Genomic DNA, 112,974 nt, shown 5'->3' on the forward strand with positions numbered 1-112,974 from the left:
CACACCATCACACCTACTGGCTCCCGAACTCACCGAAGAACCACTGGCTCCCCAACAGACCGAATCCGTGGCTCTACTTCACCCCGGTGAAAACACCCGAACTTCAACACCTGCGTCTTCGGGCCTGGGCCCACATGCTCGGGTACCGGGGGCACTGTCTGACCAAGACGCGGGACTACTCCACTACATATGGGCAGCTCAGAGGCGCCCGTGCCGAACACGCCCGCGGCCTGTACGTCGGCTGGGACGACGAGACCGTGGTCGAAGGTGCCTGGCGGTTCGTCGGAACCGGGCACACCCCGGCCGAAGGGCTCATCGCGGCCGGCATCGCCGAGGATCTCGCCACCAATCGGGACATTGTCCGCGCGGAGCAGGTAGGGGAGAGACCGTGACGGCCGAGCAAGCGGGGGCCGGAGGAGCGACGGGTCCGTGCGAGGCGGCACTGGCTCCGTTACGACCGATGGTGCTCCGGGGCTTGGTCATCGAAAGCGAGATCGTCATCGTGGACGACGACGGGCACGAGGAGCCGTACGACTCGGCCAAGCACTGATGACCGGCAGCCCCCGCCATGATGACGGGGGCTGTCGGCATCAGAGCTTGCTCGCGAAGTCGTCCTCCTTGACGATCAGCCGATCGCGGTAGTCCTTGGGGATCATGAGCCGCAGCTTGATCGCGGGAGCCCGCTGCCCCTTGACCTTGGTTCGGGTGACTTCGCAGCGGATGCCCACCCGCAGCAGGTCGGCCGCCATGGCCTCGGTGCCGCCGTCCTCCCACTGCTGGCGGAACGTCTTCCCGTTGGCCACGTTCACCCACCGATCTTCGGTGGTCTCGGGGTCGATCTCCCCGAGTTCGGTGATCAGCTTGTCCAGCGTCTCCTCCGCCTGCTCGCGCGTGAACCGGGTCTTGGCGTACCGGCCGCCGGGCTCCAGCTCCTTCATGTAATAGGCGACGGACTCCTCAAGCTGCGCCACCTGGGCGCGTGCCTCTGCGCCCCGTGCGTACTCGCGCACCTGGACGGGCTCATCGCCGAGGACCGACAGTACGTCGAGGACCAGCTTGGTGTTGATCGCGTCGGGGTTGGGAGCGCCCAAGCCTCCGCCCTTGCAGCCCTGGCACCGCAGGTACTCGTACATCCGATCCTTGACGCGGTTCCGCTGCTCCAGCATGTTGGTCCCGCAGTCGACACAGAAGAAGACCCCGAGGAACGTCGTGGCACCACCGGGCCTACGCTGCGGCTGGTTCTTGCTGCGCTTGTCGAGATCCGCTTGGAGCTCGTTGAACTCCCCGTCGGTGAAGACGGCCTCCGCGACCCTGATGGGCTTCCCGGCCTTGTCCAGGACGAGCTTGGACCGGCGGGCGCCACCCTTCTTCTCCTCTTCTACCCGGTAGCCCATCAAGGCGGGGTTGCGGAGCTGGCGCAGGAGGGTCGTAGCCGTGAGGCCGTCGCTGGCGAGGCCCGCGCGCTTCAACAGCTTGACCATGCGGGTGGCGGAGACGCCCCGACGGGCCATGCGTCGGCACCAGTGCAGGGCCTTGTGCGCGTCGGCCTCGACGACGAGGACGACGTTCCCGCTCTCGTCCTCGGCGGTGGTGTAGCCGAAGGCCGGCTTGCCGACCAGCCAGGCGGACTGGGTCTTGGCGTAGTCCCAGAGGCTCGCGACGCGCGTGCTCGTGTTGGTGGCCTCGATCTCCGCGATGCCGCCGATCAGCGTGACCAGGATCTTGCCGACGACCGTGGTCAGGTCGATGGAGTCGTGCTTGGAGACCAGGTTCTTCCCGTACTTCAACGCCCAGTCGATCATCGTGTGGAGGTCGGACAGCCGGCGGATGAACCGGTCGAGCTTCCAGAACAGCAGCACGTCGAACTCCGGAGCCCGGTTGTTCAGCCAGTCGCCCAGCTGCTTCCGCTTCCACGGGGGCACCTTCGTGGCGGACACGTTCAGGTCGCTGGCGACCCCGACCACGCGGCACCCCCGGTTCAGGGCTTCGCGGCGGAGGTCGAGCTCCTGGCGGACGGGGGAGGTGGTGTCCTCCGTCAGTACGGACAGCCGGACCGAGAGCAGCGCCCGGGGCGCGTCCGTCGGAAGCGCTGCCTCGGCTCTCTTCAACTGTTCGAGGAGGGCCAGATCCACGGCGGTCCATTCGGCCTCGACCGTGTACGTCTTCTGCTGCGCGGCACGTGCCGTACGGGTGCGCTTCGCCATGTCGGTGACCCTCTCGACAGTTTTGGGACTGCCTCCATTTAGCCGCAGATGGACACCCAGATCCAGATCGGCCCCACCGGCAAGAAGCTGCTGCCGCTGACGGTCGTCAACAAGTAGCCGTCGGTCGTCGGCGGGCGGTCGTCGGCGGGTGACGGTTACACCCTGGACCCCAGGCCGGAACCTTCCGGCCTGGGGTCTCGGGTATGCGGCTGACCAGGGGCGGAGCGAGCGGGTCGGCGGGGCGCGTACCCTTTGAGGTGACAGAGTCCGGACAGTGGCGGGAACACGCCACGCCGGACGGGGACAACTGACTAAGGACTGAGCGACCCTGGCACGCCGTACGCCCGACGGTCCGCCGCCCGCGCCGACGGTGCAGCGGATTCGTCTCCGCTACACCAAGCGCGGCCGGCTCCGCTTCACCAGCCACCGCGACTTCCAGCGCGCCTTCGAGCGCGCCCTGCGCCGGTCCGCCGTTCCGATGGCCTACTCGGCCGGCTTCACCCCGCACCCGAAGGTCTCCTACGCGAACGCGGCCCCGACCGGGGTGGCGAGCGAGGCGGAGTACCTGGAGATCGGCTTGGCCGCCTTCCGCGACCCCGAACAGCTGCGGGCGCAGCTGGACGAGTCACTGCCGACGGGCCTGGACGTGATCGACGCGGTCGAGGTGCGGACGCCGAACTTTGTGGAACGCCTGCAGGCCTCCGAGTGGCTGGTCCGGCTGGACGGCGTCGAGCCGGACGAGGCGGCCGGCGCGGTGGCGCGCTTCCTCGCCGAGGAGCGGGTCGAGGTCGAACGCCTCACCAAGAACGGCGTGCGGGTCTTCGACGCGCGCGGTGCGGTGGCGGCGCTCGAGATCGTCCCGTCCCAGGTCGACGGCGGTGCGGACACGGAGGCCGGAACCGACCTCGATGTTCGGACCGGCCGTCCCTGTGCGATACTGCGCCTGGTAGTACGACACGCCACACCCGCCGTACGACCTGACGACGTATTGTCCGGTCTCCGTGCGACGGCCGACCTGGCGCCGCCGGTCCCCGCAGAGGTGACCAGGCTGGCGCAGGGGCCGCTCGACGAGGGGACCGGCACGGTGACCGACCCGCTGGCGCTCGACCGCGCCGCGGCCCAGGCCGGCTCGGAGCCGGGCGCCGGGCCGCGCGCTACCGCGCCCGCCTAGCGGGCGGAGGCCGGGTCCAGTGACTCACTGGACCCGATGGTCCCTCCAGGGTTCCCGCGGCTCCCCAGGGGAGCGAGCGTCGTCGCAGCACAGGCCTTGCCACCCGGGGCCTGCCGGCCAGGACGGTCGGTGGGCCCGGGGCCCCGTCCGGGAGCCACCCGGGGTTGGGGGACGGCGCAGCTTGGGAAAACCTCAGAAGACTGGTCAGAACCAGAAGACTTTCGACACCCCGCCGAGCGTGGGGCGCCGAGCGAGACTACGAGCCCCTGTGCGGCCTCGCGTCCGCGCGGCGGCACCGTGAAAGGGTCCGGCCCGAGCATCTCGCGATGCCGGCCGCCCACCGGTGTCGCGCCGTGCCCGGATGCGGAGCCCGGGGGCCTGACGGGAGATCCACCCGCATGCTCGATAACACCGATCCGCAGCAGACTGCGGCCACGGAACAGAACGAAACCGCCGCGACCGGCAGCGAGGGCGCGTCCGCCGCGCCGCCGCGCCGTCGTCGCCGCGCGGTCTCCCGCCCGGCGGGCACCCCGCAGGGTGCGGCCGCCGAGGCGGCCGAGACGGTCCTGCCGGCCGAGGCGCCGGCGGCCGAGACCGCTCCGGCTCCGGTCGCCGAGCCGGTCGCCGAGAAGCCGGTCCGGGCCCGTCGGACCCGCAAGCGCGCCGAGGCCCCGGCCGGGGCGCCGGAGGCGACCCCGATCGTGACCACCGCGCCGGAGGCCGCAGAGGCTCCCGCGGCGGAGCAGGCCGCCCCGGCTCCGGCTGCCGAGCCGGTCGCGGAGAAGCCCGCCCGGGCCCGCCGCACCCGTAAGCGCGCCGAGTCCCCGGCGGGCGCGCCCGCCGTCGAGGCACCGGCCGTCGAGACCCCCGCCCCCGTCGCCGCCGAGCCGGCGGCCGAGGAGGCCCCCGCCGCTCCCGCCCGCCGCCCCCGCCGCCGCCGCGTGGTCGAGGCCGCGCCGGTCGTCGAGGCCCCGGTCGAGGAGCCGCAGGCCGAGGAGCCCGCCGTCGCGGAGGAGACCGAGGAGGAGGCCGTCGAGGCCGCCGCCGCGCCGACGGCCGAGCCCGTCGCCCCGGCCCCCGTCGTCGCCCCGGCCGCCGAGGCCGAGCCGCACCACCGGGTGCGCCGCCGCGCCGTCCGCCCGGCCACCGCGGTCTTCCAGGCCCCGGTCTTCCAGGAGCCGGCCCCCTACGTCGCGCCGTCCGTGCCGTCCGCGGTGTCCGCGCCGCAGCAGCCCGCCGAGGCCGAGGCCCCGGCGCCGGTCGAGGCCCCGGCCGCCGCCGCGCACGAGGAAGACGAGTTCGAGTACAGCGGCGTCGGCCGCCGCCGCCGGGTCCGTGCCCGGGTCGAGCCGGGCCGCCGCAAGTCGGCCGCCGGCAAGCCGAGCACCGCCAGGGCAGCCGCCACCAAGCCGACCCCCGCCAAGTCGGCCCCCGCCAAGCCGGTCGCCGAGGCGCCGGCCGCCGTCGCGCCGATCGAGGCCCCGGCCGTCGAGGTGCCCGTCGTCGAGGCCCCCGCCGCCGGTCCGGAGACCGAGGGCGAGTGGGAGGAGGACGGCCGTCCGTCGCGCCGTCGCCGCCGGGGCGGCCGCCGCCGTCGCCGTGGCGAGGCCGAGGAGTTCGAGGCCGCCGAGGCCGTCGAGGTCGAGCAGCCCGCCGCCGAGGAGCCGGCCGCGGCCGACGAGGAGGACGAGGACGACGACGACCTGGCTGCCGGCCTGTCCTCGTCCCGTCGCCGCCGTCGCCGCCGCCGTCGCAGCGGTGAGGCCGGCGCCGTCGAGACCGCCGAGACCACCGAGGACGGCGTCCGCACGGTGGTGAAGGTGCGCGAGCCGCGCCGCCGCTCCACCGAGCCGTCCTTCGACCCGGACGAGGTGCAGTCCATCAAGGGCTCGACCCGCCTGGAGGCGAAGAAGCAGCGCCGCCGCGAGGGCCGCGAGCTGGGCCGCCGCCGGGTGCCGATCATCACCGAGGCCGAGTTCCTGGCCCGCCGTGAGTCGGTCGAGCGCGTCATGGTGGTGCGCCAGAACGGCCAGCGCACCCAGATCGGCGTCCTCGAGGACGGCGTGCTGGTCGAGCACTACGTCAACAAGGAGCAGGCCACCTCGTACGTCGGCAACGTGTACCTGGGCAAGGTCCAGAACGTGCTGCCGTCCATGGAGGCCGCCTTCGTCGACATCGGCAAGGGCCGCAACGCGGTGCTGTACGCCGGCGAGGTCAACTTCGGCGCGCTCGGCCACGGCGGCCCGCGCCGGATCGAGTCGGTGCTGAAGTCCGGCCAGTCCGTGCTGGTGCAGGTCTCCAAGGACCCGATCGGCCACAAGGGCGCCCGCCTGACCAGCCAGATCTCGCTGCCCGGCCGCTACCTGGTGTACGTGCCCGAGGGCTCGATGACCGGCATCTCGCGCAAGCTCCCCGAGAACGAGCGCGCCCGCCTGAAGCAGATCCTCAAGAAGATCGTCCCGGACGACGCGGGCGTCATCGTGCGCACCGCCGCCGAGGGCGCCTCCGAGGAGGAGCTGACCCGCGACGTCCAGCGGCTGCAGCAGCAGTGGGAGGACATCCAGAAGAAGGCCGCGACCGGCAACGCCCCGGCGCTGCTGTACGGCGAGCCGGACATGACCGTCCGGGTCGTCCGCGACATCTTCAACGAGGACTTCACCAAGGTCATCGTCTCCGGCGACGAGGCGTGGAAGACCATCCACGAGTACGTCTCCAACGTGGCCCCGGACCTCGCCGAGCGCCTCCAGCGGTGGACCTCCGAGGTGGACGTCTTCGCCACCTACCGGATCGACGAGCAGCTGATGAAGGCGCTGGACCGCAAGGTCTGGCTGCCCAGCGGCGGTTCGCTGGTGATCGACCGCACCGAGGCGATGGTCGTCATCGACGTCAACACCGGGAAGTTCGTCGGCCAGGGCGGCAACCTGGAGGAGACGGTCACCCGGAACAACATCGAGGCGGCCGAGGAGATCGTGCGCCAGCTGCGGCTGCGCGACCTCGGCGGCATCATCGTGATCGACTTCATCGACATGGTGCTGGAGTCCAACCGCGACCTGGTGCTGCGCCGCCTGCTGGAGTGCCTGGGCCGGGACCGGACCAAGCACCAGGTGGCCGAGGTCACCTCGCTGGGCCTGGTGCAGATGACCCGCAAGCGGGTCGGCCAGGGCCTGCTGGAGTCCTTCTCCGAGCCGTGCGTGCACTGCAACGGCCGCGGTGTGATCGTCCACATGGAGCAGCCGAGCGTCCACGTCCACGCCCCGTCCGCCCCGGCGGGCGAGGCCGTCTCGGGCGGCAAGCGCCGTCGCCGGGGCAAGGGCGGCGCGGGCCAGGAGGAGCCGCTGGGCGTCGAGGCCGCCGTGGCCGAGGCCGCCGAGCAGGTCGCGCAGGCCGCCGTCGCGGCCGTCGCCGAGCTGCCGGCCGAGCCGGTGCGCGAGGAGATCGAGGGCCAGCTGGCCCTGGAGGTCCCGGGCGTCGAGGCTCCGGTCGCCCCGGCGCCGGTCGTCGAGGAGGCCCCGGTGGCCGCTCCGGCGGGCCGCCCGCGTCGCCGCGCGGTGCGCAAGGCGACGGCTCCGGCCGGTTCTCCGGGCAGCGCCGAGATCGTCGTGCTGCAGGCCAAGGCCGAGGCGGCGCTGGAGGCGGCCCTGGAGGCCGCCGCCCCGGTCGTCGTGGAGGCCGCCGTCCAGGCCGCCGCCGAGGCGCCGGGTGAGCCGGTCGTCGTCGCGGAGGCCGCGGTCGTCGAGGCCCCGGCCGCGGAGGCCGCCGAGGCTCCCGCCGTCGAGGCCCCGGTCGAGGAGGCCGCCGCCGAGGAGGCGCCGGCGCCGAAGAAGCGGGCCGCCCGCAAGACCGCCGCGCAGAAGACCGCCACGCAGAAGACCGCCGCCAAGAAGACCGCCGCCAAGAAGACGGCCACGGCGGCCAAGAAGACCACCGCCCGCAAGACCGCGACCAAGCGGACCAGTGCGGCGGCCAAGAAGGCCGCGGCCGCCGAGGGTGATACGGCGGCCGAGTAGTGCCCACGCCCGGGGCGGGAGCCATCCCGCCCCGGGCCGTACGGGCCGGTTTGCCCCTCGGGCTGCCGGTCCGTATTCTTGACCATCGGCGTGTCTACGCCATTGCTCCCGAGCACATCACCTTCCCGAGGTCGCCGCGTCCGCGCGGAGGGCCGGGGAGAGGCTCCTGTGTCCGTACCCAGGTGGCTGGCGTCGGGGGTTCCGACCGAGCAAGGAAAGCAGGTACCGCATGTACGCGATCGTTCGCGCAGGCGGCCGCCAGCACAAGGTCGCCGTCGGCGACGTGCTGGAGATCGACCGTATCGAGGCCAAGCCGGGTGACTCGGTCGAGCTCTCGACCATCCTCATCGTCGACGGTGACGCGGTCACCTCCGACCCGTGGGTCCTGGCCGGCGTGAAGACTCACGCCGAGGTGGTCGACCAGACCAAGGGTGACAAGATCGTCATCCTGCGTTACAAGAACAAGACCGGCTACCGCCGCCGTCAGGGCCACCGTCAGCGCCACACCGCGGTGCGCATCACCAGCATCGACTCGGTCAGCAAGTAAGGGGATAGCGAGATATGGCACACAAGAAGGGCGCAAGCTCTACCCGTAACGGCCGTGACTCGAACGCCCAGCGCCTCGGCGTGAAGCGCTTCGGCGGCCAGGTCGTCTCGGCCGGCGAGATCATCGTCCGCCAGCGCGGCACCCACTTCCACCCGGGTGCGGGCGTCGGTCGCGGTGGCGACGACACCCTGTTCGCGCTGACCGCCGGTGCCGTGCAGTTCGGCAACCGTCGCGGCCGCAAGGTCGTCAACATCGTGGCCGTCGAGGCCTGAGTCCCCGCGGACTCCCGAGTCGTATAGAGACTCACTGTGAGGGGTGGGCCGGAATTCTCCGGTCCACCCTTCACGCTTTACGCAGGTAGCAAGCAGACTCTCGCGCACTGGAGGCACACCCATGACCACCTTCGTGGACCGCGTCGAACTTCACGTCGCCGCGGGTAACGGGGGCCACGGCTGCGCCTCCGTGCACCGCGAGAAGTTCAAGCCGCTCGGCGGCCCGGACGGCGGCAACGGCGGTGAGGGCGGCAGCGTCATCCTCACCGTGGACTCGCAGGTCACCACCTTGCTCGAGTACCACCACTCGCCCAAGCGCAAGGCCACCAACGGCAAGCCGGGCGCGGGCGGCCACCGCACCGGCGCGGCCGGCGAGGACCTCGTCCTCGTCGTGCCGGACGGCACCGTGGTGCTGGACCGCCAGGGCAACGTGCTGGCCGACCTGGTCGGACACGGCACCAGCTTCGTCGCCGCCCAGGGCGGCCACGGCGGCCTCGGCAACGCCGCGCTGGCCTCGGCCCGCCGCAAGGCGCCCGGCTTCGCGCTGCTCGGCGAGCCCGGCGAGGCCCGCGACATCGTGATGGAGCTCAAGTCCGTCGCCGACGTGGCCCTGGTGGGCTACCCGAGCGCCGGCAAGTCCTCGCTGATCTCGGTGCTCTCCGCCGCCAAGCCGAAGATCGCGGACTACCCGTTCACCACCCTGATCCCCAACCTCGGGGTGGTCACCGCGGGCGAGATCGTCTACACCGTCGCCGACGTGCCCGGCCTGATCCCCGGCGCCAGCCAGGGTCGCGGCCTGGGCCTGGAGTTCCTGCGGCACGTCGAGCGCTGCTCGGTGCTGGTGCACGTGCTGGACTGCGCCACCCTGGAGCCCGGCCGCGACCCGCTGACCGACCTGGAGACCATCGAGGCCGAGCTCGCCGAGTACGGCGGCCTGGACGACCGCCCGCGCCTGGTCGCGCTCAACAAGGTGGACGTGCCGGACGGCCAGGACATCGCCGACCTGACCCGCACCTCCCTGGAGGAGCGCGGCTACCGGGTGTTCGAGGTCTCCGCCGCCTCCCGCAAGGGCCTGCGCGAGCTGAGCTTCGCGATGGGCGGGATCGTCGCCGAGGCGCGCGCCGCCAAGCCGGTCGAGGAGTCGACCCGGATCGTGCTGCGGCCCAAGGCCGTCGACGACGCCGGCTTCACCATCACCGAGGAGGAGGGCGCGTACCGCATCCGCGGTGTCAAGCCGGAGCGCTGGGTCCGCCAGACCGACTTCTCCAACGACGAGGCCGTCGGCTACCTCGCCGACCGGCTGGCCCGCCTCGGCGTCGAGGACAAGCTCTGGAAGGTCGGGGCGCACGAGGGCGACACCGTCATCATCGGCCCGGACGAGAACGCCGTCGTCTTCGACTGGGAGCCGACCATGGCCGCCGGCGCGGAGATGCTCGGTCGCCGCGGTGAGGACCACCGCATGGAGACCCAGCGCCCGGCGGTCGACCGCCGCCGCGAGAAGCAGAAGGGCCGGGACGCGGCCGAGGCCGAGTTCCTCGCCTTCGAGGCGCTGTCCAGCGGCCGCCAGGCCGCCGTCGAGGGCGACGACGACGAGGACTGAGCCGGTCGGACCGGCTGACGCGAACGGCCCCCGCCACCTGTCGAGGTGGCGGGGGCCGTTCCCGTGCTCAGGGGTGGCGCGGCGTCACTTGGTCCAGGCCGCCTGGACCTTGGAGACGTCGGTCGAGTCGCCGTAGCCGACCATCGCCGGGGAGCCGCCGGCCGGGAAGCTGACGATGTCGCAGCCCTTGAACTCGACGCCCTTGGTGGCGCCCGAGAAGCTCGGGGTGGTGCACTTGGCGATCGGGGTCGAGCCGACCGGGTTGGCGAACATCCCGAGGTTGCCGGAGGCGTCGTAGACCCTGAACTTGGAATCGGGGGCGGCGAAGGTCAGCTTGGTGTCCCCGAGGTTCTTCATGGTCCAGCTGACGTAGTACAGCGCGCGGCCGTCCAGGCCGGTGGTGTTGGCCTTGGCGTCCTGGAAGTCCTTGAGCGAGCCCGGGGCGACGCCGGTGACGTTGATCTCCAGCTTGGCGGCGGCGTTGAAGGTCTTGTCGGCGAAGTCCACGGTGGCGGGCTGGCCGAACTTCACCGAGGTGCCGGCCTGCGGCAGCTTGCCGCCACCGGCCCCGCCGCCCGCGGCGCCGGCCGTACCGGCACCGCCCGTGGCCGCACCGCCGGTCGCTCCGGCCGCGGCCGCGCCGCCGGTGGCCCCGCCGGTCGGGGCGGCGGTCGAACCGCCGCTCGCACCGCCGGTGGCCGCCCCTCCGCCGGTGGCCGCACCGCCGGCGGTGGCATCCGGGGCACCGCTGGTCGGCGCCGGAGCGGCACCGGTGGAGCCGCCCGCCGGAGCGGCCGGGTCGGCGTTGTCCGGGCCACAGGCCGCGAGGGACAGGGCGGTGGCCACCGACAGGGCGGCGACGGTCAGCTTGGTGGTGTACGAACGCATGATGCGCTTTTCTCCTGGGCGTGCGGCCGCGAACCGTTGCCGGCCTGCCCAGTGCGGCGCCGCCGCCTTCTCGTGACACGAAGAGTCGAAGACGAAAATGGGTCCAGCGGGCAAGAAGCCGTCCCCCGATCTGGCTTTCGGTCAGGGACCATACCAGCCATCCGGATTGGCGGACGGCCTGTGGCAAGCCCGTGACCAGGCCGGGTCCAGCCGGTGAAACAGCCTGCGGGGGACCCGCACGAATCGCGTAGATTTCGGGAGTGACGACCGGGCCCGGGCCCGCCGTACCCGCACCACACCGGAAGGGCGTACAGCGAGATGAGCGAGGACTCTCTGCGGGAGGAGGTGCTGACCGCACGGCGGATCGTGGTCAAGGTCGGCTCCTCCTCACTCACCACGGCGGCCGGCGGCCTGGACGCCGACCGCGTCGACGCCCTGGTGGACGCGCTCGCCAAGGTGCGCAACCGCCCCGACGCCCCGGAGGTCGTACTCGTCTCCTCCGGCGCCATCGCCGCCGGACTCGCCCCGCTCGGCCTGGACAAGCGCCCCAAGGACCTGGCCCGCCAGCAGGCCGCCGCCAGCGTCGGCCAGGGACTGCTGGTCGCCCGGTACACCGCCTCCTTCGCCCGGTACGGCATCCGGGTCGGCCAGGTGCTGCTCACCGCCGAGGACGCCAGCCGCCGCGCCCACTACCGCAACGCCTACCGCACCCTGGACCAGCTGCTGGCGATGGGCGCGATGCCGATCGTCAACGAGAACGACACCGTCGCCACCGCCGAAATCAAATTCGGCGACAACGACCGGCTCGCCGCACTGGTCGCCCACCTCGTCCGGGCCGACCTGCTGGTGCTGCTCTCCGACGTGGACGGCCTCTACGACGGCGACCCGTCCCGCCCCGGCACCAGCCGGATCGCCCGGGTGGGCGGCCCGCACGACCTCGACGGCATCGAGATCGGCAGCGCGGGCAAGGCCGGGGTCGGCACCGGCGGCATGGTCACCAAGGTCGAGGCGGCCCGGATCGCCACCGGCGCGGGCATCCCGGTCGTGCTCACCGCGGCCAGCCAGGCCGCCGACGCCCTGGCCGGCCGCCCCACCGGCACGCTCTTCCTGCGCACCGGCGCCCGCACCTCCGACCGGATGCTCTGGCTGGCCCACGCGAGCAGCCCGCGCGGCGCCCTGCACCTGGACGCGGGCGCCGTCGAGGCGGTCGTCTCCGGCGGCGCCTCACTGCTGCCGGCCGGGGTCACCAAGGTCGACGGGGAGTTCGCCGCGGGTGATCCGGTGGACCTTCTTGCCGAAAACGGCCACATCGTGGCTCGCGGACTGGTCAACTTTGATGCGAGGGAGTTGCCCCGCCTGCTCGGCCGGTCCACCCGCGACCTGGCCCAGGAGTTCGGCGCCGCATACGAGCGCGAGGTCGTCCACCGCGACGACCTGGTCGTTCTGCGCGGCTGACCGGCCGGCCGGCGGGCCGGCACCGGCCGCCGGCCGATCGGCACAGTGCGGACGGCGGGCCGTTCCGTACCGGGAACGGCCCGGCCGCGGGCGAGGAGGGGCGCAGCCCAACCGGTCGGCCGAAGGGCCGACGGGGCCGGTGGGGACGACACGAGATCGCCGAACAGGAGGCCGCCGGTGGAACGCAGGCGCGAGGCAGCGCTGACCGGAGGGACGGCGGGCCGGCGGCTGACCAGCATCGACGGCGGACGCGGGGACGGCCCCGCCGAGCCGGCCGGTCCGCCGCTGCAGGGACCCGGCGGGTCGCGCGGACTGCGGTCCCAGCGCGCGGACGCGGCGGAGCCGCCCACCGTGCCCGAACAGGCGCGGCTGTGGCACGTGGTGCTGAGCGTGGCCGGGCAGGTCACCCCGCTGTCCTCGCTGCGCGCCTCACTGGAGCAGCTGGCGCACGACCACTCGTTCTTCCTGACCGCCCGCTACGCGGCCGACCACGCCGAGATCCGGTACTGGGAGCAGGCCCGGGACCTGCACGACGCGGCGGCGATCGCGCTGCGGCTCTGGGGCGAGCACAAGGTCACCGCCAACCTCCCGCCGTGGGAGATCGTCGGGCTGGAAGTGGTCGACCGGGCGACGTACCACAAGCGGGTCGCGGAGGGCTTCGGCACCCCGTCGCCGAAACTGGGCGGCGTCTACCCGTACTGACCGGACCACGCGTACTGACCGGACCACGCGTACTGACCGGACCACGCGTACTGACCGGACCACGCGTACCGACCGGACCACGCGTACCGACCGGACCACGCGTACCGACCGGACCACGCGTACCGACCGGACCTCCTCGCACGTTCGCGCGTGCGCACGGGCGGCACGTACCCGTACCGACCGGCCCTGTTCGGATGGCGAAACGCGGGCGGGCGGGGCGGGCGCAGTCGCTACCCTTGGCGGCATGACCAGCGACCTCGCCACCGCCGACAGCCCCGTCCTCGCCGTAGCGCGCCGAGCCCGGGAGGCCGCCGCGGCGCTCGCCCCGCTGCCGCGCAAGGCGAAGGACGCCGCGCTGCTGGCGATCGCGGACGCGCTGGTGGCCCGCAGCGCCGAGATCGTCGCGGCCAACGCCGAGGACGTGGCCCGGGCCCGGGAGGCCGGGACGCCCGAGTCGGTGATCGACCGGCTGACCCTGACCGGCGAGCGGATCGCCGCGATCGCCTCCGACGTGCGCGACGTGGCCGGACTGCCCGACCCGGTCGGCGAGGTGGTGCGCGGCTACACCCTGCCGAACGGCCTGGACGTGCGGCAGGTCCGGGTGCCGCTCGGCGTGGTCGGCATCATCTACGAGGCCCGCCCGAACGTCACCGCCGACGCCGCCGCGCTCTGCCTCAAGTCCGGCAACGCGGCGCTGCTGCGCGGCTCGGCCTCGGCCTACCGCTCCAACACCGCGCTGGTCGCCGTCCTGCGGGACGCCGTCGCCGCGGCCGGGCTGCCCGCCGACGCGATCCAGCTGGTGCCGGGGGAGAGCCGCGACTCCGTGCAGGAGCTGATGCGCGCCCGCGGCCTGGTCGACGTACTGATCCCGCGCGGCGGCGCCTCGCTGATCCGCACCGTCGTCGAGGGCTCGACCGTCCCGGTGATCGAGACCGGCACCGGCAACTGCCACGTGTACGTGGACGCCGACACCGACCTCGCGATGGCCGTCGGCATCCTGCTGAACTCCAAGGCGCAGCGGGTCAGCGTCTGCAACGCGGCCGAGACGCTGCTGGTCCACCAGGACGTCGCGGACGCCTTCCTGCCGCTCGCCCTGACCGCCCTCGCCGAGGCCGGGGTGACCGTGCACGGCGACGAGGCGGTGCTCAAGGCCGCCGAGGGCGGCCCGGCCGCCGTGGTGCCCGCGACCGACGAGGACTGGGGCGCGGAGTACCTCTCGCTGGACCTGGCCGCGGCCGTCGTGCCCTCGCTGGAGGCGGCGGTCGAGCACATCCGCCGCTGGTCCTCCGGCCACACCGAGGCGATCGTCACCACCTCGCAGGCCGCCGCCCGGCGCTTCACCCAGCTGGTCGACTCGACCACGGTGGCCGTCAACGCCTCCACCCGCTTCACCGACGGCAGCGAATTCGGCTTCGGCGCGGAGATCGGCATCTCCACCCAGAAGCTGCACGCCCGCGGCCCGATGGGCCTGCCCGAGCTGACCAGCACCAAGTACATCGTCACCGGTGACGGGCACGTGCGGGGCGAGGCGGCGCAGACCGTCGGCGGGGCCCCGGACGCCCGCTGAGCGGGACCCGGCAGTTGGTCCGTCACACGTGTGACGGACCAACTGCCGGGAGCCACAGACAAAACGCCCGACCGGTAATACGCTGAATCCGTGGCTGAGGATGTGGGGGGCTTGCCGTACCCCGACGGCGCCGACCACGGTGGTGCGGACGACGAGTTCGCCACCGTGGTCTTCGATGAGGCCTTCGTCCGGTCCGCCGCCGTGCACGAGCCGACCGCCAAGGAGCGGCAACTCGCCGCCGCCGAGGCCCGGTTCGAGCCGGAGACGGCGGGCCCGGGCTGGGGCTATGAGGTCTCGGCCGGCGACGGGCTCCCGCTGGAGCTGCGCCCGTACCCGAGCGGACTCGACGCGGACCACCTCTACCCCGACCCCTGGTCGGGCCCGGGCCGGTCGGCCGACCGCCGGGGCCGGCGCCGGTGGCGGCCCGGCTACGACCCGGTGCGCGCCCGCGGCCGGTACGTGGCCCAGCAGCGCTGGCACCGGCCGGTGGCCTGGGTGCTCGCCGTGATCATGGGCGTGAGCCTGGTGGCGGTCGCGGTCGCGGCGATCTACCAGGGCACGGGCGGCACCTCGGGCACGCCCCGGAGACCGGAGTCCGGCAACAGCAGCGCCGGGGTGGACCTGCGCCCCGCGCCGGCCGAGCCGTCGCTGGTGGTCGGCGCACCGGCGGGCTAGTCGCCGCCCGGGACGCCGCGCGGGCGCACGCCCGGGGCGGGTGGTCACGGAGCGTCCCCAGGAATCTGCGCAGGGGCCCTCGTGGCGGCGCGGGTGTCCGCCTACCCTGGTGTTATGGGTGACCCGCGAGAGCCTCCTGAGGGTACGCCCGAGGGCGGCTCCGGCAACGAGGACGAATTCCGGTCCGTCGTGTTCGACGAATCGTTCGTCCGGGCCGCCCGGATCCAGGAGCTGTCCGCCCGGGAGCGACTGGCGGGCTCCTTCGGCAAGGCCACCCGGAAGCGGGTGCGGCTGGGCCCGCTGGGCACCGTGCCGCGTCAGGCACTCGCCCTGCTGCTGCTCATCCTGCTCGCCTTCGGGGCCGCGGTGTACTTCGGGGTCACCTCGCCGAAGGGGCTCGCGGCGCGACCCGAGGGAAGCCAACTGACCGTCAGTCTGGTCGCGTTGAGCCCGGCTTCGGCCGTCCACCCGGTCGCCGACCCGGCGAACCCCTTCGCCGTGCTGCCGCCCGGGTACGGGGACGGCACGGTCGGGCTGAACACCCCGACCGGGGCGCCCACCGAGCACTTCAGCCGGGTCGAGGTGACCAAGGCGCTCGACACCGTCCAGCGCTACCTGGTCTCCTCCTCGCTGGCCCCGACCGCCCTGGTCCAGGGCGCCACCGCGGACGTGCGGGCCTTCGTCACACCCGGTGAGCAGGCGGAGTTCGACGCGAGCGTGACCCAGCCGGTGGACGACCGGCACCACGCGGTGACCGGCTGGCTGGTCCGGTTCGACCCCGCGCAGGTCGCACTGGCCTCGGACACCGTGAAGGTGGTCGGCGCGATGCGGATCGACGAGGCGGACAGCGGGACGCTGCAGATCACCACCGACCACACCTTCGTCTACGCGCTGAAGCCGGCCGGAGCCCCGGCCGGAGCGCCGGTCACCCTGGAGACCGTGCGGCGGCAGCTGACCTTCCAGTTCGACCGGGTCGACCTGGCCTCGGCGCAGCTGCGGCTGGTGGACTCGGTGCTGCAGGCCGGGCCGGCGCCCTGCGGCACCTCGATGGCGGGCTTCCTGCAGCCGGTGCTGGCCACCGGGCAGGGCACGGTGGTCACGCCGCCGACGGCGGTCGACCCCGGCAACCACGCCCGCCCGGCGTGGCAGGTGTGCGGGGTGCTGGCGGGGAGCTGACGGGACGGGGAGCCGGAGCCGCGGAGGCGGACGGCCGGTGACCCGGGCGGGTCACCGGCCGTCGTCGGTGCTCAGCGGTCGGCGGCCGCTGGGGTCAGCCGTCAGTTCTCGCTGTGGTCGGTCGAAGCGGTCGAAGCGGTCGAGCCGTTCGAGGCGCCGCGGTTGCCGCCGGTGAAGGTGTCGCGAAGCTTGCCGCCCACCGTCGCGGCGCCGCCGGCGACGTCCCGGAGCAGGCCCATCAGCGGGTCCTTGCTCTCCTTCACCGAGGTCGTGTAGTGGTCGGCGGCGGCCTTCCACTGCTCGCCGACCGAGGTGTCCGAGTCGTCCGCGCGGCGCGGGTAGGCGCCCGTCATGATCGAGCGGTACTCGTCGCTCTCCGCCCACTTCTTCAGCTGGGCGACCCGGACCACCGCGAAGGGGTGGGTCTGCGGCAGCACCTGGAGCAGCTTGAGCACGCCGTCGCGCAGGTCGCCGGCCCTCTCGTACTCCGCTGCCTGCTCCAGGAAGGCGTCGACGTTCATCTCGGCCAGGTTGTGCCCGCCGGCCAGCTTCATCAGGGCCCGCATGGACGCCTGGAGGTCCTGCCCGGCGAGCAGGCCGGCCCGGTCGCTGGACAGCTCCGCCTTGCGGAACCACTCCTTGAGCGCGGTGACGAGGGCCATGATCGCCAGGTTGCCGAGCGGCACCCAGGCGATCCGGGCCGCGATGTTGGTGAGGATCATCAGCATCGTCCGGTAGACGGCGTGGCCGGACATCGCGTGGCCGACCTCGTGGCCGATGACCGAGCGCAGCTCCTCCTCGTCGAGCAGCTCGACCAGGCCGCTGGTGACCACGATGATCGGGGTGTCGATGCCGATGGTGAACGCGTTGACCGTCGGGTCCTGGGTCACGTACAGGTCCGGGACCTGCTCCAGGTCGAGCACGTAGGCGGTGTCGCGCACCATGTCGTACAGCTCGGGGAACTGGCGCTCGGAGGTCTTCACCGCGGTGGCCAGGAACATCAGCCGGATCGCCCGCTCGGAGACCAGCCCGGCGAGCTTCTTCAGGATGTCGTCGAAGCCGGACAGCTTGCGCAGGGCGACCAGCGCCGAGCGGTCCGCCGGGTGCTCCCAGGCCCGGGTGGAGATCCCGGGGAAACGCTCGCGGCGGCGGCTCGGGGTCTTCGCGGTCGTGTCGGTCATGGTCTGAGTACCTCCTGGTCGACGGCGGCCGCGGCCCGCTGGCCGGCCCCCCGCTGGTCTTCGCCTGAAACGACTGTCTGTGCAACGTCCGTGGTTGCGTACTCGTCCCCGCGGGCCAGCGTACGTGCGGGCCCGGCCGCGCCGAAGGGGTCGGTGGGCGGCGCCGGTGTGAGGCCGGTTTACCCTGAATGCCCTGGACCACCGAGACCGGACCCGGCCGCGGTACCGAGCAGTTCGAGGAGCCCCGCAGATGTCCACCGACACGCTTGTCAGCCTGGCCGCGCCCATCTCCGACGAGGCCGGCCCGGGCCTCTTCCTGCGGATCATCGTGATCGCGTCCTTCGTGGGCATCGGCCTGCTGGTCTGGCTGATGGCCCGCGCCTTCCGCGGCAACTAGGCCCACGGCCTGGCTCCGGGCCCGGCCCCCGGCCTCGCTCTCGGCCCGGCCTCGCTCTCGGCCGGGCATCGGTTTCTTGGTCTCCCGCCTTCCGGTGGCTCGTACCGGCTCACGTCCGGTCAGCGGCGGTGGGCCGCCGAGCGGTTGCCGTGCCACCCCCCGTACGATGACGGGTGGGCCCTCACCGGCCCGGAACAACCCCCAGGTCCGTTCAACCGAGCCGAGAAGGTCCCGACGACCATGAGCACTGCTGCCGCACTCCCCGTTCTGAACCTGCTCGCCGAGGGCGAGGGGGGCAACCACGACAGCCTGAACCCGGCCCTGACGGGTGGCGCCGCCCTGGTGATCCTGCTGCTCCTGCTCTTCATCACCACCCGTTTCAACCGGGACCGCTGAGCCCGGTTCGGGGACCGCTCGGGGAGCGTCCGGCCACCGGCCGGCCGCTCCCTCACGCATCTGCGGACAACCCCCACCGGGTCTGCGAGCAACCCCCACCCGGGCGTTCCCGCACCGTAACGGGCGTCGCGTAAGGTGTGGCGGCATGGGAGAGCAGGCCGGGAATCCCGGCGGACCGGAGCCGGTGAAGAAGCGACTCGGGGTGATGGGCGGGACCTTCGACCCGATCCACCACGGCCACCTCGTCGCCGCCAGTGAGGTCGCGAGCGCGTTCCACCTGGACGAGGTGATCTTCGTTCCGACCGGGCAGCCGTGGCAGAAGAGCGACCGCCACGTCACGCCGGCCGAGGACCGCTACCTGATGACGGTCATCGCCACCGCCGAGAACCCGCAGTTCTCCGTCAGCCGGATCGACATCGACCGCAAGGGCCCCACCTACACCGTCGACACCCTGCGCGACCTGCACGCCCTGCACCCGGACGCCGACCTCTTCTTCATCACCGGCGCCGACGCGCTCGCCCAGATCCTGTCCTGGCGCGACTCCGACGAACTCTTCTCGCTGGCCCACTTCATCGGATGCACCCGCCCGGGGCACACTCTGTCGGACGCCGGGCTTCCGGTGGGCGGGGTCTCCCTGGTGGAGGTCCCGGCGCTGGCCATCTCCTCCACGGACTGCCGCAACCGGGTCGCCAAGGGCGAGCCGGTCTGGTACCTCGTTCCGGACGGCGTGGTCCGCTACATCGACAAGCGGGCGCTGTACGCGCCGCGCGGGACCTGAGCCAGGAGCGGCGCATGACCGAACGCAGCGATGGCCAGCAGCGGCCGGAGGACTGGTCCACCGGGCAGTACCAGCAGCCGTACCAGGGGCAGGGCCACGGCCAGGGCCAGGGGTACCGGCAGCACCCGCAGCAGCAGTCGTACGAGTCGTACGAGCAGCAGCAGCCGCAGTACGACCAGTACGGGCAGCCGGTGTACACCCAGGACCCGTACGGCTACCAGCAGCAGGGGTACCAGGGGCAGCAGGGGTACGAGGGGTACCAGCAGGCCGGGCAGACCGGTGAGGTCGGTCAGGCCGGGCAGTTCCCGCAGCAGCAGTCGTACGAGTCCTACGAGTCGTACGGGCAGCAGCCGCAGTACGACCAGTACGGGCAACCGGTGTACACCCAGGACCCGTACGGCTACCAGCAGCAGGGGTACCAGGGGCAGCAGGGCTACCAGCAGCCGTACCAGGCCGCCGCCCCGGGGGTCGCCGAGCCGCAGGCGCAGCCCGCGGCCGCCTCGCCCGCCGCCGCTGCGCCCGTCGCTCCTTCCGCACCCGTGACGCCGCGTCCGCGGGTGCCCAGGCCCGCCGCCGAGGCGGCGCCGGCCGAGCCCGCGGCGCCGTCCGAGCAGGTCGCCGGGGCGCGGGGTGGCAAGGCCGGGAGCAAGGCGCCCAAGGACAGCTACACCACGGGCGAGTTCACCTTCGTCGACGAGGAGCCGGAGGAGTCCGAGGACGTCATCGACTGGCTGAAGTTCGCCGAGTCCCGCAGCGAGGTGCGCGCCGAGCGCCGCCGCAAGCTGCGCAACCGGCTGATCGGCCTCGGCGTGGTGCTGGCGCTCGCGGCGGGCGGCGTCGGCGGTTACCTGTGGTTCAGCGGCGACAAGCCGACCGCGGCCGCCGCGGCCGGCGGGCGCCAGGTCAACGTCGTCCACCTGCGCGACCTGCAGGGCAAGGTGTCCAGCGCGCTGCTGGTCGACGACGCCTCCGGGAAGAAGGGCACCGTGCTGCTGCTGCCCGACACCCTGCGGCTGCCCGGCCCCGCCGACCCGCCGGTCACCACCGTCGGCCAGGCCATGGACGCCATCGGCGCCTCGGCGACCCGGGACGGCCTGTCCACCGTGCTCGGCGCCCCGGTGGCCGGCACCTGGCGCCTGGACACCCCGTACCTGGAACTGCTGGTCTCCCAGCTCGGCGGCGTCCGGGTGGACACCAACGCAGAGACCCACGAGGGCGGCAAGCCGGACGGCAAGCTGCTGTCCGCGGCCGGGAAGAACACCATGCTCAGCGGGAAGGCCGCGGTCGCGTACGCCACGCTGCAGAACCCCGGCGAGAGCCGGGACGTCCAGCTGGCCCGGTTCGGGCAGGTCATGGAGGCCGTGCTGCGCACCATGCCGACCGAGTTCAAGGACGCCAAGGACGACGTGCACCGGATGAACGCGGTGCTCGACCCCTCGCTGCCCGAGGACGCCCTCGCCGGGGTGCTCGCCCAGCTCGCCCAGCAGGCGAAGGACGGCCACGTCGGCACCACCGCGCTGACCGTCAAGCCGGACGGCAGCCTGGACGAGGCGACCGCCGGCAAGCAGGTCAAGGACGTGCTGGGCGGCACCGTGAAGTCCGCGGCCGTCGGCGACGCCCCGGCCCGGGTCGCGCTGCAGGACGCCAGCGGCAACGACGCGGCGGCCGCCGCCGCGCAGGTCCAGATCGTCAACTCGGGCCTGACGTTCATCCCCGGCGGAGCCAAGACCGCCGCGCAGGCAAGCAGTGAGATCCGCTACACCGACGACGCCCGGCAGGGCACGGCGAAGTCGCTGGCGACCAGCCTCGGCCTGCCGGACACGGCGGTGAAGAAGGTCACCGGGGACACCCAGAACGCGGACCTGCTGGTCGTCCTCGGCAAGGACTACCAGGCGCCGAAGAACCAGTAGGGCCGGCGGTGGGCCGTTCGACGGCCCGGCCCGCGGTGGCGCCATGGCCGGGCGGCCCCGGAAAACGGTTCCGGGCCCGCCCTGGCGGCGTGAGATCCTGGAAGGCGACCCCGGCCCTGTGCCGGGGCGCCGCCCCACGCCGCCGAGCCGGAAGAACACCGTGACCGTCACCGACCACAGCCAGCAGCTCATCACCGTCGCCGCCCAGGCGGCGGCCGACAAGCTCGCGCACAACATCATCGCCTTCGACGTCAGCGAGGTGCTGTCGATCACCGACGCCTTCCTGATCGCCTCCGCGAACAACGACCGCCAGGTCCGCTCGATCGCCGAGGAGATCGAGGACCAGCTGCGCGAGCAGCTGGACATCAAGCCGGTGCGCCGCGAGGGCGAGCGCGACGGCCGCTGGATCCTGCTCGACTACCTGGACATCGTCGTGCACGTCCAGCACTCCGAGGAGCGCTCCTTCTACTCGCTCGACCGGCTCTGGAAGGACTGCCCCGAGCTGCCGCTGCCCGAGGACGCCCTGGCCTCCCGCAACCGCCCCGACGCGCACACCGACGAGGCCGGCAACGCGCTCGCCCCGGCCGACGACTTCGGCAAGCCCGAGGACCTGCACTGAGCCGCGGCGCGCGCGGCCCGCGCATCGTCTTCTGGCGACACGGTCAGACCTCCTGGAACCTCGAATCGCGGTTCCAGGGCACCACTGACATCGAGCTGACCGGCCAGGGCGTGCTGCAGGCCCAGCGAGCGGCCCGGCTGCTCTCCGGGCTCCACCCCGACCTGCTGATCTCCTCGGACCTCGAGCGCGCCCGACGCACCGCCGACGAGCTCGCCAAGGTCACCGGACTCGACGTGACCCACCACGAGGGCCTGCGGGAGACCTACGCGGGCTCCTGGCAGGGCCTGACCAACGCCGAGATCCGCGAACGCTTCCCGGAGGAGTACGCGGCCTGGGCGGCCGGCGAGCCGGTGCGGCGCGGCGGTGGCGGCGAACTGGCCGCCGAGGTCGCCGACCGCTCGGTGCCGGTGGTGCTGGAGGCCGCGGCCAAGCTGCCGGACGACGGCACCCTGGTCGTGGTCAGCCACGGCGGGACGATCCGCACCATGCTCGGGCGGCTGCTGGACCTGGAGCCGGCCCAGTGGGAGTGCTTCGGCGGACTGTCCAACTGCTGCTGGTCGGTGCTGGGCCAGGGAGCGCGCGGCTGGCGCCTGCTGGAGCACAACGCGGGCACGCTCCCGCAGCCGGTCATCGGCGACGACACCTGAGGCGACGCCTGAGGCGGCCTGGGGCGACACCTGGGGCGACACCTGGGGCGACACCTGAGCGGCTCCGCCGCGGTCGTCTGACACGGGCGTGCGGGGGCCTCGAAGGGCCGGATTTCGCAGTTCCGGCCCTGACCAGCTAGAGTCTTCCTCGTTCGCACGGAAGGGAACGCGGCCCGAAAGGGAAGCGGAAGATCCGGTGAAGTGCGGGGCTGTAGCTCAGTTGGTAGAGCGCTTGCATGGCATGCAAGAGGTCCGGGGTTCAATTCCCCGTAGCTCCACTCCGCATCGGCGGTCGTGGTCATCCAGGGTCGCCCGTGTCGCGGGGCTGTAGCTCAGTTGGTAGAGCGCTTGCATGGCATGCAAGAGGTCCGGGGTTCAATTCCCCGTAGCTCCACAGGAGTTCGGAAGGTCGTCACCCATCGGGTGGCGGCCTTCCGGCGTTCCGGGCCCTAAGCCCCCGCTACACGCAGATGTGCGTCCAGCCGCCCGGCGGCAGCGAACCGAGCAGCTCGACCCGCTCCCGGTCCTCCGGGCCGGCCGGCACGTACACGACGATGTAGCACTCCGGCACGCCCGGCATCGTCAGATAGGTGGCGTTCAGCCGCAGCACCCCGAGCTCCGGATGACGGAACAACCGCAGCCAGGTCTCCGGCGGCGCGACCTCCTGGCGGTCCCACAGCTCCCGGAACAGCTCACTGCGCGCCGACAGCTCCTGCACGTGCTGCTCCCAGGCCGGCTCGCCCACGTGCTTGCCGTAGGCCGACCGCAGCACCGCCACCATCCGCGGCAGCGCCTCGTCACGGTTCTCGCACGGGTTGCAGCACGGCGGCGCGGTCAGCATGCACCAGAGGCTGTTGAAGGCGACCCCACGGGACGGGCGCATCCGCTCGGCGCCGAACAGCGAGCGGTACGGCCCGTTGTAGCTCAGCACGTCGAAGCGGGTGTTGGAGACCGCCGCCGGCAGCGGGGCGAGCGAGTCCAGGATCACCTGGATCGACGGGCTCAGCTCCGGCGGGGCCGGCTGCGCGTGCGGCGACGGGGACATCCCGGCCAGCCGGAACAGGTGCTCGCGCTCGGTGCCGTCCAACCGCAGTGCCCGGGCCACCGCCAGCAGCACCTGCTCGCTCGCGTTGATCGGCCGCCCCTGCTCCAGCCACGTGTACCAGGTGACCCCGACCCCGGCGAGCTGCGCCACCTCCTCGCGCCGCAGCCCCGGCGTACGACGGCGCAGCCCGGGCGGCAACCCGACCTCCTCGGGAGTGACCCGCGCCCGGCAGGCCTTCAGGAAACGGGCCAGCTCGGTGCGGCGGCGGTCGCGCCCGCCCGTGGCGGTCGGCAGTTCCTCCAGGACGGTCATGGCCACCATCGTGCCGCAGGTCCGCCGGGCGATACAGGTGCTGCCAGTACCAGGATCAGCAGGCTCTAACCACCAGTACCGGCACGGCCGCAGGCTGGTGGCCATGACGGACCTTCAGATCCGGCCCAGTGTGGCCGGACGCACCATCGGGGCCCCGGCCGTACGGCCCGGTCTCCTCCTCACGCTCGTCCTGTGCGGGCAGTTCATGGCCGTCCTCGACGTCTCCATCGTCAATGTCGCGGTACCCACCATCCGGACCGACCTGGGCGCCTCCGGCGCCGCCCTGCAACTGGTGATCGCCGGCTACACCATCGCCTACGCCGTGCTGCTCATCACCGGGGCCCGGCTGGGCGCCCGGTACGGCTACAGCCGACTGTTCCAGATCGGCCTGGCCGCGTTCACCGCCACCTCGCTGGCCTGCGGCCTCGCCCCGTCCACCGGCTGGCTGATCGCCTTCCGACTGCTCCAGGGCGCCGGCTCGGCACTGATGGTGCCCCAGGTGATGAGCCTGCTGCAGCGCACCTTCACCGGCGCCGCCCGCACCCGGGTGCTCGGCCTCTACTCGGCGGTGCTGGCCGGCGGCATGGCGCTCGGCCAGGTGCTCGGCGGCGTGCTGGTCAGCGCCGACCTGTTCGGCAGCGGGTGGCGGCCGGTGTTCCTCGTCAACGTGCCGATCGGGGTGCTGCTGCTGGCCGCCGGCGCCCGGCTGCTGCCCCGGACCCCCGGCGACGCCTCGCGCGGCTTCGACATCCCCGGCCTGGTGGTGCTCGGCGCGGCACTCGGCCTGCTGGTGGTGCCGCTCGTCCTCGGCCACGAGCTCGGCTGGCCCGCCTGGGGCTGGGCGATGATCGCGGGCAGCGTGCTGCTGTTCGGCCTGTTCGTGGTGGTCGAGCGCCGGATCGCCCGCGGCGGCGGGCAGCCGCTGATCCCCGGACGGGTGCTGCGCGCCCCCGGGCTGCGGCCGGCGGCGGCCGGACTGTTCGCGATCATGGCCGCCTTCGCCGGCTTCATGTTCTCCTTCGCCCTGCACCAGCAGGCCGCGCTCGGCCACACCGCCCTGAAGGCCGGGCTCTGCTCGGCGCCCGTCGCGATCGGCTTCGGCGTGTCCAGCATGCACTGGCACCGGCTGCCCGGACGGCTGCACGCGGCCCTGCCGACGCTCGCTGCGGTGCTCCTCGGCGGTGGCTACCTGCTGCTGGGCGTCCTGCTCGGCGGCGGCGCCGAGATCGGCGCGGGACCGCTGGCCGAGATGGCCGCGCTCGGCCTGATCGCCGGCTGCGCGTACGCGCCGCTGTTCGCCCGGGCGCTCGCGGGGGTGGCGCCCGAGGACGCGGCCGACGCCAGCGGGGTCATGGTGACGGTCATCCAGCTCGGGCAGGTGATCGGGGTCGCGGTGCTCGGCTCGGTGTTCCTCGGGCAGGTCGACCTGCCCGCACCGGCCGCCGACTCCGGACACGCGCTGCAGACCACGCTGCTGGTCAACGCCGTCGCGGTCCTGGCCGCCGCGGGCTTCGCCGCGCGCAGCCGGCGGGCCGTGCGTTAGGAGGAAGGTGCCGTCGTGCATGGGGGACGGTCCTGCGGCGGGGGACGGAAGGCGGAGGGTGGAGGGTGGAGGGCGGGGGGCGGACTCGGGGGCGCGGAGCGCCGCTCCTCGGGAGCCCCCGCCGGGACCTCGGGAAACGGATTTCTGGAGCACGCCCCTGACCGTGTAAAGTAGTCGATGTCGCCGAGGGAAACCGGACGGAAACGGCCAAGAACCCGGTGACATCGCAGGTCAAGGGGCTGTAGCTCAGTTGGTAGAGCGCTTGCATGGCATGCAAGAGGTCCGGGGTTCAATTCCCCGTAGCTCCACAGCAGTCGAGAGCCGCCTCCCGTTTCGGGAGGCGGCTCTTCGCCGTTTCGCCCCCGCCACCGGCGGGAGCACCCGGAATCCCGCTACCGTCGTGCCATGGCCGATCTGGAGCGAAGGCGGAACGAGGAACTGGCCCGGATACTCCACCAACTCGGCTGGAGTCCGGAACGGCTCGCCCGTGAAGTGAGCCTCGCGCTGCCGCCGGGCCTGGCCATCAGCTCCACCGCCCCGTACAAGTGGCGCGACCGCGGCATGGTGCCACGCAGCCCGCACGACCAGGCGGTCTGCGAGGTCCTCAGCCGCACCCTCGGCATCGCCGTCACCTACGAGCAGCTCTGGGGCCGGATGGGCGGCCACCGCGGCGCCAAGATCCTCTCGCCCCGGCTGCTCACCGACCCGTGGACCGCCGACACCGCCCAGACCGCGCTGCGCGAAGCCGCCACCGACGCCGGACCGGTCCGCCTCACCGACCTGTTCCGCAACGCCGACCTCGACCAGGCCGCCGCCCGGCTCGCCTCCCCGCCGCCACCCGTCGGAGGCGGCGAGGGCGCGCTGCGCGTCGAAGCCGGACTGGTCGGCGAACTCGGCCTGTCCTACCGCAGCAAGCAGCGGCTCGAACGCTCCTGCGGCGGCGGCCTCGTCCTCGGCCCCACCCGGGCCGAACTCGCCATGCTGGCCAAACTGCTGGAACTCGGCGCGTACGACGAACGGCTGGGACGCGAGCTCTACGGCACGGCCAGCCGGCTCGCCCGGCTAGCCGGCTGGGCCGCGTACGACCTCGGCCACGACGCGGCCGCCCAACGCGCCTTCGTCGCCGCCCTGCGCGCCGCCCACGTCAGCGGAGACCCCCGGCTCGGGGTCGCCGTGCTCGGCGCGCTGGTCGTGCTCGCCACCCAGGGCCCGGGCGGACGCGGCCTGGACGCCGTCTCCGCACTCGAAACCGCCCTGGAGGCCCACGGCGCCGCGCTCGGCCCCACCGGCCGGGCCCGCCAGCTCGGCCGGCTCGCCCGCGCGTACGGCCGCCGGGACGAGCCGGAGCGGGCCGAGGCCGCCGCCGCCCGCGCCTTCGCCGAACTGGACGGCGTGCCCGGCACCGAGGAGGCCCGTGCCTCCCTCGCCGGGATGGTGGGGGAAGCGTGGCTGGCGCTCGGCCGGAACCGGCTCGCGAAGGCCCTGCTCGCCGAGGCCGTGGCCGGACTCGGCCCCGGGCGGGCCCGCTCCAAGGTGCTGCTGATGGTGCGCCTCGCCGAGACCCACCGGCGGCTCGGCGACCAGCGGGAGGCGGCCCGCACGGCGGCGCTGGCGCGCTCGCTCGCGGCGGGGATGCAGTCCGAGCGGCTGGCTAAGGCGCTGCGGGACTTCGACGCGGCGGGGCGGGTGGCGGCGGCGCGGTGAGGGTGGCGGGGTGGTGGTGCGGGTGGCGGGGTGGTGGTGCGGGTGGTGGCGCGGGTGCGGGTGCGGGTGCGGTGGGGTGTTGGGGCGGTGGTGCGGCGGTTGGCCGCTGGTTCCGGGTGCGTGGGGCTGTCCTGGTGGGACGGTCGCCGTGGGGCTGCCGTGGTGGCGGTCCGGCTGGTCGGCGAGGCTGGTGCGGGGCGGCCGTCCCGGCGGGTATACCCGGGAGCGCGCTGAGTCGCTTGCGGTACCCTGAGCCCATGCGAACCGTGCGCCTGCTCCTTAGCCGGCCGCGCTGACCAGGACCGGCTGAGCCCTCGGGCGGTGCCGGAGTCGGCGTGGCGTCCCCTCCTGCGAGGGGCTTTTTTGTTTTCCGCCCCCGACCCCGTCCCGGGCGGGGCCCACGGGCCGGCCTCCTGCGCGGTTCGCCAACCGACATCGATGGAGCTTGAAGGACCATGAGCGAGACGACCCCTGCGTCCGGCGCGGCCGAGACCGCGACCGAGCAGTTCCGGTACAGCGCCGCGCTGGCGGCCGAGATCGAGTCCCGCTGGCAGGACATCTGGGAGAAGGAGGGCACCTTCCACGCCCCCAACCCCACCGGTGCGCTGGCCGACCCGTCGGCCGGTGACGTCGCCGCGAAGCCGCACAGCTTCATCATGGACATGTTCCCGTACCCCTCGGGCGCGGGCCTGCACGTCGGCCACCCGCTGGGCTACATCGCCACCGACGTCTTCGCCCGCTACCAGCGGATGACCGGCCACAACGTGCTGCACACGCTGGGCTACGACGCCTTCGGCCTGCCCGCCGAGCAGTACGCGGTGCAGACCGGCACCCACCCGCGGGTCTCCACCGAGGCCAACATCGCCAACATGCGCCACCAGCTGCGCCGGCTGGGCCTGGGCCACGACCCGCGCCGCTCGATCTCCACGATCGACCCGGAGTACTACCGCTGGACCCAGTGGATCTTCCTGCAGATCTTCAACTCCTGGTACGACGAGGCCGCCCGCAAGGCCCGTCCGATCACCGAGCTGGTCGCGCAGTTCGAGTCCGGCGAGCGGCAGACCCCGGACGGGCGCCCGTGGGCGTCCCTGTCCGCCGCCGAGCGCGACGAGGCGCTGAGCGAGTACCGCCTGGCGTACGCCAAGGAGGTGCCGGTCAACTGGTGCCCCGGCCTGGGCACCGTACTGGCCAACGAGGAGGTCACCGCGGACGGCCGCTCCGAGCGCGGCAACTTCCCGGTGTTCAAGTCCAACCTGCGCCAGTGGATGATGCGCATCACCGCGTACTCCGACCGGCTGATCGAGGACCTGGACCTGCTGGACTGGCCCGAGGCCATCAAGCTGCAGCAGCGCAACTGGATCGGACGCTCCGAAGGCGCCCGGGTCGACTTCGCGGTCGGTTCCGGAGAGAAGATCACCGTCTTCACCACCCGCCCCGACACCCTGTTCGGCGCCACCTACATGGTGCTGGCGCCCGAGCACGGCCTGGTCGACTCGATCGTCCCCGCCGCCTGGCCGCAGGACGTGCCCGCCGAGTGGACCGGCGGCGCCGCCACCCCCGCCGAGGCCGTCGCCGCCTACCGGGCCACCGCCGCCGCCAAGTCGGACGTCGAGCGCCAGGTCGACGCCAAGGTCAAGACCGGCGTCTTCACCGGCGCCTACGCCGTCAACCCGGTCAGCGGCGCGTCCGTCCCGGTGTTCATCGCCGACTACGTGCTGATGGGCTACGGCACCGGCGCCATCATGGCCGTCCCCGCCCACGACCACCGCGACTTCGCCTTCGCCCGCGCCTTCGCCCTGCCGATGCGCTGCGTCGTCGAGCCGACCGACGGACGCGGCGAGGACCCGACGCAGTGGGACGACGCGTTCGACACGTACGACTCCGTCATCGTCAACTCCGCCCGGGAGCAGGGCTCCGCGGGTTCCGGTGACGGGCTGACCCTGGACGGCCTGAGCGTCGTCGACGCCAAGGCCCACGTGACCGCCTGGCTGGCCGAGCGCGGCATCGGCGAGGGCACCGTCAACTACCGCCTGCGCGACTGGCTGTTCAGCCGCCAGCGGTACTGGGGCGAGCCCTTCCCGATCGTCTACGACGAGGACGGCGTCATGCACGCGCTGCCCGAGTCGATGCTGCCCGTCGAGGTCCCCGAGGTCGACGACTACTCGCCGCGCACCTACGACGCGTTCGACTCCAGCTCCTCGCCCGAGACCCCGCTGTCGCGCAACGAAGCCTGGGTCAACGTCGAGCTGGACCTGGGCGACGGGCCGAAGCAGTACCGCCGCGAGACCAACACCATGCCCAACTGGGCGGGTTCGTGCTGGTACGAGCTGCGCTACGTCGACCCGGCCAACTCCTCGGCGGTCGTCGACCCGGCCAACGAGCAGTACTGGCTGGGCCCGACGGAGACAAAGCCGGCCGGCGGCGTCGACCTGTACGTCGGCGGTGCCGAGCACGCCGTGCTGCACCTGCTGTACGCGCGCTTCTGGCACAAGGTGCTGCACGACCTGGGCCACGTCTCCTCCGTCGAGCCGTTCCACAAGCTGTTCAACCAGGGCATGATCACCGCCGACGTCTACCGCGACGAGCGCGGCTTCCCGGTGCCCGCCACCGAGGTCGAGGAGCGCGACGGCCAGTACTCCTGGCAGGGCGAGCCGGTCAAGCGCGAGGCCGGGAAGATGGGCAAGTCCCTGAAGAACGCCGTCGCGCCGGACGACATCGCCGACGAGTACGGCGCCGACACGCTGCGCCTGTACGAGATGTCGATGGGCCCGCTGGACGTCTCCCGCCCGTGGGACACCCGCGCCGTCGTCGGCTCCTACCGCTTCCTGCAGCGGCTGTGGCGCAACGTCGTCTCCGAGACCACCGGCGAACTGGTCGTCACCGAGGAGACGCCGGACGAGGCGACGCTGCGCGCCCTGCACAAGGCGATCGACGGCATCCGCGGCGACATGGCCGCGCTGCGCTTCAACACGGCCGTCGCCAAGGCCATCGAGCTGAACAACTTCCTGGTCAAGCGCGGCTCGACGCCGCGCGCCGTGGCCGAGCAGCTGGTGCTGATGGTCGCGCCGCTGGCCCCGCACATCGCCGAGGAGCTGTGGCGCCGGCTGGGCCACGGCGAGTCGCTGGCGCACACCGACTACCCGGTCGCCGACCCGGCGTACGTGGTCGACGAGTCGGTGACCTGCGTCGTGCAGATCAAGGGCAAGGTCAAGGCCCGGCTGGAGGTCGCGCCGAGCATCTCGGACGCCGAGCTGGAGGCCCTGGCGCTGGCGGACCCGGCGGTGGTCACGGCGATCGGCGGCGCGGAGGTGCGCAAGGTCATCGCGCGTGCTCCGAAGCTGGTGAACATCGTCACCGGCTGATTCCGGGGCCGGGGCTGACCGGGCGGGCGTCCTTCGGGGCGCCCGCCCGGTGCCATGTGAGGGGGAGGGGACGGGCTCGGGGCCGTGTCGAGGCGGAGGGGACAGGCTCGGGGTCCTGTCGAGGGGGACGGGGACGGGCTCGGGGCCCTGTCGAGGGGGACGGGGACGGGGACGGGCTCGGGCCCTCGGGGAGATCCCGGATCTGTCCCTGATCTCGGGCCGCGGGGCCCGCTCGGGCCGTCCCGGGGAGGGCTCCGGCGCTACCGTGGAACCCTCGGCGATGAGGCCCGCGTTGGGCCCGGTGGGGGCCGAAACGGTGGCGGAAGGTGGCGCACGATGGACGTGTTCGGCGTGATGATCGGCCTGGTCCTGCTCTTCGGGATCGCGGGGGTCGTCCTGGCGGTGGTCGGCACGGTCAAGGCGGCCAAGGCCGTCGGCGCGAAGATCGAGAAGCACGAGGCGAACGCCCGGCGCGCCGTGGAGACCGCCACCCTCAAGGCGAAGACGTACACCAGGATCGGCCCGCCCGCGCAGATCGCCACCGTCCGGCTCGGCCTGCGGACCTCGCTCGACGGCACCCGGCAGGTGCTCGAAGGCGGACTCGGGCAGGACGGCCAGCTCGCCGAGGCGCTCGCCCTGCTCACCCGGCTCGACGCCCACGCGGCGGAGCTCGACGGCGAGCTGCGGATGCTCGAACGCGAGCCGGACACCGCGCGGATCGCCGCCAAGCTGCCGGAGCTGCGCGAGCGGGCGGAACGGATCACGCACGCGGCGGAGACCATGCGCTGGGCGGCGCAGGACCGGATGCACCGGTTCGCCGAGGACGAGCTGAGCCGGCTCAGCCAGGAATGCGAGAGCGAGGCGGGGGCGCTGCGGCACTGGGACGGGGCCGGTCCTGCTCCCGCCGGTTCTGCTTCCGCCGACTCTGGTCGCGCCGGTGCAGGGTCCGGCTCGAGTGCCGGTGGCTCGGCGGGGGCGGCCGCGGGTACGGCCGCAGGTACAGCTCGGGCCGGGCTGACGGACGGGAAGGGGCGTGCGAGCGCGGAGGAGCTGTTGGGGCTCGCCGATCCGCTGGCCAAGCTGGCGCAGCGGCTGCGAAAGCCTTCGGCGGGGCCCTCGGCGGGCTGACTTCCCCGGCGCTCACCGGGCTCGGCTCTCTGAGCAGTTCGTGGGTTGGCTCGCGGGCGGGTCGCGGGCACCTTGCGGGCGGTTCGCGGGCACCTCGCGTCCGCGGCGCGGTGGTCCGCCGACGGCCGCTGTTCCCGCGCACGAACGGGGAGTAACCTCCGCCTCATGCCCTCCGACCTCGCGCTTGTCACCGATTCCACGGCCTATCTGCCGCAGGAGGCCCTCGACCGGCACGGGATCACGGTGGTCCCGCTGAGCGTCGCGGTCGGTGACTCGGTCCTGAGCGAGGGCGTCGAGATCTCCCCGAAAGACGTCGCCGAGGCGCTGCACGGCAAGCAGCGGGTGACCACCTCACGGCCGAACCCGGAGACCTTCGCCGCCGCGTACCGGGCGGCCGCCGAAGCCGGGGCGAAGGGGATCGTCTCGGTGCACATCTCGGGAGAGCTGTCCGGCACCGTCGAGGCCGCCCGGCTGGCGGCCGCCGAGGCGCCCGTCCCGGTGCGCGTGGTGGACAGCCGGCTGGTCGGGATGGCGCTCGGGTACGGGGTGCTGGCGGCGGCCGAGGCGATCGCGGCCGGGCAGAGCCTGGCCGGGGCGGCCGAGGCGGCGGGCCGGCGGGCGGCGGAGACCAACGGCTTCTTCTACGTCGACACCCTGGAGCACCTGCGCAGGGGCGGGCGGATCGGGGCGGCGCGGGCGCTGCTCGGGTCGGCGCTGGCGGTCAAGCCGCTGCTGCACCTGGACGGGGGGCGGATCGAGCCGCTGGAGAAGGTGCGGACGGCGTCGCGGGCGATCGCGCGGCTGGAGGAGATCGCGGTCGAGCGGTCGGGGGAGCGGGAAGTCGACATCACCGTGCACCACCTCGCCGCCGAGGACCGGGCCGAGCCGCTCGCGGAGCGGCTGCGGGCGCGGGTGCCGGGGCTGCGGGAGCTGTACGTCGGCGAGGTGGGGGCGGTGATCGGCGCGCATGTCGGGCCGGGGCTGCTCGCGGTGGTGGTCGCTCCGCGCTGACGGGGCGGGCTGGTTTCGGGCGGTTCGGGAACGGCGGGCCGAGCGCCGTGCCGGTCAACTCGTGATGGCCTTGATCGCTCGTGTGAGTGACAATTTTTGTCCACAACCCCCGGGTTATCCACAGGCTTTCGGTAATTTCGGCGCGCTCGTCGGGGGACTCCTACCGTCCTCGGCATGACGACGATGGGCCCGGGCGCGGCGAAGCGCCAAGCGATCAACGAGACGGTGCGGCTGCGGATGGCGGCGCTGCTGCCGACGGCCGACGAGCCGGTGGGCGGCCGGGGCACGGGGGAAGGCGGGGGAGGTTCCCCGGGGGCGGCTACGGCTGCGGGTGCCGCTGCGGGCGCGGTCTCGTCCGCGACGGGGGAGCTGCCGGCGACCGGGCCGCCGACGGGCGCGGCGCCGTTGCCACCGGGTGCGGGTGCGGGTGCGGGTGCGGGTGCGGGTACGGGTCTGGGCGCCGCCGCGGAGCCACCGGGCGCTGCTGTGGAGCCACCGGGCGCCGGGGCGCGTCCGCGGTTCGGTTCGTTCGCTCCGGCGGTGGTGCTTGACCGGCGCGCGGTGGCCGGGCTGGTCATCCTGCTGCTGTTCGCGGTCGGCTATGCCGTCCAGCACTTCTGGCTGGCCAGACCGGAGACGGTCGCCGTTCCCGCGCTGGCGGCTGCCTCGGCGCTGCCGGGGCCGGACGCGTCGGCCCCCGCCGATGCGACGTCAGGGGGCGGTGCGGTCGGTGCGGTCGGTGCGGTCGGTGCCGTCGAGGCCGGTCCCGCCGTCTCGGGCGGCGCCGTGCCCGGCGCTGGTGCTGGGGTCGGCGTCGGTGCGGCCGTCGTGATCGACGTCGGTGGGCGGGTCCACATCCCCGGCCTGCACACCCTGCCCGGCGGCTCGCGGGTGGCCGACGCCCTGCGGGCCGCGGGCGGAGTGCTACCGGAGACGGACACCAAGAACCTCAACCTGGCCCGCGTCCTGACGGACGGTGAGCAGCTGCTGGTCGGCGAGCAGGCCCCTGCCCCCGCCCCGGCCCCGGCCGCCGGAACCGGCAGCGGACCCCCGGGCCCCGCCGTACCCCGGCCACCCGTCAGCCTCAACCGCGCCACCCTCGAACAGCTCGACACCCTCCCCGGCGTCGGCCCGACCCTCGCCCAGCGCATCCTCGCCTACCGCACCTCGCACGGCTCCTTCCGCTCCCTCGACCAGCTCCGGCAGGTCAGCGGCATCGGCACCCGCACGTACGCGGAACTCCGTCCGCTGCTCACCCTCTGACGCTTCCCCCATCCGTCCCCCTCGCTGCGAAGGGAGGTACCGCCGTGTCCGCAGCCACCGCATCGAACCCGCCTGCCCGCTCCTCGGACACCGACTTCCGGCTTCTGCTGCCCGCCGTCTCGGCCTGGGTGGTCACGGCGGCGCTCCTGCGCCTGGAGTCGGGATACGAGGCCTCCGTCTTCGCGATGGCGGGCGTCGCCGCGCTCGCGGCCGTTCTGCTGCTCATCCGGCCGGGCGTCCTGCGTCGGCGCGGGGCCGCGGTGACGCTGGCCGCCGCCCTGCTCACCGGAGCGGCGGCCGCGATCGCCACCCCGCTGCACACGGCCGACCTGCACCGGGGCCCGCTGCCCGAACTCGCCCGCGCGGCCGAGCACGCCGCGCCACGGTCGCCGGCCGCGCCCGCCCCCGCCCCGGCGGTGGAGGTTGAGCTGACCGTCACGGGAGACCCCAAGGTCCACACCTCCCGGGGCGGCACCACCGGCGGGCAGGCGCTCCTCACCGTGGACGCGATGGCCGACCGCGTCGTCCTGCTCCCGGACAGGCGGACCACCCGGACGCGCACACCCGTGACCGTCATGGTCCGAGGGGCAGACAGCGAGACCTGGCAGCGGCTGCTCCCGTCCGAGCGGCTGGCCGTGGAGGCCGAGGTGCAGCCGGCGGGGGAGGGCCATGACACCGAGTCCGCGGCGCTGCTGCTCGTCCACGGCCCGCCCCGGCAGCTGGCACCGCCGAGCCTGCCGCAGCGAATCGCCGGCCGGCTGCGCGAGGGCCTGCGCGCGGCCACCGAGGGGCTCCCGCCGGACGCGCGCGGGCTGCTCCCGGGCCTGGTGGTGGGCGACACCTCGCGCCTGCCCGACGACCTCGAAGACGCCTTCCGGGCCACCGACCTGGTCCACCTGGTGGCGGTCAGCGGGGCCAACCTGGCGATCGTCCTCGGCGCACTGCTCGGCGCGCCCGGCCAGGCCGGCACTGCGGAACGGCGCGGGCTGGCCGCGGTGCTGGGGCTGTCGCTGCGCACCGCCGCCCTGCTCGGCACGGGGCTGACGCTGGCCTTCGTGACCGTCTGCCGCCCCGAGCCCAGTGTGCTACGGGCGGCCGGGACGGGGCTGATCGGCATGCTGGCCCTGGCCACCGGCCGCCCCCGCCGGGCCGTGCCCGCGCTCGCCGGAGCCGTTCTGGTGCTGGTCCTGCTGGACCCGTTCCTGTCGCGCTCGTTCGGCTTCCTGCTCTCGGTGCTCGCCACGGCCGGGCTGCTCGTCCTCGGGCCGCACTGGGCCGAGGCCCTGCGGGCCCGGCGCTGGCCGCACCACCTGGCCGGCGCCTTCGCGGCGACGGCGGCCGCGCAGGCACTGTGCGCGCCGGTGACGGTGGTGCTGTCCGGGCACATCAGCCTGGTCGGCATCCCGTGCAACCTGCTGGCCGAGCTGGCGGTGGCCCCGGCGACGCTGCTCGGCTTCGGAGTGCTCGTCCTGCAGCCGCTCTTTCCGGCCCTGGCAGGCCTGCTCGCGATGCCGGCCGGGGTGCCGGCCGGCTGGCTCGCCCTGGTCGCGCGACGCGGCGCCGAGCTGCCGGGCGGCCAACTGTCCTGGCCGGGAGGTTGGTTCGGGACGGCGACGGTCGCATTGGCGGTCCTGGCGGTCTGCTGGGCGGCGCCGCTCCTGCTGCCCCGCCGGGCGGAGCCCGACATCCGGGCGCCCGTCCGCCCCCGCCCCGGGCGCCGCAGAGTGCGGGTACTGGTGACGAGCGCGTTGCTGGTGGTCCTGCTGGCCGTACTGCTGCGCCCGCCGCAACTCACCCGGATCGCCACCGGCTGGCCACCGCCGGGGTGGCGCCTGGCGATGTGCGACGTCGGCCAGGGAGACATGTTGGCCCTCGCGGCCGGTGCGCCGGACAGCGCCGTGGTGATCGATGCCGGGCCGGATCCGGACGCCGCCGACAGATGCCTGCGCGACCTCGGCATCACGACGGTGCCGCTCGTGCTGCTGACACACTTCCACGCTGACCATGTCGAGGGCGTGCCAGGGGTGTTGCGGGGGCGCAAGGTCGGCGCGGTCGAGGGCACGACGCTGGACGAGCCGCCGGGCGAGGCGGCCCGGGTGAGGGGCTGGGCCGCCGGGGCCGGAGTTCCGATGCTGAGGGCCGGCCGCGGCGAACGGCGGTCGATCGGAGCGGAGTTGGCCTGGGACGTGGTGTGGCCCGTTCCGGGGGCGGACATCGAGGCGCCCGGGGCGAACAACGCGAGCGTCGCACTGATGGTGACACTGACAGGAGGACTACGGATGGCACTGCTTGGAGATCTCGAACCACCGGCCCAGTCGGCCCTGTTGGGCCGCCTGGGGAGGGTCGACGTCCTGAAGGTCGCGCACCACGGTTCGGCCCACCAGGACTGGGACCTCGCCGGCGCCCTGCGGCCCCGACTGGCCCTCATCTCCTGCGGCGAGGGCAACGCCTACGGACACCCTTCCCCGAAGACGGTCGACCGGCTGCGCGCGCTCGGCGCGACCGTGCTGCGGACCGACCGGGCGGGCGACATCGCGGTGACCGGCGACTCTCCGGCCACTCTCGGCGTGTCCGTCCACCCGCAGCCCACCCACGCGGCCCACAAGCCGCGTGCCCGCGGCGCGAGCAACTCGGTGGTCCCCACCCGCCCCGGGCAGACCCCGGGCACACCGCGGGCCCCGCCCGCGTGACCCCCGCTTTCCTCCTCCTCCCAACCACGAAGTGGGGAAGGGAAAGGGGTTGGGGGTTGGGTTGGGGGAGGAGTGGAGGGGCGGGGGCGGGGCCAGAAGAAACGTTTCGGCGCGCTCCGGGCCAAGCCCGGAGCGCGCGGAAAATAGCAGGAGCAAAATTGGCCCTAACTGGCCCGCCCCACAGCACTTCGCAGAGCCGGGAGCAGGGTTCCCCGGCAAGACTCGATCCGTCAGGCCTGACGGCACGATCCGCCCGTCAGACCCGTCAGACCCGTCAGACCCGGCCGACGAGGCCCGGCCCTCAGGCCTGCTCGCGCCAGCCCTCGTGCTCAGCGGCCAGGGCGTCGAGCGCGTGCAGCAGGGCGGGGGTCCAGCCGGTGTCCGGGGCTTCGACCACGATGAGCCACTGGGCGTCTTCGGCGTCGTCCTCGCCGGCGAGCGCGTCGCGTACGATCTCGAGCTCGCCGAGGTCGGGTTGGGTGGCGCTGAGCTCCTCGGCGGCTTCTTCGGCGGTGTCGCGGTCGGGCAGGACGAGCAGCTGCCGGGCGTGCGGGTCGTCGAGGTCCGCGAGGTCGGTGGTGTGGTTCTCGGTCACCCGGCCATTGTCCAGGCTGCCCGGCTCGGCCGATCGGGCGGGAGTGTCCGCGGCCCGTGGGATGCTGGTAGACGATGGCCAGGAAGAGTGCACCCGACGACCTGCTCGCCCCGCTGACCCTCGCGGTCGGCCAGGAGGAGCTGCTGCTGGACCGCGCGGTCGCCCAGGTGGTGGCGGCGGCGAAGGCTGCGGACCCGGACACCGACGTACGGGATCTGCCGCCCGGCGGGCTGCAGCCCGGCAGCCTGGCCGAGCTGACCACGCCGTCGCTGTTCGCCGAGCGCAAGGTCATCGTGGTCCGCGCCGCCCAGGACCTCTCCGCCGACTCGGTGAAGGAGGTCAAGGCGTACATCGAGGCCCCGGCCGAAGAAGTGATCATGGTGCTGGTGCACGCCGGCGGTGCGAAGGGCAAGGGCCTGCTGGACGCCGGGCGCAAGGCGGGCGGCCGCGAGGTGGCCTGCGCCAAGCTGACCAAGGCGAGCGAGCGGCTGGCCTTCGTCAAGGGCGAGTTCCGCACGCTGGGCCGCTCGGCGACCCCGGAGGCCTGCCAGACGCTGCTGGACGCGCTCGGCAGCGACCTGCGCGAGCTCGCGGCCGCGTGCAACCAGCTGACCTCGGACGTCGAGGGCACGATCGACGAGACGGTGGTGGCCCGCTACTACAGCGGCCGGGCCGAGGCGACCGGCTTCGAGGTGGCCGACCTGGCGGTCACCGGCCGGGCGGCCGAGGCGCTGGAGCGGCTGCGCTGGGCCCTGGCCGTCGGCCAGCCGCCGACCGGTATCACCTACGCGCTGGCCTCCGGCGTGCGCAGCATCGGGCGGCTGGCGACCACCGGGCGGAACATGCGCCCGGCCGACCTGGCCCGCGAGCTGGGCATGCCGCCGTGGAAGGTCGACCGGGTCCGCCAGCAGATGCGCGGCTGGACGGGCGACGGGGTGGCCACCGCGCTGACCGCGATCGCCCAGGCCGACGCCGCCGTCAAGGGCGGGTCGGACGACCCGGCCTTCGCCCTGGAGCGCGCGGTGGTCGCCGTCGCCCGGGCCGCGCGGGCCGGCTCCCGCCCCGCCTACTGACGCCCCGCCTACTGACGCCCACCGACGCGGCGGGGCCATTCGACGCGGCGGGCCCGGCGGTGCCCGGCGGTGCTCGGCGGGGCTCGGCGCGGGCCGACGCGAACAGCGGGGCCGGGCCGGAGGGCTACTTCTTCATGGCCCGGACGGCGTCCTGGCCGTCGGACTGCAGGGCGCTGCGCAGGTCGTCCTTGGACGGCGGCTTGGCCTTCCCCTCGGTGTAGCTGGCGCTGTAGTTGATGTAGTACGTCATCCCGCCGTCGCGGATGTCCAGCTCCGCGTAGACGCTGTGGTACTTGTCCGAGGCGTCGTCCTTGTACAGGAAGTACGCTTCCTCGCCGATCCCGGGGACGTCGGTGACCTGGTAGCCGCGGGCCCGGTACAGCTCCTTGTTGGCCGCCAGCTCGGGCGCGGGGTTGACGGCCTTGTGCAGGTCGGCGCGCAGGTAGACCGAGGCGTACTCGCTGTCGCTGTTGCCGCCGGTCCGCTTGAGGCTCATCGAGCAGTTCATGCTGTCCAGGGCCGGGTGCCGGTCGGTGTGGTGGGTCGGCGCCGAGGTGTCCGAGACGGAGTACGTCTGCAGCAGCTTGGTGGGCTTCGCGGTGGTGCAGAAGTCGTCCGAGAGGTGGTAGCTGCCGAGGCTGCGCGGCGAGGAGTCGCTGCTGACCATGCCGGGGACGGCCACCACGGCGGCGGTCCAGCCGGCCGAGGCGAGTATGGCGCCGACGAAGGCCCAGACGGCGTTGCGCCGCAGGTTCCCTCCGGAGCGGGGCGGCGTCCCCGCGCCCGGAGCGGTCGGCATCCCGGGCGACGTGGGCAAGCCCGGCGGCGGACCGAAGCCCGCAGGCCCCGGCGCACTGGGTGCGGGCTGCGCGCCCGGTACCGGGTGCATTCCCGGCGGCTGCTGCTGCTGCGGGAAGCCGTATCCCGGCCCGTTCGGCGCCGACGGTGGCGGTGGCGGTGGCGTCGTCATGAAGTTCCCCCCTGGGCCTGGCGTCGGGGCGCTCCCCCGCACCTCGATCGCACCTGACCGACCATAGCGGCCGGACCGTGGAACGCGACAGGCGCCGCAGTGGCCTCCGGGGAGGAGGCCGACTGCGGCGCCTGCCGTACTGCTTCGTGCACCGCACCCGCGTGGCGAACGCAGGCCGCGTGCGGTGCGAGTCTCGTGCGTCTCAGGGTCCGGGTAGAGGGCCGGATCGTCCTGGGACGATCGGGGGTCGGAACCCCCGGGGGCGTCAGGCCTGGACGGCCGTGTTGACGCGCTTGGTGATGGCCGACTTCTTGTTGGCGGCCTGGTTGGCGTGGATGACGCCCTTGCTCACGGCCTTGTCGAGCGCCTTGGAGGCGGCGCGGGCCAGCACGGCGGCCTTCTCGGTCTCGCCGGCGGCAGCGGCCTCACGGGCCTTGCGCAGAGCGGTCTTCAGCGAGGACTTGACGGCCTTGTTGCGCAGGCGCGCCTTCTCGTTGGTCTTGTTGCGCTTGATCTGGGACTTGATGTTCGCCACGAAGGAGCCTCAGTCTGTCTAAAGGTTCTGAACGGGATCACACCGGGCGGCCGTCGGTCCAGCTGAGAGGGCATGCCGAGGCCAGGTGCAGCTGACCACGCTACCAGGGGCCCGCCGCCCGCCCCAAACCGGCCGCCTCAGTGACCGGGTCACACGGGCTCGGGGGCGGCGGGAGCGCCACCCACGGGGGCGGTCGGCGCGGTCGGAGCAGACCTGCCGGACGCCGCTACGGGCCCGCCAGGCGTCGGCACGAACCCGCCAGGCGCCGGAGCAGCACCGGCGGGCACCGCTTCCGCGGCCGGAGCGCCGCCCTGGGCGGGGAGCGGAGCGCCGGCGCCCCGGGTGTCGGTCGGGCCGCCGGTGTGCCGCCGGAGCCAGGTGAGGAACCGCCGGCCGAGCTTCTGGAACGGCACCTCGACCAGCCGGTACATCAGGTAGCTGACCGCGAGCGTGATGGCGAGGAAGGTCAGGGTGAAGACGATCGCGAACTTGGTCGACTTCGGCGCCGGCGCCCCCTGGAACAGCCACGGCATGCCGTAGAGCCAGTCCATGCCGTCGATGACCAGCCAGTGCAGCAGGTACACCGAGTAGCTGACGGTGCCCAGCCAGGTGAGCGCCTTCGGGAAGCGCCGCTTCTTCAGCGCCATCCCCAGGATCAGCATGATCCAGGCTCCGGCGTAGGCGAAGGACCACGCCATCCAGCTGGTGGTCCAGGTCCGCCACAGGGCGTCCCCGTGGTTGTACATGCGCCCGCCGAGGACCCCGGCGAGGAAGACGAAGCCGCAGTAGGCGATGGCCTGGATGCGGTCGATCTGGCCGTGCTCCGCGCGGTAGATGACGGTTCCGGCGAACATGGTCGCGAAGATCATCATCGTTTCGAACAGCGCGGACCGGCTGCTGCCGAACGCCAGCAGGACGCCGAGCGCGCCGAGCAGCAGGGCTCCGGTGCGGGTGAGCTGGGAGTTGCCGCTGATCGCACAGAGCAGGCCCATGGCCGCGACGAGTCCGGTGGCCAGGACCAGGTTCTCGGTCGACAGTCCCTGCTTGGCGAGGTTCGCCGGGGCGATCACCCCGCCGAGCAGGACCGCGCAGGTGGCGAAGCCCACGGCGATCGGTCCGCTCTGCCGGTGCTTGCGGAGCACGAACAGGGCGGACACGAAGTAGTAGAACACCATCTCGTAGGTGAGGCTCCACATGATGCCGATGGCGTTGGGCACGCCCAGCAGGTCCTGGAGCAGCATGCTGTTGGCCCCGAGCGAGAGCAGCGGGCGATCGAAGACGGATCGGTCGATCAGCATGTTGTGCCCGGCCGGGAGGATCACCAGCGCCGCGACGAACCCGGCGATGAGTGCCGGGTAGATCCGGAACGCGCGGCCGACCCAGAACGCCTGCATGTCGCCTCGGCGTTCCAGGGAGGCGGGCACGATGTAGCCGCTGACCAGGAAGAACAGCATGACCCCGAACAGGCCGAGGTCGAAGTGGTGGGTCAGCGCCGTGCCGTGCGGGATGAAGAACCGCAGCCCGAAGTGGTGCATGGCCACGGCGAGGGCGGCGAGGCCGCGCAGCGCGTCCAGCCAGCCGAGCCTCGCTGGGGCCGCTGCGGCCTTGTCGTGCGGTCTGTTCCGCGCTCCGCGGCGCACGCGGCTGAGTTCGATCCGTCTCACGGCTGGGCAGATTAGCTTACCGATCGCCTGGCGGAACATATCCGCAGGCGAACCAGGTCGAGCCGACCGGGCCGGGAGGCCCCGTCCCCGACCTCAGGAGAACCTGACGGACCTCAGGAGACCTCACGGACCTCAGGACCTCACGAGTCGGGCCGGCCAGGCGTCGAGCAGGGGCTCGCCGTAGTGCTCGACCTCCGGGAACGGGCGGTAGAAGTGGTGCAGCAGGGCGCGCCAGCGCTGGTACTCGGGGGAGGTGCGGAAGCCCTCGGTGTGGTCGGCGAGGGTCTCCCATTCGACCTGGAGGAGGAAGCGCGAGCCGCGGCCCTCGTCGAGGCAGCGGCGTAGTTGCAGGGAGCGGAAGCCGCGCTGGACGGCGATCAGCGGGCGGGCCTCGGCGAAGGCGGCGAGGAATTCTTCCTCCCGGCCGGGCAGGACGTCGAGCAGGGCGCTTTCGAGGATCACGGGAGGCCATCCTGCCGCCCGGGGACGGGTGGCGGAAGGGTCGGGCGGTGCCCGAACGGCAGCACGGCCCGCGCTCGTGGGAGGATGGGAGGAACTATTTCGATCGGACGAGACTGTCCGGTCCCCGGGAAACCGGTCAGCGATGACCCGGACACCCCCGGCCCCGGACCAACGGAGAATCGGACCAAGGTGCCCGCGACCCCCAGCAATGTGCCAGAGCCCAGCCGTACCGACCCGGCGCTGATCCGCAACTTCTGCATCATCGCCCACATCGACCACGGCAAGTCGACGCTCGCAGACCGGATGCTGCAGATCACCGGTGTCGTCGACCCCCGGCAGATGCGTGCCCAGTACCTCGACCGCATGGACATCGAGCGTGAGCGCGGCATCACCATCAAGTCGCAGGCGGTCCGCCTCCCGTGGGCGCCGACGACCGGGCCGAACGCCGGGGCGACGCACATCCTCAACATGATCGACACCCCCGGCCACGTGGACTTCACGTACGAGGTGTCCCGTTCCCTCGCCGCGTGCGAGGGCACGATCCTGGTGGTCGACGCGGCCCAGGGCATCGAGGCGCAGACCCTCGCCAACCTGTACCTGGCGCTGGAGAACGACCTCACGATCGTCCCGGTGCTCAACAAGATCGACCTGCCGGCCGCCCAGCCGGAGAAGTACGCGGCGGAGATCGCGCACATCATCGGCTGCGACCCCTCGGACGTGCTGCAGGTCAGCGCCAAGACCGGTCTCGGCGTCGAAGGCCTGCTGGACCACATCGTCGACACCATCCCGGCCCCGGTCGGCGTCAAGGACGCCCCGGCCCGCGCGATGATCTTCGACTCGGTCTACGACTCCTACCGCGGCGTGGTCACCTACGTCCGGGTGGTCGACGGCCAGCTCACCAAGCGTGAGCGGATCGCGATGATGTCCACCGGCGCGACGCACGAGCTGCTGGAGATCGGCGTCATCTCGCCCGAGCCGAAGGTCGCCGACGGCCTCGGCGTCGGCGAGGTGGGCTACATCATCACCGGTGTGAAGGACGTCCGGCAGTCCAAGGTCGGTGACACCATCACCTCGATGCACAAGGGCGCGACCGAGGCGCTGGGCGGCTACAAGGACCCGCGCCCGATGGTGTTCTCCGGCCTCTACCCGCTGGACGGCTCGGACTACCCGCTGCTGCGCGACGCCCTGGACAAGCTGCGGCTCAACGACGCCGCGCTGGTCTACGAGCCGGAGACCTCGGTCGCGCTCGGCTTCGGCTACCGCTGCGGCTTCCTCGGCCTGCTGCACCTGGAGATCATCCGGGAGCGCCTGGAGCGCGAGTTCAACCTCGACCTGATCTCCACCGCCCCCAACGTGATCTACCGGGTGATCATGGAGGACGGCACCGAGCACACCGTCACCAACCCGAGCGAGTTCCCGACCGGCAAGCTCGCCGAGGTCTACGAGCCGATCGTGCGCGGCACCATCCTGGCGCCGAACGAGTTCGTCGGCGCGATCATGGAGCTCTGCCAGGCCCGCCGCGGCAACCTCCAGGGCATGGACTACCTCTCCGAGGACCGCGTAGAGCTGCGCTACACCCTGCCGCTCGCCGAGATCGTCTTCGACTTCTTCGACCAGCTGAAGTCCAAGACCCGCGGCTACGGCTCCTTCGACTACGAGCCGATCGGCGAGCAGAGCGCCCAGCTGGTGAAGGTCGACATCCTGCTGCACGGCGACGCGGTGGACGCCTTCTCCGCGATCGTCCACAAGGACAAGGCCTACGGCTACGGCGTGATGATGGCGGGCAAGCTGCAGAAGCTGATCCCCCGCCAGCAGTTCGAGGTGCCGATCCAGGCCGCGATCGGCTCCCGGGTGATCGCCCGTGAGACGGTCCGCGCGATCCGCAAGGACGTCCTCGCCAAGTGCTACGGCGGTGACATCTCGCGTAAGCGCAAGCTGCTGGAGAAGCAGAAGGAAGGCAAGAAGCGGATGAAGATGGTCGGCCGCGTGGAGGTCCCGCAGGAGGCCTTCATCGCCGCGCTGTCCACCGACGCCGAGGCGCCGAAGGACAAGAAGTAACCGAGGCGAGCCGAAGGGCCCGGGCATCCCGCCCGGGCCCTTTTGCGTTCCCGGAGGCCGTCCAGGCCGTCGAGGCCGTCAAGGCCGCTTCGGCGGCTACCCGGGCGGCTACTTCAGCGCGCTGAAGACGGCGGAGACGATCCCGGCCTTGGCCAGCCGCCCCGCGGCGCCGGTGAACACGGTGGGCTTCATCGAGTCGTCCGCGTGGACCAGTTGGAGCAGCCCGTCCCGCCGGCCGAGGCTGACGCACTGCACGAGGTACCGGAACGAGAACGGCTTCTCCGTGCGCCCGCCGAGCAGCTTGCCGACGTACTGGCCCTGCGGCAGGGCGGTGGCGCAGCCCATCCGCAGGGTGCCGACGTCGGGGACGGTGACGGCGGCGGCGTCGCCGACCACGTGGACGTCGGGGTGCGAGACGGACCGCAGGTGGTCGTCCACCAGGGCCCGGCCGCGCTCGTCCACGGCCAGCCCGGCCTCGGCGGCCAGCGGGTGCGGCTCCAGCGAGGCGGCCCAGAGGGTGAGGTCGGCGTCGATCGGGCCGGCGGTGGTGCGCAGCCCGTCCGGGGTGACCTCGGTGACGGTGGCGTCCTCGTGGACGGCGACGCCGAGCCGGTCGAGGACGCGCCGGACGTGGGCGCGGCCCTTGGGCGAGTAGATGCCGCCGACCCGGCCGGCCGCGATGATCCGCACCCGCCAGTCGGGGTGGGCTTCGGCGAGTTCGGTGGCCAGTTCGATGCCGGTGGCGCCGCCGCCGACCACGGCGAGGGTGCCGGGCCGGGCGGCCTCGCGGATCAGGCGCCGGACCTCGGCGGCGCGCTCGACGGGGTGGGCGTTTTCGACGGCGCCGGGGACGCCGTGCCAGGCGGTGCGGCTGCCGAGGGCGTAGACCAGGGTGTCGTAGGCGAGGGTGGTGCCGTCGTCCAGCAGGACCTTGTGTCCGGTGAGGTCGAGTTCGACGGCGCGGGCCCGGTGGTGCCGGATCGTGCGGCCGCGGGCCAGGTCGGTGATGGCCGGCCAGTCGCGGCCGCGGCCGGCCGCCGCTTCGTGCTGGCGGATGCGGTGCAGGAGTCGCTCCTCGGGGGCGACCAGGGTGACGGTGTGGTGCCGTCCGGCGCCCTTGGCCGCGGTGAGTCCGGCGTATCCGGCGCCCAGGACGACGATCCGCTTCCCGGGGGTGGTGGTGCTGCTGCTCATCTCGTCCGCCTCCATTCGGTGCGCCCTCGTGGAGCGCTGCTCGGGAAGGGGACGACGCGGCCGGTCGGGATGTGACCGTGACCCGCGTCACATCGCCGCGGGTCTGGGGCGGGCCCGGGGTGGGGCTCGGGGCGGGGGTGTCGTGGGGTCGGTCAGGGGGCGGTGACCGGGCTGATCCGGCTGAGCTTCTCGGGGTTGACGACGACGTGCGCCTCGGTGATCCGCCCGTCGGCGACGGTGAAGGCGAGCACGCCGCCGACGGTGCCGGTGGCCCGGTCGTACCAGACCAGCCCGGGTTCGCCGTTGACCATCGCGTGGGCGGTCCCGATGTCGGGGGTGAACCACTTGGCGATCAGGCCGGTCACCAGGCGGGACACCCGGTCGGCGCCGCGGACGGGGCGGGCTGCGGCGCGGACGATGCCGCCGCCGTCGGCGTGCCAGACCACGTCCGGGTCGAGGACCTCCATCAGGGCGAGGATGTCCCCGCGGGTGGTGGCGGCGACGAAGGCCTCGACGGCCTGGCGGTGCTCGGCCGGGGCGGCGCCGCCGGGGCGCCGGGCGCTGTCCTTGACCCGGCGGCGGGCCCGGGAGGCGAGTTGGCGGGCGGCGTCGGGGGAGCGGTCCAGGGAGGCGCCGATCTCCTCGAAGCCGACCGCGAAGACGTCGTGCAGGACGAAGGCGGCCCGTTCGGCCGGGGTGAGCTGTTCCAGGACGGCGAGCAGGGCGAGCGAGACGGACTCGCCGCGCTCGGCGAGTTCGTCGGGGGAGTCGGGGCCGTCGGCGTAGGAGACGGCCGGCTCGGGCAGCCACTCGCCGTAGTAGGCCTCGCGGCGGGCCCGGGCGGAGCCCAGCTGGTCGTAGCAGAGCCGGGTGACGACGGTGGTCAGGAAGGCGCGCGGATCGGCGACGGTGGCGCGGTCGGCGGCCTGCCAACGCAGCCAGGCGTCCTGCAGGACGTCCTCGGCGTCGGTGAAGGAGCCGAGCAGCCGGTAGGCGACGGAGCCGAGGTAGCGGCGGTTCGCCTCGAAGGCGTCCGGGGCGGCCGGGAGCTGGTCGTCGATCACGCGCCCAAGGTAGCGCCCGGCGGCACCCATGGCGACGACCGGGTGCGCGACGGGCGGGGACGCGAAGGCGGGACGCAAAGGTGGTCACCCGCGAAGAGCATGCACACGAGGGCACGCACACGAGGGCACGCACACGAGGGCATGCACGCGAAGGGCATGCACGCGAAGGGCCGGGGCGGAAGGTCCCGCCCCGGCCCGTCATGTGGCGCTGCGTCAGTCGACCTCGGCCACGGCCTCCGCGAACTGCGCCTGGTAGAGCCGGGCGTAGGCGCCGTCGGCGGCGATCAGTTCGTCGTGCGAGCCCTGTTCCACGATCGAGCCGTTCTCCATCACCAGGATCACGTCGGCGTCCCGGATGGTGGAGAGCCGGTGGGCGATGACGAAGCTGGTGCGGCCGGTGCGCAGCCGGGCCATGGCCCGCTGGATGAGTACCTCGGTGCGGGTGTCGACGGAGCTGGTGGCCTCGTCGAGGACCAGGATGGACGGCTGGGCGAGGAAGGCCCGGGCGATGGTGATCAGCTGCTTCTCGCCGGTGCTGACGTTGGTGCCCTCGTCGTCGATGACGGTGTCGTAGCCGTCCGGCAGGGTGCGGACGAAGCGGTCGACGTGGGCGGCCTTGGCGGCCTCGACGACCTGTTCGTGGGTGGCGCCCCGGGCGCCGTAGGCGATGTTGTCGGCGATGGTGCCGCCGAACAGCCAGGTGTCCTGGAGGACCATGCCGATGCCGGAGCGCAGGTCCTCGCGGGACATCGCGGAGATGTCGACTCCGTCGAGGGTGATCCGTCCGGAGCTGACCTCGTAGAAGCGCATCAGCAGGTTGACGAGGGTGGTCTTGCCGGCGCCGGTGGGGCCGACGATGGCGACCGTGTGGCCGGGTTCGACCTTGAGCGAGAGGTCCTCGATGAGCGGCTTGTCGGGTTCGTAGCGGAAGGAGACGTCCTGGAAGGCGACCCGGCCGTGCAGGGCGTCCGGCTTCTCGGGCATGGCGGGTTCGGCGCTCTGCTCGGGGGCGTCGAGCAGTTCGAAGACGCGCTCGGCGGAGGCGACACCGGACTGCACCAGGTTGGCCATGCTGGCGACCTGGGTGAGCGGCTGGCTGAACTGCCGGGAGTACTGGATGAACGCCTGCACGTCGCCGATGGACAGCGCGCCGCTGGCCACCCGCAGGCCGCCGACGACGGCGACCAGCACGTACTGCAGGTTGCCGATCAGCATCATCGCGGGCTGGATGATCCCGGAGATGAACTGGGCCTTGTAACTGGCCTCGTAGAGTGCCTCGTTGTGCTTGCGGAAGGTCTCCGCGGACTCGCGCTGGCGGCCGAAGACCTTGACCAGGGTGTGGCCGGTGTACATCTCCTCGATGTGGGCGTTGAGCTGGCCGGTGGACTTCCACTGCTGGACGAACTGCGGCTGCGCCCGCTTGCCGACCTTGGTGGCGACGACCACCGAGACCGGCACCGAGACCAGGGCGATCAGGGCGAGCAGCGGGGAGATCCAGAACATCATGGCCAGCACGCCGACCACGGTGAGCAGCGAGTTGACGACCTGTCCCATGGTCTGCTGCATGGACTGGCCGATGTTGTCGATGTCGTTGGTGACCCGGCTGAGCACTTCGCCGCGCGGCTGCTTGTCGAAGTAGCTGAGCGGCAGTCGGGACAGCTTGGACTCGACGTCCTGGCGCAGCCGGTAGCTGGCGAGCTGGATGGCCTTGGTGGCCAGTCGGCCCTGGAAGATGCCGAGGACGGCGGAGGCGACGTAGATGCCGAGCACCCAGAGCAGGACGGAGCCGATGGCGTCGAAGTCCATGCCCTGGCCGGGGGTGAAGTCGACGGCGGAGAGCAGGTCGGCGACGCCCTTGTCGCCGTGGGCGCGCAGGCCGTCGATGACCTGGGCCTTGGAGCTGCCGGGTGCGAAGCGGGCGCCGACGACGCCGGCGAAGATCAGGTCGGTGGCGTTGCCGAGGATCTTGGGGCCGATGACGGCGCACCCGATGCCGAGGACGCCGAGGAGCAGGACGCCGATGAGGATGTTGCGTTCGGGGCGCAGCAGGCCGAGGACGCGTTTGCCGGAGCCCTTGAAGTCCATGGACTTCTCGGAGCCCTGGCCGCCCATGAAGCGGCCGGGTCCGGCGGGGCCGCGGCGGGCGGCGGCGGCCTGGGAGTCGCTGGGCAGTTCGGCGTCGGTCTTCGTCAGGTCGGCCTGCGCGCTCTCGGCTTTCGTCAGGTCGGCCGTCGTCAAGTCGGCCGTCGTCAAGTCGGCCGTTGTCGGGCCGGCCGTCGTCGGGTCGGCCTTTCCGGTGTCCTGCTCCGCCGTGGGGTTTCCGGGGGTGGTCACGCCGCCTCCTGCTCGGTGAGCTGGGAGAGCACGATCTCCCGGTACGTCGGGTTGTCGGCCATCAGTTCGTGGTGGGTGCCGGTGCCGACGACGGCGCCCTCGTCGAGGACGATGATCCGGTCGGCGTCGCGGATGGTGGACACGCGCTGGGCGACGATCAGGACGGTGGCGTCGGAGGTCTCGTCGGCGAGGGCCTTGCGCAGTCTGGCGTCGGTGGCGTAGTCGAGCGCGGAGAAGGAGTCGTCGAAGAGGTAGACGGAGGGTTTGCGGACCAGGGCGCGGGCGATGGCGAGGCGTTGGCGTTGGCCGCCGGAGACGTTGCTGCCGCCCTGGGCGATGGGGGCGTCGAGGCCTTCGGGGAGCTTTTCGACGAACTCCTTGGCCTGGGCGATCTTCAGGGCGTGCCAGAGTTCCTCGTCGGTGGCGTCGGGCCGGCCGTAGCGGAGGTTGCTGGCGACGGTGCCGCTGAACAGGTAGGGCTTCTGGGGGACGATGCCGATGTTGTCGGCGATCGTGTCGGCGGCGAGTTCGCGGACGTCGACGCCGTCGAGCAGGACCCGGCCGGAGGTGGCGTCGAAGAGCCGGGGGACGAGGCCGAGCAGGGTGGACTTGCCGCTGCCGGTGGAGCCGATGATGGCGGTGGTCTCGCCGGGGCGGGCGGTGAGGTCGATGCCGCGCAGTACGGAGGCCTCGGCGCCGGGGTAGCGGAAGTCGACGTCGCGCAGTTCGAGGTTGCCGCGGCGGAGGACCTCGGTGACGGGCGCGGCGGGCGGGACGACGCTGGAGTCGGTGCTGAGGACGTCCTGGACGCGTTCGGCGCAGACCTCGGCGCGGGGCACCATCATGAACATGAAGGTGGCCATCATGACGCTCATCAGGATCTGCAGCAGGTAGGAGAGGAAGGCGGTGAGCGCGCCGATCTGCATGGAGTGGCTGTCGATGCGGTGGGCGCCGAACCAGAGCACGGCGACGCTGGAGATGTTCACGACGAGCATGACGGCGGGGAACATGACGGCCATCAGCCGGCCGACGCGGCGGGCGACGTCGGTGAGGTCCTCGTTGGCGTCGGCGAAGCGGGCCTGCTCCTGGGTGTCCTTGACGAAGGCGCGGATGACCCGGATGCCGGTGATCTGTTCGCGCAGGACCCGGTTCACGGTGTCGATCCGCTCCTGCATGCTGCGGAACTGCGGGCGCAGTGCGCGGACCAGCAGGATGACGACGACGGCGAGGGCGGGGATGACGGCGAGCAGCAGGCCGGACAGCGGGACGTCCTGGTTGAGCGCCATGATGATGCCGCCGACGCACATGATGGGTGCGGCGACCATGAGCGTGAAGCTCATCAGGGCGAGCATCTGGATCTGCTGGACGTCGTTGGTGGTGCGGGTGATCAGGGAGGGCGCGCCGAACTGGCCGACCTCTCGGGCGGAGAAGCTCTGCACCCGGTCGAAGACGGCGGCGCGGACGTCGCGGCCGAAGGCCATGGCGACGCGGGCGCCGATGAGGACGGCGCCGATCGAGCAGATCGCCTGGACGAGGGTGACGCCGATCATGACCCCGCCGAGGCGCAGGATGTACCCGGTGTCGCCCTTGACCACGCCGTCGTCGATGATGTCGGCGTTGAGCGTCGGCAGGTAGAGCGCCGCGAGGGTGGACACCAGCTGGAGGGCTACCAGCAGGGTGATCGGTCGGGAGTAGGGGCGCAGGTACGCCCTCAGCAGTCTGATCAGCACTAGCACACTCTTGTCGTCGCCGGTCGGGTTCGCACCCCAATTCTCGTTCTTCTGTGCGGTCGTACAGGCCATTCGGCGTGTGGGAACCGGGGGTTTGCCGGGCTTTTACCGAACGGTCCGGCAGTTCGCTCGTTGGTCACCTTGCCGGGTGCGTCCGTCGGTGTGGCGTGGTCACCGGCGGTGCGGGGGGTGTGCCGACCGGCTCCGCCCCCTTACGGAATGACCGGTTTCCCCCTAGGCTGCTGATTGCCCCCTTGTTACTGACCGGTACCGTTCAGGTGAACCGGGGGCCCGGCGACCGCCCCCACGGCCGCCGCGACAATCCCTCAGACGGCCACCCGCCCCCGGAGGTCCTCGTTGAGTTCCGCGCAGTCCCTGATCGACTCCGGCCGGCCCGACCTCGTCGCCGGGCGTCCCGCCTCCGTCGCCCATTTGTTCCTGGAGCGGGTCGCCGCGACTCCGAACGGTGAGGCCTACCGCTACCCCGCCCCGGTCGACGAGCACGCCGCGGACGGCGCGCCCGGCGCGGAGCAGTGGCGCTCGCTGACCTGGGCGCAGACCGCGACCCGGGTCAAGGCGGTGGCGGCCGGCCTGATGGCGCTCGGCATCCAGCCGGAGGACCGGGTCGCCCTGGCGTCCTCCACCCGGATCGAGTGGATCATCACCGACCTCGGCGCCATGTGCGCGGGCGCGGCGATCACGACCGTCTACCCGAGCACCAACGCGGACGAGACCGTCTTCATCCTCTCCAACTCGGGCTCCCGGGCGCTGTTCGCGGAGAACGCCGCCCAGCTGGCCAAGGCCGCCGCGCAGCTCGAGCAGCTGCCCGAGCTGCGCACCGTCATCCTGTTCGACGCCCCCGACGAGGCCCCCGAGGCGGCCGGCCTCGAGGTGCTCACCCTCGCCGAACTGGAGCAGCGCGGCGCCGAGTACCTGGAGCAGCACCCGGACGCGGTGGAGAAGGCCGTCGACGGGCTCGACAAGGAGCAGCTGGCCACCCTGATCTACACCTCGGGCACCACCGGCCGCCCCAAGGGCGTGCGCCTGGTGCACGACTGCTGGGCGTACGAGGGCCGGGCGCAGGAGGCCAGTGGGCTGCTGCGCTCCGACGACGTGCAGTTCATGTGGCTGCCGCTGTCCCACGTGTTCGGCAAGACGCTGATCTCCGGGCAGATCGCCACCGGCCACGTGATGGCGGTGGACGGCCGGGTGGACCGGATCATCCACAACCTGCCGGTGATCCGGCCGACCATCATGGCGTCCGCGCCGCGCATCTTCGAGAAGGTCTACAACGGCATCGCGGGCAAGGCCCGGGCCGAGGGCGGCGCCAAGTACAAGATCTTCCTGTGGGCGGCGAAGGTCGCCCGCGAGCACGCCCGGGCCGTCCAGGAGAGCCGCGTCGCCACCGGCACCGGCACCGCCCCGCTGGCCCTGCGGGTGCAGCACGCGCTGGCCGACAAGCTGGTGTACGCCAAGATCCGGGCCGCGTTCGGCGGGCGGCTGCGCGGCGCGGTCTCCGGCAGCGCCGCACTCGCTCCGGAGATCGGCTACTTCTTCCTCGGTGCCGGCGTGCCGATCCTGGAGGGCTACGGCCTCAGCGAGACCAGCGCCGGCTCCTGCGTCAACCGCGAGGAGGACGTGCGGATCGGCACCGTGGGCCGCCCGCTGCCCGGCACCGAGGTGCGGATCGCCGAGGACGGCGAGATCCTGCTGCGCGGCCCGGGCATCATGCGCGGCTACCACAACCTGCCGGAGAAGACCGCCGAGGTGCTGGAAGCGGACGGCTGGTTCCACACCGAGGACATCGGCGAACTCAGCCCCGACGGCTTCCTGCGGATCACCGACCGCAAGAAGGACCTGTTCAAGACCTCCGGCGGCAAGTACGTGGCGCCCAGCGAGGTCGAGGGCAAGTTCAAGGCGGTCTGCCCGTTCGTCAGCAACATCCTGGTGATCGGCAACGGCCGCAACTTCTGCACCGCGCTGATCGGCCTGGACGAGGCCGTCCTCATGCCGTGGGCCGCCGAGCACGGCCTCGCCGGCAAGTCCTACGCCGAGCTGGCCGTCGAGCCGGCCGTCCACGAGCTGATCGAGGGCTTCGTGAAGCGGCTCAACACGGGGCTGCAGCGCTGGCAGACGATCAAGAAGTTCCACCTGCTGCCGCGCGACCTCGACGTGGAGCACGGCGAGCTCACCCCGAGCCTGAAGATCAAGCGCCCCGTGGTCGAGAAGACCTACGCGGACGCGGTCGCCGCGATGTACACGGGCGCCAACGAGGTCTGACCCGGCCCGTCCGCACCCCGTCCCACCCCGTCCCGTACGGTCCGCGCAGGCTTCACGGACCGTACGGGACAATGGGGGCATGCCCTCCGCACTCCCCGACGGCGAACCGGTGCCGTCCGACGGTTCCCTGCCCGCCCACGCCCTCGACGGGCTCGGCAGCCGCCCGTTCGGTTTCTACCTGCACGTGCCGTACTGCGCCAGCCGCTGCGGCTACTGCGACTTCAACACCTACACCGCCACCGAGCTGCGCTCCTCCGGGGCCGTCGCCTCCCAGGAGACGTACGCCGACAACGTGGTCGCCGAGATCCGGCTCGCCCGGAAGGTGCTGGGCGACACCGACCTGCCGGTGCGCACCGTCTTCCTCGGCGGCGGCACCCCCACCCTGCTGCCCGCCGGCGACCTGGTGAAGATGCTCGCCGCCGTCCGCGAGGAGTTCGGGCTCGCCGACGGCGCCGAGGTCACCACCGAAGCCAACCCGGAATCCGTCGACCCGGCGTACCTGGCCGAGCTGCGCGAGGGCGGCTACAACCGGATCTCCTTCGGCATGCAGAGCGCCCGCCCGCACGTCCTCCGGCTGCTCGACCGCCACCACACCCCGGGCCGCCCCGAAGCCTGCGTCGCCGAAGCCCGCGCGGCCGGGTTCGAACACGTCAACCTCGACCTGATCTACGGCACCCCGGGCGAGTCCGACGACGACTGGCGGGCCTCCCTGGACGCCGCCATCGGCGCCGGGCCCGACCACGTCTCCGCGTACTCCCTGATCGTCGAGGAGGGCACCCGGCTCGCCGCCCGGGTCAAGCGCGGCGAACTGCCGATGATCGACGACGACGTGCACGCCGACCGCTACCTCATCGCCGAGGAGGCACTGGGCGCTGCCGGGTACCGGTGGTACGAGGTCTCCAACTGGGCCACCACCCCCGAGGGCCGCTGCCGCCACAACGAGCTCTACTGGACCGGCGCCGACTGGTGGGGAGCCGGCCCCGGCGCCCACAGCCACATCGGCGGCGTCCGCTGGTGGAACGCCAAACACCCCGCCGCCTACGCCCAGGCCCTCACCGAGGGCCGCACCCCGGGCCTGGGCCGCGAGGTCCTGGCGGAGGAGGACCGCCGCGTCGAGCGCATCCTCCTGGAACTGCGCCTGGTCGAGGGCGTCTCCCTCGATCTGCTGACCGGCACCGGCCGCGAGGCCGCCGCCCGGCACCTCGCCGACGGCCTCCTCGCCCCCGAGCCCTACGCGGCAGGCCGCGCCGTCCTCACCCTCCAGGGCAGGCTCCTGGCGGACGCGGTCGTGCGTGACCTGGTGGACTGACATTCGTTGACGTGGGTGTCAGCCGTCGGAGGGAGCGTGCGATGACCGCCATCGATGATCGGATGACCGGGGTCTTCGCGACCCGGTGGTCTTCGAGCGCGGGGTGGTCGAGGAGTACGGGCGGCTACTGCCGTCGCCTGTCGTCACCCTGGTGGTCGAGGTGGTGCCGAAGACCAGTGCCGACCGTGACTACCGGACCAAGCGGGAGCTCTACGCCAAGGGCACTGTCCCCGCGTATCTGATCGTCGACCCGATCAAGGGGGAGTGCGTGCTGCTGACCGAGCTGGGTCAGGATTCCGGGTCCGGACTCCCGAGGTACATGTCGGAGCGGACCAGCAAGTTCGGCGAGCCCGTCCCCATCGACCAGCTCGGCATCAGCTTGGACACCACGGACTTTCAGAAGTACGTCTGACCGGCCTCAGTCCGGCAGGGTCACGAAGTCGATCAGCTCCTCGACCCGGCCCAGGAGTTCGGGTTCCAGGTCCTTGTAGGTGTCGACCTTGGACAGGATGTGCTTCCAGGCGGCCGGGGTGTCCGTCGGCCAGCCGAGGCGGCGGCAGGTGCCTTCCTTCCAGTCCTCGCCGCGGGGGACGGCGGGCCAGGCGGGGATGCCGACGGCGGCGGGCTTCACGGCCTGCCAGATGTCGATGTAGGGGTGGCCGACGACGAGGACGCGGTCGCCGGTGACCCGGGCGGCGATGCGGTGCTCCTTGGTGCCGGGGAGCAGGTGGTCGACCAGGACGCCGAGGCGGCGGCCGGGGCCGGGGGCGAAGTCGGCGACGATCGCGGGCAGGTCGTCGATGCCCCGCAGGTACTCGACGACGACGCCCTCGATGCGCAGGTCGTCGCCCCAGACCCGCTCGACCAGCTCGGCGTCGTGCCGGCCCTCGACGTAGATCCGCGACTCGCGGGCGACCCGGGCGCGGGCGCCGGGGACGGCGATCGAGCCGGAGGCGGTGCGGCGAGGCGTTCGCGGCGCCGCCGGGCCGGCCGGGCGGACCAGGGTGACGGCCTTGCCCTCCAGCAGGAAGCCGCGCGGGACCAGCGGGAACACCCGGTGCTTGCCGAAGCGGTCCTCCAGGGTGACGGTGAACCCCTCGGCGGTCTTCTCACACCGCACCACCGCCCCGCAGAAGCCGGTCGCCGCCTCCTCGACCACCAGGTCCCGCTCGGCGGGCACCTCCGGGGCGGGGGCCTGCTTCTTCCACGGCGGGGTCAGGTCGGGACCGTACTGGCGGCTGCGCATACGGGTGATCATAGGGATGGCGGACGGGCCGTCAGAGGCCCGGCGCGCCCCAGACCGGGAACCAGCGGCTGAGGTCCTTCTCCAGCCGCAGGTCGTTCCCCAGCATCGCGTTGACCTGCAGCTCCAGCGGGCTGTTGCGCTTCTCCCCGCCGCCGGGCATCGGGGCGAAGGGGTAGAAGGTGCCGCGTTTGTAGAGGTAGACCAGGGCCAGGGACTGCCCCTGCGGATTGCGGAAGCCGACCAGGGAGCAGAGCAGCTGCGGCCCGAAGCCGTTCGCCTCCAGTTCGCTGTTGACCGCGTGCAGGTCGTTCACCAGCTCCGGCAGTTCCTCGGGCTGGTGCCGGGCGAGCAGCCAGGAGTAGCCGTAGTCGTCCTTGGAGGCCTCCACCGGGACGCCGCCGCGCTCGGTGTCGGCGTCCAGCAGCGCCCGTACCTGCTGTTCGACCTGGACGAAGGCCGCGCCTTCGACGGCCGCGAAGCAGACCGAGCCGAGCCCGGTGGGGGTGAACGCGGCGCCGGCCTCCAGGGTGAGTGCGGCGGACGGCACGCCGAACAGCTGGTCCAGGTCGGGCTTGACGGGCTTGGTGCGGCCGAACAGGGCGTCCAGGATTCCCACGGCGGTCCTTTCGTCAGCGGAGGTCGGCGGAGGTCGGCGGAGGGTCTGCAGGGGTCGGCGGAGGGTCGGCGGGGGTTCAGTGGCCGAGCTGCTCGGAGATCTTCGCCAGCTGCTCCAGCCGCTTCTCCAGCGTCGGGTGCGTGGAGAGCAGCTGGGAGGCGGTCTCCCGGGCGTTCAGCGCGGGGGCGAAGTAGAAGGCGTTGTAGGGCTGCGCCTGGCGCAGGTCCTTGCTGGGGATGGCCGCGATCTGCCCGGTGACCTTGGTGAGGGCCGAGGCGAGGGCGCTGGGCCGGCCGGTGAGCTGGGCGGCGGCGCGGTCGGCGGCCAGTTCGCGGTAGCGGGAGAGCAGCCGGGTGAGCAGGAAGCTGATCGCGTAGACGACCATCGAGACCAGCGGGATGATCAGCGCGACGATGGCCGCGTTCTGGTCGTTGTTGTTGCGGCCGCCGCCCATGAATCCGCCGTACACGGCGATGCGGGTCATCGCGCCGGCGAGTACGCCGAGGAAGCCGGCGATGGTCATCACCGCGACGTCCCGGTGGGCGACGTGGGACAGCTCGTGGGCGAGGACGCCTTCCAGTTCCTCGGGCTCCAGGCGTCGCAGCAGGCCGGTGGTGACGCAGACGACCGCGTTCTGCGAGTTGCGGCCGGTGGCGAAGGCGTTGGGCATGTCGTTGTCGGCGACCGCCACGCGGGGTTTGGGCATGTCGGCCAGGGCGCAGAGCCGGTCGATCGTGCCGTGCAGTTGGGGGAACTCCTCCGGGGACACCGGGCGGGCGCCCATGGCCCGTTCGGTGATCTTGTCGCTGAACCAGAACTGGGCCACGAACAGCCCGCCGGAGATCAGGACGATCAGCGGCCAGGCGCCGCGCAGCAGCGCGATCAGCAGGCCGGTGAAACCGACGTACAGCAGCCCGATCACGAACATCGTCGCGACCATGCGGCCGGTCAGGCCGCGGTCGGGTGCGAAACGGGTGTGCTGGCCCGAGCTCGACATCGCTTGCTCCTCCATTCGCCGTCGCCTTCGATGCTGCCACCCGGACGGCCTCGTGGCACCACTCGCGCGCCGGGAACCCGTGACGGGAACCCGTGAACGGTGGCCGCCCCGCGGGCCGTACCTGGAACTGCGGGAAGGATCACGCCGGTCCGGCCGTTCCTGCGGCAGGACCCGGGCCTTACACTGGCAGGTACGGTTCTGGCACTCGTGTGTTCAGAGTGCCAAGGTGCCGAGGCCGGACCTTCCGGGAACGGCCGGCAGCAGCACCCGGGGACACCCAGGGACACAGACGGACAACGAGCGAAGACGGAGGTGCGTGCCCCATGGCCGGTGAGGTCCGCCAGCTGGACGACCGCAAGCTCGCCGTGCTCCGCGCGATCGTGCAGGACTACGTGGGCACCGAGGAGCCCGTCGGGTCCAAGGCCCTGGTGGAGCGGCACAACCTCGGGGTCTCGCCGGCGACCGTCCGCAACGACATGGCGGCGCTGGAGGAGGAGGGGTACATCCACCAGCCGCACACCAGCGCCGGCCGCATCCCGACCGACAAGGGGTACCGCCTCTTCGTCGACAAGCTCGCCGAGGTCAAGCCGATGAGCGCCCCCGAGCGCCGGGCGATCCGGCACTTCCTGGACGGCGCGGTCGACCTGGACGACGTGGTCGCGCGCACCGTGCGGCTGCTCGCCCAGCTGACCCGGCAGGTCGCGGTGGTGCAGTACCCGTCGCTGACGCGGTCCACCGTGCGGCACATCGAGCTGGTGGCGCTGGCCCCGGCGAAGGTGATGCTGGTGCTGATCACCAACACCGGCCGGGTCGAGCAGCGGATGGTCGACTGCCCGGGCACGGTCGGCGAGACGGTCCTGGCGGACCTGCGGGCCGCGCTCAACACCAGAGCCGCCGGCCGCCGCCTCCCGGAGGTCCCGGGGCTGCTGGAGGAACTGCCGGCGATGTTCGAGCAGGCCGACCGGCCGACCGTCAGCACGGTCCTGGCGACCCTGTTCGAGACGCTCGCGGAACAGAACGAGGAGCGGATCATGCTGGCCGGCACGGCCAACCTGACCCGCTTCGGCCACGACTTCCCGCTCACCATCCAGCCGGTGCTGGAGGCCCTGGAGGAGCAGGTCATCCTGCTCCGCCTCCTGGGTGAGACCAACGACGCCGCGATGACGGTCCGGATCGGGCGGGAGAACGCCTACGAAGGGCTGATTTCCACCTCGGTCGTGTCGGTCGGTTACGGTTCGGGCGACGAGAGCGTGGCCAAACTGGGTGTGATCGGCCCGACCCGGATGGACTACCCGGGCACAATGGGGGCGGTGCGCGCGGTGGCGCGGTACGTGGGTCAGATCCTGGCCGAGTCGTAGCAAAGACCGCGCGTCCTGGAGATGACGCGCGGTAACCAGTCGCAGCACTACTACAGGCGGAACAAGCGGAGCATTTGGTGGCCACGGACTACTACGCGGTACTCGGCGTCCGACGGGATGCGGGGCAGGACGAGATCAAGAAGGCGTTCCGGCGCCTGGCACGCGAACTGCACCCGGACGTCAACCCGGACCCGAAGACGCAGGAGCGGTTCAAGGAGATCAACGCCGCCTACGAGGTGCTCTCCGATCCGCAGAAGCGCCAGGTCTACGACCTCGGCGGTGACCCGCTGTCGCCGGGCGGCGGTGGCGCGGGCGGTTTCGGCGCCGGCGCGGCGGGCTTCGGCTTCTCCGACATCATGGACGCCTTCTTCGGCGCCGCGGCCGGCCAGCGTGGCCCGCGCTCGCGCACCCGCCGCGGCCAGGACGCCATGATCCGGCTGGAGATCACCCTGGAGGAGGCCGCTTTCGGCACCACCAAGGAGCTCCAGGTCGACACCGCCGTCACCTGCACCACGTGCAGCGGCGAGGGCGCGGCCCCCGGCACCTCCGCCCAGACGTGCGACATGTGTCGCGGCAAGGGCGAGGTCTCCCAGGTCACCAGGTCCTTCCTGGGCCAGGTCATGACCTCCCGTCCCTGCCCGCAGTGCCAGGGCTTCGGCACCGTCGTGCCGACCCCGTGCCCGGAGTGCGCCGGCGACGGCCGGGTCCGCGCCCGTCGCACCCTGACCGTCAAGATCCCGGCCGGTGTCGACAACGGCACCCGGATCCAGCTGGCCGGCGAGGGCGAGGTCGGCCCCGGCGGCGGCCCGGCCGGCGACCTGTACGTCGAGATCGCCGAGACCACCCACACCATCTTCCAGCGGCGCGGCGACGACCTGCACTGCACCGTCACCATCCCGATGACGGCGGCCTCGCTCGGCACCCGGGTGCCGCTGCAGACCCTGGACGGCCTGGAGGAGGTCGACATCAGGCCCGGCACCCAGTCCGGCCAGTCGATCCCGCTGCACGGCCGGGGCATCACCCACCTGCGCGGGGGCGGCCGGGGCGACCTGATAGTGCATGTCGAGGTGAAGACGCCCAGCAAGCTCGACGCCGAGCAGGAGGACCTGCTGCGCCGCCTCGCGGTGCTGCGCGGTGAGGAGCAGCCGTCCGGCCAGTTCGCGCCGGGCCAGCAGGGCCTGTTCTCCCGGCTGAAGGACGCCTTCAACGGCCGGTAGCCGTCCGCGCAGGGGTGCCGGGGGCCCACCCCGGCACCTCTTTCGCGTGTCCCCCCTCAGGCCGTAGGCCGCACCCGGGCCTCAGGCCTCAGCCCGCAGGCCGCACCCCGGAAAGGTTCCCCCGCATGACCGCACCCGTCTTCGTCGTCGAGACCGAGCGGATCGTCGCCGCCGCGCCCGGCACCGTCGTGCGCCTGGACGGCCCGGAGGGGCGGCACGCGGCCGCGGTGAAGCGGCTGGAGCCGGGCGAGTCGGTGACCCTGGCCGACGGGCAGGGGCTCGGCGTGGACGGGACGGTCGCCGAGGTGCTCGGCAAGGACGCGATCGACGTGGCGGTCGCCGCCGTGCGCCGCGAGCCGGAGCCCGCGCCGCGGATCGTCGTCGTCCAGGCGCTGCCCAAGGGCGACCGCGGCGAGCTGGCCGTGGAGACCATGACCGAGGTCGGCGTGGACGTGGTCATCCCGTGGGCGGCCTCGCGCTGCATCACCCAGTGGAAGGGCGAGCGCGGCGCCAAGGCGCTCGCCAAGTGGCGGGCCACCGCCCGCGAGGCGGGCAAGCAGTCCCGCCGGCTGCGCTTCCCCGAGGTCCGCGACCCGATGACCACCAGGCAGCTGGCGCCCGTCCTCGCGCGGGCCGCGTTCGCCGCCGTGCTGCACGAGGAGGGCGCCGAGCCGCTGGCGCACGCCGCGCTGCCCGAGGCCGGCGACCTCGTGCTGGTGGTCGGCCCGGAGGGCGGGGTGTCCCCGGAGGAGCTGGCCGCGTTCGCCGAGGCGGGCGCGAAGCCGTACCGGCTGGGCCCCTCGGTGCTGCGCACCTCCACCGCCGGGGTGGCCGCCGGCGCGCTGCTGCTGGGACGCACCGGCCGCTGGGCGTAGCCCGGACCGGGCCGTGGCCCGTGCACCGGGGCCGCGGCCCGTACTACGGCCGCGCGGCGCGGTCCAGCGGGCTCACCCGAGGGGCCCGACTCTTGCCGGAAAGCCCGGCGGCTCGTACGCGTACGTGCCTACGCTGGACCGCGTGACGGACTCCCTGAGCACCTCCGCGGGCGCCTATCTGCGCCACCCCCACCTGCACGGCGACCTGATCACCTTCGTCGCCGAGAACGACCTCTGGCTCGCCCCGCTGGACGGCGGCCGGGCCTGGCGGCTGACGGCCGACCACCGGCCGGTCCACGACCCCCGGTTCTCCCCGGACGGGCGGCACATCGCCTTCACCTCCACCCGGGACGGCGCGCCCGAGGTGCACGTGGTGCCGGTGGACGGCGGCCCGTCCCGCCGGCTCACCCACTGGGGCAGCGGCCAGACCCGGGTGCAGGGCTGGACGGCCGACGGCCGCCCGATCGCCACCACCACCGCCGGCCAGGCCACCCTGCGCCGCACCTGGGCGCACGCCGTGCCGCTGGACGGCGGCGAGCCCGCGCGGCTGCCGTACGGGCCGATCGGCGGGATCGCCTTCGAGCCCGGCGGGGACCGGGTGCTGCTGGCCAGTGCCGCGATCCGCGAACCGGCCTGGTGGAAGCGCTACCGGGGCGGCCGGGCCGGCAAGCTGTGGCTGGGCCGGGACGAATTCGTCCGCGTCCACGAGGGGTTGGACGGCCAGCTGTCCTCGCCGCTGTGGGTGGCCGGCCCTGCGGGCGGGCCGGGCGGGCAGGGCGGGCAGGGCGGCCGGATCGCCTTCCTGTCCGACCACGAGGGCGTCGGCGAGCTGTGGTCCAGCCTCCCGGACGGGTCCGACCTGCGCCGCCACAGCGTCGGCGCGGACGGCTTCTACGCCCGCAACGCCGCCACCGACGGCACCCGGGTGGTGTTCCACCGGGCCGGTGACGTCTGGCTGCTGGACGACCTGGCCGGCGCCGAGCCGCGCCGCCTGGACATCCGGCTGGCCGGCCCGCGCAGCGGCCGCCGCCCCCGCCCGGTGCACGCCGCGCACTGGCTGGAGGCGGTCGCCCCCGACCGCACCGGCCGGGCCAGCGCCGTCGTGGTGCGCGGCAGCGTGCACTGGCTGACCCACCGCGAGGGCCCGGCCCGGGTGCTGGACGAGACGCCGGGCGTGCGCGGGCGCCTGGTCCGGGTGGTGCCGGGCGAGGACGGCGCCCAGGGCGTGCTGTGGGTGTCCGACGCCGAGGGCGAGGACGCCCTGGAGTTCGCGCCGGCCGTGCACGGCACCGAGCGCCGCCGGCTGGCCGCCGGGCAGCTCGGCCGGGTCAACGCGCTGGCCGTCTCCCCGGACGGCAAGCAGGCCGCGCTCGGCGTGCACGACGGCCGGGTGCTGCTGGTGACGCTCGCCGACGGCACCGTGCACGAGCTGGACCGCAGCACCGACGGCGAGGTCGGCGGGCTGGTCTTCAGCCCGGACTCGGCCTGGCTGGCCTGGTCGCGGCCGGTGCCGGGGCTGGGCCCGTGGTCGCTGCGCCAGATCGTGCTGGCCAACCTGGCCACCCGCACCGTGAGCGAGGCCACCCAGCAGCGCTTCATCGACACCTCGCCGGCCTTCACCGCGGACGGCCGCTACCTGGCGTTCCTGTCGGTGCGCAACTTCGACCCGGTCTACGACTCGCACGTCTTCGACCTGTCCTTCCCCAACGGCTGCCGCCCGTACCTGATCACGCTGGCCGCCGACACGCCGTCCCCGTTCGGGCCGCAGCGGGCCGGGCGCCCGCTCGGCGGGGAGGAGGACGAGCCGCGGGCCAAGAAGGCGGACGGCGAGGACGGCGGAGCCGACACCGCGCCGGTGACCAGGGTGGACCTGGACGGCATCGCCGACCGGATCGTCCCGTTCCCGGTCGAGGGCGGCCTGTTCGGCACCCTGCGGGCCGCCAAGGACGGCGTGCTGTGGACCAGGGCCCCGCTGCTCGGCGAACTCGGCGACGAGGCGGCCTCGTTGGAGGATGACCGGCCCCGGCCGGTGCTGGAGCGCTTCGACCTGAAGAAGCGCCGGGTCGAGCAACTGGTGCACGACGTCGACGGCTTCGCGGTCAGCGGGGACGGCAGCCGGGTCGCCGTGCTGGACGAGGGCGAGCTGCGCATCGTCCCCGCCGACCACAAGGCGGCCGGCGAGGACGACGAGACCGCCGTGGACCTCGCCCGGCTGCGGGTCACCGTCGACCCGGCCGCCGAGTGGCGGCAGATGTTCGCCGAGAACGGCCGGCTGATGCGGGACAACTTCTGGCGCCCCGACCTCGCCGGCGTGGACTGGGCCGGCGTCCTGGAGCGCTACCGGCCGCTGGTGGAGCGGGTCGGCTCGCACGACGACCTGGTCGACCTGCTCTGGGAGGTGCACGGCGAACTCGGTACCTCGCACGCCTACGTCCTCCCCTACGGCGCGCACACCGACGCCGCCCGGCGCCAGGGCCTGCTCGGCGCGGACCTCGTCAAGGAGGGCGGGCAGTGGCGGATCGCCCGGATCCTGCCCGGCGAGTCCTCCGACCCGAGGGCCCGCTCGCCGCTGGCCGCGCCCGGCGCCGCGATCCGCCCGGGCGACGCGATCCTCGCGGTCAACGGCCGCCCGGTGGACCCGGTCACCGGCCCGGCCCCGCTGCTGGCCGGCACCGCCGGGCAGCCGGTCGAGCTGACCGTGGCCGGCAAGGACGGCACCGACCAGCGCCACCCGGTGGTCGTCCCGCTCGCCGACGACGAGGCGCTGCGCTACCACGACTGGGTGGCCGGGCGGCGGGCCGCCGTGCGCGAACTGTCCGGCGGCCGGCTCGGCTACCTGCACGTCCCCGACATGCAGACCACCGGCTGGGCCCAGATCCACCGCGACCTGCGCTCGGAGATGGCCAAGGAGGGCGTGATCGTCGACATCCGGGAGAACCGGGGCGGCCACACCTCGCAGCTGGTGATCGAGAAGCTCGCCCGCCGCATCGTCGGCTGGAACGTCAGCCGGGACACCGACAGCCCGGTGCCGTATCCCGGCGACGCCCCGCGCGGACCGATCGTCGCGCTCGCCGACCAGGACTCCGGCTCGGACGGCGACATCGTCAACGCCGCCATCCAGGCGCTGGGGATCGGCCCGGTCGTCGGCACCCGCACCTGGGGCGGGGTGATCGGCATCGACAGCCGCTACCGGCTGGTCGACGGCACCCTGGTCACCCAGCCCAAGTACGCGTTCTGGCTGGAGAACTACGGCTGGGGCGTGGAGAACCACGGCGTCGACCCGGACGTCGAGGTGCCGATCGCCCCGCACCACTGGGCGGCCGGCGAGGACCCGCAGCTCGCCGAGGGCGTCCGGCTCGCCCTGGCCGCACTCGCCGACACCCCGGCCCGCACGGCGCCGCCGATGCCCTGGCAGTAGCGGCGCCGCCTGGGTGCGCCCCGAAAAAAGAAGCCGAAGGGGCGCGCCGGAGGCAAGCGGGCGGGTCGCCGCGTGGGAAGTCGGGTGGGCCGACTTCCCACGCGGGGGCGTGGGTAGGATGCGGGGCTGTTTCTTGATCCACAGCTCACGGGGGAATCACCATGGCACAGGGCTACCCGCCGTCGCCGTACGGCCAGAACCCTTACGGACAACAGCAACCGCAGCCGTACCCGCCCTACCAGCAGCAACCGCAGCCGTACCCGCCGCAGGGGTACGCACCGCAGGGCTACGCGCCGCAGCCGCCGCAGCCCCAGCAGCCCCAGTACGGCCAGCCGCAGCAGTACGGACAGCCCCAGCAGTACGCCCAGCCCGACCCGTACCCCGACCCCAACCCCTACCCGCAGCAGCCGCAGCACCCGCAGCGCGCCGCGACGCTGCCGCCCCCCAAGGAGGCGGGCGGCGGCCGGCGCTTCCTGGCGATCGTGCTCGACTTCTTCCTCGCGGTCGGCCTCGGCTTCGCCGCCGCCGACGCCGCGAGCCGGCCGAAGGTCAGGAACGTGGCGGGCCACTCCGTGCAGAGCGGCGGCCCGGCCGTGCCGTACGTCGTGGCGCTGGTCGTCGTCGGCCTCCTCGTGTCCTTCCTGAACCAGGTCGTGCTCGCCCGCCTCGCCGGCTTCAGCGTCGGCAAGGCGATCCTGGCGATGCGGGTGGTGCGCACCAAGCGGGTGATGCGCCCGAACACGTGGCGGCTCACCAGGCGCTGGCTGCTCGGCTTCGTCTTCCTCGCGGTGACGATCCTCTCCGAGGACTTCGACCTCGACGACGGCGACATCGTCGGCATGCGCGCGGTGCGTTGGAAGCACCTGCGGGAGTACCAGCAGGCCGCGGCCGGGCTCGGCTAGGCTGCGCCCGTACGGCCCCATCACCCGACGTACCGATCCCGAGGAGTAGCCGATGGCCGGCGAGGCGCAGCCCGACTGCCTGTTCTGCAAGATCGTGGCGGGCGAGATCCCGGCGACGGTGGTGCGCAAGACCGAGCGCGTCCTCGCCTTCCGCGACATCGCCCCCAAGGCCCCCGTGCACGTCCTGGTCATCCCGCACGTCCACTACCCGAACGCGGCCGCGCTGGCCGCCGCCGAGCCGGAGATCGCCGGTGAACTGCTCGCCGAGGCGGGCCGGGTGGCCGAGGACGAGGGCATCGAGGACTACCGGCTGATCTTCAACACCGGTGCGGGCGCCGGGCAGACGGTCTTCCACGCCCACGTCCACGTGCTCGGCGGCAAGCGCATGACCGAGAGCATGGTCTGATCCCAGGTGTCCCAGCGCGAACTCGTCGTCCTCGGCACCGCCAGCCAGGTGCCCACCCGGCACCGCAACCACAACGGCTACCTGCTGCGCTGGGACGGCGAGGGCCTGCTGTTCGACCCCGGCGAGGGCACCCAGCGGCAGATGCTGCACGCCGGGGTCACGGCCACCCAGATCACCCGGATCGCGGTCACCCACTTCCACGGCGACCACTGCCTGGGCCTCGCGGGGGTGATCCAGCGGATCAACCTGGACCGCGTCCCGCATCCGGTGGACGTCTACTTCCCGGCTTCCGGCGAGGTCTACTTCGAGCGGCTGCGGCACGCCACCGCGTACCACGAGACGGCCGTGCTGCGGCCCCGGCCGATCGACGAGCCGGGCCCGCTGCCCGCGCCCGGCGCCCGCTTCGCGCTGGACGCCGTGCGGCTGGACCACCCCGTGGAGTCCTTCGGCTACCGGCTGGCCGAGCCGGACGGCCGCCGGCTGGTGCCCGAACGGCTCGCCGCTCTGGGCGTCTCCGGGCCGGCGGTGGGCCGGCTGCAGCACGAGGGCGCGATCGAGGCGGACGGCCGGCGGGTCACCCTGGACGAGGTCAGTGAGCCGCGGCCGGGCCAGAAGTTCGCCTTCGTGATGGACACCCGGCTCTGCGAGGGCGTGTACGCGCTCGCCGAGGGCACCGACCTGCTGGTGGTCGAGGCCACCTTCACCGACGCCGACGCCCGTCTCGCCGAGGAGCACGGCCACCTCACCGCCGGGCAGGCCGCCAAGGTCGCCGCCGAGGCGGGCGCGCGCACCCTGGTGCTGACCCACTTCTCACAGCGCTATCCGGACCTCGGCCAGCATCTGGCCGACGCCCGCAAGCACTTCGACGGGGAGCTGGTGCTGGCCGCCGACCTCGCCCGGGTGCCCGTGCCCGTGCGCCGTCAGCCGTGAAGCCGCCTTCGCTGGCCGTGAACCCGCCGTCGTCGGCTGTCAACCCGCCTTCGTCGGCGGTGAACCGGCCCGCGTCGGCCGTGAACCCGCCCGCGCCGGGTACCCGCGGAAAAAAGGGCTCGCGCCGTCCCGCGAACTGCCGCAGCATCGACGGGTGCGGCCCCGCCGCCCGCCGCGGCGATCACGCTCGCGGCGTACCCTGGTGCCCCGGAGACACCGAGCGGCACACGACACCACGGATGGGATGAGGCAGGCCCCAGCGCCGACCTATGAGTGACACATCGCAGACCCGTACCAACGGACAGTCGCGTTCCGAACCGGCCGACGACGGCCGTGTCAGCGCCCGGTTCGTCATCCCCGAGAAGCACCCGATGGTCACCCTGCTCGGCACCGCGGACTCGCTGCTGCGCGTGATCGAACAGGGTTTCCCCGCCGCCGACATCCACGTCCGGGGCAACGAGGTGACCGCCACCGGGGCGCGCGCCGAAGTCGCCCTCGTGCAGAAGCTCTTCAACGAGATGATGCTGGTGCTGCGCACCGGCCAGCCCCTGACGGAGGACTCCGTGGAGCGCTCCATCGCCATGCTCCGCAGCCAGGAGCAGGACCCGGACAGCCCGGCGCCGTCCCAGGTGTTCACCGCGAACATCCTGTCCAACCGCGGCCGCACGATCCGCCCCAAGACCCTCAACCAGCAGCGCTACGTCGACGCGATCGACAAGCACACGATCGTCTTCGGCCTCGGCCCGGCCGGCACCGGCAAGACCTACCTGGCGATGGCCAAGGCCGTGCAGGCCCTGCAGGCCAAGGAGGTCAACCGGATCATCCTGACCCGCCCGGCGGTCGAGGCGGGGGAGCGGCTGGGCTTCCTGCCCGGCACCCTCTACGAGAAGATCGACCCGTACCTGCGCCCGCTCTACGACGCGCTGCACGACATGATGGACCCGGACTCCATCCCGCGCCTGATGGCGGCCGGCACCATCGAGGTCGCGCCGCTCGCGTACATGCGCGGCCGCACCCTCAACGACGCCTTCATCATCCTCGACGAGGCCCAGAACACCTCGCCCGAGCAGATGAAGATGTTCCTCACCCGCCTCGGGTTCAACTCCCGGGTGGTCGTCACCGGCGACACCAGCCAGATCGACCTCCCGGGCGGCACCAGGAGCGGCCTCAAGGTCGTCCAGGAGATCCTGGCCGACGTGCCCGACATCCATTTCTCCGTCCTCACCAGCACCGACGTGGTCCGCCACAAGCTGGTCGGCCGGATCGTGGACGCCTACGAGCGCTGGGACGCCCGCCAGGAGGCCGAGGAGGGCACCACCCCTCCCCGCAAGCCCGCCCAGCGGCGCCCGGGCAAGACCACGGCGCCCCGAGCACCCCGCCAGTCCCATCGCACCGAAAGCTGAGCACACAGCCCGTCATGTCGATCGACATCGCCAACGAGTCCGGTTGGGACGCCGATGAGGAAGCCATCCTCGACGTCGCCCGCTTCGCCCTGGACAAGATGCGGATCCACCCGCAGTCCGAACTGTCCGTGATCCTGGTGGACGGAGCGGCGATGGAGGAGCTGCACATCCAGTGGATGGACCTGCCCGGGCCCACCGACGTGATGTCCTTCCCCATGGACGAGCTGCGTCCCGGCAAGGAGGGCGAGGAGCTGCCGCAGGGCCTGCTCGGCGACATCGTGCTCTGCCCCGAGGTCGCCGAGCAGCAGGGCAAGTCCGCCCCCTCGAAGCACTCGATGGACGAGGAACTGCAACTGCTCACCGTGCACGGCGTGCTGCACGTCCTCGGCTACGACCACGAGGAGCCCGAGGAAGAGGAGGAGATGTTCGCCCTCCAGAAGCGCATCCTGGACGACTGGCGGGCGGGCCGCGGCCTCGGCGGCATCTCCCCGGCCCCCACCACCCACTGAGCGCGGAGCCCGACCCCTGTGAGTGGTGAGAGTACGAGCTTCATCCTCGGTGCCGTGCTGCTCGTCGTCCTCGGCTGGCTGGCCGCGTGCGCCGAGGCGGGCATCTCCCGGGTCTCGCGGTTCCGGGCGGAGGAGGCCGTGCGGGTCGGCCGGCGCGGCTCCGCGCGCCTGCTGACCCTCGCCTCCGACCCGATCCGCTACCTCAACCTGGCGACCCTGATCCGGGTGGCCAGCGAGATGGCGGCGGCCGTCCTGGTCACCGTGGTGTGCGTGCGCAACCTCACCCCGACCTGGCAGGCCGTGCTGCTGGCGTTCGGCGTGATGGTGCTGGTGTCCTTCGTCGCGGTGGGGGTCTCGCCGCGCACGATCGGGCGCCAGCACCCGCTCACCACGGCGACCGCGGCCTCCTTCGTGCTGCTGCCGCTGGCCGCCGTGCTCGGCCCGATCCCGCGGTTGCTGATCCTCCTCGGCAACGCGCTGACCCCGGGCAAGGGCTACCGGGAGGGGCCGTTCGCCTCCGAGGCGGAACTGCGGGCCCTGGTGGACCTCGCCGAGAAGGACGACCTGATCGAGGACGAGGAGCGCCGGATGGTGCACTCCGTCTTCGAACTGGGCGACACCATCGTGCGCGAGGTGATGGTGCCGCGCACCGACCTGGTGATGATCGAGCGGCACAAGACCGTCCGGCAGGCCCTCACCCTGGCGCTGCGCTCCGGCTTCTCGCGGATCCCGGTGGTCGGCGACAACGAGGACGACGTGGTCGGCATCGTCTACCTCAAGGACCTGGTGCGGCGCACCCACATCAACCGGGAGGCGGAGGCCGAGGAGGTCGGCGCGGTGATGCGCCCGGCCGTGTTCGTCCCGGACTCCAAGCCGGCCGGCGACCTGCTGCGCGAGATGCAGCAGCGCCGCTCGCACGTGGCGATCGTGATCGACGAGTACGGCGGCACGGCCGGCCTGGTCACCATCGAGGACGTCCTGGAGGAGATCGTCGGCGAGATCACCGACGAGTACGACCGGGAGATCGCGCCGGTGGAGGACCTCGGCGACGGCTCGTACCGGATCACCGCCCGCCTGCTGGTCGAGGACCTGGGCGAGCTGTTCGGCATCGAGCTGGAGGACGAGGACGTCGAGACCGTCGGCGGCCTGCTGGCCAAGCACCTCGGCCGGGTGCCGATCCCCGGTTCCGCCTGCGAGATCCCGCTGCCGGAGCCGGCCACGGACGGCCTGACCGGCATCCTGCTGACCGCCGAGTCCTCGGCCGGCCGCCGCAACCGGATCGGCTCGATGGTCGCCACCCCGGTCCGCAAGGGCGACGAGGCCGAGGAGTTCGCGGGCGAGTAGCGGGTGGGCGGCCGCCGAGCGACCATGGAGGGCATGACGCACAAACTGCGCGCGGAGTACGGCCCGCAGGGGGCGGCCGGCGGAGTCAGGTCCTGGCACGTGGTGCGGGACCGGGACCTCTCGACGGCGCTCTGCGGCCGGACCATGCCCGACGACGCCGAGACGCGGCCCGAGCAGGAGTGGGGCACCGGGCTGCGCTGCTGCCAGCAGTGCGGCTCGCTCTACATGCACGAGACGCCCCACATGCAGGGGAGCCACCCCTACAGCTAGGCCATGGCTGAGCTCTGGAGGTCGCCATGAAGCTGCAAGACGAACTGCCCGTCGACCACAAGCTCCTCATGGTCTGGCGGATCGGAGCGGGGCTCGGAGGAGTCTTCCTGATCGTGTTCGGGGCCCTCGGGCTGGCCGACCACCCGGGCTTCCTCGACACCCGGGGCGATCAGGTCGCGGGGCTGTCGACCAACGGCGCGCTGGCCGTCCTGTCCATCGTGGCGGGCGCGATCCTGGTGATCGGGGCGGTGATCGGCGGGAACTTCGCCGCCAACCTGAACATGGCGGTGGGCGTGCTGTTCGTCCTGTCCGGTTTCTACGGCCTGACGGTGCTCGGACGGCCGGAGGCCAACATCCTCAACTTCCGGATGTCGAACGTGCTGTTCGCGTTCGTCTTCGGGGTCGTCCTGACGACATTCGGGATGTACGGCCGGGTGAGCAGCCATCTGCCGCACGACAACCCGTACTGGCGCCATCGCGCCGAGAACGAGGAGCCGATGCCGTCCGGGCCGAAGACCTTCGTCAAGGTCCTCCGCCCGAACCCGGGCCCGACCCACCCGGTCGGCCACTGAGCCGCTGCTACTCGCCCGCTCGCCTCCGGGGCGCTCGCGATCCGGTGGCGACGGGCGGCGGCCTATGCTCGGCGGCATGAGTGACATCGTCGAGCTCGACCCCGAAGACAAGAAGATCATCACCCTGGCCCGCTCGGCCCGCGCCCGCAACGGCGTCCCCGAGGGGGCCGCGGTGCGTGACGAGACCGGCCGGACCTACGTGGCCGGGACGGTCGCCCTGGAGTCGCTGCGGCTGAGCGCGCTGCAGACGGCGGTGGCGATGGCGGTGGCCAGCGGCGCCAAGTCGCTGGAGGCGGCGGCCGTGGTGAGCGAGGCGGAGCAGCCGGCCGAGGCCGACCTGGCGGCGGTGCGGGACCTGGGCGGGGCCGGGACGCCGGTGCTGCTGGCCGGTCCGGACGGGGCGCTGCGGGTGGCGGCCGAGGCGCGCTGAGCGGCGCTGGGGGGCTGCCGAGGGGGCACGGAGGGGCTCTGGGGGGCTGTTGAGGGGCGGCCAGGGCCCTTGCGGGGCCTTCTCGGCCCGGCACCACCCGGCGTGGTGGCCCCCACGAGTTCTGCAGATAATCTCACCGGGGGAGTGGACTCGGTGAGGGGGGCTGGGACATGGGGGCGGTGGCGTTCTTCGCCGGGCTGCTGCTGTTCGTGATGGGGCTGGGGAAATGGCAGGAGACCGGTTCGCAGGGCTGGCTGTTCGGCTCGCTCGGATTCCTGCTGGTGCTGGTGGTGGTCTCGCTGATTCCCGGGAACGCCAAGGGCGGAAAGCAGGGCTGAACGCGCCCGGGGGCGACCCCGGGCAGCGGGGCTCCGGTGATCAGGGAGAATGGAGCCCATGAATGCCCCTTCCTCCTCGTACCGCTCCGGGTTCGCGTGCTTCGTCGGCCGGCCCAACGCGGGCAAGTCGACCCTGACCAACGCCCTGGTGGGGACGAAGGTCGCGATCACCTCCGACCGCCCTCAGACCACCCGGCACACCGTGCGCGGCATCGTGCACCGCCCCGACGCCCAGCTCGTCCTGGTCGACACCCCCGGTCTGCACAAGCCGCGCACGCTGCTCGGCGAGCGCCTCAACGACCTGGTCCGCAGCACCTGGGCCGAGGTCGACGTGATCGGTTTCTGCCTGCCCGCCGACCAGAAGATCGGCCCCGGCGACAAGTTCATCGCCAAGGAGATCGCCGGGATCAAGAAGACCCCGAAGGTCGCCATCGTCACCAAGACCGACCTGGTCGACTCCAAGCGCCTGGCCGAGCAGCTGATCGCCATCCACCAGCTCGGCATCGAGCTGGGCTTCGAGTGGGCCGAGATCATCCCGGTCTCCGCGGTCGGCGACAAGCAGGTCGAACTGGCCGCCGACCTGCTCACCAAGCTGCTGCCGGAGGGCGACCAGCTCTACCCGGACGGCGACCTCACCGACGAGCCCGAGCAGATCATGGTCGCCGAGCTGATCCGCGAGGCCGCGCTCGAGGGCGTGCGGGACGAGCTGCCGCACTCGCTGGCCGTCGTGGTCGAGGAGATGCTCCCGCGCGAGGGCCGCCCGGCGGACCGCCCGCTGCTGGACATCCACGCCAACGTCTACATCGAGCGGCAGAGCCAGAAGGCGATCGTGATCGGCGCCAAGGGCTCGCGGCTGAAGCACGTCGGCACCACCGCCCGCAAGCACATCGAGGCGCTGCTCGGCACGCCGGTCTACCTCGACCTGCACGTCAAGGTCGCCAAGGACTGGCAGCGCGACCCGAAGCAGCTGCGCAAGCTCGGCTTCTGAACCGGGGCCCCTGAACCGGGGCCCCTGACCGGGGAGTTCGAGCGCCGGTCGCCGCTTCCGCTTCCGCCGCCGTCGCTGGTGCTACGCGCCCTCGCGCAGCACCAGCGACACCAGCTCCCGCTGCGAGTCGGTGAGCTTCGGGTCGGCGCAGTACACCGTCCGGCCGTCGACGGTGATCTCGTAGTGGAAACCGTCCGGCACCCCGTACGAGGGGGCGCGCAGCCCGCCCGCGACGGCCTCGCGGGCGAGGGCGTGGACGTGCGGGGCGTCCGTGCGCTCGGCGCTGTCGAGCTCCGCGTGGCGGACGATTCCGGCGAAGCCGCCGGTCCGGGTCACCTGGATACGCATGGTGTCCATGGTGGTACGCAGGGAAGGCTTTTGCGGCGCTTTTCCCGGACCGTGACCTTAAGCGCACCTCAACCCGGTCTCAGCCGGTCTCGGCTCCTCTGCCCGGCCGTACGGTGATGAGGTCATCCGGTCACCCCGGGCTGATCCCGACCTGCGCCCAGGAAGCCGTGACGGTGTCCGCGACCGAGGACTGGTCGGGGTAGCGGGCCTTGGCGGCGGCCACGGTGGCCCGGGCGAAGGCGGTGAAGTCGGCGTCGGCGGGCAGTGTGCGGCCGGTCAGCGCGTCGTACCAGATCCGCCCGGCGCGCTCCCAGGCCGAGCCGCCGAGGGCGGTGGCCAGCAGGTAGAACGCGTGGTTGGGGATGCCGGAGTTGATGTGCACGCCGCCGTTGTCCTCGGCGGTGTTCACGTAGTCCCGCATGTGCGCGGGCTGCGGGTCCTTGCCGAGCCGGGGGTCGTCGTAGGCGGTGCCGGGCGCCTTCATCGAACGCAGCGCCACGCCCTGGACGCCGGGGGCGAGCAGTCCGGCGCCGATCAGCCAGTCGGCGTCGGCGGCGCTCTGGCGCAGCGCGTACTGCTTGACCAGCGAGCCGAAGACGTCGGAGACCGACTCGTTGAGCGCGCCGGGCTGGTCCTGGTAGTCGAGTCCGGCGGTGAACTGGGTGACGCCGTGGGTGAGTTCGTGGCCGATGACGTCGATGCAGGCGGTGAAGTCGCCGAAGATCTCGCCGTCGCCGTCGCCGAAGACCATCTGGTGGCCGTTCCAGAAGGCGTTGTCGTAGTTGCGGCCGTAGTGGACGCTGGCGTCCAGCCGCAGGTTGTGGTCGTCGATGGAGTGCCGGCCGAAGGCGTCGGCGTAGAGCGCGAAGGTGGCGCCGAGGCCGTCGTAGGCGTGGTTGACGGAGGCGTCGGCGACCGCCGCCTGGCCCTCGGTGCGCGCGGTGCGGCCGGGCAGCCGCTGGCCGTGGGCGGCGTCGGAGATCACCCGGTTGAGGCCCGGGGCGCCGCCGGTGGGCGGGGGCGGGGAGAGGCGGGCCGCGCGGTGCGCGGCGTCGAGTGCGAGGGAGTGGACGGCGGCTTCGTGACCGGCCTCGGCGAGGCGGTCCAGGACGTACGGCGGGACAATCGCGCAGATCGGTACTGCTGCAGTCATGTGGCCCAGGGTGAGGCCTCGATGACCGAATGTCACCACCCTTGACATGACCGGTCGGCGTCTCAAGGAGTGGAACGGGAGCCCGGATCACTTCGGGGGCGCGCGGCGCTGGGTTACGCTGGGGCATCATGCGCAACGGGCTGCTTCTTCTTAGCTGCCGCGTCGAGGGCCTGTAGTCCACTGGGGCCGGCTCCCTCGCCGCGGGGAACGAGCTGTGCGCGGAATCGGCGATCCAATGGCGGGTCGCGAGCGGCAGCAGAGGCCGGCCAGTCGGTGTTGATCCCTCCCGACCCGCCCGCACCACGCATCCACAGGAAGCCGAGAGTCACCTCCATGACCGAGCAGACCTCCGCCGCGTCCATCCCCGCCGCTCGCGCCTTCGTCGACCGGCCCACCCCGATCACCGCCGCCGCCGTGCGCCAGCAGCCCTCCGGCATGCGGTACGGGCGCTACCTGCCGTTCGGCACCGTGGACCTGCCGGACCGCACCTGGCCGGACTCCGTGATCACCAAGGCGCCGCGCTGGCTCTCGACCGACCTGCGGGACGGCAACCAGGCGCTGATCGACCCGATGTCCCCGGCCCGCAAGCGCAAGATGTTCGACCTGCTGGTCGGCATGGGCTACAAGGAGATCGAGGTCGGCTTCCCCTCCTCCGGTGCCACCGACCACGCCTTCGTACGGTCGCTGATCGAGGAGGGGGCGATCCCCGAGGACGTCACCATCTCGGTGCTGACGCAGGCCCGGGAGGAGCTGATCGAGAAGACCGTCGAGGCGCTGGTCGGCGCCCCGCGCGCGACCGTCCACCTGTACAACGCGACGGCGCCGCTGTTCCGCCGGGTGGTGTTCCGCAACGACAAGGCGGCCACCAAGGCGATCGCCACCGACGGCACCCGGCTGGTGATGGAGTACGCGGAGAAGCTGCTGGGCGAGGACACCGTCTTCGGCTACCAGTACTCGCCGGAGATCTTCGTCGACACCGAGCTGGACTTCGCGCTGGAGGTCTGCGAGGCGGTCATGGACGTCTGGCAGCCGGGCGAGGGCCGCGAGATCATCCTGAACCTGCCGGCCACCATCGAGCGGGCCACCCCGAACGTCCAGGCCGACCAGTTCGAGTGGATGTCGCGCAACCTGTCCCGCCGCGAGTTCGTCTGTCTGTCGGTGCACCCGCACAACGACCGCGGCACCGCCGTCGCCTCCGCCGAGCTGGCCTACATGGCGGGCGCGGACCGCATCGAGGGCTGCTTGTTCGGGCAGGGTGAGCGGACCGGCAACGTCGACCTGGTGACGCTGGGGATGAACCTGTTCTCGCAGGGCATCGACCCGCAGATCGACTTCTCCGACATCGACGAGGTGCGCCGCACCGCCGAGTACTGCAACCAGATGGAGGTGCACCCGCGCCACCCGTACGCCGGTGACCTGGTGTACACCTCCTTCTCCGGCTCGCACCAGGACGCCATCAAGAAGGGCTTCGACGCCCTGGAGGCCGACGCCAGGGCGGCGGGCGTGCCGGTGGAGGAACACACCTGGGGCGTGCCGTACCTGCCGATCGACCCGAAGGACGTCGGCCGCACCTACGAGGCGGTCATCCGGGTCAACAGCCAGTCCGGCAAGGGCGGCGTCGCGTACGTCCTGAAGAACGACCACAAGCTGGACCTGCCGCGCCGGATGCAGATCGAGTTCTCCCGGATCATCCAGGCCAAGACCGACGCCGAGGGAGGCGAGGTCACCCCGGCCGAGATCTGGCGGGTCTTCGAGGACGAGTACCTGCCGACCACCGACAACCCGTGGGGCCGGGTGGCGCTGAGCGGCTCGCGCACCCTGACCACCGAGGACGGCCGGGACGCGCTGACCGCCGAGGCCGTGGTGGACGGCACGCCGGTGGCCCTGAGCGGTGCCGGCAACGGCCCGGTCTCGGCCTTCGCGGACGCGCTGGCCCGGATCGGCTTCGACGTGCGCGTCCTGGACTACGCCGAGCACGCGCTGAGCGAGGGCGGCGACGCCCAGGCCGCCGCGTACGTCGAGTGCGCGGTGGACGGCCAGGTGCTGTGGGGCGTGGGCATCGACGGCAACACCGTGCTGGCCTCGCTGAAGGCCATGATCAGCGCCGTCAACCGGTCGCAGCGCGGGTAGTTCGTACGAGTGGCACACGGCGGGGCCGTCCTGCGGGGCGGCCCTTCGCCGTACCCAGGCACCTGCGCGGGGGCGCTGTGTCCTGCGCCACATTTTTTGGGATCGGAAGCCGTTCGAGGTACTGACACGTGCCGGTAACCATGGCAACATCGATCCACCGGAAAGCCGGGTCGGTGGGACGGCTCGGTGTCCGGTCGCGTGACCTGCCCATCGTCGAGCAGGCCGCCTGCCATGTCTGGGGAGTGGCGCCGTGACCAGGTTGTGGGGTGTTCGCCCGCGGTGGCGGACTGACGTTCTCGGTGACTTCTTCTGCCCGGGCTGCGGCGGGGACCGCAACTACCGCCGGCAGCACGGCCGGCGGTGGCTGCGGTTGCTCGGCACCCCGGTGCTCCCGCTCGGACCGGTGATCGGCAGCGTGCAGTGCACCAGTTGCCACGGTCGGTACGGCGTCGAGAGCCTCGAACAGCTGACCTGCGTACGCCTCGGCGCGATGCTGCGGGACGCCCAGTACACCATCGCGCTGGCCCTCCTCGCGGCCGGCGGCACCGCCCACCGGGAGGCGCGCGACGCGGCCTGCGCGGCGGTGCGCGAGGCCGGGTTCGAGGACTGCGGCGAGGCCCAGGTGCTGGCCGCGCTCGCCGCGCTCTCCGGACTCGGCGGCGAACTCTACGACGCCCACGGCATGGCCGGCGGCCTGGCCGTCGAACTGCACGCGGTGCTCGAACCGCTCACGCCGCACCTCGCCCACCACGGCCGCGAACGGCTGCTGCTGCAGGGCGCGGCGATCGCCCTGGCCGACGGGCGCTACCTGCCGCAGGAGCGCGAGGCGCTGACCGCGGTCGGGCGCTGCCTGGACCTGCCGCAGGCGCGGGTCGGGGCGCTGCTGGAGGCGGCGACCCGGGCACCGTACAAGTAGCCGGCACGAGCAACCGGTACACGTAGCCCGTACACGTAGCCCCTCGTCGCCGCTTCACCCGTCGACCATCTCCGAAATCCCCCACAAACGGGCCCGAACCCCCTCCGGGCCCGCCGTGACCCGCACCGCAGTGGTCCTCCCCCACGGCCCCGGTGCGGGCAACACGGCTGTCCGGCGCTGTCCGCCCGCGGTGCGTCGCCGCCCGCGGCCGTCCGCCGCTGTCGGCGGCTGGGGGAGAATGGTCGGCATGAGTCTTTTCCGGGACGACGGCGTCGTGTTGCGGGCGCAGAAGCTCGGCGAGGCCGATCGGATCATCACCCTGCTGACCCGCCAGCACGGCAAGGTGCGGGCGGTGGCGCGCGGGGTGCGCAAGACCAAGTCCAAGTTCGGTGCCCGCCTGGAGCCGTTCTCGCACGTGGACGTGCAGTTCTTCAGCCGGGGGAGTGAGCTGATCGGCCGCGGGTTGCCGCTCTGCACCCAGGTCGAGACCATCGCGCCGTACGGCGGTTCGATCGTCACCGACTACGGCCGCTACACCGCGGGCACAGCGATGCTGGAGACGGCCGAGCGCTTCGCCGAGAACGAGGGCGAGCCCGCCGTCCAGCAGTACCTGCTGCTGGTGGGCGGGCTGCGCACGCTGGCGGCGGGGGTGCACGAGTCGCACCTGGTGCTGGACGCCTTCCTGCTGCGCTCGCTCGCGGTGAACGGGTACGGCGCGAGCTTCACGGACTGCGCCAAGTGCGGTCTGGAGGGGCCGAACCGTTTCTTCTCGCTCGCCGCAGGCGGGGTGCTCTGCCCGGACTGCCGAGTGCCGGGATGTGCCGTACCCTCCCCTGAGACACTGGTACTGCTCGGGGCGCTGCTGTCAGGGGACTGGCGGACGGCCGACGCCTGCGAGCCGCGGTACTGGCGGGAGGGCAGCGGCCTGGTCGCGGCCTATCTGCAGTGGCACCTGGAGCGGGGCATCCGCTCGATGAGATACGTGGAGAAGTGAGCACATGGCAGCGCGACGGCTCTTCGGCGGCGGCAAGCAGCGGGCGTACGCGCCCCCGACCCCGCACCCCAGCGGCGCACAGCCCCCGAAGATCCCCGGCGAGCTGGTGCCCGAGCACGTCGCCATCGTGATGGACGGCAACGGCCGCTGGGCCAAGGAGCGCGGGCTGCCCCGCACCGAGGGCCACAAGGTCGGCGAGTCCGTGGTGCTCGACGTCCTCGCGGGCGCCATCGAGCTCGGGGTCAAGAACATCTCGCTGTACGCCTTCTCCACCGAGAACTGGAAGCGCTCGCCCGACGAGGTGAAGTTCCTGATGAACTTCAACCGGGACGTCATCGCCCGCCGCCGCGACGAGATGGACGCGATGGGCGTGCGGATCCGCTGGGCCGGCCGGATGCCCAAGCTGTGGAAGAGCGTCGTCCAGGAGCTGCAGGTCGCCGAGGAGCAGACCAAGGGCAACGACGCCGTCACGCTCTACATGTGCGTCAACTACGGCGGCCGGGCCGAGCTGGCGGACGCGACGCAGGCGATCGCGCGGGAGGTCGCGGCCGGGCGGCTGGACCCGAAGAAGGTCAACGAGAAGACCCTCGCCAAGTACATGTACCACCCGGACATGCCGGACGTGGACCTCTTCCTGCGCCCCAGCGGTGAGCAGCGCACCTCCAACTTCCTGCTCTGGCAGTCCGCTTACGCCGAGTTCGTGTTCCAGGACGTGCTCTGGCCGGACTTCGACCGCCGTGACCTGTGGCGCGCCTGCGAGCAGTACGCGCGGCGCGACCGGCGCTTCGGCGGGGCGATCCCGAACGAGCTCCCCGCGCCGCGGCCGTCCCAGCGCTGACGCGCTCCGTACGCGACGGAAAGGACCCACCGGGCAGATCCCGGTGGGTCCTTTCCGTCGCGTATGGCTGCGTACGGCTTCGTACGACCGGTACGGCAGGTGTGCCGGTCGGCCGGCTCAGAGCTTCTTGGCGCACTCCGCGCAGGTGCCGAAGATCTCCAGCGTGTGCGCGATGTCGCTGAAGCCGTGCTCGGCGGCGACCGAGTTGGCCCAGCGCTCCACCGCGGGGCCCTCCACCTCGACGGTCGCGCCGCAGTGCCGGCAGACCAGGTGGTGGTGGTGCCCGCTGCTGCACCGGCGGTAGACGGCCTCGCCGTCGGCGGTGCGCAGCACGTCGACCTCACCGGCGTCCGCCAGCGACTGCAGGGTGCGGTAGACCGTGGTCAGACCGACGGAGTCCCCGCGGTGCTTGAGCAGGTCGTGGAGCTCCTGTGCGCTGCGGAAGTCCGCGATCTCGTCCAGGGCCGCCGAGACGGCGGCACGCTGCCGGGTCGATCGGGCACGCGGCGACGGGCCTGCGGTGGTCACCGGGGGTCCTCCTGGGGTCGTGGTCGGCTCGCACCTCATTGTGCCAGCCCGGCCCGCCCGTCAGGGGTGGTCGTGTCGGAGGAAGTCCGCTCCGGCGACTGGAGCGGCAGTTCGACGTCGCAGACCTTCGGTCCGTGCTCGGTGTCGGCGCGGTGGCGGTGGCGGCGGCGGGCGAGCGGTGCGGCGAGCGCGCTGAACACCGCGAAGACCGCGATGGCGAGCAGCACGATGGCCGGGCCGGAGGGCACGTCGAGCTGGTAGGAGCCGGTGACGCCGGCCAGCGAGACCACCACGCCGAGCGCGATCGAGGCGGCCTGGGTGGCGGCGAAGGATCGGGTGAGCTGCTGGGCGGCGACCACCGGGACCACCATCAGGGCGCTGACCAGCAGCAGGCCGACCACCCGCATGGCGACGGTGACGGTGACCGCGGCCATCACGGCGAGCAGCAGGTTGAGGGTGCGCACCGGCAGGCCGGTGACCCGGGCGAAGTCCTCGTCCTGGCAGATCGCGAACAGCTGGCGGCGCAGGCCGACGGTGACCGCGATGACCACCGCGCCGAGCACCGCGATCGCGGCCAGGTCGGCGGGGGCGACGGTGAGGATCGAGCCCCACAGGTAGCTCTCCAGCGAGCCGGCGCCGGCCTGGGCGGAGAGCGAGACGAGCAGCTTGCCGCAGGCCATGCCGCCGTAGAAGAGCATCGCGAGGGCGATGTCGCCGCGCTGGTTGCCGCGCGAGCGGACCAGCTCCATGGTGACGGCGCCGAGCACGCAGACCAGCACGGCCATCCAGACCGGGCTGGTCTGGAAGATGAAGCCGAGGCCGACGCCGGTCATCGCGACGTGGCCCATGCCGTCGCCCATCAGGGCCTGGCGGCGCTGCACCAGGTAGATGCCGACGGCCGGGGCGGTGATCCCGACCAGGACGGCGGCGAGCAGGGCGCGCTGCATGAAGTCGTAGGACAGCATCTCGGTCATGCGAGCAGCCTCGGCGGGGTCAGGTCGGCGTGCGGGTGGACGTGGTCGTGGCCGGGCAGCGCGTGCAGGCCGGTGTTGGGCACGGGCGGGCCGTCGTGCGCGACGCAGCCGTCCCGCAGGACGACGGCGCGGTCGATCAGCGGTTCCAGCGGCCCGAGTTCGTGCAGCACGAGGAGGACGGCGGCACCGCGGCCGACCTCGGCGCGCAGCGTGTCGGCGAGCACCTGCTGGCTGGCGGAGTCCACGCCGGCCATCGGCTCGTCCATGATCAGCAGGTCGGGGGAGCCGACCAGGGCGCGGGCGATCAGCACCCGCTGCTGCTGGCCGCCGGACAGGTCGGCCACGCCGTCCCCGGCCCGCTCCAGCATGCCGACGGCGGCCAGCGCGCGGTCCACCGCCTCGCGGTCCTTGCGGCGGAACGGCAGCAGCCGGTGCTGCGGCAGTCGTCCGGTGGAGACCACCTCGCGCACGGTGGCCGGGACGCCGGAGGCGGCGGTGGTGCGCTGCGGGACGTACCCGATCCGGTGCCAGGCGCGGAAGGAGCCGTACGGGGCGCCGAACAGCTCCAGGGTGCCGTGCTCCAGCGGGACGGAGCCGATCACGGTCTTGACGGTGGTCGACTTGCCGGAGCCGTTGGCGCCCAGCAGGGCGACGACCTCGCCGGGCCGGACGGTGAGGTCGACGCCGCGCAGCACCGGCCGGCCGCCGCGCGAGGCGACGGCGGCACGGAGGCGGACGGCCGGGGGGATCGGGTGGGTCGTCATGGTGTTCCGTCCCGTCAGCTGGTGGCGGCAGGGGTGGTGGCGTCGGGGGTGGGGGCGTCGGCTCCGGCCGGGGTGGCAGGCGTTCCGCTGCCGGCGGGGGCGCCGAGGGCGGCCTGGAGGTTGGCCAGGTTCTGCTTCATGACGGTGAGGTAGTCGTCCTTGGCCGGGTCCTTGACGCCTTCCAGCGGGTCCAGGACGGCGGTCTTGAGGCCGAGGTCCTTGGCGACGGTGTCGGCGAGCTTGGGGCTGACCAGGGTCTCGAAGAAGATCGTGGTGACGCCGTTGTCCTTGGCGGCCTTCTGTACGGCGGCGAGGCGGGCCGGGGTGGGCTCGGACTCCGGGTCGACGCCGTTGATGGCGACCTGGGTGAGGCCGTAGTGGTCGGCGAGGTAGCCGAAGGCGGCGTGGCTGGTGACGAAGGTCTTGGTCTTGGTGTCCTTCAGTCCGGCCCGGAAGTCCTGGTCGAGCGCGGTGAGCTTGGTGACCAGTTCGTCGGTGTTCTTCCGGTAGTCCTCGGCGTGGGTCGGGTCGGCCTTGGCGAACTCGTCGCCGACGCTCTTGGCGATCGCCGCGTAGCGGGTCGGGTCGAGCCAGATGTGCGGGTCGCCGGCCGGGCCCTCGTGCTTGTGGCCGTCGGCTGCGTTGCCGTCGCCCTCGGAGCCCTCGTCGAGGTGGTGGTCGACCAGCGGGCTGGCGGCGGTGGCGTCGATCCTGTGCTTGCCGGAGGACTGCGCGACGGCCTGGTCGACGGTGGGCTGCAGGCCCTTGAGGTAGAGGATCGCGTCGGCCTTCTGGACGGTGCCGACCTGCTTGGCGGTGAGCTCCAGGTCGTGCGGCTCGACGCCGGCGGCGGTGAGATCGGTGACCGCGACGTGCTCCTTGCCGATCTGCTGGGCGAGGAACTCCATCGGGTAGAAGGAGGCGACGACCTTCAGCTTGCCGTTGCCGCTGTCGGCGCTGCTGCTGCCTCCGCAGGCGGTGAGGACGAGGGGCGCGGCGAGCGCGGTGGCGGCGATGGCTATGGAGCGGCGGGTCCGTCGTCGAGGCAGTCCGATCATCATGACAATCATTCTCATCTAAGATGGAAATGATTGTCAACTCACTCGGACGGGTGAACGGGGGGTGGCGAAGAGTGGGGGCAGCCGGACGATACCGATTTGAATCACGTACCCATATGGCCGGTAACCTGAGGTATTCGGGTACGCGCAACCAGCCGTGCCCTGACCGTGCCGTACGTACTGAAGAGAGCACTGTGGCCGCCGACAAGATCGACACGATCGTCAGCCTGAGCAAGCGCCGTGGCTTCGTCTACCCCTGCAGCGAGATCTACGGCGGCACGCGTGCCGCCTGGGACTACGGACCGCTGGGTGTCGAGCTCAAGGAGAACATCAAGCGCCAGTGGTGGCGCGCGATGGTCCAGGCCCGCGAGGACGTCGTCGGCCTCGACTCGTCGGTGATCCTGGCGCGCGAGGTGTGGGAGGCCTCCGGCCACGTCGCGACCTTCAACGACCCGCTGACCGAGTGCCTCTCCTGCCACAAGCGCCACCGGGCCGACCACCTGGAAGAGAAGTACGAGGCCAAGCACGGCTTCCCGCCGCCGAACGGTCTCAAGGACGTCAACTGCCCCGACTGCGGCACCAAGGGCCAGTTCACGGAGCCCAAGGACTTCTCGGGCATGCTGAAGACCCACCTCGGCGTCACCGAGGAGGCCAGCGGCCTCGCGTTCCTGCGCCCCGAGACGGCGCAGGGCATCTTCACCAACTTCAAGGCCGTCCAGACCACCTCGCGCAAGAAGCCGCCGTTCGGCATCGCCCAGACCGGCAAGAGCTTCCGCAACGAGATCACCCCCGGCAACTTCATCTTCCGCACCCGCGAGTTCGAGCAGATGGAGATGGAGTTCTTCGTCAAGCCGGGCGAGGACGAGCAGTGGCACGAGTACTGGCTCCAGCAGCGCTGGGACTGGTACGTCGACCTCGGCCTGCGCACCGAGAACATGCGCTTCTTCGAGCACCCGAAGGAGAAGCTCTCCCACTACGCCAAGCGCACGGTGGACATCGAGTACCGCTTCAACTTCGGTGGCAGCGAGTTCTCCGAGCTCGAGGGCGTCGCCAACCGCACCGACTACGACCTGCGGGTGCACAGCGAGGCGTCCGGCCAGGACCTGAAGTACTTCGACCAGGAGTCCGGCGAGCGCTACTTCCCGTACGTCATCGAGCCGGCGGCCGGCCTCAACCGCGCCATGCTCGCCTTCCTGATCGACGCCTACTTCGAGGACGAGGCGCCCAACGCCAAGGGCGTCATGGAGAAGCGCGTCGGCATGCGGCTCGACCCGCGCCTGGCCCCGGTCAAGGTCGCCGTCCTGCCGCTGTCGCGCAACGCCGACCTCTCCCCGAAGGCCCGCGGCCTCGCCGCCGACCTGCGCACCGCCTGGAACGTCGAGTTCGACGACGCCGGCGCGATCGGCAAGCGCTACCGCCGCCAGGACGAGATCGGCACGCCGTTCTGCGTCACCGTCGACTTCGACACCCTCGAGGACAACGCGGTGACCATCCGCGACCGCGACACCATGTCGCAGGAGCGCGTCTCGCTGGACCAGGTCAAGGCGTACCTGGGTGCGCGCCTGATCGGCTGCTAGGACGGGTCCGCCTGTTCGGGGAGCCCCCGACCGCCCTGATCTCGGGGCGGTCGGGGGCTCCTCGCTGTGTGCGGCCTCGCTGCGGCGGCAGCCGTTACCTGCGTCCCCAGCGGGAGCGGGGGGCTGTGGGCGGGGTGGTCGGCAGGCCGGCCGCGCGGAGGGCGGCGAGGGTGGTGCGGTGGCGGGGCCCGCCGGCGCGGAGTGCGTCCAGCAGCTCGCCGTACAGGTTCCGGCTGCCGGCGCCGTCCAACGCGGCCGCCAGGCGCACCAGTTCGACGGGCGGGCGGAGCGCCGCCAGTTCCTGCAGCAGGTCCGTGGCGAGCGCCGGCGGCAGCTCGGTGACGAGGTCGGCGAGGTCGGCGGTGGGACGGCCGGCCGCCTGGCGCAGCAGCGTCCGGACGTCGCCGGGGCGGCCGTGCTGCTGGAGGCAGGCGGCGAGGGACGTCAGCTCGGGCGTCGGCGCCGAGCCCCACTCCCACAGGAGCGTCGCGCCGTCCGCGTTCTGCCCCGCCTGCTCCAGCGCCGAGAGGAGCCCCGGGACGGAGGCGGCCGGGTAGGCCCAGAAGGCGTGGAACAGTTCGGCCGCCTCCTCGGCCAGGCCCAGCTCGCGCAGCTCCGCCAGGACGGCGACGGCGTGCTCGGGCGCGGCCTGCGCGGTGCTGCGGGCGAGGTGGAGGGAGGCGCCGGTCGGGCCGTACTGGGCGAGCATGCCGACCAACAGTGCGGCGTCGGCGGGCTCCAGGCGGGCCGCCGCCTGGTCGAGCAGCTCCTCGGCCTCGGTGAGGGCGCCGGTGCGGTGGAGGGTGGAGATCCGCTCGGTGAGGGCGCCGATGTCGGGGCGGGCGGGGGAGGGCGGGGCCTGCCGGGGCGAGGGTTGCGGCTGCGGCTCCGGCTGATGCGCCGGTTCCGGCTCCGGTCGGTACTGCTGGTGGTACTGCTGGTGTGGGTCCTGCTCTCCGTGTCTGAGTCGTGTCTCCAAGGCCTCCAACCGGTCGCTGAGTTGGAGGCACCGGGCGCCCAACCCCTCGCGGAGGGTGCGGGCCTGGGCGAGTTGCCGCAGCAGGTCACCGTCCGGCCGCTGGCGCCCCGGGCTCGCCCGGATCGCCTCGTTCAGTCGCCGTTCACGCTGACTCGCGTAACGGCTCGCACGGAGTAACTCGTCCAGCTCTGCGCGGAGTTCGGCGGCTTGTCGCTCGCCCCCCAGCTGTTGGCCTGCGGGTTGTGCCGTCGGCCGCATGCGCATGATCGCCCCAACCTGTCCATCCAGACCCTGACTGCAGGACATCCTGGCGTTGGTATGTGGCTGGGGAGTTAAGAGCGCACGACCAGTCGTGTCCGAGTGGTGTCAAGGAGCGCGCAGAGGGCGGTCATTGCAAGAAGTGCGCCGGTCGCGCTCCGTAGGAGGGTCGCCTCGTAGTACGGGCCGGGGGCGAGGACGGCGACGGCATACCCGACCACGGCACCTGCGGCCGCGGGCAGGAGAAGGCACAGGGTGTCCCGCCGGGCTGCCGATCCGATCACCAAGAGTCCAGCGAGCGCGGCGAGTTGGGGTGTGCCGAAGGTCTCGGCGTAGCGGATCGCCAGGGCTGGGACGAGGAAGAGCGTGAGCGCCCGGCCGATGGTCTCGGTGAGGGTGGCGGTGCGGGGGGCGGCCGGCGGTGTGACGGAGCGGGCCGCGAGGCGGGCGGCCGTGTGGCGGGTGGCTGCGAGGCGGCTCTCGGCGAGGCGGGTGCCGACGAGAACCGTCAACGCGACTGCGGCGGAGAGGAGATGGCCGCCGATCCGGGCGAGATTGTAGAGCAGCGCGGTGTCGTACAGCACCAGCATCAACTGCCCGTACGCCCACAGGTCGAGCGCGAAGAGGAACAGGTGGCGGCGGGCGGGGCGGTCGCCGGCCGGTTCGCGCCGGGCCAACCAGACGATCAGCGGCGGTGTGACGGCGACGGAGAGCACGCGCAGGGCGAGGTCGTCCATGGTGTACGGATTCCGCAGGTCCCACTCGACCGCGCAGAACGCCACGGTGTACGAGACGGCGGCGAGCGGGACCAGCGGCGAACGGGCCAGCCGGACGTACAGCTCGCGGTCCAGCCGCCGGACGACCGACACGAACGCCAGGAGGACGAGCGGCAGTTCGAGGAACGCCTGCACCCGCAGGACGGACGGCGCCAACAGCTCCGGCGCCGGGAAGCGGGCGGCGAGGGAGTCGAGGGCGCTGAGGCGGGGGACATCGAACCAGCCGGGCGGCAGGTAGCGGGCGATGAAGGACGGGTCCCCGCCGTGGACCCGGTTCACGTAGACGGCGACCAGGAGCTGGTTGAGGTAGATGAGCGCGACGATGGCGGCCAGTACCGCCTCCGGCCCGATCGCGCCCCGGCGGCTGGGCCGGGCCCTGGCCCGCAGCACCGGCACCTCTGGCGTCTTCGACGCCTTCGGCACCCCCGGAGCCAGGAGCAAGGCGGTGGCGGCCGAAGCCACCACCGTCCCGTCCAGCAGCGGAGCGACCGTGCTCATGCGGCCAGCCGCGCCCGCGCCTCCATCAACGCGAAGCCGAGCAGGTTCAGCCCGCGCCACTCGCTGGGCTGCTGCGCCCGGATGTCGTCGGCCGCGAGCCCGATACCCCAGATCCGGTCCACCGGACTGGCCTCGACCAGCACCCGGCTGCCGGTGCCCAGCAGGTACGCGCGCAGCGACTCGTCCTGCCCGAACTTCGCGACGTTGCCCGCCACGACCAGCTCGAACCGCCCGGCCACCCAGACCTCGTCGTCGAAGTCCTTGACCAGCCGCCCCAGCTTCTTCGCCTCGGCGGGCGTCCGGGCCTTCAGCACCTGCTGCGCGATGTCCTCGTCCCCGAACATCCGGGCCTTGCCGGCCATCATCCAGTGCTCGGCGGAGGCGTACGTCACCCCGTCGACGGTGAACTCGCCGGGCCACCACTGGCTCATGCACTCCTGCCGGGTGCCGCCGTCCTTGCGTGCGGTGTGCCCCCAGAACATCACCCACTTCGGGTGCACCCCGTCGGCCATCAGCGCAGCCAGCTCCTCACGGCTGCGGACGGCGGCAGGGTTCCCCACGTGCATCTCGCTCATATCGTCATAGTGACACAAAGGGTCTGGTGCTCGCGAACCGTTTGATTGCGACGTATCACCTTGAGCAGAACTGACCAGCGGGGTGGGCCGGCCCCGTTCGCTCTCCTGCCTCGTGGCGACGGCCCGCCGGGCCCGCCTGTCCATCGCCGAGACTGTGAACTGGCTACGCGAACTCGGAGTCGAAATCCCCGAAGCCGCCGACAGCATCCGCGCAGCCCTGGCCCGGGTGCCTCGGGAGATCCCGTCAGCCGGCTGCGGCCAGCTCCAGGAGCCGTAGCCCGACCGCCGTCACCTCGTCCGCCGTCCACCTCTGGGCCGGTCCGCCGAGGCTGACCTCGGCCATGGCGAGGCCGGGGGCGGCGTCCTGCCAGTAGCCGATGAACCAGGTGTCCTCCTGCTCGGCGAGGGTCAGGTGGGCGGCGTTCAGTGCCTCGGCCGGGTGCGGCAGCCAGAGCTGGAACTCGTGGGTCGGCGGGACCTCCGGGTAGAGGCGGGCGCCCGGGAGTGCGGCGAGGGCCCGGGTGAGCGTCGCAGCATGGCGGGTGTAGTCGGCGAGGTGGGGGAGGACGGTGTCCATGCCGTGGAGCGCGGCGAGGGCGGCCGGCCACTGCTGGAAGAGCTGGCCGCCGTAGCGGTGGCGCCAGGTGCGGGCGTAGGCGGTGAGGGCGGCGTCTCCGGCGAGAGCGGCCCCGCTCATGCTGCCGAGGTCCTTGTAGTAGGAGACGTAGACGCTGTCGGCGAGGGCGGCGATCTCGTCGAGCTGCCTGTCGAAGTGGACTGTGGTGTTCCAGAGGCGCGCGCCGTCGAAGTGCACCCGGGCGCCGGTTTCGCGGGCGGCGGCGACGAGTTCGGTCAGCTCGTCCCAGGTGGGGAGGAGGTAGCCGGGGTCGCGCAGCGGGAGTTCGACCGTGAGGGTGCCGAAGGGCTCGCCGAGCGCGCGGAGTTCCTCGGCGGTCGGCTGGCGCTGCTCGGTGGTGGGCCAGAGGCCGCGCAGGCCGGTGAGCTGGGTGTAGGCGTGGCGCTCGTGGCGTTCGATGTGGCTGAGCGGGTGGAGGACGACGGCGGGGTTGCCGGTGCGTTCGGCGTGGTAGCGCAGGGCGACCTGCTGCGCCATGGTGCCGGTGGGGAAGAAGACCGCGTCTTCCTTGCCGAGCAGAGCGGCGGTCCGTTCCTCCAGTTGTCGCACCGGGCCGTCGCTGCCGTAGAAGTCGGGGAAGACGTCCAGGCCGTCCAGGGCGGTGAGTTGGGCGAGGCGCTCGCGGATGCTCATGATGCGGTCGCCGGAGAGGAACCGCTTGCAGGACATGCGGGCCGCGCGTCGCCGGTGGATCTTGCTCTGGTCATCGGTCATCCGGGGATTGTCAGGCCGATGGCGGGGTCGGACCAACTGGTTTTCGGGCCAACCGGTTTTCCCGGCACCGGGCCCGGCCGGGGTCGTGGCGGCGCAGCGGACGGGAGTCGACGGCCCCCGCGCCCGCCCCGGTCGCGACCGAGGATGCTGCGGCGGCGAGCAGGGAGGTGCGGGGGCGGGTCGGTAACGTCATGAGGTGCGAGCAGGGGGAGGGTCGACGTCGTCGGGGCGGGCCGTCCGCTCGATGCCGCCGTGCGGCGGGCGGAGGTGGGAGCGGCCGCATCCCGTCGTCCGTTGGCCGGTGGCTACCGGTCCGCGGTGAGCTTGCCGGCCGCAGCCCAGTTCTCGGCCGGGTACTCCTGGATCCACACGAACACGCTCTCGGCGGGGACCTCCAGGGCCTCCACGAAGGCCTCGGTGACCTTCTTGACCAGCTCGCGCTTCTGCTCGACCTCGCGCGGGCCCTGCTGAATGGTGACGATCGGCATCTTCGGCTCCTGACCGGTTTCCTGTGGGGTGTTCCTGCCGGGTTTTCCGGCTGAGAACAGTCCACCCGATCGGGCCGCCCGCACCCAGACCCGAATCGCTCTGGCAGCGATCACGAATCCTGATCGTCCCTGGTCAGGCTGGTCGGGCTGGTCGGGCTGGTCACGGCCGTCTGGCGGCAGGCTTGCAGGAGCAGCCGGGGGAGCGGGGCGGAGCGTCGTACGGCGATCGAGGTCGGGAGGGTCAGCGGGGTTCGGCAGGGGCGGAAGGCGATCCGGTGGGTGTTCGTCATCCGGGCGTTGGCGGCGTACACCACCGTCCACATCGGGGTTCCGGTGCCGATCGCGGCGAGGGTGTCCTGGAGGGTGCCGCCGTGGGCCGGGCCGAGGACCGGCTGGAAGCCCGCCTGCGCGCAGGCGTCCGTCACCAGGTCCACCAGCGCCGGGTGGTTGCGGCGTTCGGTCAGCCGCAGGGGCAGGGCGGCGAGGTCCGCGAGGTCGATGTCGGGCTGGTCGGCGAGGGCGTGCCGGGCGGGGAGGGCGAGCACCAGCTCGTCCTGCCAGACGGGCAGGAAGCGGAGTTCGGTGTTGCTCTCGGGGATGGCGCCGCGCACGAAGGCGGCGTCGAGGCGGCCGTCCGCCAGTCGGGCGAGCCGTTCCCGTACCGGGGCGGAGTGGAGTTCGACGCGCACGCCGGGGGCCCGCCGCTGGTAGGTGTCCAGGATCAGGTCGAGCCGCTCGCCGAGTCCGGTGATGGTGCCGAGCCGGAGCACGGCGGGTGTGGCGGCCTCGGCGGCGAGGTCGGCGGCGAGGGCGCGGGCGGCGTCCTCGGCGGCCAGGACGTCCCGGGCGGCGGGCAGGAAGCGGTCGCCGGCCGGGGTCAGCCGGACGTACCGGGGCGAGCGGTCGAACAACGTGACCTTCAACTCCCGTTCCAGGCGCCGGACCTGTTGGCTCACGGCGGGCTGGCCGAGCAGCAGCTGCTCGGCGGCCCGGCCGAAGTGCAGTTCCTCGGCGACGGCGACGAAGCAGCGCAGCTGCCGTAGCTCCATGCGGTCCGGTCCCCCTGCTCGATGTGCCGACGGGCCCATGGTCGCAGGTCGGGGTCGCGCGGAAAATGCGGTGGCCGTCCGCTCGGCTTCCCTGTCACGATCCCGCGGTGACTACGTTGTTCCTGATGGTCGGCCTGCCAGGGGCCGGAAAGACCACGATGGCCCGGCAGCTCGCCGAGGAGCAGGGCGCGCTGCGGCTGACGCCCGACGACTGGATGATTCCGCTGTTCGGCGCATCGGAGGCGGACGGGAAGCGAGACGTGCTGGAGGGGCGCATGCTCTGGCTCGCCTTGGAGGCGGTCAGGCTGGGCACCAACGTCGTGGTGGACTACGGCTGTTGGTCGCGGGAGGAGCGGTCCGCGATCCGCTGGCTGGTGGAGTCCGAGGGGGCGTGCTTCCGGATGCTCTACCTGCCGGTGGACGACGGGACCCAGCGTGCCCGGATCGCCCATCGCTGGGCGACCACTCCCGAGGAGACGTTCCCGATGACAGAGGCGGACATCCTGGCCGGGCGGGCGCACTTCGAGGAGCCGGACGCGGCGGAGCTGGAAGGCCTCGGGGTCGCTGCCGGCCTGCCGCCCGGCTGGGCGGACTGGCGGGAGTGGGCCGCGAACCGGTGGCCGTCGTTCGCGTGACCGTTCTATCGCGACTGTTCCCCAAGGGTCCGCCCGCCGTGTGCAAGCGCCGCCGTCCCGTACGGCGCCTCCGCGAAGGCGAAGGTACTGGGCGGGACGGTGAACCCCCTGGCCGGGTCAGGCCGCGAGCAGTTCCAGGACCAGTCGGACGGCCTCCGGCACCTCGACGTGGTCGTCCGGGGTGGCTCCGAAGTGGCCGCCGGTGGGCGTCACGACGGCGGTGGCGCCGAGGCCCTCGACGAACAGCCGGACGTGCTCGGTCGGGTCGGGCTGGTTGACCGGGTCGTCCATGGCCTGGAGGATCCGGAAGTTCCGGGCCGAGCGGCGGATGCGCGCCCAGTCGAACTCGTCCTCGAAGAAGGAGGCGAGTGCGTCGTACCCGACCTCGTGGGCGGAGGCCGCGACCAGCAGGACGCCCGCGAACACCCCGTTCGTCTCGTGGTCGTGCTGTTCCAGGAAGCGCAGCACGTTGACGCCGCCGATGCTGTGCCCGACCAGGACGGTGGACTCGGCGGGGCCGGCGGCGAGCGCCGCGTCGCCGTAGGCCTTGCGCCACGGCTCCAGGCTGGGCGCTTCGGTCTCCGGCAGTCGGGGCACGGTGACCCGGTGGCCGGCGTCGGCCAACTGCCGGGTCAGGTACGGGAACCAGACGCTGTCGTCGCTCGCGCCGTAGCCGTGTGCCACCACGATGTCGCTCATGATCGATCCACTCCCCTGAATTCAAACGATCCGTCGCGTTTCGATTAAAGGTAGCACGCTGCTAGCGTGAGGAGGTGTCTTCCGGAGAAACCCACAGCGGAGAACCCCGCCACAGTGGAGAAACCCACAGCCGCCGCACGGGCGGCCGGATCCGCAGCCAGGACGCCCATGACGCCGTCCTGGCCGCCGCGATCGAACTCGTCGAGGAGCTCGGCTACCAGGCCGTCACCATCGAACGCATCGCCGCCCGCGCCGACGTCGCCAAGAGCACCATCTACCGCTGGTGGAAGTCGAAGGCGATCCTCGTCATGGACGCCTACCGCACGGCGGTCGAGCAGCGGATGCCCGAGCCCGACACCGGTTCACTCGCCGGCGACCTGACCGCCTTCGCCACCGCCCTGTACGGCGTCACCGCGCACCCCGTCCGGGTTCGTACGCTGCGCGGCCTCATGGCGGAGGCCCAGCTCGACCCCGGCTTCGCCGGGCCGTTCCGGGAGTGGGTGGAGAGTCGGCGCGCCGTCGTGCTCGGCCTGCTCTCCCGGGGTGTCCAGCGCGGCGAACTCCCGCCCACCGCCGACCTGCAGGCCGCCACCGACCACTTCTTCGGGCTCTTCTGGTACCGCCTCCTGGTCGAGCACCAGCCCCTCGAACCCGCCCTGGCCGCCGCCCACGTCGACCAGCTCCTGAACGGCCTCCTCGCGGGCGGATCAGCCGTTCGAGTGGTTTGAATAGCGCGTCGCGTTGGTGCGGGCCGTCGGCGCACCAGACTGGGCGGCCGTTGCCGTGCTCAACTCCCCTTGTCGCCCACGGAGGTTCCGATGTCCGGTTGGGACTACACGAACGACGGTTCGCCGACGGACCCGTTGCAGATCAACGGCATCACGGTCACCCCGGACCCTCCCGCCCCGGGGCAGACCAGTGTCTTCACCATCGACGCGACGGTGCAGGAGCCGATCGCGGACGGCGCCTACGTCGACGTCACCGTCAAGCTGGGTCTGATCAAGGTGCTGACCAAGCAGTTCGACCTCCTCGCCGAACTGCGCGGTGAGGGCAGCCTCAAGCTGGCCTGCGGCACCAGCGACGGCAAGAGCCCGATCCCGAAGGGCGACACGAGGCTGACCCTCACCCTGGACCTGCCGCGGGAGACCCCGCAGGCGACGTTCAACATCGCTCTTCGCGGCTTCACGGTGGATGACGACGATCTGCTGGCGCTCGACGTCAAGGTCGACTTCCTCAAGAGCCGTTGAGATCTCGTTCCGAACGATCAACGGGGCCGGTAGTAGGCCTCGATGGGGGCCCGGGCTTCCCCGTGCAGCGCCGGGCCCTCCTCCGCCACCACCGGCCACGCCCCCGACTCCGGGTTGAGCTCCACGAGTTGCTCCGTCGACAGCGCGTACACCACCCGGCCGATGCCCGAGCGGACGAGGCCGCCGCCGCACATCCCGCACGGCTGGCAGCTGGTGTACATCGTGGTGCGGGCGGCCGTCTCCGGGTCGAGTTCGCGGGCCGCCCAGCGGGCCAGCTTCAGCTCCGGGTGGGCCGTGATGTCGTTGTCGCGCCGCACGGTGTTGTGGGCCTCGGCGAGGATCTCGCCGTCCGGACCGGCCAGCAGGGAGCCGTACGGGGCGTCGCCCAGGGTGATGGCGCGGGCCGCGATGGCGATGGCTCGGCGCAGGAGGGTCTCGTCGGCTTCGGTGATCACGAGGTTGCTGCCTTCCAGTGGGTGGCCACGGTGGTGAGGGCCTGCCAGGCCGTCTGCGGCCGGCGGGTCTCCTCCGGGTCGCCGTGGTAGGGGTCGAACACGACGGTCTCGGCGCCGAGATCACGCAACTGCCGCAGATCGTCGAGGATCTGCTCGATGGTGCCGACACCGGCCGGCCGCTCGAGGCCCTCGACCGGGGCGGTCGTCAGCCGCAGGGCGATGCGGGGCGCGAAGCCCGGCATCGGGTGCCCGGCCAGCACCTCCTGCATCCGGGCCAGCGGCAGCCGCAGCGGGTGCCAGGCGTCGCCGAACCGGGCCGCCCGTCGGAGCGCCGCCTCGCTGTGGCCGCCGACCCACACCGGTACGGACCCGTTCCGCCCGCCGTCCTGCCCGCCGTCCTGCCCGCCCCAGGCGTCCCGCAGCGTGCCCAGGTACTCGTCGGTCAGCCGGCCGCGCGCGGTGAACGGCACCCCGAGCGCGTCGAACTCCTGCCGCGCCCAGCCGACCCCCACGCCGAGGACGAACCGGCCGCCGCTGAGCCGGTCTAGAGTACCGGCCATGCGCGCCACCAACAGCGGGTTCCGGTAGGGCAGGATGAGCACGGTCGTGCCAAGCCGTAGGCCGGTGGTGATCCCGGCCAGCCAGGACAGCGTGGTGAACGGCTCGTAGAACGGCTCCGGGTACCGCTCGGCCACGTCCGGGGTCACCGCCACGTGGTCCGACACCATCAGGAGGTCGAAGCCGAGCCCCTCCACGGTCCTGGCCCACTCGCGCAGCACGCCGGGATCGGTCCCGGGCCCGAAATTGGGTACGTTGACGCCAAGTTGCATGCTTCGAGGCTATCCCCGTGATCATGGCGACCGGAACGGAGTCTTCCCGGTACTGGGCGGCGGCCGCCGCGATTCTCCCGGTAGATTCGCCCCATGGCCGTGAATCTTGACGACACCGACTGGGCGATCATCGAGCAGCTGCAAGGGGAGGCCCGCATCTCCCTCAGCGAGCTGGGGCGGCGGGTGAGCCTCAGCGCGTCCGCCACCACCGAACGCGTCCGGAACCTGGAGTCGCTGGGCGTCATCACCGGCTACCACGCGTCGGTGGACCTCGCGGCGGTCGGCTACCCCGTACTCGCCGTCGTCCGGCTGAAGTACCCGGGCAACCGCCACGAGCCGCTGCGCCGGCTGCTCGCCGAGCGGCGGGAGATCCTCGAGTGCCTGCGCACCACCGGTGACGACTGCTACACCCTGAAGGTCGCGGCGACCTCCATGGAACACCTGGAGACCCTCGTCGACGAACTGGCCGGCTTCGGCAGTACGACCACGAGCGTCGTCTACAGCCGGACCCTGCCGCTGCGCGGGCCCGCCAGGCCCTGAAGGCGAGGGCGATGGCGAATGCGAGAGGCGAGGGCGAAGGTGCTCCCTCGATCGGGGGGGGTCGTCGGCGAACCGTGCGACCAGACTGGCGATCGTGACCAGGGAGGCCCTACTCCCCACGACCCCAGAGGAGTTCACTCATGCGTCAGCGCTTCCGCCACATGGCCCTCTCGCTCTCGGCCGTGGTCGCGGCGACGGTCGCGGCCGGCGTCCTGGCGGCACCCGGCGCCTCCGCCGCATCCGGCGCCTCCGCCGGCGCCCGGCCGGACCCCGTACAGCGGGGACTGAGCGCGCTGGTGCAGGCGGACGGTGTGCCCGCCGCGCTCGCGACCGTACGGGACCGCGACGGCCGGATCCGCCACTACACGGCGGGAGTGGGGGACCTGGCCGGCGGGGCGAAGGTGCCGGTCGACGGGCAGGTGCGGATCGGCAGCAACACCAAGACCTTCACCGCCGTTGTCGTGCTGCAGCTGGTGGCGGAGGGGAAGATCGACCTCGACGCCCCGGTCGACACCTACCTCCCCGGCGTGGTCCGCAGCGAGGGCATCGACGGACTGCACCTCACCGTCCGCCAACTCCTGCAGCACACCAGCGGGTTGGCCGACTACGAGGGTCTCCTTGACGAAGCCTCGCTCCGGGACCGGTACTTCGAGCCCCGCGAACTCCTGGACCTCGCCCTCCGGCAGAAGCCCGACTTCGCGCCCGGGGAGAAGTTCGGCTACAGCAGCACCAATTACGTGCTCGCCGGCCTGATCGTCCAGAAGATCACCGGCCGGCCGCTCGCAGAGGAGATCGACCGGCGCATCATCCGGCGCGTCGGACTGCGCCACACCTACTTCCCCGCCGTGGGCGACCGGACCATCCGGGAGGCCCACCCCAAGGGCTACCGGAAGGACACCGCCGACGGTCCGCTGCGCGACTTCACGGAGATGGACCCCTCGGCGGGCTGGGCCGCCGGGCAGATGATCTCCACCGACTCCGACCTCAACCGGTTCTTCTCCGCGCTGCTCGCCGGACGCCTCCTCCCGCCGGCCCAGCTCGCCCAGATGCGCACCACCGTCCCGGTCGGAGACACCGGCGTGGGCGCCGGGCTGGGGATCTTCAGTCGGCCGCTCTCCTGCGGCGGGGTCTACTGGGGTCACGGCGGCGACATCCCCGGGTACGAGACCCGGGGCGGTGCCACCGACGACGGCCGCGCCGTCAACATCGCGGTGACCACCGTCCCGACCGACTACGGCGTGACCCGGCACCTGGAGAGCGTCGTGGACACGGCGCTGTGCCGCTGAGCCGGGCCGGAGGCTTCATGCCGCCCCTGGTCGGGTGTCAGGAGTGGTACCGGTGCACCTCGTCGGTCACCAGGGCGGTGCCGTTGTGGAGGGACACACTCGAATAGGTCGCCCGCATGCGCGTGGCCCGGACGGTCAGCTACTGCTCGATCAGCATCCCCGCCACGTCATCCGAGTGGAGCCGCCGCGCCCGCTCCCGGCGCACCAGGAACAGCGTGATGCCGGCGATGGCGGCGACGAGCGCGAGCAGGAACAGCAGGACGAAGCTCATGGCGTCAGTCTTCTCTGATCGCGAACGGACCACCGGCCCGGGTCCGCAGAAGCCGGCGCCCTGGCGAAGGATCATGCTGGGCCGGCGCCCGGCACCGCCCCCGGCGAGGCCACCGGAAGGTCCCGTTCGTCGGCTGCCTCGGCCAGGCGCTTGTCGTACGTGACGAACCCCGTGAGCGCGTGTTCCAGGTGCTCGGCACTGGCCAGGTGGACGGCATCGAGTGCACGCAGGTGCCGGGTGGGGGACTGTCGTGCGGCTCGGAGGATCGGGTCGGAGAGCCGGACCCGGAGCAGCCGGTCGAGCAGTTCCTCCGAAGCATCGAGCAGCTCCCGGGGCGCGCCGACTCGGATGAGCGCCCGCGGGACCTCCACCTGGGCCAGCGCACTGGTCGCATGGCCCTCGGAGCCGTGTGAGGAGAGGTAGGTGCGCAGCGCGTCCGACTCCTCCTCCGGGACCAGGAGTTTGAGGATGGCGCAGGAGTCGAGGTAGATCACCGGTCCTCCTCCTCGCGCATGGCGTGGAGGGCGTCGGCGGCCGAGCCGAGGCGGACGTCGAGCACCGGTGGGGACCAGTCGGCCAGGCCACGGGCGGTGGCGGCGTTCTCCGGGTCGATGGTGCCGTCACGAACGAGGTCCTCCAGCACCCGCTGCTCGGGGTCCGGCGGCGCGAGTACGGCGATCAGCCGCCCGTTGCGGGTGATCTCGATGCGCTCGCCGGCCGCGACCCGGTCGACCAACTCGCTGGCGTGCTGCTGGAGCTGTCGGATGGGGACTCTGGCTGTCATGCGACTCACGGTAGGGCGGACCGTGCGGCGATTGCGAGGAACGTGCGTCGACTTCACGCGAACGGGTGGCACGCCCCGCCCGGGGCGGACCGGCGGTCGGCTCGACGGGCCGCACCGCCGGAAACCGGCAGCGCAACGCCGAGGGCCGCATGGCCAGAAACCCGGCAGCGCAACGCCGACGGCCCCGCGATCGGTGTGCGATCGCGGGGCCGTCCGCCGCCGCCCGGGGCCCGGAGGCCCTGGGGGTCAGCCGATGGAGCGGGGGAGCCGGGTGGTCAGGTAGAGGATGGTGAACGAGCCGAGGAGCTGGATGCCCAGGCAGAGGGCGAGCGTGCGGCCCATGCCGAGGCTGGGGGAGAGCGACAGGTACAGGGTGCCGAGGGTGGCGACGCCGAGGGCGAGGCTGGACTGCTGGCCGGTGGCCAGGACGCCGCTGCCGACGCCGGCGCGGGTGGCGGGCACCTTGGAGAGGACGACCCGGAACAGCGGGGTGCCGATCAGGCCCTGCCCGATGCCCGCGAGGGCGACGCCCGGGGCCATCCGCAGCGGGGAGAAGTGCGCCCAGTCGGCGAGGACGGTCAGGGCGAGGGTGGCGAGGCCGGCGGCCTGGATGACGGCGCCGGCGCTGAGCACCCGGCTGCCCCAGCGGCCGATCAGGCGCGGGCCGGCGAGCGAGGCGCTGAAGTAGCCGACGGCCATCGGGACGAGCGCCCAGCCGGCCGCGATCGGGCCGAGCTTCAGGCCCTGCTGGAGGGCGACCGCGATGACGAACATGAAGCCGCCGAAGCCCGCGAAGTAGGGGAGTGCGATGCCGAGGCCGTGCCGCATCTCCGGGATGCGCAGCAGGGTCGGCGGCACCAGCGGGGTGTCCCCGCGCTGCTCGGCGCGGCGCTCGACCAGGGCGAAGGAGGCGGCGAGGACGGGGAACAGTGCGAGCAGCACCCAGGACCACAGCGGCCAGCCGGCGGCCCGGCCCTCCATCAGCGGGATGAGCAGGGAGAGCAGCGTGCCGGTGAGCAGGACGGTGCCGGGCACGTCGACCCGGGCGGCCTGGGGGGCCCTGCTCTCCGGGACGTAGCGGACCGCGAGCACCACGGCGAGCAGCGCGAACGGCACGTTGAGCAGGAACACCGAGCGCCAGCCGGTGCCGAACAGGTCGGCGGCGACGAGCATTCCGCCGAGCACCTGCCCGATCACCACCGAGATCCCGCCGACCGCGCCGTACACGCTGAGCGCGCGGCCGCGCCGGGCGCCGTCGGTGGCGGCGGTGATGGTGCCGAGGACCTGCGGGATCAGCAGCGCGGCCGAGGCGCCCTGGGTGGCCCGGGCGGCGACCAGCGACCAGGCGTCGGGGGCGAGGCCGCAGGCCAGTGAGGTGAGGGCGAAGGTGGCGGCGCCGACGACGAAGAGCCGGCGGCGGCCGAAGATGTCGCCGAGGCGTCCGCCGAGGACGAGCAGCACGGCGAAGGCGATGCCGTAGCCGGCGGCGACCAGCTCCAGGACGGCGGGCCCGGCGGCCAGGTCCTTGTCGATGGTGGGCAGGGCGACGTTGACGATGAAGAAGTCGAGCATCGGCAGGAAGGCCCCGAGCAGGACGGTGACCAGCCCGGCGGTGCCGAGGGTGGGCGCGGCAAGGGTGGGAGTGCCGGTTCCGGGTGCGGAGGTGCGGGGGGCCGCGGTGCCGGGGGTGGTGGCGGTGCGGTGCGGGGTTGGGGCGACGGCGAGTTGTTGGGTCACGGGTCATACGATGCGCCGCTCCGTACCCTGGTACCAGAGTGTGGTTATCCAGGTATAAGAAGTACCTGGCAACAGGCTGACGGTTGCCGCATGCTGGGGAGCATGAGCCTGATGACCCCCGCCGCGCAAGCCCGTCCGACCCAGGCCCGCACCGGCTCCGCCGGGCCGCACCCGGCCGCGCCGGGCACCCCGGTCAATCCCGGCGACGCCCGCCGGCACGAGTTGGCCGCGTTCCTGCGCAGCCGCCGTGAGCGGATCGCGCCCGAGCAGGTGGGCCTGCCGATGACCGGGCGCCGCCGTACGCCGGGGCTGCGGCGGGAGGAGGTCGCGCAGCTCGCCGCGGTCGGGGTGACCTGGTACACGTGGCTGGAGCAGGGGAGGGACATCCAGGTGTCCACCCAGGTGCTGGACGCGGTGGCCCGGGCGCTGCTGCTGGACCCGAGCGAGCGCGCGCACCTGTTCACCCTGGCCGCCGCGGACGACCCGGCACCGGTCAAGGAGTGCCCCTCGGTGACCCCGAGCGTGCGGCTGGTGCTGGATCAGCTGGCGCCGTACCCGGCTCTGGTGGTCAACTCCCGGTACGACGTGCTGGCGTACAACGCGCAGTACACCGGGATCGTCGGCGACCTCGCCGCACTGCCGCCCGAGGACCGGAACCTGATGTGGATGGCTTTCACGCCCTCGCGGTTCCGCGACGTGCTGGTCGACTACCGGACCGAACGGCTCGGCATGGTGGCCCGGTTCCGCTCGGCGATGGCCGACCACAGCGCGGAGCCGGCCTGGAAGGTGCTGCTGGCCCGCGTGCTCAAGGCCTCGCCGGACTTCGCGGAGCTCTGGCAGCGGCACGACGTGATGCGGCCGGGCAACGGCATCAAGCGCTTCCAGGTGCCGGGTGTCGGCCTGCTGAGCTGCGAGTACACCAACTTCTGGCTCAGCCCCGCGCTCGGCACCCGGATCATCACCTACACCCCGCTGGACGACGGGACCCGCGCCCTGATGGACCGGCTGCCCACCGGGGTCTAGGCGCGGACGGCCGCGTCCCGCCCGAGCAGCAGGCACACCACGGCGAGCGGCAGCTCGACGCAGCCCGCCATGGCCAGCGCCGCGAGCACCGCGTGCCCCGGTCCGGCGCAGGCGATGTCGGCCAGCGCGTCCGAGGTGAGCATCAGGGCCACCGCCGCGCCCGCCCACAGCGCGGCGGGGCTGCGCCGGCGCAGCAGCGCGTCCAGCGAGAGCAGGGCGGAGAACTCCACCAGGTCGAGCACGACCCACGGGGTCTCGTGGCAGACGGCGAGGATCGTCAGCCAGGGCAGCAGGGCGACCGCCGCCATGACGGGCACCCGGGCGAAGCGCACGGGCAGGACGAACGAGGAGGCCGAACCGGCGAACGGGGCGCAGAGGCCGACGGGCCGGGCCGAGAGGACGGCGGTGCTCACGCCGCGCCCCCGACCCGACGGGCCGGAACCCGCTCCAGCGGCAGCCGCTCGGCCGGCCCGCCTGCCGGGTGTTCGACCAGCACCGTGTCGAACGGGCCCTCGGCCCAGGCGAGCCAGAACCGCCCGGCCACCGTGACCACTTCGGCCGCGACGGCGGACCGGACGGACCGGACCGACCCGGCGGACCGGACCGGCCGGAACGCCCGCCGCCCGGCGAACACCACCGAGGGCGCCGTACCGTCGGCCGCCAGCCGGCCCCAGGCGAGCACGTGCCAGGCCCGCCCGCCGGACGGGCTGCGCCGCGCCCCGCGCAGGAGCTGCGGGGTGAGCCGGGCGGCGACCAGGACGTCGGCCAACTCGCCGTGCTGGTACAGCTCCAGCGCGGCCCGGCCGCGGCCGGACCCGACGCTGCGGACCGACCAGGGCCCGGCTCCGGCGGACAGCGCCCCCTCCGGCTCCGACGCCGGGAGGAGCGCGCCCCCGGGAGCACCCCCGTGGTTCCCGGGGACGGGCCGCCCGTGCGGCGGAGTGGCGGAGTGCGATGCGGTGCTCGTCATGGGCTCAAGCTTTCCGTCGGGCACCCCCTCCTGTCGGTGGTGTCCCGCCCCGGATTGGGGGTGTATCCAGGTACACCCCTACCGGGTACCCCCCTTCATGGCGGCTGATGATCACCGGGCCCTACGCTGTCGGCCATGCCCTCCACCACGTTGCGCCGAGCACTCGTCAGGAGCCTGCGGCGCCCCTCGTGGTTGCCCGGGGTCTGGCGGGACACCCGTTTCATAGCCGCCGGAATACCGTCGGCCCTGCCGGTCTGGCTGGCCGTCACCGAGTCCAAGCTGGTCTTCCCGGTGCTCGCCGCCGTCCTGGTGTGCACCCGCCCGTTGACCGCTCTCCAGCGCGGGCGGCTGCGTGCCCTGCGCGGGGTGGAGGTGCCGCCGCCGCGCCCGCTCGCCGGGCGCCGGATCTGGCTGCTGGGCGTGACGTGGCGCCAGACCCTGCACCACCTGGTGGTCGGCCCGCTGCTGGCGGCGGCCGCGCTGGTGGTGGTGTGGGTGTGGGGCGCCGCCCTGGTGCTGGCCACCGTGTACGGCTGGATCTGGCTGATGCCCGCCGGTACCACGCTGCGTTCGGACCTGGCCGGGCTGGACGTCCTGCTGACGATCGGCGGGGTGCTGCTGCTGGTGGCGATGGCCTGGCCGGCGACTCTGATGGCCCGCCTGGAGGTGTGGGCGGCGCTGCTGCTGCTCGGTCCCGGCCGGGCGGAGGCGTTGGAGCGGCGGGTCGAGGAGATCGCCGAGAGCCGGGCGGGGCTGGTCGACGCGGTGGACGCCGAGCGCCGCCGGATCGAGCGCGACCTGCACGACGGCGCCCAGCAGCGCCTCACCTCGCTGGCGATGAACCTGGGCCTGGCCCGGCGCACCCTCAAGGACGTCCCGCCCGAGGTGATGCAGGTGATCGTCGACGCGCACGAGGAGGCCCAGGCGGCCATCGACGAGCTGCGCGACCTGGTCCGCGGCCTGCACCCGGCGGTCCTGGAGGACCGCGGCCTGGACGCGGCGCTGTCCGGCATCGCCGCGCGCGCCCCGCTGCCGGTGCGGCTGGACGTCGACCTCTCCGAGCCGATCGCCCCGACCGTCGAGGCGGTCGCCTACTTCACCGTCTCCGAGGCGCTCACCAACGTGGCCAAGCACGCCCGGGCCAACCGGGTCGACCTCGCGGTGCGGACGGCCCGCGGCCGGCTGCGCCTGGTCATCAGCGACGACGGCGTGGGCGGCGCGGACCCCTCGCGCGGCACCGGGCTGACCGGTCTGCGCAAGCGCGCCGCCTCGGTCGACGGCACGCTGTCCGTTCTCAGCCCCCTCGGGGGCCCCACCACCATCACTGTGGAGTTGCCGTGCGCGCTGTGATCGCCGAGGACTCGGTCCTGCTGAGGGTCGGCCTGGTCAAGGTCCTGGAGGCGGTGGGCTTCGAGGTCGTGGCAGCCGTCGGGGACGCCACCGAACTGCTGGCCGCGGTCGAGGAGCACCGCCCCAAGGTGGTGGTCGCGGACGTCCGGATGCCTCCGGGCTTCCACGACGAGGGCGTGAAGGCCGCGATGGTGATCCGTCGCCAGTGGCCGGACACCGCCGTCCTGCTGCTCTCCCAGTTCGTGGAGGAGCGCTACGCCGCCGACCTGCTGTCGACCAACACCAGCGGGGTCGGCTACCTGCTCAAGCAGCGGGTGGCCAATGTGGACGACTTCGTGGACGCGCTGCAGCGGGTCGCCGAGGGCGGGACCGCCCTGGACCCGGAGGTGGTCGCCCAGCTGCTGGTGCGCCGCCACCGGGACCCGCTGGAGAAGCTGACCCCGCGCGAGCGGGACGTGCTCTCGCTCATGGCGGAGGGCCGTTCCAACGCCGCGATCGCCGGCTCGCTGGTGGTCAGCGAGAGCGCGGTGGCCAAGCACATCAACTCGATCTTCACCAAGCTCGACCTGCCGCCGGCCGAGGACAGTCACCGCCGGGTGATGGCGGTGCTGCGGTTCCTGGAGGTCGGGTAACGGTGGGCGTGGCGAAGGCTTGGCGCGTCACCGGGACGCTCGCGGCCGTCCTGGTCATGGCCGTCGGTGGACTGCAGACCTGGGCGACGGCGGCGCAGCAGCAGTCGAACTCGACCCGGTCGTACGACGACGTCACGATCCACCGGTTGACGCTGGAGACCGGCAGCGCCTCCGTCAAGGTGAGGGTGGGCCGGGAGAGCCGGGTGGTGGTCCACCAGCGGCTGGACTGGATGGTGCGCAAGCCGGTGGTGTCGACCGTCCTCGCCGACGGCGTCGTCACCGTCGGCGTGCACTGCCGGCAGATCCTGCCGGTCGCGGACGTCGGCTGCGGCGCCGACCTCGAGCTGGAGGTGCCGGCCGCCACCGAGGTGACGGGGTCGGTGGACTCCGGCTCGGTCCAGGTGGAGGGCCTGAGCGGAAACGTGGACCTGAGGCTCACCTCCGGCGAACTGCTGCTGGTCGACACCTCCGGGGACGTGAAGGCGCACGCCACCTCCGGGCTGATCCAGAGCGCCGACCTGAGCGCACGGCGGGTGGAGGCCCAGACCACCTCGGGCTCGATGGAGCTGCACTTCGCCAAGGCGCCGCAGCAGGTGGACACCAGGTCCACCTCCGGCTCGCTGACGATGACCCTGCCGAAGGGCAGCCGCTACGCCTTCTCCAGCGACATCGGCTCCGGCAGCGGCCGGATCGATCCGCAGCTGGCGGACTCCGGCAGCCCCAACCGCATCCACGCCACGGTCACCTCGGGGTCGATCACCATCAATCCGTCGTAGCGCTCGCCCCTCGCGCGGACCGGCCCGGCGGCGTCCCGGTCCCGCCGCCGGGCCGGCCGCTCACCCTGGTGGGGGACAATGGAGAGTCCCGTCCCCTCGACCCGAGGTCAGCCGCGCATGACAGCCACGCCCGCACCCACCGCGCCCGACACCGAGTTCGCGCCGCTCGACATCGGCCCGATCCAGGTGTGGCCGCCCGTCGTGCTGGCACCGATGGCCGGCATCACCAACGCGCCCTTCCGCACCCTGTGCCGCGAGCAGAGCGGCGGCAAGGGCCTGTTCGTCTCGGAGATGATCACCACCCGGGCGCTGGTCGAGCGCAACGCCAAGACCATGCAGCTGATCACGTTCGACCCGAGCGAGAAGCCGCGCTCGATCCAGCTGTACGGCGTGGACCCGGTGACCGTCGGCAAGGCCGCCCGGATGATCGCGGACGAGGGCCTGGCCGACCACATCGACCTCAACTTCGGCTGCCCCGTGCCCAAGGTGACCCGCAAGGGCGGCGGCTCGGCGCTGCCGTACAAGCGCAACCTGCTGCGGGAGATCCTGCGCGAGGCCGTCGCCAACGCGGGCGACCTGCCGGTGACCATGAAGATGCGCAAGGGCATCGACGACGACCACCTCACCTATCTGGACGCCGGCCGGATCGGCGCCGAGGAGGGCGTGGCCGCGATCGCCCTGCACGGGCGCACCGCCGCCCAGCACTACGGCGGGACGGCCGACTGGTCGGCGATCGCCCGGCTGCGCGAGTCCGTCCCGGCGCACGTCCCGGTGCTGGGCAACGGCGACATCTGGTCGGCCGACGACGCGCTGCGGATGATGCGCGGGACCGGCTGCGACGGCGTCGTGGTGGGCCGCGGCTGCCTGGGCCGGCCGTGGCTGTTCAAGGACCTGGTCGCGATCTTCGAGGGCGACGTCGACTACGCCCGCCCCGACTTCGGCTACGTGGCGCGGGCGATGGTGCGCCACGCGCAGCTGCTCGGCGAGTGGATCGGGGACGAGGCGCGCGGCGTGATCGACTTCCGCAAGCACGTCGCCTGGTACACCAAGGGCTTCTCGGTCGGCTCCGAGCTGCGGGTGCGGCTCGCCAATTCGTCCTCGTTGGCCGAACTGGCCGAAACCCTGTCCGAGGTGGAGCAGTCGCAGGGCTGGCCGGCCGGCGCGGACGGCCCGCGCGGGCGGACCAGCGGCAACGGCCGGGTGGTCCTGCCGGAGAACTGGTTGGACGATCCGTACGACTGCGCCCGCCCGGGTGAGGACGCCGAATCGGACACCTCCGGCGGATGATCTATACGGACCGGCAAAATGGGCCCTCGCGGTCCGATTGCCACTAGGTCCCAGCCCTCTTGTCCATTCTGGACAGGAGGGCTCCTTTTCGGCGTCCGGATGTCACGGAACGGGCACGTTTCTGGACGCTGTGCGACGATCGGCGGAGGCCATCTACGCTCGAGCGGTGAGACACGCTGGTGACGCTTGCCACACGCCGCGGGGGCTGATGCCGGGTCAGTGGACGAAATGGACAGGTCGGCCGTGAATCGCTTCCCGAAGCCGTCATCCGGGGATCGGCCGATCCGGGTGCAGGAAATCAAGCCGGGGCAACGCGACGGACCCGCGGTCGCTACACAGCGTCCGAATCGTGCGATCTTCGGGTTTCGTTGTCTTCAAGAGTTGAACGCTGGCTAGCGTCAGGCGGACGATTTCACCAACAGAGGTGAACGCCTTTATGTGCATTCGATCTAGCGGGTTACCTCTCGGTACCGGCCTCGGGTGGCCTATTCAGGGCAGAGAAGTGCCTTCGAAATGGGTATGTTCTCCGGCGTCAGGGCAACCGCGTACGAGGAGACCGACCCGTGCCGTCCCAGCAGAAGTTTGTTTACTCCTTCACCGAAGGAAACAAGGACCTCAAGGATCTTCTTGGCGGCAAGGGCGCGAACCTGGCCGAGATGACCAACCTGGGACTCCCCGTCCCCCCGGGATTCACCATCACCACCGAGGCCTGCAAGGTCTTCCTGGAGACCGGTAGCGAGCCCTCCTCCCTCCACGAGGAGATCAGCGCCCACCTGGAGGCCCTCGAGCAGCAGATGGGCAAGAAGCTCGGCCAGGCCGACAACCCCCTCCTGGTCTCGGTGCGCTCCGGCGCGAAGTTCTCCATGCCCGGCATGATGGACACCGTCCTGAACATCGGCCTCTCCGACGCCTCGGTGGTCGGCCTCGTCGCCCAGTCCGGCAACGAGCGCTTCGCCTGGGACTCCTACCGCCGCCTGGTCCAGATGTTCGGCAAGACCGTCCTGGGCGTCGACGGCGAGCTCTTCGAGGAGGCCCTGGAGGAGGCCAAGCACGCCAAGGGCACCGTCAACGACCTGGACCTGGACGCTTCCGACCTCCGGGAACTGGTCGAGGTGTTCAAGGGCATCGTCGAGCGCGAGACCGGCCGGGCCTTCCCGCAGGACCCGCGCGAGCAGATGGACCTCGCCGTCCACGCGGTCTTCCACTCCTGGAACGGCGACCGCGCCCGGCTGTACCGCCGCCAGGAGCGCATCCCGAACGACCTCGGCACCGCGGTCAACATCTGCTCCATGGTCTTCGGCAACCTCGGCGAGGACTCCGGCACCGGCGTCGCCTTCACCCGCGACCCCTCCACCGGTGCCCAGGGCGTCTACGGCGACTACCTGTCCAACGCCCAGGGCGAGGACGTCGTCGCCGGCATCCGCAACACGCTGCAGCTGTCCGAGCTGGAGAAGCTCGACAAGAAGTCGTACGACGAGCTGATGGCGATCATGCAGAAGCTCGAGAACCACTACCGCGACCTCTGCGACATCGAGTTCACCATCGAGCGCGGCAAGCTCTGGATGCTGCAGACCCGGGTCGGCAAGCGCACCGCCGCCGCCGCCTTCCGGATCGCCGTCCAGCTGGTCGACCAGGGCCTGATCGACCTGGACGAGGCCCTGATGCGCGTCACCGGCGGCCAGCTGGCCCAGCTGATGTTCCCGCGCTTCGCCCCGACCCCCGAGTCCAAGCAGATCGGCTGGGGCCTCGCCGCCTCGCCGGGCGCCGCGATCGGCAAGGTCGTCTTCGACTCGTACACCGCCGTCAAGTGGTCCCGCTCCGGCGAGAAGGTCATCCTGGTCCGCCGCGAGACCAACCCGGACGACCTGGACGGCATGATCGCCGCCGAGGGCATCCTCACCTCGCGCGGCGGCAAGACCTCGCACGCCGCCGTCGTCGCCCGCGGCATGGGCAAGACCTGTGTCTGCGGCGCCGAGGAGCTGGAGGTCGACACCAAGGCCCGCAAGTTCACCACCGCCGACGGCCTGGTGGTCCACGAGGGCGACATCGTCTCCATCGACGGCGCCAGCGGCAAGGTCTACCTCGGCGAGGTACCGGTCCTGCCGTCCCCCGTGGTCGAGTACTTCGAGGGCACCCTGCACGCCGGCGCCGACGTCCAGGGCGGGCTGGTCCAGGCCGTCCACCGGCTGATGTCGCACGCCGACGGCCGCCGCCGCCTGGCCGTGCGCGCCAACGCCGACAACGCCGAGGACGGCGGGCGCGCCCGCCGCTACGGCGCCCAGGGCATCGGCCTGTGCCGCACCGAGCACATGTTCCTCGGTGAGGAGCGCCGCAAGGAGGTCGAGCACCTGATCCTCGCGGACAACGACAAGGACCGCGAGCAGGCCCTCTCCACCCTGCTGCCGCTGCAGAAGAGCGACTTCCTGGAGCTGTTCCAGGCGATGGACGGGCTGCCGGTCACCGTCCGCCTGCTCGACCCGCCGCTGCACGAGTTCCTGCCGGACATCACCGAGCTGTCGGTGCGCGTCGCCCTCGCCGAGGCCCGCAAGGACCCGAACGAGAACGACCTGCGGCTGCTCCAGGCGGTGCACAAGCTGCACGAGCAGAACCCGATGCTGGGCCTGCGCGGCGTCCGCCTCGGCCTGGTCATCCCCGGCCTGTTCGGCATGCAGGTCCGGGCCATCGCCGAGGCCGCCGCCGAGCGCAAGCTGGCCGGCGGGGACCCGCGCCCCGAGGTGATGATCCCGCTGGTCGGCACCGTCCAGGAGCTGGAGCTGGTCCGCGACGAGTGCGAGCGCGTGCTCGCCGAGGTCGCCCAGTCCACCGGCGTCCAGCTGGACATCAAGCTCGGCACCATGATCGAGCTGCCGCGCGCCGCGGTCACCGCCGGGCAGATCGCCGAGGCCGCCGAGTTCTTCTCCTTCGGCACCAACGACCTGACCCAGACGGTCTGGGGCTTCTCCCGGGACGACGTGGAGGCCTCGTTCTTCACCGCCTACCTGGAGAAGGGCATCTTCGGGGTCTCCCCGTTCGAGACCATCGACCGCGACGGCGTCGGCGCGCTCGTCAAGCACGCCGTCGAGGCCGGCCGGGCCACCCGCCCCGACCTCAAGCTCGGCGTCTGCGGCGAGCACGGCGGCGACCCGGAGTCGGTCCACTTCTTCCACGAGGTGGGGCTGGACTACGTCTCCTGCTCCCCCTTCCGGATCCCGGTGGCGCGCCTGGAGGCCGGCCGCGCCGCCATCGAGACGGCGGGCAGCGACTCGCGCTGAGGGAGGGAAGGCATCCCCTCCTCACGCGCGGGCACGACTGACCGCTCTTCCTCCCACCGGGAGGGCGTACACCGGAGCTCGGCGCAGGAGAACCGGCGTACGTAACACGGCCGAGCGGGAACGGACAACGGCGTCCGTTCCCGCTCGGCCGTACGTCTGCGCCCGGCCGCATGCCTGTACCCGGCCCTACGGCTGCGCCCGGCCGTACGTCCGCGCACCGGCGGGCGTGGCGGCGACCACGTGTGCGGCTCGCCGGGCGGGGCCCGGGCGCCTGCCAAGCTGGGGCGCATGACCAGTCGCAAAAACCCGCTCGTCGTCGTGGCCGTGCTGATCCTGGCCCTCCTGGCCGGGGCCGGGTACCTCCTCGCCGACAGGGGGAGCAGCCGCCCCAAGGCCGCCGCGAGCCCCACGGCGGCCGCCGCCGCGGGTTCTTCGACGTCCACGTCCTCGGCTCCCAAGCCCTCGGCCCCCAAGCCGTCCCCACCGGCCGGCGGCGCCCCCTCCGCGGCCGGCACCTGGGTCCCCGCCGACCCCGCGCTGGCCGACGTATGCCGCACCAAGCTCCCCAGCCAGGCCCAGGACACCCTCGGCCTGATCGCCAAGGGCGGGCCCTACCCGTACAGCCGCGACGGCATCGTCTTCGAGAACCGCGAGAGCCGCCTCCCCAAGAAGGCCGGCGGCTACTACCACGAGTACACCGTGGTCACCCCGGGCTCCGACGACCGCGGCACCCGCCGCGTGGTCACCGGCACCGCCGGCGAGCAGTACTGGTCCGGGGACCACTACGCGACGTTCCAGGAGATCGACCCCCGCTGCTGAGCCGGCCTCCCGGCCCCGTCCCTTCCGGCCCGACCTGGCCCGACTCGACCCGACCTGGCTCGGCTGATGGAAAGTACTTTCCATCCTGGAAACAGGGTGCCATGGTGGACGCTCTCGAAGAGGCCGGGTACGTCGCCGTGAAGAAGGGCTACGTCGGCAAGCGCCCCCGCACCTGGCTCGCCGCCACCAGGGCGGGCCGCAAGGCCCTGGCCGCCCACCTCGCCGAACTCCAGCGCCTGGTGACCGCCGCCGAGGCGGCCTCCGCCCGGCATGCCGGGCATGCCGGGCGGACCGTCAGTGGGCCCGGCGCCACGTGATCCGGCCGTGCGGGCCGTGCGGGCCGGTGGTGACCAGGGCGGTCAGTTCGTGCAGCACCGGTGCCGGGTCGCGGCGGAGCTGGACCGGCGTGGTGCGGACCACCGGGAGGCCGGTGGCGGTGAGCCGGTTGGCGCGGGCCAGGCCGCGCTCGTGATCGGCCGGGCGCAGGTGCCAGGCGCGGGAGTCGATCTCCAGGGCCACGCGGGCGTGTGGCCAGTAGGCGTCCGGGACGGCGAGGAAGCGTCCGTCCAGGAAGAGCACCGGATTCCACAGCGGTTCGGGCAGGCCCGCGTGTGACAGCAGCTCGTGGGCCTCGCCCTCGACCACCGAGCGCACCCCCGCGGTGAGGTCCTCCACCACCCGGGCCACGTGCGGCAGTCCGAGCACGCCCGGCCGGGTCAGCAACTGGTCCAGCAGTTCGCCGAGTTCGCAGTGCCGCCGCTGGACGGCCTCCGCGCACAGCGCCCGGAACCGACGCTGCCCGGTCTCCCTCGGGGCGAGGTCCGCCAGCGCCCGCGCGACCGTGGTGCTCCACAGCCCGTCGTCCCGCTCGAAGCCGCCCGGCATCGCCCCGCCGGCCCGGTGGATCCGGACGAACTCCCGTTCCCCGACGCGGCGTTGGCGTGGAATCAGGACGTCGACCGCGTCTAGGTCGGCCGGGTGCCCGGCGCTCGGCAGCCCGGCGTCGGCCAGTACCGCGAAGCCGGTCAGCAGCACCTCCCCCGGCTGCGGCTCGTGCCCCTTCGGCGTCGCATAGGCCAGGGCGGCCCGCCGTTTCTGATGGGCCGTCAATCTCCCGCTCTGCAGGCAGATCACCCGGGGCAGCACCTGCTGCCAGGGTCCACCCGGCCGCAGCCGGTGGGCGATGGTGCCGGAGGGCACCCCGAGCCGGCGCAGCTGCGCCCGGGTGGCGATGTGCTGCTGGTCGGCGCCGAGCAGGGCGACCGGGTCGAGCGGGTTCGCGCGGGTCATGTCAGGGTGCTGCCCGCCCCGATCGGAGGTATGCGAAACATCCCTCGTCGGGGGCGTTCCGGCAAACGTGTTGACGAAACGGCGGCCGACCGGCTGAGCTGGCGCCCATATGACAACTCCACACACCGGCCCGGCGCTCGACGCGCTCCGGGGCCTCTCCGTCGGCGACGCCCTCGGCGCCCAGTTCTTCGTCCCCGAAACCGCCCGCGCCCACCTCGCCGACCGCACCGACCCGCCCGGCCCCTGGCCGTGGACCGACGACACCGAGATGGCCTGCTCGGTGCACGCCGCCCACACCGAACGCGGCACGATCGACACCTTCGACCTCACCCACGCCTTCGCCCGCCGCCACGACTTCGACCGCGGCTACGGCCCGGCCGCCAACCGGATGCTGCGGCTGATCCGCGAGGGCGGCGACGCGAAGCGGCTCGCCGCCGAACTCTTCGACGGCCAGGGCTCGTACGGCAACGGCGCCGCGATGCGGGTCGCCCCGCTCGGCGCCGCGTACGCCGAGGACCTGGACGAGGCCGTCCGGCAGGCGGCCCGGACTGCGGTGGTCACCCACACCCACCCGCAGGCGGTGGACGGCGCGATCGCGGTCGCGGTGGCGGCGGCTCTCGCGGTCCGGGCGCGGACCGAGACCATGACGCCGAAGACCTTCCTGGGCAGGGTCGCCCACCACACTCCGCTGGGCGCCGTCCACGACGGCCTGACCGAGGCGATCGGGCTGCTCGCCGAACCGGACCTCCGGGTCGCCGCCCACGTACTCGGCAACGGCAGCCGGACGTCGGCTGCCGACACCGTCCCCTACGCCCTGTGGTGCGCCGCCCGCCGGCTGACCGACTACCGGGCCGCGGTGTGGGAGGCGATCGCAGCGGGCGGGGACATGGACACCGTCGCGGCGATCACCGGGGGAGTGGTCGCCGCCCGCACCGGCACGCGCGGCATCCCGGCCGCGTGGACGGCCGCGCGCGAGCCGCTGCCCGGTTGGGCGTTCCCGGAGCCGGACAGCATCCCCGACGGCCGGGGCCGTGAGGAGATGCTGGTGCCGCGTCTCTTCCCGGTCCCGGACGTGGTGTGGACCGACGAGCAGTGGCAGCGCATCCGGACCGGGTCCGATCCGGCCGCGATGGACCACCGCTGGCAGGTCCTCACCTATGAGGGCACCCTGCGGCTGTGCCACCCGGACGGCCCGGCCCGCTGGGAGGTGACCGTCGCCCGCGTCCGGAACGGCTGGCGCCCGGTCTCCGCCGTCGCCGAGACGGCCCACCACCGGTTCCCGACGGACGCGGACCGGAGCCCCCTGCTCCTCGCTCGGCTCCTGAGGAACGCCGCCGACGGTGAGTGGTCCCCGGTCAGGCCGTGATCATCAGCTGCCCGGCGCCGCTGCCGCCCTGTCTAAGGCACTCCTGGTTGATCGCCGGATCCGGGGCGCTCGGCGAGGTGGCGGCGGCGATCCGCATCTCGATGATGTCCCGGACGGCCGGCCACTCGGCGTCGAGGATCGAGTAGAACGCGGTGGACCGGACCACCCCGTCCAGCCCGCGCGAGTGGGCCCGGCGCACGCCCTCGCCCGTCGCGCCGAGCCGCTCGATCGCGGCGCGCGAGCGCAGGTTGCGGGCGTCCGCGCGCAGGGAGATCCGCTGCACGCCCCAGGTTTCGAAGGCGTGGCGCAGCATCAGCAGCTTGGCCTCGGTGTTGATGCCGGTGCCCTGGGCGCGCGGCGAGAGCCAGGTGTTGCCGATCTCGGCGGCGTCCGGGACGGCCGTGGCGGGATCGCCGAACGGCACACCGGGCACCGGCGGCCACACCATCGGGCCCTGCCAGTAGTCCAGTTCCAGGAACCGGGTGGAGCCGACCACCCGGCCGTCGGCGACGTTCACCGTCGCGAACGGCAGCGACCGTCCCGAGGCCTGGTCGGCGAGGGCCCGCGCGATGTAGTCGCGGGCCGCTTCCAGGCCGTGCGGAACGGGGGTGAAGGCGTAGGTCGTACGGTCCTCGGCGCCGGCCTTGGCGATGGCCTCGGCGTGGTGCGCGGCGAGGGGCTCCAGCCGCACGGTGCGGCCGGTGAGGATGACAGGTACGGGCACGGAACCTTCGGTCCTTCATCGGTCGGAGGGCGCCTCCCGGGCCGGGGTGCGGCTCGGGATGCGGTTTCGGGGTTCGCCCCGGCCCGGGTCCGTCCGCCCGGGTAGCCGTGCGCGCCGGAGGATCCGGTCGGGCGGGGCGGGGGCGGCGGCCCGGAACGGGCGGCGCGGGGTGCCGGAACGGACACGGGTCCTCGGACCGGTCCGGCGGGAAGTGCGAGGGGACAGTGTGCGTCCGCGAAATGGCCGAGAAGGAAACGAGAGCGCGAAGGGAAGCAGGCGGCCAGGTGAAGGCAAGATGCGTCGTGGGTGGCTGGCCGAGCACCGGACCGGGACGTGGCCGACGGCGTTACGGACGACGTGACGACGACGCGACGATGCGAGGCAGCGAGAGGACGATACCCGCCAGAAGGCGGTGCGTCACTTCGCGGCGCGCGAATGGCGGCGCGGCCTGTTGCGGCGCACCTCGGAACGGGCCCTCGCAGGCCTGTGACCAGGGGATCTTCCGTCGGGTGCGATCATGGTCCGGAGGGGTCGGCCGAGGCTCCGGACGAGTCGTCCGGCGTGGCGGGAATTCCGGCGGTGCCCGGCACGCTGGACAGGACGAGAAGCCGGTCGGACGACGAGCAGAGAACGGGGTTGGGTGCGCGGTGCGTGACTTCCAGGCGCTGTACGAGCTGGATCAGCAGGGCGTGGCCGCGGTGGCCACCGCCACCGCGCAGTTGCGCGACACCGGCGCCGGCTTGGTGCTGCTCCAGCACTTCGAGGGCTTCATGGACGCCGGCGAGGCCGGCGGCCAGGTGGTGGCCCACCTGCTGGAGACGGGATCGCCGCAGGTGGTGGCCCGTTTCGACCACGACCGGCTGGTCGACTACCGGGCCCGCCGTCCGGCGATGGTGTTCGACCACGACCACTGGACGTCCTACGACCCGCCGGAGATCCTGCTCCAGCTCGTCCACGACGCCGCCGGCGCGCCGTTCCTGCTGCTCACCGGCCCCGAGCCGGACGTGGAGTGGGAGCGCTTCGCGCGCGCCGTCCGCGAGCTGGTGGAGCGCTTCGAGGTCCGCCTGTCGATCGACTTCCACGGCATCCCGATGGGGGTGCCGCACACCCGCCCGGTCGGCCTGACGCCGCACGGCAACCGGCTCGACCTCGCGCCCGGGTACCCGCAGTGGTTCGAGCAGGCCCAGGTCCCGGGCAGCGCGCAGGCGCTGCTGGAGTACCGCCTGGCCGAGGCCGGGCACGACGTCCTGGGCTTCGCCGTGCACGTCCCGCACTACGTGGCCCGCTCGGCCTACCCGGCGGCGGCCGTGCTCGTCCTGGAGGCGGTGCAGTCCGCCACCGGGCTGGTGCTGCCCGGCACCCGGCTGCGCGAGCGGGTCGGCGAGGTCTACGCCGACATCGAGGAGCAGCTGACCCACGGGGACGGCGAGTTGCGTTCGGCGATCCGCGGCATGGAGGGCCAGTACGACGCGGTGGCGGGCTCCGAGGACCGGGAGAGCCTACTGGCCGAGCCGGTCGACCTGCCGTCGGCGGACGAACTGGGTCGGCGCTTCGAGCAGTTCCTGGCCGAGCACGAGCGCGGCGCGGAGTAGTCGGGAGCGGGCGCGGAGCCGGCTCCTCCGGCGCGGCCCCGGGGGCCCTGACGGGAACGCGGATTCCCCTTGGGAGGATTTCGCGGAGGCGGGAGTCATCGTCGACGGCCGCTCGTTGGAGCCCGAGGTGCCCGGGGGACGGGCTGCCGTGAGGAGCCGACCGTGACTCGTCGTACCCCCGGGGGGATGCCATGCCCAGGACCACACGCCCGACCGTCGCCCTGACGGCCGGACTGGCCGCGCTGCTGCTGGCCGGATGCACCGGCGGAGGCGGTTCGGACAGCCAGGGGAAGGACCTCGCAGGCGCGGTGCCCGGCCGTGCGAAGGCCGGCGCCACCCCGTCGCCGACACCCACCCCGCCACCCACCGGCCCGTACGTCGCGCTCGGCGACTCGTACACGGCCGGCATGCAGATCCCCCCGCAGACCGGCGAGCCGCGCGGCTGCTCCCGCTCGGCGGTCAACTACCCGTCCCTGGTGGCCAAGGGCCTCGGGGTGGCGTCCGGGCAGTTCCGGGACGTCAGCTGCACCGGCGCCACCACCGTGGACCTGACCGCGGCGCAGGACACCGGCAACGGCAGCAACCCGGCCCAGCTGGACGCGCTGAGCGCGGACACCCGGCTGGTCACCCTCGGGATCGGCGGCAACGACGCCGGTTTCATGGAGGTCGTGACCGAGTGCGCCAAGGACAACCTGATGGACGTGGTGAAGGGCGTGATCAAGCAGACCCGCGCCGCCTCGCCCTGCCGTGACCACTACTCCTCCGCCGACGGCGCCGACGAGGTCCAACACAAGGTGG

At 72.6% G+C, this 112,974-nt stretch carries 104 protein-coding genes and 3 tRNA genes (1 of these 107 only partly in view); 68 read left to right on the plus strand and 39 right to left on the minus strand.

Annotated features, from left to right (window positions below; all coding sequences use genetic code 11):
* Window positions 1–392: replication initiator (locus tag ACZ51D_RS17175; RefSeq protein WP_465662693.1), on the plus strand; the 392-nt coding region annotated here is incomplete at its 5' end.
* A 198-nt stretch (window positions 393–590) separates the two neighbouring features.
* On the opposite strand, the gene ACZ51D_RS17180 is transcribed toward ACZ51D_RS17175, so the two are convergent.
* Window positions 591–2,204 (minus strand): recombinase family protein, encoded by a 1,614-nt coding sequence (locus ACZ51D_RS17180; RefSeq protein WP_465662695.1) that lies wholly within the window; start codon window positions 2,202–2,204, stop codon window positions 591–593.
* A 370-nt stretch (window positions 2,205–2,574) separates the two neighbouring features.
* Here ACZ51D_RS17180 and ACZ51D_RS17185 point away from each other — a divergent pair, with 370 nt between their 5' ends.
* The 5 genes from ACZ51D_RS17185 to obgE all read left to right on the plus strand — a co-directional run bounded on the left by ACZ51D_RS17185 (window position 2,575) and on the right by obgE (window position 9,801).
* A complete protein-coding gene (locus ACZ51D_RS17185; protein ID WP_360504154.1) occupies window positions 2,575–3,375 on the plus strand; it encodes a TIGR03936 family radical SAM-associated protein in 801 nt (266 codons plus the stop codon).
* 398 nt (window positions 3,376–3,773) lie between these two features.
* Entirely contained in the window at window positions 3,774–7,382 is a 3,609-nt protein-coding gene (locus ACZ51D_RS17190) for an Rne/Rng family ribonuclease (protein ID WP_465620090.1), read from the plus strand.
* 229 nt (window positions 7,383–7,611) lie between these two features.
* Complete coding sequence (gene rplU, locus ACZ51D_RS17195; protein WP_360504158.1) at window positions 7,612–7,929, plus strand: 50S ribosomal protein L21; 318 nt, start codon at window positions 7,612–7,614, stop codon at window positions 7,927–7,929.
* A 14-nt stretch (window positions 7,930–7,943) separates the two neighbouring features.
* On the plus strand, window positions 7,944–8,201 hold the full coding sequence (gene rpmA / locus ACZ51D_RS17200; protein WP_030233756.1) for a 50S ribosomal protein L27: 258 nt from the start codon (window positions 7,944–7,946) through the stop codon (window positions 8,199–8,201).
* Between the two features lie 121 nt (window positions 8,202–8,322).
* Window positions 8,323–9,801, plus strand: coding sequence for a GTPase ObgE (gene obgE / locus ACZ51D_RS17205; protein WP_360504160.1), 1,479 nt, complete (start codon window positions 8,323–8,325; stop codon window positions 9,799–9,801).
* Window positions 9,802–9,885: 84 nt separating this feature from the next.
* On the opposite strand, the gene ACZ51D_RS17210 is transcribed toward obgE, so the two are convergent.
* Complete coding sequence (locus ACZ51D_RS17210) at window positions 9,886–10,689, minus strand: hypothetical protein (protein ID WP_360504162.1); 804 nt, start codon at window positions 10,687–10,689, stop codon at window positions 9,886–9,888.
* Between the two features lie 318 nt (window positions 10,690–11,007).
* Between ACZ51D_RS17210 and proB the strand changes: the two genes are divergently transcribed.
* The 5 genes from proB to ACZ51D_RS17235 all read left to right on the plus strand — a co-directional run bounded on the left by proB (window position 11,008) and on the right by ACZ51D_RS17235 (window position 16,264).
* On the plus strand, window positions 11,008–12,144 hold the full coding sequence (gene proB, locus ACZ51D_RS17215) for a glutamate 5-kinase (RefSeq protein ID WP_360504164.1): 1,137 nt from the start codon (window positions 11,008–11,010) through the stop codon (window positions 12,142–12,144).
* A 177-nt stretch (window positions 12,145–12,321) separates the two neighbouring features.
* Window positions 12,322–12,846: a hypothetical protein gene (locus ACZ51D_RS17220; protein WP_360504166.1), complete on the plus strand. Its 525-nt coding sequence runs from the start codon at window positions 12,322–12,324 to the stop codon at window positions 12,844–12,846.
* 244 nt (window positions 12,847–13,090) lie between these two features.
* Complete coding sequence (locus tag ACZ51D_RS17225) at window positions 13,091–14,413, plus strand: glutamate-5-semialdehyde dehydrogenase (protein ID WP_465620096.1); 1,323 nt, start codon at window positions 13,091–13,093, stop codon at window positions 14,411–14,413.
* A gap of 102 nt (window positions 14,414–14,515) precedes the next feature.
* Window positions 14,516–15,088: an SCO2584 family spore wall biosynthesis protein gene (locus ACZ51D_RS17230; protein WP_465620294.1), complete on the plus strand. Its 573-nt coding sequence runs from the start codon at window positions 14,516–14,518 to the stop codon at window positions 15,086–15,088.
* A gap of 114 nt (window positions 15,089–15,202) precedes the next feature.
* Window positions 15,203–16,264 (plus strand): SCO2583 family membrane protein, encoded by a 1,062-nt coding sequence (locus tag ACZ51D_RS17235; RefSeq protein ID WP_465662697.1) that lies wholly within the window; start codon window positions 15,203–15,205, stop codon window positions 16,262–16,264.
* A gap of 101 nt (window positions 16,265–16,365) precedes the next feature.
* On the opposite strand, the gene ACZ51D_RS17240 is transcribed toward ACZ51D_RS17235, so the two are convergent.
* The gene (locus tag ACZ51D_RS17240; RefSeq protein ID WP_465662699.1) at window positions 16,366–17,445 is read right to left on the minus strand and encodes a M48 family metallopeptidase; all 1,080 of its coding nucleotides are present in this window, start codon (window positions 17,443–17,445) and stop codon (window positions 16,366–16,368) included.
* Between the two features lie 250 nt (window positions 17,446–17,695).
* On the opposite strand from ACZ51D_RS17240, the gene ACZ51D_RS17245 reads away from it, so the two are divergent.
* The 8 genes from ACZ51D_RS17245 to ACZ51D_RS17280 all read left to right on the plus strand — a co-directional run bounded on the left by ACZ51D_RS17245 (window position 17,696) and on the right by ACZ51D_RS17280 (window position 22,586).
* Window positions 17,696–17,842, plus strand: a complete 147-nt coding sequence (locus ACZ51D_RS17245) for a hypothetical protein (RefSeq protein ID WP_360509512.1) — start codon at window positions 17,696–17,698, stop codon at window positions 17,840–17,842.
* A gap of 240 nt (window positions 17,843–18,082) precedes the next feature.
* Window positions 18,083–18,238: a hypothetical protein gene (locus ACZ51D_RS17250; RefSeq protein ID WP_224284513.1), complete on the plus strand. Its 156-nt coding sequence runs from the start codon at window positions 18,083–18,085 to the stop codon at window positions 18,236–18,238.
* Window positions 18,239–18,383: 145 nt separating this feature from the next.
* Complete coding sequence (nadD, locus tag ACZ51D_RS17255; protein ID WP_360509510.1) at window positions 18,384–19,016, plus strand: nicotinate-nucleotide adenylyltransferase; 633 nt, start codon at window positions 18,384–18,386, stop codon at window positions 19,014–19,016.
* 14 nt (window positions 19,017–19,030) lie between these two features.
* The gene (locus ACZ51D_RS17260) at window positions 19,031–20,926 is read left to right on the plus strand and encodes an LCP family protein (protein ID WP_465662701.1); all 1,896 of its coding nucleotides are present in this window, start codon (window positions 19,031–19,033) and stop codon (window positions 20,924–20,926) included.
* 160 nt (window positions 20,927–21,086) lie between these two features.
* On the plus strand, window positions 21,087–21,545 hold the full coding sequence (rsfS, locus tag ACZ51D_RS17265; protein ID WP_360509506.1) for a ribosome silencing factor: 459 nt from the start codon (window positions 21,087–21,089) through the stop codon (window positions 21,543–21,545).
* Window positions 21,542–22,192 (plus strand): histidine phosphatase family protein, encoded by a 651-nt coding sequence (locus ACZ51D_RS17270; RefSeq protein WP_465620296.1) that lies wholly within the window; start codon window positions 21,542–21,544, stop codon window positions 22,190–22,192. Before rsfS ends, ACZ51D_RS17270 begins: the two co-directional genes overlap by 4 nt.
* Before the next feature lie 205 nt (window positions 22,193–22,397).
* A tRNA-Ala gene (locus tag ACZ51D_RS17275) sits at window positions 22,398–22,470 on the plus strand.
* Between the two features lie 43 nt (window positions 22,471–22,513).
* Window positions 22,514–22,586: transfer RNA gene (locus ACZ51D_RS17280), tRNA-Ala, on the plus strand.
* 66 nt (window positions 22,587–22,652) lie between these two features.
* On the opposite strand, the gene ACZ51D_RS17285 is transcribed toward ACZ51D_RS17280, so the two are convergent.
* Window positions 22,653–23,549 carry a helix-turn-helix transcriptional regulator gene (locus ACZ51D_RS17285; protein WP_360509504.1) on the minus strand — a complete coding sequence of 299 codons (897 nt, stop codon included), beginning with the start codon at window positions 23,547–23,549 and terminating at the stop codon, window positions 22,653–22,655.
* 103 nt (window positions 23,550–23,652) lie between these two features.
* Between ACZ51D_RS17285 and ACZ51D_RS17290 the strand changes: the two genes are divergently transcribed.
* The 8 genes from ACZ51D_RS17290 to ACZ51D_RS17325 all read left to right on the plus strand — a co-directional run bounded on the left by ACZ51D_RS17290 (window position 23,653) and on the right by ACZ51D_RS17325 (window position 36,250).
* Window positions 23,653–25,092 (plus strand): MFS transporter, encoded by a 1,440-nt coding sequence (locus ACZ51D_RS17290; protein ID WP_465620105.1) that lies wholly within the window; start codon window positions 23,653–23,655, stop codon window positions 25,090–25,092.
* A 235-nt stretch (window positions 25,093–25,327) separates the two neighbouring features.
* Window positions 25,328–25,400 (plus strand) — tRNA-Ala (locus ACZ51D_RS17295).
* Between the two features lie 97 nt (window positions 25,401–25,497).
* Window positions 25,498–26,796, plus strand: a complete 1,299-nt coding sequence (locus ACZ51D_RS17300) for a hypothetical protein (RefSeq protein ID WP_360509500.1) — start codon at window positions 25,498–25,500, stop codon at window positions 26,794–26,796.
* Between the two features lie 455 nt (window positions 26,797–27,251).
* Window positions 27,252–30,158 carry a leucine--tRNA ligase gene (gene leuS, locus ACZ51D_RS17305; protein WP_465620109.1) on the plus strand — a complete coding sequence of 969 codons (2,907 nt, stop codon included), beginning with the start codon at window positions 27,252–27,254 and terminating at the stop codon, window positions 30,156–30,158.
* A 336-nt stretch (window positions 30,159–30,494) separates the two neighbouring features.
* Window positions 30,495–31,286: a hypothetical protein gene (locus tag ACZ51D_RS17310; RefSeq protein ID WP_465662703.1), complete on the plus strand. Its 792-nt coding sequence runs from the start codon at window positions 30,495–30,497 to the stop codon at window positions 31,284–31,286.
* Window positions 31,287–31,451: 165 nt separating this feature from the next.
* A complete protein-coding gene (locus tag ACZ51D_RS17315; RefSeq protein WP_465620113.1) occupies window positions 31,452–32,297 on the plus strand; it encodes a DegV family protein in 846 nt (281 codons plus the stop codon).
* 540 nt (window positions 32,298–32,837) lie between these two features.
* Entirely contained in the window at window positions 32,838–33,560 is a 723-nt protein-coding gene (locus ACZ51D_RS17320) for a ComEA family DNA-binding protein (protein WP_465662705.1), read from the plus strand.
* A 44-nt stretch (window positions 33,561–33,604) separates the two neighbouring features.
* On the plus strand, window positions 33,605–36,250 hold the full coding sequence (locus tag ACZ51D_RS17325; protein ID WP_465620117.1) for a ComEC/Rec2 family competence protein: 2,646 nt from the start codon (window positions 33,605–33,607) through the stop codon (window positions 36,248–36,250).
* 301 nt (window positions 36,251–36,551) lie between these two features.
* On the opposite strand, the gene ACZ51D_RS17330 is transcribed toward ACZ51D_RS17325, so the two are convergent.
* The gene (locus ACZ51D_RS17330; protein WP_465620119.1) at window positions 36,552–36,845 is read right to left on the minus strand and encodes a hypothetical protein; all 294 of its coding nucleotides are present in this window, start codon (window positions 36,843–36,845) and stop codon (window positions 36,552–36,554) included.
* Between the two features lie 74 nt (window positions 36,846–36,919).
* Here ACZ51D_RS17330 and holA point away from each other — a divergent pair, with 74 nt between their 5' ends.
* Entirely contained in the window at window positions 36,920–37,918 is a 999-nt protein-coding gene (gene holA, locus ACZ51D_RS17335) for a DNA polymerase III subunit delta (protein ID WP_465620120.1), read from the plus strand.
* 124 nt (window positions 37,919–38,042) lie between these two features.
* Here holA and ACZ51D_RS17340 read toward each other — a convergent pair whose 3' ends face one another.
* The 4 genes from ACZ51D_RS17340 to ACZ51D_RS17355 all read right to left on the minus strand — a co-directional run bounded on the left by ACZ51D_RS17340 (window position 38,043) and on the right by ACZ51D_RS17355 (window position 41,549).
* Entirely contained in the window at window positions 38,043–38,717 is a 675-nt protein-coding gene (locus ACZ51D_RS17340; protein ID WP_465620122.1) for a hypothetical protein, read from the minus strand.
* Between the two features lie 436 nt (window positions 38,718–39,153).
* Window positions 39,154–39,423: a 30S ribosomal protein S20 gene (rpsT, locus tag ACZ51D_RS17345; protein WP_045938443.1), complete on the minus strand. Its 270-nt coding sequence runs from the start codon at window positions 39,421–39,423 to the stop codon at window positions 39,154–39,156.
* Window positions 39,424–39,572: 149 nt separating this feature from the next.
* Window positions 39,573–41,087, minus strand: coding sequence for an acyltransferase family protein (locus tag ACZ51D_RS17350; RefSeq protein WP_465662707.1), 1,515 nt, complete (start codon window positions 41,085–41,087; stop codon window positions 39,573–39,575).
* Between the two features lie 132 nt (window positions 41,088–41,219).
* The gene (locus ACZ51D_RS17355) at window positions 41,220–41,549 is read right to left on the minus strand and encodes an antibiotic biosynthesis monooxygenase family protein (protein ID WP_465620127.1); all 330 of its coding nucleotides are present in this window, start codon (window positions 41,547–41,549) and stop codon (window positions 41,220–41,222) included.
* A 189-nt stretch (window positions 41,550–41,738) separates the two neighbouring features.
* Between ACZ51D_RS17355 and lepA the strand changes: the two genes are divergently transcribed.
* Window positions 41,739–43,607: a translation elongation factor 4 gene (gene lepA / locus ACZ51D_RS17360; RefSeq protein ID WP_360504336.1), complete on the plus strand. Its 1,869-nt coding sequence runs from the start codon at window positions 41,739–41,741 to the stop codon at window positions 43,605–43,607.
* A gap of 108 nt (window positions 43,608–43,715) precedes the next feature.
* Here lepA and ACZ51D_RS17365 read toward each other — a convergent pair whose 3' ends face one another.
* The 4 genes from ACZ51D_RS17365 to ACZ51D_RS17380 all read right to left on the minus strand — a co-directional run bounded on the left by ACZ51D_RS17365 (window position 43,716) and on the right by ACZ51D_RS17380 (window position 49,929).
* Window positions 43,716–44,801, minus strand: coding sequence for an NAD(P)/FAD-dependent oxidoreductase (locus tag ACZ51D_RS17365; RefSeq protein WP_465662708.1), 1,086 nt, complete (start codon window positions 44,799–44,801; stop codon window positions 43,716–43,718).
* Window positions 44,802–44,953: 152 nt separating this feature from the next.
* Window positions 44,954–45,865: an RNA polymerase sigma factor SigJ gene (gene sigJ, locus ACZ51D_RS17370; protein ID WP_465662710.1), complete on the minus strand. Its 912-nt coding sequence runs from the start codon at window positions 45,863–45,865 to the stop codon at window positions 44,954–44,956.
* A 213-nt stretch (window positions 45,866–46,078) separates the two neighbouring features.
* Complete coding sequence (locus tag ACZ51D_RS17375) at window positions 46,079–47,977, minus strand: ABC transporter ATP-binding protein (protein WP_360504348.1); 1,899 nt, start codon at window positions 47,975–47,977, stop codon at window positions 46,079–46,081.
* Window positions 47,978–48,195: 218 nt separating this feature from the next.
* Window positions 48,196–49,929, minus strand: coding sequence for an ABC transporter ATP-binding protein (locus ACZ51D_RS17380; RefSeq protein ID WP_465620133.1), 1,734 nt, complete (start codon window positions 49,927–49,929; stop codon window positions 48,196–48,198).
* Window positions 49,930–50,286: 357 nt separating this feature from the next.
* Here ACZ51D_RS17380 and ACZ51D_RS17385 point away from each other — a divergent pair, with 357 nt between their 5' ends.
* From ACZ51D_RS17385 to ACZ51D_RS17395, 3 genes are all read left to right on the plus strand, one after another.
* Window positions 50,287–52,209: an AMP-dependent synthetase/ligase gene (locus ACZ51D_RS17385; protein ID WP_465662712.1), complete on the plus strand. Its 1,923-nt coding sequence runs from the start codon at window positions 50,287–50,289 to the stop codon at window positions 52,207–52,209.
* Between the two features lie 79 nt (window positions 52,210–52,288).
* Entirely contained in the window at window positions 52,289–53,518 is a 1,230-nt protein-coding gene (hemW, locus tag ACZ51D_RS17390; protein WP_360504326.1) for a radical SAM family heme chaperone HemW, read from the plus strand.
* A gap of 85 nt (window positions 53,519–53,603) precedes the next feature.
* Entirely contained in the window at window positions 53,604–53,930 is a 327-nt protein-coding gene (locus ACZ51D_RS17395) for a Uma2 family endonuclease (RefSeq protein ID WP_465662714.1), read from the plus strand.
* Window positions 53,931–53,936: 6 nt separating this feature from the next.
* Here the strand turns inward: ACZ51D_RS17395 and ACZ51D_RS17400 are convergent, their stop codons facing one another.
* From ACZ51D_RS17400 to htpX, 3 genes are all read right to left on the minus strand, one after another.
* A complete protein-coding gene (locus tag ACZ51D_RS17400; protein ID WP_465662716.1) occupies window positions 53,937–54,764 on the minus strand; it encodes a DUF3097 domain-containing protein in 828 nt (275 codons plus the stop codon).
* A gap of 31 nt (window positions 54,765–54,795) precedes the next feature.
* Window positions 54,796–55,380, minus strand: coding sequence for a PspA-associated protein PspAB (pspAB, locus tag ACZ51D_RS17405; protein ID WP_360504322.1), 585 nt, complete (start codon window positions 55,378–55,380; stop codon window positions 54,796–54,798).
* A gap of 76 nt (window positions 55,381–55,456) precedes the next feature.
* On the minus strand, window positions 55,457–56,377 hold the full coding sequence (htpX, locus tag ACZ51D_RS17410) for a zinc metalloprotease HtpX (RefSeq protein WP_465620139.1): 921 nt from the start codon (window positions 56,375–56,377) through the stop codon (window positions 55,457–55,459).
* A 323-nt stretch (window positions 56,378–56,700) separates the two neighbouring features.
* Here htpX and hrcA point away from each other — a divergent pair, with 323 nt between their 5' ends.
* The 15 genes from hrcA (at window position 56,701) to era (ending at window position 71,337) form a co-directional block, all read left to right on the plus strand.
* Window positions 56,701–57,735 carry a heat-inducible transcriptional repressor HrcA gene (gene hrcA, locus ACZ51D_RS17415; RefSeq protein ID WP_360504318.1) on the plus strand — a complete coding sequence of 345 codons (1,035 nt, stop codon included), beginning with the start codon at window positions 56,701–56,703 and terminating at the stop codon, window positions 57,733–57,735.
* Between the two features lie 77 nt (window positions 57,736–57,812).
* Window positions 57,813–58,952 carry a molecular chaperone DnaJ gene (gene dnaJ / locus ACZ51D_RS17420; RefSeq protein ID WP_360504316.1) on the plus strand — a complete coding sequence of 380 codons (1,140 nt, stop codon included), beginning with the start codon at window positions 57,813–57,815 and terminating at the stop codon, window positions 58,950–58,952.
* Window positions 58,953–59,077: 125 nt separating this feature from the next.
* Window positions 59,078–59,827, plus strand: a complete 750-nt coding sequence (locus ACZ51D_RS17425; RefSeq protein WP_465662718.1) for a 16S rRNA (uracil(1498)-N(3))-methyltransferase — start codon at window positions 59,078–59,080, stop codon at window positions 59,825–59,827.
* Window positions 59,828–59,969: 142 nt separating this feature from the next.
* Window positions 59,970–63,245, plus strand: coding sequence for a S41 family peptidase (locus ACZ51D_RS17430; protein ID WP_465662720.1), 3,276 nt, complete (start codon window positions 59,970–59,972; stop codon window positions 63,243–63,245).
* Window positions 63,246–63,406: 161 nt separating this feature from the next.
* The gene (locus ACZ51D_RS17435) at window positions 63,407–64,147 is read left to right on the plus strand and encodes an RDD family protein (protein WP_465662722.1); all 741 of its coding nucleotides are present in this window, start codon (window positions 63,407–63,409) and stop codon (window positions 64,145–64,147) included.
* Between the two features lie 52 nt (window positions 64,148–64,199).
* Window positions 64,200–64,553 carry a histidine triad nucleotide-binding protein gene (locus ACZ51D_RS17440; RefSeq protein WP_360504308.1) on the plus strand — a complete coding sequence of 118 codons (354 nt, stop codon included), beginning with the start codon at window positions 64,200–64,202 and terminating at the stop codon, window positions 64,551–64,553.
* A 6-nt stretch (window positions 64,554–64,559) separates the two neighbouring features.
* On the plus strand, window positions 64,560–65,483 hold the full coding sequence (locus tag ACZ51D_RS17445; RefSeq protein WP_360504306.1) for a ribonuclease Z: 924 nt from the start codon (window positions 64,560–64,562) through the stop codon (window positions 65,481–65,483).
* 269 nt (window positions 65,484–65,752) lie between these two features.
* A complete protein-coding gene (locus tag ACZ51D_RS17450) occupies window positions 65,753–66,886 on the plus strand; it encodes a PhoH family protein (RefSeq protein WP_396287807.1) in 1,134 nt (377 codons plus the stop codon).
* A 14-nt stretch (window positions 66,887–66,900) separates the two neighbouring features.
* Window positions 66,901–67,395, plus strand: coding sequence for an rRNA maturation RNase YbeY (ybeY, locus tag ACZ51D_RS17455; protein WP_465620148.1), 495 nt, complete (start codon window positions 66,901–66,903; stop codon window positions 67,393–67,395).
* A gap of 18 nt (window positions 67,396–67,413) precedes the next feature.
* The gene (locus ACZ51D_RS17460; RefSeq protein WP_360504304.1) at window positions 67,414–68,739 is read left to right on the plus strand and encodes a hemolysin family protein; all 1,326 of its coding nucleotides are present in this window, start codon (window positions 67,414–67,416) and stop codon (window positions 68,737–68,739) included.
* A gap of 33 nt (window positions 68,740–68,772) precedes the next feature.
* A complete protein-coding gene (locus ACZ51D_RS17465) occupies window positions 68,773–69,009 on the plus strand; it encodes a hypothetical protein (RefSeq protein WP_360504302.1) in 237 nt (78 codons plus the stop codon).
* Between the two features lie 26 nt (window positions 69,010–69,035).
* A complete protein-coding gene (locus ACZ51D_RS17470; RefSeq protein WP_465620151.1) occupies window positions 69,036–69,581 on the plus strand; it encodes a DUF4383 domain-containing protein in 546 nt (181 codons plus the stop codon).
* Between the two features lie 76 nt (window positions 69,582–69,657).
* The gene (locus tag ACZ51D_RS17475; protein WP_465620152.1) at window positions 69,658–70,011 is read left to right on the plus strand and encodes a cytidine deaminase; all 354 of its coding nucleotides are present in this window, start codon (window positions 69,658–69,660) and stop codon (window positions 70,009–70,011) included.
* A 170-nt stretch (window positions 70,012–70,181) separates the two neighbouring features.
* Window positions 70,182–70,349 carry a hypothetical protein gene (locus ACZ51D_RS17480; protein ID WP_360504296.1) on the plus strand — a complete coding sequence of 56 codons (168 nt, stop codon included), beginning with the start codon at window positions 70,182–70,184 and terminating at the stop codon, window positions 70,347–70,349.
* A gap of 58 nt (window positions 70,350–70,407) precedes the next feature.
* Entirely contained in the window at window positions 70,408–71,337 is a 930-nt protein-coding gene (gene era, locus ACZ51D_RS17485) for a GTPase Era (RefSeq protein WP_360504294.1), read from the plus strand.
* 81 nt (window positions 71,338–71,418) lie between these two features.
* On the opposite strand, the gene ACZ51D_RS17490 is transcribed toward era, so the two are convergent.
* On the minus strand, window positions 71,419–71,685 hold the full coding sequence (locus ACZ51D_RS17490; protein ID WP_360504292.1) for a protealysin inhibitor emfourin: 267 nt from the start codon (window positions 71,683–71,685) through the stop codon (window positions 71,419–71,421).
* A gap of 130 nt (window positions 71,686–71,815) precedes the next feature.
* Complete coding sequence (locus tag ACZ51D_RS17495; protein WP_360504290.1) at window positions 71,816–72,838, minus strand: M4 family metallopeptidase; 1,023 nt, start codon at window positions 72,836–72,838, stop codon at window positions 71,816–71,818.
* A gap of 333 nt (window positions 72,839–73,171) precedes the next feature.
* Here ACZ51D_RS17495 and leuA point away from each other — a divergent pair, with 333 nt between their 5' ends.
* The 4 genes from leuA (at window position 73,172) to ACZ51D_RS17515 (ending at window position 77,716) form a co-directional block, all read left to right on the plus strand.
* On the plus strand, window positions 73,172–74,968 hold the full coding sequence (gene leuA, locus ACZ51D_RS17500) for a 2-isopropylmalate synthase (RefSeq protein ID WP_465662724.1): 1,797 nt from the start codon (window positions 73,172–73,174) through the stop codon (window positions 74,966–74,968).
* Between the two features lie 250 nt (window positions 74,969–75,218).
* Window positions 75,219–75,884: a TerB family tellurite resistance protein gene (locus ACZ51D_RS17505; RefSeq protein ID WP_465620156.1), complete on the plus strand. Its 666-nt coding sequence runs from the start codon at window positions 75,219–75,221 to the stop codon at window positions 75,882–75,884.
* 247 nt (window positions 75,885–76,131) lie between these two features.
* The gene (recO, locus tag ACZ51D_RS17510; protein ID WP_360504284.1) at window positions 76,132–76,878 is read left to right on the plus strand and encodes a DNA repair protein RecO; all 747 of its coding nucleotides are present in this window, start codon (window positions 76,132–76,134) and stop codon (window positions 76,876–76,878) included.
* Between the two features lie 4 nt (window positions 76,879–76,882).
* Window positions 76,883–77,716 (plus strand): isoprenyl transferase, encoded by an 834-nt coding sequence (locus tag ACZ51D_RS17515; RefSeq protein ID WP_360504282.1) that lies wholly within the window; start codon window positions 76,883–76,885, stop codon window positions 77,714–77,716.
* 117 nt (window positions 77,717–77,833) lie between these two features.
* On the opposite strand, the gene ACZ51D_RS17520 is transcribed toward ACZ51D_RS17515, so the two are convergent.
* The 4 genes from ACZ51D_RS17520 to ACZ51D_RS17535 are packed head-to-tail and all read right to left on the minus strand — an operon-like array spanning window position 77,834 to window position 81,043.
* Window positions 77,834–78,244 (minus strand): Fur family transcriptional regulator, encoded by a 411-nt coding sequence (locus tag ACZ51D_RS17520; RefSeq protein ID WP_360504280.1) that lies wholly within the window; start codon window positions 78,242–78,244, stop codon window positions 77,834–77,836.
* Window positions 78,245–78,279: 35 nt separating this feature from the next.
* Window positions 78,280–79,218 carry a metal ABC transporter permease gene (locus ACZ51D_RS17525; RefSeq protein WP_465620158.1) on the minus strand — a complete coding sequence of 313 codons (939 nt, stop codon included), beginning with the start codon at window positions 79,216–79,218 and terminating at the stop codon, window positions 78,280–78,282.
* Window positions 79,215–79,982 carry a metal ABC transporter ATP-binding protein gene (locus tag ACZ51D_RS17530; protein ID WP_465620160.1) on the minus strand — a complete coding sequence of 256 codons (768 nt, stop codon included), beginning with the start codon at window positions 79,980–79,982 and terminating at the stop codon, window positions 79,215–79,217. The genes ACZ51D_RS17525 and ACZ51D_RS17530 overlap by 4 nt, the downstream gene beginning before the upstream one ends.
* Window positions 79,983–79,996: 14 nt before the next feature.
* Window positions 79,997–81,043: a metal ABC transporter substrate-binding protein gene (locus ACZ51D_RS17535; protein ID WP_465620162.1), complete on the minus strand. Its 1,047-nt coding sequence runs from the start codon at window positions 81,041–81,043 to the stop codon at window positions 79,997–79,999.
* A gap of 191 nt (window positions 81,044–81,234) precedes the next feature.
* On the opposite strand from ACZ51D_RS17535, the gene ACZ51D_RS17540 reads away from it, so the two are divergent.
* Entirely contained in the window at window positions 81,235–82,617 is a 1,383-nt protein-coding gene (locus ACZ51D_RS17540; protein ID WP_360504275.1) for a glycine--tRNA ligase, read from the plus strand.
* A gap of 94 nt (window positions 82,618–82,711) precedes the next feature.
* Here ACZ51D_RS17540 and ACZ51D_RS17545 read toward each other — a convergent pair whose 3' ends face one another.
* The 6 genes from ACZ51D_RS17545 to ACZ51D_RS17570 form a co-directional block, all read right to left on the minus strand.
* On the minus strand, window positions 82,712–83,860 hold the full coding sequence (locus ACZ51D_RS17545) for a hypothetical protein (RefSeq protein ID WP_465620163.1): 1,149 nt from the start codon (window positions 83,858–83,860) through the stop codon (window positions 82,712–82,714).
* Window positions 83,861–83,928: 68 nt separating this feature from the next.
* Window positions 83,929–85,128, minus strand: coding sequence for a hypothetical protein (locus ACZ51D_RS17550; RefSeq protein ID WP_465620165.1), 1,200 nt, complete (start codon window positions 85,126–85,128; stop codon window positions 83,929–83,931).
* Window positions 85,125–85,703 carry an NADAR family protein gene (locus tag ACZ51D_RS17555; RefSeq protein ID WP_465620167.1) on the minus strand — a complete coding sequence of 193 codons (579 nt, stop codon included), beginning with the start codon at window positions 85,701–85,703 and terminating at the stop codon, window positions 85,125–85,127. The genes ACZ51D_RS17550 and ACZ51D_RS17555 overlap by 4 nt, the downstream gene beginning before the upstream one ends.
* A 244-nt stretch (window positions 85,704–85,947) precedes the next feature.
* Window positions 85,948–87,054 carry a threonine aldolase family protein gene (locus tag ACZ51D_RS17560; protein ID WP_465620170.1) on the minus strand — a complete coding sequence of 369 codons (1,107 nt, stop codon included), beginning with the start codon at window positions 87,052–87,054 and terminating at the stop codon, window positions 85,948–85,950.
* 305 nt (window positions 87,055–87,359) lie between these two features.
* On the minus strand, window positions 87,360–87,542 hold the full coding sequence (gene dmpI / locus ACZ51D_RS17565; protein ID WP_465620171.1) for a 4-oxalocrotonate tautomerase DmpI: 183 nt from the start codon (window positions 87,540–87,542) through the stop codon (window positions 87,360–87,362).
* A gap of 110 nt (window positions 87,543–87,652) precedes the next feature.
* Complete coding sequence (locus ACZ51D_RS17570) at window positions 87,653–88,591, minus strand: LysR family transcriptional regulator (RefSeq protein ID WP_465620173.1); 939 nt, start codon at window positions 88,589–88,591, stop codon at window positions 87,653–87,655.
* Between the two features lie 107 nt (window positions 88,592–88,698).
* On the opposite strand from ACZ51D_RS17570, the gene ACZ51D_RS17575 reads away from it, so the two are divergent.
* Window positions 88,699–89,226 (plus strand): P-loop nucleotide/nucleoside kinase family protein, encoded by a 528-nt coding sequence (locus tag ACZ51D_RS17575; RefSeq protein WP_465620174.1) that lies wholly within the window; start codon window positions 88,699–88,701, stop codon window positions 89,224–89,226.
* A gap of 117 nt (window positions 89,227–89,343) precedes the next feature.
* On the opposite strand, the gene ACZ51D_RS17580 is transcribed toward ACZ51D_RS17575, so the two are convergent.
* Window positions 89,344–89,925 (minus strand): RBBP9/YdeN family alpha/beta hydrolase, encoded by a 582-nt coding sequence (locus tag ACZ51D_RS17580; protein WP_465620176.1) that lies wholly within the window; start codon window positions 89,923–89,925, stop codon window positions 89,344–89,346.
* Between the two features lie 74 nt (window positions 89,926–89,999).
* Here ACZ51D_RS17580 and ACZ51D_RS17585 point away from each other — a divergent pair, with 74 nt between their 5' ends.
* Together ACZ51D_RS17585 and ACZ51D_RS17590 are read left to right on the plus strand one after the other, a co-directional pair.
* The gene (locus tag ACZ51D_RS17585; RefSeq protein WP_465620178.1) at window positions 90,000–90,653 is read left to right on the plus strand and encodes a TetR/AcrR family transcriptional regulator; all 654 of its coding nucleotides are present in this window, start codon (window positions 90,000–90,002) and stop codon (window positions 90,651–90,653) included.
* 90 nt (window positions 90,654–90,743) lie between these two features.
* On the plus strand, window positions 90,744–91,172 hold the full coding sequence (locus tag ACZ51D_RS17590) for an ML domain-containing protein (RefSeq protein WP_465620180.1): 429 nt from the start codon (window positions 90,744–90,746) through the stop codon (window positions 91,170–91,172).
* Window positions 91,173–91,189: 17 nt separating this feature from the next.
* Here the strand turns inward: ACZ51D_RS17590 and ACZ51D_RS17595 are convergent, their stop codons facing one another.
* Together ACZ51D_RS17595 and ACZ51D_RS17600 are read right to left on the minus strand one after the other, a co-directional pair.
* The gene (locus ACZ51D_RS17595; protein WP_465620182.1) at window positions 91,190–91,627 is read right to left on the minus strand and encodes a nucleoside deaminase; all 438 of its coding nucleotides are present in this window, start codon (window positions 91,625–91,627) and stop codon (window positions 91,190–91,192) included.
* Window positions 91,624–92,457, minus strand: coding sequence for a TIGR03619 family F420-dependent LLM class oxidoreductase (locus ACZ51D_RS17600; RefSeq protein ID WP_465620184.1), 834 nt, complete (start codon window positions 92,455–92,457; stop codon window positions 91,624–91,626). Before ACZ51D_RS17600 ends, ACZ51D_RS17595 begins: the two co-directional genes overlap by 4 nt.
* A 93-nt stretch (window positions 92,458–92,550) precedes the next feature.
* Between ACZ51D_RS17600 and ACZ51D_RS17605 the strand changes: the two genes are divergently transcribed.
* Window positions 92,551–92,997, plus strand: coding sequence for an Lrp/AsnC family transcriptional regulator (locus tag ACZ51D_RS17605; protein WP_465620186.1), 447 nt, complete (start codon window positions 92,551–92,553; stop codon window positions 92,995–92,997).
* A gap of 140 nt (window positions 92,998–93,137) precedes the next feature.
* The gene (locus ACZ51D_RS17610) at window positions 93,138–94,283 is read left to right on the plus strand and encodes a serine hydrolase domain-containing protein (protein ID WP_465620187.1); all 1,146 of its coding nucleotides are present in this window, start codon (window positions 93,138–93,140) and stop codon (window positions 94,281–94,283) included.
* A gap of 139 nt (window positions 94,284–94,422) precedes the next feature.
* Here ACZ51D_RS17610 and ACZ51D_RS17615 read toward each other — a convergent pair whose 3' ends face one another.
* The 4 genes from ACZ51D_RS17615 to ACZ51D_RS17630 all read right to left on the minus strand — a co-directional run bounded on the left by ACZ51D_RS17615 (window position 94,423) and on the right by ACZ51D_RS17630 (window position 97,075).
* Window positions 94,423–94,554 (minus strand): hypothetical protein, encoded by a 132-nt coding sequence (locus ACZ51D_RS17615; protein WP_465620189.1) that lies wholly within the window; start codon window positions 94,552–94,554, stop codon window positions 94,423–94,425.
* Between the two features lie 71 nt (window positions 94,555–94,625).
* On the minus strand, window positions 94,626–95,048 hold the full coding sequence (locus ACZ51D_RS17620) for a type II toxin-antitoxin system VapC family toxin (protein WP_465620190.1): 423 nt from the start codon (window positions 95,046–95,048) through the stop codon (window positions 94,626–94,628).
* Window positions 95,045–95,338: a type II toxin-antitoxin system Phd/YefM family antitoxin gene (locus tag ACZ51D_RS17625; protein ID WP_465620192.1), complete on the minus strand. Its 294-nt coding sequence runs from the start codon at window positions 95,336–95,338 to the stop codon at window positions 95,045–95,047. Before ACZ51D_RS17625 ends, ACZ51D_RS17620 begins: the two co-directional genes overlap by 4 nt.
* 246 nt (window positions 95,339–95,584) lie before the next feature.
* A complete protein-coding gene (locus ACZ51D_RS17630; RefSeq protein WP_465620193.1) occupies window positions 95,585–97,075 on the minus strand; it encodes an MFS transporter in 1,491 nt (496 codons plus the stop codon).
* 102 nt (window positions 97,076–97,177) lie between these two features.
* Here ACZ51D_RS17630 and ACZ51D_RS17635 point away from each other — a divergent pair, with 102 nt between their 5' ends.
* Complete coding sequence (locus ACZ51D_RS17635; protein ID WP_465620195.1) at window positions 97,178–98,098, plus strand: helix-turn-helix transcriptional regulator; 921 nt, start codon at window positions 97,178–97,180, stop codon at window positions 98,096–98,098.
* Here the strand turns inward: ACZ51D_RS17635 and ACZ51D_RS17640 are convergent.
* Both ACZ51D_RS17640 and ACZ51D_RS17645 read right to left on the minus strand, forming a co-directional pair.
* Window positions 98,095–98,511, minus strand: coding sequence for a hypothetical protein (locus tag ACZ51D_RS17640; RefSeq protein ID WP_465620197.1), 417 nt, complete (start codon window positions 98,509–98,511; stop codon window positions 98,095–98,097). The two genes, ACZ51D_RS17635 and ACZ51D_RS17640, sit on opposite strands and share 4 nt — an antisense overlap.
* Complete coding sequence (locus ACZ51D_RS17645) at window positions 98,508–99,068, minus strand: hypothetical protein (RefSeq protein ID WP_465620198.1); 561 nt, start codon at window positions 99,066–99,068, stop codon at window positions 98,508–98,510. Before ACZ51D_RS17645 ends, ACZ51D_RS17640 begins: the two co-directional genes overlap by 4 nt.
* A gap of 135 nt (window positions 99,069–99,203) precedes the next feature.
* On the opposite strand from ACZ51D_RS17645, the gene ACZ51D_RS17650 reads away from it, so the two are divergent.
* The 7 genes from ACZ51D_RS17650 to ACZ51D_RS17680 all read left to right on the plus strand — a co-directional run bounded on the left by ACZ51D_RS17650 (window position 99,204) and on the right by ACZ51D_RS17680 (window position 107,521).
* Window positions 99,204–100,418 carry a sensor histidine kinase gene (locus tag ACZ51D_RS17650; protein ID WP_465662726.1) on the plus strand — a complete coding sequence of 405 codons (1,215 nt, stop codon included), beginning with the start codon at window positions 99,204–99,206 and terminating at the stop codon, window positions 100,416–100,418.
* Window positions 100,406–101,050: a response regulator transcription factor gene (locus ACZ51D_RS17655; protein ID WP_360504237.1), complete on the plus strand. Its 645-nt coding sequence runs from the start codon at window positions 100,406–100,408 to the stop codon at window positions 101,048–101,050. Before ACZ51D_RS17650 ends, ACZ51D_RS17655 begins: the two co-directional genes overlap by 13 nt.
* A gap of 8 nt (window positions 101,051–101,058) precedes the next feature.
* Entirely contained in the window at window positions 101,059–101,826 is a 768-nt protein-coding gene (locus tag ACZ51D_RS17660) for a DUF4097 family beta strand repeat-containing protein (RefSeq protein ID WP_360504235.1), read from the plus strand.
* Between the two features lie 117 nt (window positions 101,827–101,943).
* Window positions 101,944–103,113 (plus strand): tRNA dihydrouridine synthase DusB, encoded by a 1,170-nt coding sequence (gene dusB / locus ACZ51D_RS17665; RefSeq protein WP_360504233.1) that lies wholly within the window; start codon window positions 101,944–101,946, stop codon window positions 103,111–103,113.
* Between the two features lie 563 nt (window positions 103,114–103,676).
* Window positions 103,677–106,385, plus strand: a complete 2,709-nt coding sequence (ppdK, locus tag ACZ51D_RS17670; protein WP_465620202.1) for a pyruvate, phosphate dikinase — start codon at window positions 103,677–103,679, stop codon at window positions 106,383–106,385.
* A gap of 288 nt (window positions 106,386–106,673) precedes the next feature.
* On the plus strand, window positions 106,674–107,204 hold the full coding sequence (locus ACZ51D_RS17675) for a ribonuclease (RefSeq protein ID WP_360504229.1): 531 nt from the start codon (window positions 106,674–106,676) through the stop codon (window positions 107,202–107,204).
* A gap of 101 nt (window positions 107,205–107,305) precedes the next feature.
* Window positions 107,306–107,521 carry a transcriptional regulator gene (locus tag ACZ51D_RS17680; protein ID WP_465620206.1) on the plus strand — a complete coding sequence of 72 codons (216 nt, stop codon included), beginning with the start codon at window positions 107,306–107,308 and terminating at the stop codon, window positions 107,519–107,521.
* Here the strand turns inward: ACZ51D_RS17680 and ACZ51D_RS17685 are convergent.
* The gene (locus tag ACZ51D_RS17685) at window positions 107,499–108,494 is read right to left on the minus strand and encodes a hypothetical protein (RefSeq protein WP_465662728.1); all 996 of its coding nucleotides are present in this window, start codon (window positions 108,492–108,494) and stop codon (window positions 107,499–107,501) included. The two genes, ACZ51D_RS17680 and ACZ51D_RS17685, sit on opposite strands and share 23 nt — an antisense overlap.
* 109 nt (window positions 108,495–108,603) lie before the next feature.
* On the opposite strand from ACZ51D_RS17685, the gene ACZ51D_RS17690 reads away from it, so the two are divergent.
* Window positions 108,604–109,860 carry an ADP-ribosylglycohydrolase family protein gene (locus ACZ51D_RS17690; RefSeq protein WP_465662730.1) on the plus strand — a complete coding sequence of 419 codons (1,257 nt, stop codon included), beginning with the start codon at window positions 108,604–108,606 and terminating at the stop codon, window positions 109,858–109,860.
* Here ACZ51D_RS17690 and ACZ51D_RS17695 read toward each other — a convergent pair.
* The gene (locus ACZ51D_RS17695; RefSeq protein ID WP_360504220.1) at window positions 109,850–110,584 is read right to left on the minus strand and encodes a GNAT family N-acetyltransferase; all 735 of its coding nucleotides are present in this window, start codon (window positions 110,582–110,584) and stop codon (window positions 109,850–109,852) included. The two genes, ACZ51D_RS17690 and ACZ51D_RS17695, sit on opposite strands and share 11 nt — an antisense overlap.
* A 647-nt stretch (window positions 110,585–111,231) precedes the next feature.
* Here ACZ51D_RS17695 and ACZ51D_RS17700 point away from each other — a divergent pair.
* Window positions 111,232–112,176 (plus strand): PAC2 family protein, encoded by a 945-nt coding sequence (locus ACZ51D_RS17700; RefSeq protein WP_360504218.1) that lies wholly within the window; start codon window positions 111,232–111,234, stop codon window positions 112,174–112,176.
* A gap of 191 nt (window positions 112,177–112,367) precedes the next feature.
* On the plus strand, window positions 112,368–112,974 hold the 5' portion of the coding sequence (locus ACZ51D_RS17705; protein ID WP_465620214.1) for an SGNH/GDSL hydrolase family protein. 392 nt of this gene lie beyond the right edge of the window; 607 of the gene's 999 nt are visible here — the first part of the coding sequence; it begins with the start codon at window positions 112,368–112,370; its stop codon lies off the right edge, out of view.

This window comes from Kitasatospora sp. NPDC033851 (assembly GCF_055576085.1).

Coding starts and splice junctions, on each gene's coding strand:
- ACZ51D_RS17180 (WP_465662695.1), bottom strand. CDS start 2,204: ATGGCGAAGCGCACCCGTACGGCACGTGCCGCGCAGCAGAAGACGTAC.
- ACZ51D_RS17190 (WP_465620090.1), top strand. CDS start 3,774: ATGCTCGATAACACCGATCCGCAGCAGACTGCGGCCACGGAACAGAAC.
- rplU (WP_360504158.1), top strand. CDS start 7,612: ATGTACGCGATCGTTCGCGCAGGCGGCCGCCAGCACAAGGTCGCCGTC.
- rpmA (WP_030233756.1), top strand. CDS start 7,944: ATGGCACACAAGAAGGGCGCAAGCTCTACCCGTAACGGCCGTGACTCG.
- obgE (WP_360504160.1), top strand. CDS start 8,323: ATGACCACCTTCGTGGACCGCGTCGAACTTCACGTCGCCGCGGGTAAC.
- ACZ51D_RS17210 (WP_360504162.1), bottom strand. CDS start 10,689: ATGCGTTCGTACACCACCAAGCTGACCGTCGCCGCCCTGTCGGTGGCC.
- proB (WP_360504164.1), top strand. CDS start 11,008: ATGAGCGAGGACTCTCTGCGGGAGGAGGTGCTGACCGCACGGCGGATC.
- ACZ51D_RS17225 (WP_465620096.1), top strand. CDS start 13,091: ATGACCAGCGACCTCGCCACCGCCGACAGCCCCGTCCTCGCCGTAGCG.
- ACZ51D_RS17235 (WP_465662697.1), top strand. CDS start 15,203: ATGGGTGACCCGCGAGAGCCTCCTGAGGGTACGCCCGAGGGCGGCTCC.
- ACZ51D_RS17240 (WP_465662699.1), bottom strand. CDS start 17,445: ATGACCGACACGACCGCGAAGACCCCGAGCCGCCGCCGCGAGCGTTTC.
- ACZ51D_RS17245 (WP_360509512.1), top strand. CDS start 17,696: ATGTCCACCGACACGCTTGTCAGCCTGGCCGCGCCCATCTCCGACGAG.
- ACZ51D_RS17250 (WP_224284513.1), top strand. CDS start 18,083: ATGAGCACTGCTGCCGCACTCCCCGTTCTGAACCTGCTCGCCGAGGGC.
- nadD (WP_360509510.1), top strand. CDS start 18,384: ATGGGAGAGCAGGCCGGGAATCCCGGCGGACCGGAGCCGGTGAAGAAG.
- ACZ51D_RS17260 (WP_465662701.1), top strand. CDS start 19,031: ATGACCGAACGCAGCGATGGCCAGCAGCGGCCGGAGGACTGGTCCACC.
- ACZ51D_RS17285 (WP_360509504.1), bottom strand. CDS start 23,549: ATGACCGTCCTGGAGGAACTGCCGACCGCCACGGGCGGGCGCGACCGC.
- ACZ51D_RS17290 (WP_465620105.1), top strand. CDS start 23,653: ATGACGGACCTTCAGATCCGGCCCAGTGTGGCCGGACGCACCATCGGG.
- ACZ51D_RS17300 (WP_360509500.1), top strand. CDS start 25,498: ATGGCCGATCTGGAGCGAAGGCGGAACGAGGAACTGGCCCGGATACTC.
- leuS (WP_465620109.1), top strand. CDS start 27,252: ATGAGCGAGACGACCCCTGCGTCCGGCGCGGCCGAGACCGCGACCGAG.
- ACZ51D_RS17310 (WP_465662703.1), top strand. CDS start 30,495: ATGGACGTGTTCGGCGTGATGATCGGCCTGGTCCTGCTCTTCGGGATC.
- ACZ51D_RS17315 (WP_465620113.1), top strand. CDS start 31,452: ATGCCCTCCGACCTCGCGCTTGTCACCGATTCCACGGCCTATCTGCCG.
- holA (WP_465620120.1), top strand. CDS start 36,920: ATGGCCAGGAAGAGTGCACCCGACGACCTGCTCGCCCCGCTGACCCTC.
- ACZ51D_RS17340 (WP_465620122.1), bottom strand. CDS start 38,717: ATGCCGACCGCTCCGGGCGCGGGGACGCCGCCCCGCTCCGGAGGGAAC.
- ACZ51D_RS17365 (WP_465662708.1), bottom strand. CDS start 44,801: ATGAGCAGCAGCACCACCACCCCCGGGAAGCGGATCGTCGTCCTGGGC.
- ACZ51D_RS17375 (WP_360504348.1), bottom strand. CDS start 47,977: ATGGGCGGCCAGGGCTCCGAGAAGTCCATGGACTTCAAGGGCTCCGGC.
- hemW (WP_360504326.1), top strand. CDS start 52,289: ATGCCCTCCGCACTCCCCGACGGCGAACCGGTGCCGTCCGACGGTTCC.
- ACZ51D_RS17400 (WP_465662716.1), bottom strand. CDS start 54,764: ATGCGCAGCCGCCAGTACGGTCCCGACCTGACCCCGCCGTGGAAGAAG.
- htpX (WP_465620139.1), bottom strand. CDS start 56,377: ATGTCGAGCTCGGGCCAGCACACCCGTTTCGCACCCGACCGCGGCCTG.
- hrcA (WP_360504318.1), top strand. CDS start 56,701: ATGGCCGGTGAGGTCCGCCAGCTGGACGACCGCAAGCTCGCCGTGCTC.
- ACZ51D_RS17425 (WP_465662718.1), top strand. CDS start 59,078: ATGACCGCACCCGTCTTCGTCGTCGAGACCGAGCGGATCGTCGCCGCC.
- ACZ51D_RS17435 (WP_465662722.1), top strand. CDS start 63,407: ATGGCACAGGGCTACCCGCCGTCGCCGTACGGCCAGAACCCTTACGGA.
- ACZ51D_RS17440 (WP_360504308.1), top strand. CDS start 64,200: ATGGCCGGCGAGGCGCAGCCCGACTGCCTGTTCTGCAAGATCGTGGCG.
- ACZ51D_RS17450 (WP_396287807.1), top strand. CDS start 65,753: ATGAGTGACACATCGCAGACCCGTACCAACGGACAGTCGCGTTCCGAA.
- ybeY (WP_465620148.1), top strand. CDS start 66,901: ATGTCGATCGACATCGCCAACGAGTCCGGTTGGGACGCCGATGAGGAA.
- ACZ51D_RS17465 (WP_360504302.1), top strand. CDS start 68,773: ATGACGCACAAACTGCGCGCGGAGTACGGCCCGCAGGGGGCGGCCGGC.
- ACZ51D_RS17470 (WP_465620151.1), top strand. CDS start 69,036: ATGAAGCTGCAAGACGAACTGCCCGTCGACCACAAGCTCCTCATGGTC.
- ACZ51D_RS17475 (WP_465620152.1), top strand. CDS start 69,658: ATGAGTGACATCGTCGAGCTCGACCCCGAAGACAAGAAGATCATCACC.
- ACZ51D_RS17480 (WP_360504296.1), top strand. CDS start 70,182: ATGGGGGCGGTGGCGTTCTTCGCCGGGCTGCTGCTGTTCGTGATGGGG.
- era (WP_360504294.1), top strand. CDS start 70,408: ATGAATGCCCCTTCCTCCTCGTACCGCTCCGGGTTCGCGTGCTTCGTC.
- ACZ51D_RS17490 (WP_360504292.1), bottom strand. CDS start 71,685: ATGCGTATCCAGGTGACCCGGACCGGCGGCTTCGCCGGAATCGTCCGC.
- ACZ51D_RS17495 (WP_360504290.1), bottom strand. CDS start 72,838: ATGACTGCAGCAGTACCGATCTGCGCGATTGTCCCGCCGTACGTCCTG.
- leuA (WP_465662724.1), top strand. CDS start 73,172: ATGACCGAGCAGACCTCCGCCGCGTCCATCCCCGCCGCTCGCGCCTTC.
- recO (WP_360504284.1), top strand. CDS start 76,132: ATGAGTCTTTTCCGGGACGACGGCGTCGTGTTGCGGGCGCAGAAGCTC.
- ACZ51D_RS17515 (WP_360504282.1), top strand. CDS start 76,883: ATGGCAGCGCGACGGCTCTTCGGCGGCGGCAAGCAGCGGGCGTACGCG.
- ACZ51D_RS17525 (WP_465620158.1), bottom strand. CDS start 79,218: ATGACCGAGATGCTGTCCTACGACTTCATGCAGCGCGCCCTGCTCGCC.
- ACZ51D_RS17530 (WP_465620160.1), bottom strand. CDS start 79,982: ATGACGACCCACCCGATCCCCCCGGCCGTCCGCCTCCGTGCCGCCGTC.
- ACZ51D_RS17535 (WP_465620162.1), bottom strand. CDS start 81,043: ATGATGATCGGACTGCCTCGACGACGGACCCGCCGCTCCATAGCCATC.
- ACZ51D_RS17545 (WP_465620163.1), bottom strand. CDS start 83,860: ATGCGCATGCGGCCGACGGCACAACCCGCAGGCCAACAGCTGGGGGGC.
- ACZ51D_RS17550 (WP_465620165.1), bottom strand. CDS start 85,128: ATGAGCACGGTCGCTCCGCTGCTGGACGGGACGGTGGTGGCTTCGGCC.
- ACZ51D_RS17555 (WP_465620167.1), bottom strand. CDS start 85,703: ATGAGCGAGATGCACGTGGGGAACCCTGCCGCCGTCCGCAGCCGTGAG.
- ACZ51D_RS17560 (WP_465620170.1), bottom strand. CDS start 87,054: ATGACCGATGACCAGAGCAAGATCCACCGGCGACGCGCGGCCCGCATG.
- dmpI (WP_465620171.1), bottom strand. CDS start 87,542: ATGCCGATCGTCACCATTCAGCAGGGCCCGCGCGAGGTCGAGCAGAAG.
- ACZ51D_RS17570 (WP_465620173.1), bottom strand. CDS start 88,591: ATGGAGCTACGGCAGCTGCGCTGCTTCGTCGCCGTCGCCGAGGAACTG.
- ACZ51D_RS17580 (WP_465620176.1), bottom strand. CDS start 89,925: ATGAGCGACATCGTGGTGGCACACGGCTACGGCGCGAGCGACGACAGC.
- ACZ51D_RS17590 (WP_465620180.1), top strand. CDS start 90,744: ATGTCCGGTTGGGACTACACGAACGACGGTTCGCCGACGGACCCGTTG.
- ACZ51D_RS17600 (WP_465620184.1), bottom strand. CDS start 92,457: ATGCAACTTGGCGTCAACGTACCCAATTTCGGGCCCGGGACCGATCCC.
- ACZ51D_RS17605 (WP_465620186.1), top strand. CDS start 92,551: ATGGCCGTGAATCTTGACGACACCGACTGGGCGATCATCGAGCAGCTG.
- ACZ51D_RS17610 (WP_465620187.1), top strand. CDS start 93,138: ATGCGTCAGCGCTTCCGCCACATGGCCCTCTCGCTCTCGGCCGTGGTC.
- ACZ51D_RS17615 (WP_465620189.1), bottom strand. CDS start 94,554: ATGAGCTTCGTCCTGCTGTTCCTGCTCGCGCTCGTCGCCGCCATCGCC.
- ACZ51D_RS17625 (WP_465620192.1), bottom strand. CDS start 95,338: ATGACAGCCAGAGTCCCCATCCGACAGCTCCAGCAGCACGCCAGCGAG.
- ACZ51D_RS17635 (WP_465620195.1), top strand. CDS start 97,178: ATGAGCCTGATGACCCCCGCCGCGCAAGCCCGTCCGACCCAGGCCCGC.
- ACZ51D_RS17645 (WP_465620198.1), bottom strand. CDS start 99,068: ATGACGAGCACCGCATCGCACTCCGCCACTCCGCCGCACGGGCGGCCC.
- ACZ51D_RS17650 (WP_465662726.1), top strand. CDS start 99,204: ATGCCCTCCACCACGTTGCGCCGAGCACTCGTCAGGAGCCTGCGGCGC.
- dusB (WP_360504233.1), top strand. CDS start 101,944: ATGACAGCCACGCCCGCACCCACCGCGCCCGACACCGAGTTCGCGCCG.
- ACZ51D_RS17675 (WP_360504229.1), top strand. CDS start 106,674: ATGACCAGTCGCAAAAACCCGCTCGTCGTCGTGGCCGTGCTGATCCTG.
- ACZ51D_RS17680 (WP_465620206.1), top strand. CDS start 107,306: ATGGTGGACGCTCTCGAAGAGGCCGGGTACGTCGCCGTGAAGAAGGGC.
- ACZ51D_RS17685 (WP_465662728.1), bottom strand. CDS start 108,494: ATGACCCGCGCGAACCCGCTCGACCCGGTCGCCCTGCTCGGCGCCGAC.
- ACZ51D_RS17690 (WP_465662730.1), top strand. CDS start 108,604: ATGACAACTCCACACACCGGCCCGGCGCTCGACGCGCTCCGGGGCCTC.